Genomic DNA, 115,343 nt, shown 5'->3' on the forward strand with positions numbered 1-115,343 from the left:
CGCTATATGGGGTCTTGACCAATGATCACTCATGCGAAGAGGGCTTTTCTTTGTTTATTATTCATGTATTATGGCTTCAATTTTATAGCATCATCAATGGTTTTCCAGATGGCTGGCGTTTGGAACGCACGCTGCCATGTCGCAACGCCGGCTAAGTCATATTTGCGCGCTAATGCGACCCGTGCCTTCAACGATACTTCATCCTCAATCCAAATTCGCTTGCGTGCTCCATCTTCCGTATACTCCACATAATTTTGACCTGCCGCAGCGTCAAACACTGGCTTTAGCTTCTTCGTGCTTATTATTTCCTTGATCCGCTCCATGCCTACCGCTTTTGATGAGACATCTATCTTCCCATCCTCGCCTTTCTTCTCTGTCCAGATCCGGGTATAGAGCGGCATGCTGAGCATAAGCTTCCGGGCAGGAACGCCGTCCTCCTGCATAATACGCAGAAGCGAGCTCTCCGTCCAAGGCAAGGATGCGACCGAACCGGATTTCGGGCTAGCCGCCCAATGCTCGTCATACGCCATTACCATCATATAGTCGACAATTCCGCCTAATGCTGGGCGGTCAAGAAACAGCGACCACATCTCGCTATTCGATTTTGGCGTTACATCCACCGATACAACCAAACCCTGTTCATGCAGGAGAGGTGTTAGCTCACGAACAAACTGCACGAAGTTTGCTTTATCGGACGTATGAACATTTTCGAAATCAAGATTGATCCCTTGCAAGCCATATACTTCAGCAAATCCGATCAGCTGCTGGATCATCGAGAACCGCGTCTCTGCACTTGCCAAAGCCTTCGTCGTACGATCCGGCTCAAAATCATTGCTGAAAAGCGCCCAAATCTGCATCCCTTGATCATGCGCCCATTTTACATACGCGGGGTCGGCCTTGCCTTTAATTGTCCCTTTGTCGTCTGCAAGTGCAAACCAGGTTGGACTAACGACGTTTACGCCCGGCATAGGGCTAATTTTAGTCGTGTCGATTTTTCGTTCGTACACGGCTTCCCACGTCATGTTGATTTTGTTGCCGAGCACCTTCCAGGCTATAAATGCCGGCTCCTTCTTCGCTTCAGGCATTTGGTCGATCGCCGTTAGCTTTACGTCTTTTTTGTTAATGAAGCCCGTCAATCCGTCGCTGCTTTGGACAAGAAGCCAGCCGGACTGCTCCTCCCAAATTCTAACCGTCTGCGCCGCCGGCAGCTTATTTATATATGGAGCTCGAATAGTCGGCTCGGTTCGGATGGCTGTCCCTTTTTTCGGCGTAACCTCCGCTAATTGAACGGTGTCCCCTGCAGACAGCAGCGTTACGATGCCTGTTTGCTGATCAAATTCCACCTGTAAGCCGTAAAGTTCCTTCAATGGCTCTGCAGGTATATATACCGTTTCATTAGAGGTTTCTGCGGCAATCGTCAAATTGTACGGCTTCCGGTTAATCGTTGCCGTTAAAGAATCGGTCTTTAGATGAAGCACTTTATTTGCTGTTGTCAAAATAATAGAGCCGGAATCCGGCTCGTACCGGATAGGCTTGTCCTCTCCCAGCACTTGCTGAAGCGCGGCGAGCGGAAGCTTTACTTCATTATTTTCGATAATGGCTCCTTGCTTTGCCTCTATCCCATGTATGATGATCGGATGCTCCGACTGATAGGGCGGTTCAACCTTTTCATTATTCGGAATAAAACGCATATAGCCGTACCAGCAAAAAACGGCTGCCATCGCTGCAATAAATAAAAACATGAGTCCCCGAAATCCCCGGTTGCCTCTTCGGCGGGGCGCTCGGTTGTACATCGTTTCCAAATGCTCACTCTCCTGTTCAATGCTTGTCTGCAATCGTTCATGATAATAAAAAACGTGCTGATTAGCGTTAAGTCGCTTCCCGGCACGTTCTTATAGGCTTAACGCCATTTATTTCGCTGATGTGGTATTACATGTCGAGCAAACGCCGTATATTTCCATCCGGTGCCCCTCAACCACGAAGCCCGTCACTCGTGACGCTGCACGCTCTACTTCAAGCAGCGGCGGATAATCAAAGTCGACGATAGAACCGCAATTTTTGCAAATGGCATGGTAATGATCGGATAAATCCGAATCAAAACGGCTAGAATCATCGCCATATGTCAGCTCACGCACTAATCCAGCTTCTACAAATAAACGCAGATTGTTATATATGGTAGCTACGCTCATGCTCGGGTATGTTGGAGAGAGCGCTTTATAAATTTCATCTGCAGTCGGATGAGACATCGAGTCCATCAAGTAGCTTAATATGGCGTGACGTTGCGGGGTCATTCGGACGCCATTCATCTTCAGTTGCTCCAGTGCTAAGTTAACGCTGGCTCCCATTCCCCTCACGCCTTTCCTAAGTAGTTACAACTATTGTACGTTCTATTTTAAGAGTTTGTCAATGAAAGCGCCTTTTTAGGAGAGCCCAAACTGTTTAATCGTTATGCTGTTCGTTGCATTTATCTGGATCCGGAAAGTGCCCTCGCCTATTGTGCCTCTTATCGTTTTCTTACTTACCTCTAGCGGAAGCTCGGTCGTAATATTACCGAAAGTTACCGATCCGTAAACGGTGAAATCTCCGTCCTGCGGCATGGCTAGCTTCACTTCGCCAACGGAGCTGTCCAAATCCCAGACGCCGCCAACCGTAGCACTGCTTAGCTCGATGCTGCCATTTAGGGTGTCTGCTTTCACAGAAGCACCGGCACCGTCCATTTTGATTTTACCGTTTTTGGTTTCCGCTTGAATGTCTCCATCGATCTGCTTAATTTCCAAGCTGCCGTTTAACGTATTCGCAAACAGCTTGCCCTGAATCGCCTCAGCCGCGATCGTGCCGTTCTTCGTCTCAATGCTGCTGTCTCCGGTTATGCTGCTGATATGGATATCGCCGTTATTTCCTTTGACGGAAACCGACCCATTAATGTTGCTGACGGTAATAATCCCGCTGCTGCTCCGAATATCGAGACCTCCCGGCAGCGCCAATGCTTTTACTTCAACAGGACCGTTATCTGATTCGACCTTCATTTTCAAAACCGGCTGCTCCTCTTGCGTATCTTCCGGTATTTCTGGCGTTTGTTCCGGCTCATCCGTTGGATTAATGCCTGTATTGCCCGGAGCCCCCGTTGCCAGCTCCAAACTTGCATCCAGCGCGGTTCCAGAAGTCAACGGCATTTCTGATTGCACAGCGTCAGCTCCGTCAATAGGCTGTTCAGAGTCCAAAGGCACGGGCGTATCCGAAGGCACATCTTCCGCTTTGAACTGATCCGACAACGACATCGGCACCGTGATGACCATATTCATTCTAGGCTTTCTGCTTCCGTTTGCCCCGTATGATTGCCCCTTTGCTTCAAGCGTCACCTCCGTGCCTGGATTAATTTTTACCGTCGATTGCTCCGCTATGGCGTCCGCTTCCGTCTTGTCGGTTAAATCAACCCATACCGCTGTCAAAAGCTCAATTTCCTGCACGTCGCCCGAACGAACCGTTACTTGTCCATTCGGATTTACGATGCGTATAAGAGAAGCTGCTTCATCGAGCGGCACCTTAATGATTGCTTTGTCATAACGAAAGCCCTTCTCTTCACCGTAATCCGCCGTTCCGTTCAGATCGACATTGAATTGATCCAGCCAGCGAAAAGGAATGTCAGCGTATTGGGTAACCACATAAGCAGTGAGCGTAATGACTAACGCAATCATTCCTCCTGCAACGTCGAGCCTCAGCTTCTTTTCCGCTCCTTTAAATTTCACGCTGAATAAGATCACTTCAACGCCTAATAATATAAATATGACCGGCCACCATTGTCCAAGTAGCGAAATATCATTTTTCCCTTGGATTTGATCCCACAGCAGCAGCGCCCCAACAGTCAGGACAAGCACCGCTGCCGTAAAACGACCTAGCTTAAACATAGATACCGATCCTTTCCGCGAACGCAGCTGCAAGATGATCGCTGCAATAATTATAATGGGACCTACGCAAAGCTCCGCAAGCTCATTCATCCATGGCAAGATGGCATGCGGAGGCTTTACCAAAATAAGCATAATAGCCCCCGCTGCCAAAATAATAAAGCCAAGCGTGCGATTTAATGCGACGGGGCTATGATCCTCCGCTTCCGTACTTTGCAAGGAATCAAAGACGCTTATGAAATAAAAAACAGGAAGCATAATGCCCAAATAAACAATTAATAGCAAATGTCTGCCGCCATCTGAATCCGCTAGTCTAACGATCGCTGTCAGATCCAGCAGAAAGGCGGTAATTAACAGCAAACCCTTTGGGTGCTGCCCCGTATACATATGGCCAGCGCCTGGCAATGCGAAGGCGAGCATTACGGTGAGCAGTCTGTTTTTAGTCCGATTTATTCTGAGCTGACCCAACGTACACCCTCCAAATGCTTTATTTTATCAAGCAGCATAAGCAGTTTTTCTGATTTTGGCAATGTAATGTAGATCTGAAGCATAATCTGTCCGACATCCCCCTCGTCCTCGCACTCCTCCAAGAGCATTTTTCGAATGACGATTTTCTGGTCAGTCAGCAATCCATTGATATCGAGTAAAGCTTGAGATAAATTGTTGGCTTTTATTTTGAGCAAATGCTCCTTTTTCGCGCTAATATACCTTTTCTCTAACTTATTAAACGCCCATAGTGTAACTAAAACCATTATCGTTGCCGTAGCGGACGCAAAATAGAAGCCGGCTCCGACAGCAAGCCCGATCGCGGATACGACCCATAAGGACGCCGCGGTCGTTAAGCCTGTGATTGATTTGCCCGTAAATAATATCGTACCAGCGCCAAGGAAACCAATGCCGGTAATTACCGCAGCGGCAAGACGCGCAGGGTCAACTCTAACGTTCGGCTCATCTACAAATGAAGCAAAACCATACATGGATAGCAGCATGAGCAGGCATGAGCCCAAACAAACCAATATGTTAGTCCGGAGTCCTGCCGCATGATTCGACTGCTCGCGCTCAAATCCGACAAGGCCGCCTAGCAGCAGGGCAAGGAGCAGTCTTAATAAAATGTGCAGCTCACTAATGTACCAGGGATTATGAAGTTCATTTGCCATAGAAGATCCCGACCTTTCTATACTAGCTATTGTAACATAATTGTATGCGGCTGCTAGAACATACAGGTCTCCTGTCCTTGGCGTCGGCCAAAAAGAAAAACGCGGCTCATCTTCACGATGAACCGCGTCTTTGCATGCGACTGCAATTATTTCAAGCGCTCAACAAGCAGCTTATTTACAAGCGCAGGATTTGCTTTCCCTTTGGATTCCTTCATAATCTGTCCAACGAGGAAGCCAATCGCTTTTTCTTTGCCGGCTCTGTAATCTTCAACCGATTGCGGATTCGCTTCTACGATCTGATTCACTATCGCTTGAATCGCGCCTTCATCGCTAATTTGAACGAGCCCTTGCTCCTCAACGATCTGCTGCGGCAGCTTGCCCGATTCCAGCATAGCTTTGAATACGGTTTTGGCGATTTTTCCGTTGATCGTGCCTTTCTCAAGCAAGCCGATCATCTCGCCAAGACCTTGTCCAGTTATTTTTACATCGGAAATTTCCTGGCCGTTCGCATTCAGGTAGCCTAGGAGATCGCCCATGATCCAGTTTGAAACGGTTTTGGCATCCTTCGTGTAAGAAAGGCTTTCCTCGAAGAAATCCGCAAGCTTCTTGGATGAAGTAATAACCTCAGCATCGTAAGAAGGCAAGCTGTAGTCGTTTGTATATCTCGCTTTGCGAGCGTCCGGCAGCTCTGGAATCGTAGCACGGATGCTCTGCTTCCATTCTTCGCTGATGTGCAGCGATACAAGATCCGGGTCCGGGAAGTAGCGATAATCATGTGCTTCTTCCTTGCCGCGCATGGAGAACGATTTGCCAAGCGCATCGTCGAAGCGACGAGTCTCTTGGATAACTTCGCCACCGGAATCGAGAATTTCAGCTTGGCGGAATTGCTCGTACTCAAGGCCGCGCTGTACGCCGCGGAAGGAGTTCATGTTTTTGAGCTCGGCACGCGTTCCGAATTCCTTCTGTCCGTAAGGACGGAGGCTTATGTTGGCATCGCAGCGCAAGCTTCCCTCTTCCATCTTCACGTCAGACACATCGCAATACTGCATGATCGCTTTGATTTTCTCCAAGTAAGCTTTCGCTTCCTCAGGCGTGCGAATATCCGGCTCGGATACGATCTCGATAAGCGGCGTACCGACACGGTTGAAATCGACTAGCGATGCATATCCGCCGTCAACGTGCGTAAGCTTGCCCGCATCCTCTTCAAGATGAAGCCTAGTGATGCCGATTCGCTTCACTTCGCCGTTCACTTCGATTTCGATCCAGCCATGCTCGCCGATCGGTTGATCGAATTGCGAAATTTGGTATGCTTTCGGCGAATCCGGGTAGAAATAGTTTTTACGGTCAAACTTGCTGATGTCGGCAATTTGGCAGTTAAGCGCCATAGCCGCTTTCATCGCGTATTCAACCGCTTGGCGGTTCAATACCGGCAAAACGCCGGGATGTCCAAGACATACTGGACAGGTATGGGTATTCGGCGGCGCGCCGAAAGCCGTAGAGCAGCCGCAAAAGATTTTACTATTCGTATGCAGCTCCACATGGACTTCCAGCCCGACAACCGTCTCGTATTTGTTCGGTTCAGACATTCGTATCGATCCCTTCGTAAACGTATATATGACCGCTTATAGCTGCGGACGTTGTTTATGATGCTCCGTGTGCTGCTCGAACGCATGAGCGGCGCGCAGCACCGTCGATTCGTCGAACGCCTTCCCGATAATTTGCAAGCCGATCGGCAAGCCGTCAGCCGTACCGCACGGCACGCTTATAGCAGGAACGCCCGCCAAGCTTACCGGTATCGTACAAATATCGTTTAAATACATCGTTAACGGATCGCCAACCTGCTCTCCAATACGGAACGCCGGTGTCGGAGCCGTAGGCCCGATGATTAGATCATATTGGCTAAACACTTGGTCAAAATCTTGCTTGATCAGTGTCCGCACCTTCTGTGCTTTTAAGTAATAAGCATCATAGTATCCGGAGCTAAGCGCATACGTACCAAGCATAATCCGGCGTTTCACTTCGGGGCCAAAGCCCTCGCTGCGAGACTTTTTGTACAAATCGATCAAATTGGCCGGGTTGTCCGCACGAACGCCGTAGCGTACGCCGTCAAAACGGGCCAAGTTCGATGAAGCTTCCGAGGAAGCGAGCAGGTAATAGGTAGCGATCGCATAATCCGTATGCGGAAGCGAAACCTCTTCCCATGTCGCGCCAAGCGATTCATATACCGACAATGCTTTGAGCACCGCTTCTTTAACGCGAGGGTCAATACCCGCTCCGAGGTATTCCTTAGGAACGCCGATGCGCAGCCCTTTAACATCGCCAGTCAATGCTGACGTATAGTCCGGAATTTCCACGTTTGCAGATGTCGAATCGCCTGCATCGTAGCCTGCAATAGCTTGCAGCACGTAAGCGGAATCTTCTACGTTTTTGGTAAGCGGGCCGATCTGGTCAAGGGATGACGCGAATGCGACTAGGCCAAAGCGCGAAACAAGTCCGTACGTCGGCTTCAAGCCCACGATTCCGCAATACGCTGCCGGCTGACGAATCGATCCGCCTGTGTCGGAACCAAGGGAGAAGTACACTTGACCCGCAGCAACAGACGCCGCGGAGCCGCCGCTTGAGCCGCCAGGCACATAATCCGTATTCCAAGGATTGCGTGTTGGATAGTAGCTTGAGTTCTCGTTCGAGCCGCCCATAGCGAATTCATCCATATTCAGCTTGCCAATCGTAACCGATTGAGCCGCTTTAAGTTTACTTACGACCGTAGCGTCATAAATTGGATTGTGATTGCTTAGAAATTGGCTCGCGCAAGTCGTAAGCAGCCCTTCCGTCACAATATTGTCCTTCACACCCGCCGGCAAGCCAAACAGCAAACCACGTTCGCCGCCCTCTTGCAATTGCTTGTCCAGCTCGGAAGCCTGCAAGCGCGCATTCTCTTCATTCAATGTAATAAAAGCCTGGATAGCAGGCTCGGTCTCTGCAATTCTCGCATATGATGCGCTAACCAGCTCAGAAACAGACAGTTCCTTATTGTTAAGCTTGTTATGTACATCCTGCAGGCGCAAATCAAACAGTGCCAACAGTAGTTCCTCCCTTCATATAAAACCCATTCGTATTATTCAAGCACCGCAGGTACTTTAAATTGTCCATCCTCTTCATCAGGCGCATTGAGCAGCACCTTTTCGATCGGCAGCGACGGGCGTTTCTCATCCGCACGCATAACGTTCGTAATAGGCAGCACATGGCTGGTCGGCTCGACATTTTCCGTGTCTAAGCCATCAAGCTTTTCCGCATATTTCAAAATAGCATTGAGCTGCTCCGTAAACTGATCCTTCTCCGAATCGGAAAGCTCTAACCGCGCCAGTCTGGCGACATGCTCTACATCCTTGGGCGTAATGCTCATCAGGTATTCTTCCTTTCCTATTCCTGTAATCATTCTTCCTATTATATCTCACAATTAGGGCGAACATCAATGTAAACGGCAAGTTCCTCTTTTTGCGCAAAAAAAGACTGATCCGTTTGTCAGCACGCTGACATACAGAACAGTCCGGTTTGGTCTTTTGCTGCTTAAATCCAAGCTTTTAGATTAACCTGACGAATAAAGTCCGCTGGGCTAAGCGGTTCCTTGCCCGTATTTTCCGGTTCTGGCTCGATCTCGTTCTCGCCATTCATAATGCGTTTAAACAATTCCTCATTATGAGTCGCAAGCGCAAAATCGATTAGCGCCTCCCGCTCGATGCGGTCAACCTCATCCTGAATAAGCACCTCTTCAAGCTCCACGTCTTCATCAGGAATAAGGAAGTTCCGATTAGCCGATGGGACTCTCAGCACATAATCAAATACATTATCCGCATTGCGGTCGTAAGCTATTATATAACCATGTTCTCCGATGGGAAGGTTTTGTTCATATTGGTCAGCCACTATGACGACCTTTGTGCCTAATTGTAGCATCGTCCTCAACTCCTGTTTCTTCGCCGCTGATTCTTTCACTACTATCCTACTAAAAAATAATAGCGGTGTCCAATCGAAGAATGAGTTGATAGAGTTGCCTTCCTTTTATTCGACTGCCGAGCTTCTGCGAAGCACCCATGCGGATAAGGCAACAGCGGCTGCAATCCCGATAATGGTCAGCGTTACCGCCAAACCGAATCGACTAACATTTACTATCCCTGAGGACACCGATGCATAAGCAAAGCCGCTCAGCGCGCCCGGACTCCACCCGAGCTGCTCTGGGAAAAGGCTTGCCAGCAGCGTAAGCGCAACCGCGCCGCCAAGCGCCGTGAAAGCCGCCGCTGCCGGACTGCGCAGCAACGCGCTGAAGAGAATCGTGAGCGTAACCAGAAACGACAGCCATAAGCCGAATATGAGCAAGCTGCCGATCATTTTGGAGAAAGAAACTTCATCAAATAAAAGTGCTGTATAATACCAGGCAGCAAAATAGCCCAGAGTCAAAGCGCCCCAAGTAAGGAGCAGCATCGCCGTCCATTTGGAGCTTATAAAGGAGAGCACGGAAACCGGCTTCACAAGGATGAGCGAAGCTGTACCGCTATTGCGCTCACCCGACACCGTGCCCATGCAGACGAGTACAATAACAAGAACGCCTAGCGTGCCGAATTGCTGGAGCGTTTGAGCAAGCACTTCAGAACCGTTCGGCATCGGAATTTCAATAACCGTTCCTTCCGGCAGGCTGCCGGCTTTCTCTAATATGATCGGCATAAAATAAGTTGACACTGGCTGCATGATGCCAAGCAATATAAAAACAAGCGGTACCCAAAGCAGCTTGTAGCTTCGAACCAGCTCCAGCAGCTCCTTCTGAACCATGACGGTAAAACGGGTGAAATGGGATGAATAAGCCCGCTCCATCGTTCCGCGATGAACATGTCCTAGCGCCTTCGTACTCATTGGGTCACCACTTTCATAAATAAATCCTCTAGTGTCGTATGGCCGACTTCCAATCTGCTTACCTTAACCTGCTCTCTGGTCAGCTCCTCCAACAAGCTGCGCCTTGCTGCATCCACTTCGTTAACGGTGAAGCGTGCGATCCCATTCTCCAGCTGGACAGACTGAAATAAGCTAGCCTTGCCTTCAGCACTCCCCTTTGGAAGAATGCGCGCCATATAAGAGTTTAGCCAGCTCTCAGACTTCGAGTCACGCTCAAGCTGGAGCTCAATGACCGGTTGGCGATGGTCCTTGCGGATTGTCTCAATTTCCCCTTGCAGCGCCACCTGCCCATTTCGAATAATGATGACATCATCGCATAGCTCCTCCGCATCATGCAGCACATGCGTGGAGAACAGCACCGTCGTTTCCTGCTTCAGCTCTCGTAGAAGCTCAAGCACCTCCCTGCGGCCAAGCGGATCCAACGCCGATACCGGCTCATCCATAACAAGCAGCCGAGGCTGATGCACAAGCGCTTGAGCAAGGCCAAGACGCTGCTTCATGCCTCCTGAATAGGAGCCGATCCGTCTCTTGGCGGCGCCAGAAATTCCAACCCGCTCTAAAAGCTCCTTCGCGCGTGTTTTTGCGGTTGCGGCGCTAAGGCCGCATAATCTTCCCGCATAAATGACGTATTCGATTCCCGTCATCCATGGATAGAAGGATGGGGCTTGCGGAAGATAGCCGATAAGCGCCCGATGATTAATCCCTTGAGCCGATCCCTGAAATTCGAGTTGTCCCGCTGTCGGCTTAAGCAAGCCCGTAATCATCCGAATCGTCGTTGTCTTCCCTGCGCCGTTAGGTCCAAGCAGCGCAACGCAGTGGCCTTCGGTTATCGAGAAATCGATGCCTGCTACCGCTTTTACCGCACCGAATGTCTGGGTTAAGCCTTTCACCTTAAGCAGTGTGCTCATCGCTCGTTCCTCCTTCCTGCTATAAAGAAAGCAATCGGTCCAATAATATTCCCAAATATAATAATGAGCGCCCACATCCACTTAGGCCCGCGCGTGCTCTCGGCTTTCATGCATAAGATCAATGCGATCACCATCAATATCAACTGGATAACGATAATAGGCGCAACGATAGGCAAGATTTGCGATAGTTCGATTTGATCATACTTCATCCAAATGACCTCCCTACTTATTTAAAGGCAGCCTAGCTGCTACTTGTCCTTGTTCCTGTTGCGGCGGAACCAGCCGCTTCTCACAAATATGAAATAAAACACAAACGGCATCGGCGTTTGGATTAAACCCCAGATGCCCCAAAGCCAAGGCATGCTGTCCCTTTTTCGAGCGTCAATAAATAACCAAGTCGATTGCGCGATCAGCACAGCGGCGAGCAGTATCCAAGCCCAAATGGGTAAAACCTTTAGCTCCTCCATGTCCGTACCTTCCTTCGGCCAAATGTGATGCTGACAAATCCGATGCCGCCTGCTGCAATGAGAGTTTGAAGGACGGCAAACCAGACCCAGCTCCGGTCCAGCATCCACAGCATCAAGCCTAAAACAAGGCAGCCCGTCAGCCAGAACAAGAGGAGTTCCTTCCATAACCCCCGCTTCATCTCTTGCTTACGCCCCTCTACGAATGCTTCGAACTGCTGCAGATCGGGAACGTTCGGTGCATGAGTGGCGTCAAAACGGTTCACCGCTTCTTTAAACTGATCGTCGAACCACTGCTGATCGTAATCTTCCTCTTTAGGCTTCTTCATGCTCCGTTAGCTCCTTCCGCAGCTGCTTCAAACCATTATGCAGCCTTGATTTTACCGTTCCTACGGGAATGTCCAGCATGGTGGAGATCTCCTCCTGCGCATAGCCGTAATAATACTTGAGCAGCACCGGTATTCGGATATCGCTGCTTAACTCGCCTAACGCTTGAAGCGCTGCCGGCCAATCATCCCCGCGCTGCAACGTTTCAAAACGTATAGCATGCATCGACTGCTCCGACTGGATCCAATTTTTCTCCAGCTCATTGCGACGAATGCGGTCGACGACGAGTCTCGAAGCAATCGTAATGAGCCATGTCGAAAATCTAGCTTTATATTGAAAAGTCGCTATTTTCTCAATTGCCTTCAGCATCGTCTCCTGCGTAATATCCTCCGCACGGGTTTTGTTCATCGTAACCTTTAACACGTATTGATATAAAAAAGAATAATGCTGTCTCAGCAGTTCAGAGAGCGCTCGCGAATCGCCGCGAACTGCTTGTTTAATCAGTCCCGTCTCGTCATGCACGAGCGCGTAACCTCCTTTTGTTCAACCGGTTATAGCTATGACGTTTAATGGTTTCATTTCGTTCACTCTGGTCAGAAAGTTTTTTTTATAAAAAAAACAACTGCGGAAGCGGCAAGCTCTTCAGCAGCTGTTTATAGGCATCATTTATTTTATGTCTTGCGTTGACTGCGGCTGTACCAATGCCATACGGGTTCAACATCCTTGCGGTCAAGACACTTTACGCTGTAATCAAACGGGCTTCCCATCGTACGTACCGAAAGCGTTAGCAGCTTCTTGCGCTGCTGCCCAATCGTACGGTTCACCCGCATCGTTTGAATCTGAGGACGCCGAATCAGATAAGTGGTTCTCGAAACAAACCGATTGCGAAGCGTCAATTGGCCCTCGTCCAGCTTAACGCCTGCCGCGTTATAACTGCTTTTTCTCCACCATAGAACGATAGGCACGAGCAGCAGCGACCATAAACCGCCAGCTTTAAAAAATAGAATGAACGCGGCGCATACGAGCAAAGTAAACAGAAGCTCTATTCTAACGTAGTATAGCAGCGCGCGCTTCGGAGCGCCCGTTATATGAGCATTGGGAGGAAGCTTTACCTGCGGAACAAAATCGTTCAGCACCTGCTGAATCGCAGAGCGTTTGAGAAAAGGATGCAGCATTAGCTGCTCTTTCTTGTCCGACGACACGATCTGAAGCTGTATTTCAGCATAACCAAAGGCTTGGCGAAGCAATCCTTCCTTGATGACGACAGCCTGCACCTTTTTGGGATCAAATACGAACGTTTTTTTCTCCAGCAGCCCGTAGGAGACTGAAATTTGTCTGCCATCCTTCTTTACTGAGAAGCCGCTGTATTTTAAAACATACAATACGATTGAAAGCAGCCATGCGAAGCCAATTCCGGCTACGATCAAAACAAAGATAAGAATAAAGTTTGTCATTAAGCTAGCTGAATCTTTAACGACGTTCTCGAAAAAATGGTCTGGCAGAAGCACATTGACGAGATCATCCGCCAAAGAAAACAAACCGACCATAAACGCCGCAACTAGTCCAAAGTTCATCGAGGTCGCTGCCGCTTGAATCAGCTGTGTTGCATTTAGCGTAATGGCAGGCATTTTCCTGCTTGGTTCAGCTGGAGCCGCCTGCGTGAGCGGCTTGTCGTTCATTTTGACAATCAGCTGCTGCTCTGCTGACACGCTTTCCGGTACAGCGTTTACAAGCGCTGCAGCGTCAGCAGGCTGGGCTTTAGACGAAGCTTGCCTTCTCAGTATTTGCTGGATGTCATTCGCCGCTTCTAGGGAGAGTGCCGGCAAAATGCCGTCCGCCTTCTTGTTGCCGCCAGGCGTCTCGATCTTAACCTGCGCTACTCTAAGTATCCGTTGGATAAAAGGCTGCTCCACATTTACAGAATGGATGCGTCCATAATAGATCGTCTTCTCGTCCCGGAACATCCAGCCCTTGCGGATGATGATCCGGTCCTCTTCCAGCCAAAAGCCAAAACGCCGCCACTCCAAATAGCTGAACACGAGTATGACCGCTGCCAGCGCGGAAGCGCCTGCATACCAATACCATGCAAGACCGCTCCAATCCTTGCCTCTAACTAAACCAATCAATATAACGGGAATGAACCCCTTAATCGTATTCAGCAGCCCGAATAAAATGTAAATGGGATGAAGCGTACGGCGCTCACTCATCCTTATCATCCACCTTAGCCAATATCCCGATTTGCCGTTTCAACTGCTGCGCCTCGCTCTGTTTTAAGCCCTTAATTTGATGCGTGGTAGCAGCAGTTACAATCGATACGCTGGCCAGATCGTATTTGCGCATGAGCGGCCCGCTTTCAAGCTCGACATGCTGTACTCGAACCATTGGAACGAGTACATTTTTTATGAAGATAAGGCCAGTTTGTATTTCAATCTCATCATCAAACAGCTCGTATCGAAATCTTGTCGTCATCATTTGAGGAAATGTCCAGGTAAAAAGTATCGCTGTAACGATAAAAATGAATAGAGCGATCCAGCCGGGGACAAGCGTCCAATCCCAAATGATCGCCATCGTAAAATAGGCGATGATTAGAGCCAGAAATATGCCGTTTGTAATGAGCTCAGTAATGCGATAAACGGTTATGTAATCACGGTGAAGCCGTTTGGTCAACTCCCGATCCATTTGATCGATCCCCCTTTCATTGGTCTAAGGCAAAACAATAAGCTCCGCCTTCGTTTTTGTGAGCGCTTTGGCACCTTGCTCCGAAATGAAGTAGCTGTTCTCAATGCCAACGACGCCCTGACCTGGAAAAGTGAATTTTGGCTCTACGGCAATGACCATGCCCGCCGCCAGCGGCGTCTGAAAGCCCCTGGCAAGCACCGGCCATTCATCGATTTCAAGTCCTATGCCATGTCCTAAAAACTTGGCTTGATCCGCGCCGAATCCCATAAAATGATCCGATAACTGCGCAGCAGCGCATCTAGCTAATGCGTCCTCGTACAGCTTTGAACAAAGCGTGCCGGGAACCATGAGCCGCTCTGCCGCGCCAATAACGGCTTCCGATACCTCATATGCATGCTGAAGCGTTTCCGATAGCTCGCCAATCACGGCCGTACGAGTCTGATCGATGACATATCCGTCTACACAACAGCCGATATCGATTAGAATAGGCTCGTTACGCTTAATAATCGACCTGCTAACGCTTTGCGGAGACGAAGCTCCAAGACCAAGGCCGCCTGCCGGTCCGTCAAAATAAGATGGAATCGCCGCCGCTGCTCCCGAAATGACCATGCCGGTCGTAATCTCTTGATTGTAGCCTCGCATTCGCATTAAGCCGATATGCCCGCGCTTGCGAAGCTCATACTCCACGCGCGCCATCCACTCTAGCTCGGAGATGCCTTCCTTCAATTCGTCTAATGCCTCGTTCAGCGCTTCTGCTACAACCTCTGCAGCCGCTTCAATCCGGCTTACCTCCCAAGGCGCTTTAATCATGCGCAGCGTGCGAATGATGGCTGAGCCGTCTATCAGCTCGCAGCGGCCCGCCTTGCCAAGTAGCTCGGAGAGCTTTATGTAAAGCTGCGCAGGAAGCACATCCAGATCGGCTGCTATTCGCAGCTCAGATCCTTTAACAAACAAATACGGATAGTTCTGCGCCAGCGTTTCTCCAAAAAGACGAAAAGCACCAAGCTCTGCCACCTGAACAACTGTCTCCTGTCTCGCGCGCGATACGCTGCGCCGAACGTAAAAGGTAGGCTCGCCCGTGCTTGGAACGAACAAATATCCATTTTGCATAGACCCGCTTAAATAGTAAAGATCAACATTTTGAGTGAGCAAAAAAGCATCGATTTGCTCTGCCTTCATCGCTATCTGTAAAGAACGGATTCTCTGCTTGATAAGCTCGGCAGGAATGTCCGGAAGTATGTCCATCATATCAATAATCAGCTCCTAAATAAGTTCCCTCCCCTTATTACATCAATTATCCAGTTTCCCGTCAACCTGCAACGAGCTCGGCAGCCCCCTTTATATTCCATTCAATTGCGTCCAAAACACGAAAGGCACGCGGATAAGCGATATGTACGATCATAATGACGCCCGGCCGCTTCAGCGTGACCTCATAGTTATAGGCATCATTTCGATAAGCATAAGGAAAAGTTTGATCCGCATTCACGATTTTAAATACGGCAACATATACGCGCTCCTTCAAAAATGATTCCGGCAAAGGGACGCCTCCTGCGTCCAGCTTTAGGTTCTCCTGCAAATATAAAGCCGCTGCATTTGCCGCCGCATCAGGCTCCAGCCTTAACAAGCCTTCGCTAAGCGCTGCCGGATCAAGCTGCTGCGCTGCCGCATGCGCAGCTCGATTAACCGCATGCTTGCCTTGAAATAAAGCTTTCATGGCAAGCTCCTCCTCCACTTGCAGCAGATGAATCGAAATCCATACCGTCATCATCACTACGATAAGCAGCAGCTTGTACATCGATTCACCCGCTTCCTTCTATCATGGCACATATTCGCTCATTTTCATTCCAAATGCCCGCATCCGCTCATCTGGCATTGGCGGCGTCAAACCAATTAATCGGTCAATTTCAAATAAATTCTCATACGGATAGCTAATCGTTAGCGAAATGCCTGTTCCCCGAATTAATGGTGCATTCGGATCGGAAGCGGCTAGCCCGCTAGTTGCAGCAAGCTCAAAGGCGATGTCGTCAGCCCGCATGCCAAATCGGGCTAGACGCTGCCTGGACTGCTCTTGCATTTGCTCGCTGATGTAGCCATAATTTCCGCTTGCTCCGATTTCCAGTAAATAATCGACCTCCTGCTGCAGAACGGCTTGCCTGACGATGAAAACATGCTTGTAAATAGGAGAGAACATAATCCAGCATAATAGCGCTGCAAACAAGACAAAAATTAAAATTTGCTTCATGGGTCTATTCCTCTTATGTGGTCGCTGATTGAGCCGCCCGCTCCATCGATCTGCTGCTTCATCCCGCCGTCGCCCTCTGCGACCGATTGATAAAGAAGAATGACGGTAATAAGCAGCAGCATCGATACGAGTATTCCCCGCATATATGGACACCTCCGCACATTTGCAACTACAAGTCCCCAGCCTATGGGAGAAGCTCGCTGATACGCGTATTAGCCGAAGTGCCTTGCGACGTAATTTGGCTTCTAGTTCCTGTCGTGTCCTGGGCGATGATTGTATTGAATAGAACAATAACGACAACAAGCATCATGACCGTCATCAAAATATTGCGCATGCTACCACCTCCTTTCGTATGCCATCACCATTCGTTAACTAAGGGACTGAAACAGCTTCTGCCCCTCTCTCACCCACGGATAAATAAACACCTGAAAGGTGTACAAAATCGGGATGCCTGCGATAATAAACAAGAAATAAGAGGTTGATTCCTTACGGCTTTCCTTAGCTAAATCGATTTTTTGCTTGTAATCCTCAATCCGTACGCGCAGCAGCTCATAGTATTGCGGACTCTCATGCAGGCGCAGTGCGTCTAGCGTTTCTACAAAGCTTAAGCCTTCATCCGTTCCGAGCCTTTGCTTGAATCGCTGCAGCGCTTCGCCTGCATCGTGATACCATTCGGCAAGAAGCTGCTCCAACTCATGGCGCATCGTTTTCGTAAAAGGGATGCAGCGCAGCAGCTTTGCATGGAGATGCAGCGAGGAATCGGACAGGTAAAGCAGCTGCTTGCTCACTGAAAATATTTCTTTGGTCACCTGAAGGGCGCGCAGCTTATGAATGGATCGCAGCCACACGAGGTCGATAGATAAGAACAGCATGGCAAGCAACAAGCCTGGAACGATGTAGGTCATGGGGACAAATGCATTTATTTGTTCATGCCATACGGCGGCAAAAAGAATGAGCCCTTGGGCAGCAAGCAGCAAAAGCCGCCTCGCGATCACGTACCACGCGGCGTCCGCCGTTACTCCGCAGCCCGCGAGCAGCAGCTCTCTTTCCATGAAAGAGGAATGCTGCCTCGATATGCGAAGCAGCTTAAGCCATTTTGCCGGCGCTTCCTTCGTTCGCCAGCTCAATACGGCCAGATGCTTCCACCGGGCTGGCCGCTGCGGCAAAAGCTGCAGCATCGCATAAATCGCCGCTGCCCCGAATACATACTGGCCTATCATCAAAACGAGGCGAACCATATGCTCTGTCCAAAGCGGCATTTGCTTTCTCCTTTCACATCTTTTTGCGCGAGAGCCATAGCCCCATCAGAAACGAAGCAAAAATGAGTACCATCGCATTCAGCAGCATATCTCGTCCCTCGGCATCAACGATGTAGTAATAGTAGGAGTTATCCTTGTTATAACGAAGGTTGATTCCGATAAATAAAGCGAGGAACAGCAGCGGCGAGAAGTTCGCGACGCGTATTTCCAGCAATCGATTCCGTTCCTGCTCATTCGCGCGTCTCGCCTTGCGCATATCGATCAGAAGCTCCTTCAAGCTGTCTGTGACGGGCACACCCTCTACAAGCGCCACTCGCAAAATATTAACGAAATAGTCCGCCCAAACATGGCCTAGCGATGCGGCAAGCAGTCTCAGACTCGCCTCATCGTCGCCTCGAACGGACAGGTTGCGATAAAGCTGCTCAAATACCGATTGCATCGGTCCAAGCAATCTTCTCTCCTCCACCGTACGCTGCAGCGCGATCCGGATCTGCCGCTCGCCCGTCACGAGGTAGCACTGATAAAAAAGCTCAACCGCAGGCAAAAAATCCATTTGCGTCTGCATCCGTCGATGGATGAGCATCGTCATCAAAACCGTATAAGGCAAGGCGCCCAGCACGCCGCCGAATATTAAAGTACCTTTTACGCTTTGAAAAAAAACACCGCCTGACGCGATTCCTGTAAGCAACATCAAGCCGGATAGATAAGCAAAGGCAAGCGGCGTCATCTTCAATTGGAGCGTTTCTAATCGTTCAGCCAAATGCTGCTGAAGCCATTCCAGCCGTTTAAACCGTGCAATCAGCAGCTTCCGCCAGTCTCTACCGGCTTGGTATGACAGCTTGCTTCTGAGCTGCTGCTCCCTCGACCAAATTAAAAACAGGTTGTACAAAGCGATAAAAAACAAACAAAACAATAAAAATGCCGCCGCTGCTGTCGAAAGTTTATTCATCCGTATCACCCCCATTATTGGTTGCCAGCTTCGCTCTTGGCGATGGGGGAGAAGGGAACAGCCAATCATCCTTCGCCTCGTCGAACCGTACCCAGTCTCTCACGAAGATTTGCCCAGCCTCCCAGCATAGCTCGCCAATCCTGCTGATTACCCGCCGTCCGCCAAGATAGCTCATTTCAATGCCTATCTCTGTTACATATTGTGTTATTCGTTTGGAGAGGCGCTCGGCATTCATTCCCCTTCCATCGAGCATGCACATATCCGCAATCGCCTCCGGCACATCCTCAAGCCTGTTGGCATGGACAGTCGTCATGCTTCCAGAATGGCCGCGCGTGCAGGCACGAACGTATATATTCGCGTCCACGTCGCGTATTTCGGCATGGATGATTCGCTGCGGCGACTGCCTGAGCGCGAGCTTAAACGCCTGGTCTGAGCGATGATAGGAATCCTCTTCATCCGCCATGTATTCCACTATATTTTTACTTGGAAAATCACGTCCGAGCATCATCTCGAATCGGCCTTCGATCGTAATGATCCGCTCCTCGTCCGGAAGCTCCGCGATCATCGCCTTCATCAGATTGGTTTTGCCTGAATTGGTTGGCCCAATGATGACAAGGTTGAGCCTTGCAGCCAGAATCGCTCTGAGCAACCGCTGCACCCGATCGTTCATCGTCCGATAAGCAGGCATGCACAGCGTCGCCAAGCTAAAGCTGCGCACGGTGTAGAAGCGGATCGTCAAGGTTGGGCTCGCCGTAAAGCCAAAACCGGTCATCGTCACCCTTGAACCGTCTTGCAGCATGACCTCGGCCCATCGCTTTCGCGGATTGATGCGATCATTATTGTAGAGAACCAAATTTTGCTGGATGCGCTCTACTTCACGAATGTTGTCAAATCGGAAAGGAGACGGCGTCGTTAATCCATTCTTCACGATGAAGATCCGCTCACCAACAACTTGTATTTCCTCTAGTCCCTCCTTGTCGGCTAGCACGAGCTCTAGCACGCTTAGGCCGATTACTTCTGCAAACAATGCTTCAGCAAGCGATTGAAAAGGATGCTGCACATTTACGGCCCCGTGGATCCGCAGCCTTATCAAGCGGTCTGTAATGACTGCGAGCACCTGCTCACGCTCCTGCGGGTAACCAAGCACGGCACGATTCAGCGTCTCGCTGTATTGCCTGCGTTCCTCCTCGCCTAGCCCATGAGGAGCGCTTAAATAGGCTCTGATATCGTCTGCAAGCTTGGCGAACTCGCCTTGCGCATCCGCGCTCAGATAGGGAACCTCCGATGCCGCCGCTTCGCTGCTCAGCTTCTCCGATTGCATTTGCGCAGCAAACTCCGAGGGTGAAAAACGGTTTTGCTGCGCCGTCACGAGCTTGTACCGCTGCGATGCGCAAGCAGCTTCCGATACCACGGCTGAACCGATCTCGATGACGACATCCCCCGAATGCCGTGCCGCTTCATAATCGCATGAGCCGGCTCCCGCATCGTTTGCTTCCCTTCCTCATCCTCCTTCAGCCACTGCGCATAGGTACCGTTGTCCAATTGGCTGAAAACCGGCTCGCTCAATTGAATCTGGCCAAGCGCAGACGTTCCAAGCTCCTTGCAAATATGCTTCATCTGATAACCTCCATTTCTCCAGGGACTATTGATGAGGACTGATTCGTATTGCCGAGGCGCAACCCCGAATAACGGGGATACCTGGCCTATCCAGCGCTTGCCGTCCTCTTGAAAATGCGACAAGGCCGGTGTGGTAACGAGAATTCGCGATCCCGCTCTGCGCAGCGAGCATATGGTAGCCGCATTGTCCCAATAAGCGCCTACGTCCAAAACAATAAGCGAGAACGCCTGCTCAGCGATCGTAAGCAGATGCTCCGCTTCCTCCGGCGTGAAATACTCGGCTTGATCCCTCATGAGATTGCCGAACAGCACCTGCAGATTAGACTGGCCGGGCACAGGGTAAGCAGCTCTGCGCAGCTTATCCGGCGTCAGCGTGAGCGAGCGCAGCTCCGGACGAAGCTTATCCAGCGTAACGAGCGGCTCATCAACGCCTATATAGCGATGGATCTTCGCGCTTTTGAGATTGAGGCATAAATAGCCGATTGGCTTGCCGCTTGCTTCCGCTATCCGGTAAGCTGCTGCAAACGCCGCTGTCGTCGTTCCAATATTGGGCGTTGTACCAATAAAAACGGCTATAGGCGCCAAAGCTTCGCTCACGATTCATCCTCCCCGCCAGTTAACAGATCAAGCGACAAAGGGCTGTAAGCAACGACCAGCTTCAACTCGCCGCTCTTGCATACGCTATCCAGCTTCAGCCATTGCTCCTCCGACAAATTAACGTTTAAGTAATCGATCATCCCGTTAGCTTCTCGCCTAGAAGCATACATTTGCTCCTTGTTGCCCTCGGCCAGCGAAAATAAATTCGGATTGTCCATATTGTCGATTTCCACATTGCCCGATGTCTTTACCGAAGCTACCGTAACCGCTTCTGGGAAAAGCCGCATAGAGGGCGAGTTCTCTCCCGATGCATATAGCAGCACCTTGTCACCCGCTCTAATTCCGTTTGATATCGAGCGGATATATTCCTTCGGAATTTGAAAGGTCGATTCGGTTCGCTTGGGCTGCAAATAAAAATCGTTGACCTTCCAAAGCAATAGCGGCTCTCCCTTGCCTAATGGGATTGCGGTCTCCTTGCCGACAGCTAGCTCCAGCTTGTTGACCATATCGGAGACAAAAGCAGCCTGCGGCACCATTCGATACTCCAGGTCGCTTTCCTTCAGTCGCTCGCCCGCTCCGATAAACCGTTTCGGAACAAGAACGGCGACCGTCTCCTCCTTCTTGATTTGAATCCGCTGCAGCTCATACATGCCATAAACCAGACTTGCCGATAATACGGCGGCCGTAATGCTAATAATCGCATTCCGTCTCCTCTTCATCTCCACTCCTCTCTGAGCATAAAAAAAGAACGCACCAGCAGCCATCTAAGGCGTACCGCGTGCGTTCTTCGCATAATAAAGCTCATATATAAGGTTAGCTATACGTATTTGAGTTCATAATAGCAAATTGAACTTTCATTTGTCTATCATTTTTTTCCTTATTTTATCAATTTTCAACGAAAGCCGACAAAAAAAGCCATTCGGCAAGAGGAACCCTCTTCAAGACGCCAAATAGCTTCCATTTTACTAAAAATCAATTAATCCAACGCTAATCAACAAAGCATCGTCAACCTTACGCATCGTTTCGTCATCCAAATGCGTAATTTTGTCGGTGAGGCGCTGCTTATCAATCGTTCGAATTTGCTCAAGAAGCACAACGGAATCACGATCAAATCCATGGGCTGCCGCATCCATCTCAACGTGAGTAGGCAGCTTAGCCTTTTGAATTTGAGCGGTGATCGCAGCTACGATGACCGTAGGGCTGAAGCGATTACCAATATCATTCTGAATGACCAGTACGGGGCGAACACCGCCCTGCTCCGATCCGACGACTGGCGATAAATCCGCAAAAAACACATCTCCGCGTTTTACAATCAACCTCTACACCCCGCTAACGAGACGGCCTAACGTATGATCTGCTTCTTCCTCCGCTTGAAAAGCTTCCGAGGCCATGTTCAGGTTTATTTTCGCCATTTCCATATACCCGCGCTGCATGGATTCTCGAATTTGACGTTTTTTGCGCTCCACCAAATACAGCTTCATGGCTTGCCGAATAAATTCGCTGCGGTTGGAGTTTTCCTTAGCAACAATCCCGTCAACCTCTTCCAGCAAATGATCTGGCAGGCTAATCATGATTCTTTTGGTATTTTGTACATTGGCCACCGAACTCGCACCCCCAAAACTTTTCCAAAACCATAATACTCATTATGACAATATATTGCCGTCGCTATACTTCAACATATCTATGATCGCCGTATATCAAATATGCTGTATGTTTTCATGTATAGTCCTTATAGATGATCTACCTTACTACATTCGTGGGATTTGGCGAAAATCCTCTTCTTTTACGAAATAATGCAAAATGAAGATTTTGCTAATTTGATTTAAATCAGTGATAAGGAGTTATGAGTTGCCATTATTTGGCCTCCGCTGACGTATACGCGAGGCAATCGTCCGGCAAGCATGCAAATAACCTCATAATTAATCGTACCAAGCTGCTCTGCCATGTCTTCCACTGTAATAAACGAATCACCCTGGCGGCCAATAAGCACAACCTCTTCGCCCGGCTCAACCGGCAATGGTGCCGCTTCCGTAACAGCAGGATCAAGCGCTATCATGCATTGGTCCATACAAATGGTGCCAAGCACCGGTACTTTCACGCCGCGAACTAAGGCATGCGCCTTGCCTGAGAGCATTCGGCTGAAGCCGTCAGCATACCCTATCGGAAGCGTTCCGATACGCTCTTCTCCTTCTGTTACATAACGCGTGCCGTAGCTGATTCCCCAGCCCGCTGGTGCTGTTTTGGCCATCACGACTTCTGTTTTGAGCGCCATGACAGGCTCAAGCTCAATACGCTTCTGGTTAACCTCGTCAGACGGCAATAAACCGTACATACTGATACCTAGCCGCAGCATGTCTCCTGCATAATAGGGTGTGTCTATGCCCGCTGCGCTGTTTGCCGCATGAATAATCGGGATAGGCAGACCCTGCCGTTCCACATATTCAGCTACTTCACGAAAACGGTCGTATTGCAGCTTCGTATAGTTTTTGTCAGTCTCATCTGCGCGGGCGTAATGCGTAAACATCCCTTCGATCTCAAGCTGCGGTACTTGCAAAGCTTTCTCGATAAAGGATATTGCTGCGTCCTTTCCGATCACGCCAAGCCGTCCCATGCCGGAATCGATCTTGATATGCACCTTAAGCTTGCGTCCGCTGCTATCAGCGGGCAGCTTGGCGGCTGCCTCCAAAATGTCATCTCTAAACAAACTGATCGTCACATTGTGCTCTCTTGCAACAGACAAGGCATCCGCAGCCACGAAACCTAACACGAGAATCGGGGTTTGGATGCCTGCATTCCGTAATTGCAAAGCTTCATCAAGAAAAGCGACTCCAAAATAATCTACGCCAAAGCGTTCCGCTTCACGCGCCACTTCCACCGCGCCATGCCCGTAAGCATTCGCTTTGACCGAAGCAAGTAGCTTGCATCCCTCCGGAATCGCATCGCGGAAAGCCTGTAAGTTATGTCGTAATGCATCTAATGACAGTTCAACCCTAGTAGGGCGATAAAACGAATCCAAGCCTTTCACCTTCTCCTCATCTGGCAGCCATAACAGTCCGAGCAGCAAACATCAATAGCAATAATGTTATACGTTGCTGCTGCGACTGTCAATGAAACGAACCCCGGAAATGGCTAGTACGTCTTGGAAATTCGGCTGTTTTCCCGCTTTATTTCCCGATTTCACCCTGTACCGATTGCGCGACCTTAATCATTTCAGATTCAGGCAGATTCGCGCTTGTCAGCCTGAATTGATGGCCTTCGTAGGTCCAAGTGAGCGTTTGCTGCTCATCGCCGCTGAGCTGACCCATCGTGAAGCCCAGATCTACGAGCAGACCCGGCACATACGATGCCGCTTGATCTTTTGGCTCCGTTTGAATGAGCGTGTAGCTATAGTCGCCTGTGAAGCGAGTCATTAGACCCGGATTGCCGCCAAATACGATGTCAACCAAGTCTTGCTGCGTTACGCCGTCAGGTGTATACGTAGGCGTCATCGCCGCAAAATCGGCAGTTGCATCCGGTTTTGCTCCGGTCGCAGCATCGTCGCCTTCCTCGGTCGCATTGCCGCTTCCATTCGTTTGATCATCGCCAGTTACGGCGCTGTCTTCTTCTGTCTGATTGCCGCTGTTGTCAGGTGCTGCCCCATCTTCGTTTGCATTAACGCTTGCATTGCCATCCGTGTTGTTTGTTGCATTGCCCGATCCTGCATTATTGCCATCGCCATCAGGCAAAGTCATGGTCGGCTCTTCTGTTGATTGGCTGGAAGGAGCAGCATTCATATTCGCTTCCGTCTCGAATACAGCCTTATCAAATTTTGGCCCAAAATCAAACTTGTCGAATTTCACTTCAACCATAACCGCAGCATTGGTGTCGCTGACTTCGACCTGAACCGGCTTGTAATCCGATTTATTCAGCCAAATTTTTTGGCGGGCCAAGGAGCCGTTATTATAATTTGCCATTACGTCAAACACGTAAGCATTATCATCGATTACGAACTGGCGTGAATTATCCACTAGAATGCTTTGAATTAACGTTTGGTACAAGTAGACTTGGCCTTGGTTTTGCGGCCAATCGCTTTGGAAGCGGAACACTTTATTCAGCTTCGGAGTGAGTACGAATACGCCGTCGTCATTGCGAAGCACGATTTGTGTAATGTCCTTCTCTTCATTCGTCAGCTTAATCCGATAGTATTGCGGCTTTTGGTAGGATACCTCCACTTTATACTCAAGTGGCTGCTGTCCTGTCCGCAATGTCATCGTACCGCTTCCTTGATAGCTCTCCATGCTGTTTACTACCTTGTCGAGCTCCTTAACCACGGACTCGGCGTCCTTCGTTCCGCAAGCAGCTAATACTAATGAAAAACATAATAATATTGCCGCGGTCCATGTCATGCGACGCATGTAATCATCCCCTCTGCACATTGTTTTTTACTGGCTGATAACATGTCTATGAGGGGACTTGACCAAATATGCGGACTAGTTTGACAAGCATGACAAGCTCGGTGCTTTTTTTTCAAAAATGGCGATGGGCAACGATGCTGTCAAACAAAAAAAAGCCGCTCCTAAGCGACTTTTTTAAGAGATTCATATAAGGTAGCCGATCTTTTCCATTCGTAATATTTTCTACTTGGAGGACGTTAACGTCTCCCCTTGCACCGGATGGATTCCATCCTTCCAATTAATATTTATCGACTGTGACTCAAACAAATTCGCGCCGTTAGACACCTGAAAATGGAGATGGGCCTCACTGGAGTTGCCCGAATTGCCGAGCTTTCCGATTTCATCCCCCCGCTTGACCAGGTCGCCCACCTTGACGGAGACGGAGCCTTTTTTCATATGTGCCAAGGTGCTGAATTCATTCCCTCCGTGATCAATTACGACCGAATTACCGGCAGGAGCCTTCTCATTCATTACGCCTACGGGCTCATTATCCGGAATATCGTTCACGATGGCTACAACCTTGCCATCCGCTGGCGCAAGTATAGGTTCGCCAAACGCATAATAGCTTTCATTTTTTAATGGATCGCCTTTATAGGAGTACCCCTCCTTGCTCTTTACGATGTCGTATGCGTACCGCTGGCTTTCGTGCGCATAATGATAGTTGATAAGAACATTCTCTCCGCCCCAGATCACGAGCCAATCGCCACGGAGCGGCAAATCGTAAACGATTTTTGTCTTTTTCTCATCCGTTTCCGGCCAATTGGCAAGCTCCTTGATTTCCAGTCCCAAGATCGTGCCTTCGCCGTCAAAGACACCGGTAAGGCCGGTTGCTTTAGAATCGCTAACCCAGGTTAACATTTTGCCGCCATTATGCTGCAAGGAAGAAACCTGCTCAAAGGATTTGACTCCCTTCGTAAAATCGGCTGCAGTCGCAAGGAAATCCGCCTTAGACAATTGCGTCTGGAAATCTTTGCTCATTCGTTCATAGATCAATTCATATTTGCCTTCAAGCAGGGCTTGAGTCAAATCCTCCGGCTTCAAAGCTTCTTCCACTGGCGGAGCTGTCGCAGCTTGATTATCCGTTGCTTCAGACTGGGTTACAGCCGGACTGCCGGCCGGATCATTTTTTGTCACCGCGTTATTTCCCCCTCCACATGCCGTAATCAGAACTGCAAGCGCGCCTGCTGCCATAACCGTCTTGCTGATCGTAATAGCTCCGTTAAACGTACTGCTCCGTGCTTTCTTCATTTCTTATTCCCCGCTTCCTTCAAATCCAGTTTGTCTCGCTTATTTTAACAACTGAATCTTATGCCAAGCGAAACGCTCTATTACCTCACCCTTAATTTTCCACTTGCATGTGAGCAACCGAATTAAGCTTCCGTTAAGGCGGCGTTTCGTTTATGCCAAAAAATTCATGCTATGATGGAATAAACGATGATTTTGGCGAAGGGAATGAAAGAATGAACGATGCAGCTATTTTGCTAGTCGATGATGAGCAATCCATTTTAGAGCTAATGATGACTGTACTCCTCAAGGAGGGATATACGAATGTCGATACTGCCGCTACAGGCGAAGCGGCTATCGCTGCCTGCGAAGCAAAAACCTATGATTTAATCGTATTGGATGTTCACCTTCCAGGTCGCAGCGGAATCGACATCTGTCCTTTTCTCCGCCAAACGACGAATGCCCCGATCTTATTTCTAACCGCTCGGACGACTGACTTCGATAAGCTGACCGGCTTTGCCGTTGGCGGCGACGATTATATAACGAAACCATTCAACCCGCTTGAGGTCGTCGCGCGTGTCCGATCGCATCTGCGCCGTTATTTAGCAGCTCTAGAAATAGGGTCAAATAAGCACTCAGACAAAGCTTTCACGGTATACGATTATGGGCGTTTTCAAGTCGATGAAGCGGCGGGAGAGCTGAAGGTCGAACAACAAACGGTTGCCTGTCCCGCTCTCGTGTTCCAATTGCTGCTCTTTTTGTGCAAAAACCCAAATCGTATTTTCAGCAAAAGCGAGCTTTATGAATATGTTTGGGGCGAGGATGCCCTTCATGATGACAACACCATTATGGTCCATATTCACCGCATTAGAGAACGAATTGAGCCGGACCCGTCGAATCCGCAGTATATCGTCAATGTCAGAGGGCTTGGCTACAAGCTGATTCAAAATGAAGCAAGGAGTACCCTTTAATCATGACGATAAAACGCCAGTTGACGATGCGGTTTGTTCTTCAGCTCGCAATCGCCGGCTTAGTTGTCCTTCTAATCGCTTCCATGACGGTCATCTGGGTAATCAAACGTTTTGCTGATATTAGCATCTCCCATGACTTCGCTTCAGTAGGGCTTGCACGGCTTGTTGAATCTTCGGAGCTTGGCAAAGATGGCATTCGATTCGATCCGCATCTGCTTGAGCAGGTGAAAAAAAACGGCGGCTGGCTGCAAAGCTTGGACGAAAATGGCCAGGTCGAAAATTCATACAATACGCCTAAGGACGTTCCCCTGCGCTATAATCCCGGAGAGTTGATCGCATTTTGGAGAGGAGCAAAACCTTTTCCTTATCATCTTTATTTGTGGATTCAAGATAAAGGCGGCAAGCGCTATACGCTGCTGTACGGTGCTCCTAACTATACAGGCCTCTTATTAAATGCTGCTGCCCGCAGCGGGAAATTATCTTCTGACGGAAAGCTGCTGCTTCCAGATGAGGCTACGGAGAAGCTCAATCGAATCGAAGGTTTCGTTCAATTGCTTGATTCAGCCGGCAATGAGCTAGCTTCCTATAATAAACCTAAATCGATACCGGCTACATACTCGCTCCAGGAGCTGGCGCTTCGAACGATGTACAATAGCGTGTACGGATTCCGCCTCGATTCCGCTTTTGAGGATGAGACAGGGCGCACATGGTTAATCGGCGTGCCGAATGCGAAAGGGAGCACCCGAGGGGATGCCTTGCTTATACCCGCTGAAGTAAAAGTGGTGCTGATTGCCGTTATTACGATGTTCTCCGCCATTCTTGCCCTGTTCCTGCTGCTCTCGCTGTGGAATGCCCATCGGTTCGGCATGCCGATGCTTCATATGCTCACTTGGCTGGATGCGCTGGGCAAGGGAGTGTATAAGGAGCCTGCCGATCATCGAGGCGTCCCCCATAGCCGAACGCGATCAGGCAAGTGGCGACGCCGTTACCGTGTTTTTGCGGATGTCATGTTCTCGATTGACAAGCTTTCAGGAACGCTGCAGCGCGACCAAGCCATGAGGCGTCAAACCGATAGCTTGCGAGAGGAATGGATCGCCAGAATTACGCATGATTTGAAAACGCCTCTGTCATCCATTAAGGGATATGCGCATTTGCTGGCGGAGCCTAAGTATGAGTGGTCATCGGAGGAGGTACGTAAATTTTCAAGCCATATGCTCGACAAATCTGCGCATATGGATATGCTGATCAGCGATCTTGCGATGACTTATCGACTGAGGACAGGGGTTCGTCCGCCGGAGGCAGAGGAAGTTGATCTGAATAGCTGGCTGCAAGAAGCGCTTAAGCAAGCAGCCGCCAACCCCGATTATGGCATGGGTAGAATTACGTTTCATGAACCCGGCAGAGCCGTAATCGTTAAGCTCTATACCCCATGGCTAGAGCGGGTCGTTAACAATTTGACAGCGAACTCACTGCTTCATAATCCGCCTGATACGTTGCTTGACGTAACCCTTTTGGCAGATGAGGGGCTCACGATACAGTTCGCAGATAACGGCGCCGGAATGGATGAGGATACATTAAACAAGCTGTTCGAGCGTTATTACCGGGGTACGGGTACTTCTGCAACGCCGAATGGAACAGGCCTTGGAATGGCCGTGTCCAAAGGGTTGATCGAAGCCATGGGAGGCAGGATTACCGTGGAGACCGCTCTAGGCAAAGGAACGGTCATCCGGTTAATTTGGGATCACATCGAATGAATATACGGCTTACTCGATCGATTTAGGAAGCTGAGGCACCTCGAAGGTAATCGTCGTGCCCTCTTCGCTTTTACTTGCAATGTTAAGGCCTTGCCCATACAAAGACATTAAGCGCCGATGGATATTTACGAGTCCCACTCCCGTTCGTTTTCGTTGGTCATGCCCTTGCAAAAGAGTGCCCATCTCCCTCTGCTTCATCCCCACCCCGTCATCCGATATGGAAATGAACAGGTTTGTCTCCGTATGCCTAACGGCGAGCACAATCGTGCCGCCTGCACTCTTCTGCATTACGCCATGCCTTACTGCATTTTCTACGATCGGCTGAATGCTGAGCGGCGGAATATAGGCATCTGTTGGCTCATCTATATCATAGATGATTCGGAGCCGCTCTCCGAAACGCGCTTGCTCAATTGCCATATAAGCTTGAACGAGCTCCAGCTCCTTCTCCAAGCTCACAACCTGCTCGCGATTTTGGAAGTCGAAGCTGCTGCGCAAATAATAGCTCAAATCCAAAAGCAACTCCGCCGCTTTCTCCGGATCGACAGGACAAATCGAGATAATCGTATTCATCGCGTTATATAGAAAGTGAGGTTTGATTTGAGCTTGCAAAAAAGCCATCTCTGAGCGAATCGCCGCTTGCACGGATTGGCGCAGCTCCAGCAGCGTCCGCACGCGAGCGCGCAGAACAGCACTATCGACGGGCTTAGTCAAAAAGTCGTTTACGCCTGCGCTGAAGCCCGTCTGAATATCGCCGGCAAAATTTCTCGCGGTAAACATCAGCACCGGCAGCTCCGATAACGCATAGCGCTCACGGATTCGCCGGGAGAGCTCCAGTCCCGACATTCCGGGCATCATCCAGTCCGTAATGACAAGATCGATGCGTCCCTTGCCTGCCAATACCTCCAAAGCTTCTGCTCCGTTATCAACCGGAATGACCGAATAATGGTCAATCGACAGCAGATTGATTAACACCTGCAAGTTAACAGGATCATCATCAACGATGAGCACGGTAAACTCAGACGTGTCGTTCACTTGAATGGCGGCAGCGGCTACTTGTTCTGCTGCTTGAACGATATGACCTGCCCGCTCCTCAATCAGACTTGTTTTGGCTATAGCGGTGACGCTGGCCGCAGGCAAGGTGAAATAAAATACAGACCCTGTGCCAAGCTCCGATTGCACGCCGATCTGCCCCTCGTTCAGCTCAACGAGCTTCTTCGTAATGTTCAGGCCGATTCCCGTTCCGCTGTAGCTCCCTTGTAAATCAGGAGCAGCAATACTGCTATAAGGCTCGAATATATCGCTCAGCCGATCCCAAGCAATGCCGATTCCCGTATCTCGCACGCTAATTTTCACCATCTGGTCTCGAACTTCCGCATACATGCCAATCTCGCCTTGATGGGTAAACTTCACCGCATTGCCTAGCAAATTAAACAAAATTTGCCGAAGTCGATCCTCATCCGTATCGAGCAGAGGGAGCTGGTCAGGCCACTCCTGCGTGAGCCTTATTCCTTTTTTGGCGGCTAAATGTCCAATGACCTCCATTACTGACTGCGCGGTTGCCGGCAAATCAACAGGCTGCCGGTTCAAGACCAGCTCCCCGTTGCGTAAAGTAGAGAAGTCCAAAATATCATGGATAAGATAATTCAGCCTTCTTCCTGTCGATACGATCATCGAGAGCTGGCGAGCTTGATTCGGATTGGTTGGCCCCGCTACTCCCTCAAGCAATGATTCCGCAATATTGACGATGCCGTGAAGGGGAGTCCGCAGCTCATGCGATGTATTCGCCATAAATTCATCCTTCAGTCCATCGAGCGTCAGCAGCCTTTGCGACAGCTCCTCCACTTTGTAGAAGGAGTGCGAAAACCGTCTAGCGAGCATAACGACCTGAACAATAACGAATATGAGCAATTCGAACGATAGAAAAAAAAGATTTTCCAGCATCCCCATTACATTCATTAGGGTGACCATGATATAAACCAGCATACTTATAGCGCTCAGCAGCAAATAAATCGCGTCGCGCGAGCGCAGCAGCACGCCCCTGACAAGCGTATACATCTGGACGCTGTAAACTAAAAATGAAGGTAATGAAACGAGCATAAACCACTGGGAATACAGTATCGTCGGCACAAAGACCGCTCCTATAATAGCGCCGATTGTCACGGCATTGCATACTCGCCATACCGTTTTGTTGACCGCTCGCGGCACCGACACATTCACATACTGCAGAATAAAGTAATACCCGCAGGTCGAGGATATATTTTGCAGCTTCATGACCCAATCGTAATTCAGCCCCGGCCATACGATCGATATGAGCTTCTCGCCATGCGTCAGCACATACACCAATATCGCCAAACAAAACAACGCCAAGTAAAGCAAGGATCGCTCCTGCCTCCGCATATAAAACAAAAGCAGAAAAAAGAAAGAGAACATCGCAAATCCGCCAACGTTCAAAAAGTCCCCGAACATCGCCAGCTCTCGGCTCTTCCTAATCTCATCCTCGTGTCCGAACCAAATGGGATAAATGATGCCGCCAGATGCGTAGTTGAAATTGGAAACCTGAACGATCACCTCAACCTGATTGCCCCGTACCGATACAAACTCTACATAAGGAACATTGTTAGACTCTCCTGTCTCATTCGTATCGCTGGGTATTCCGCTTGCGCCCGCTTCCCTGCCATTCAGAAACACTTTATTCGCCATTCGGATGTTCGTTGTGCGTATGCCAAACATTGTCTCATCTTTATGGTTGCTCAGCTCTACCATTAATCGATAGGTACCGAACCCTGCGGCCTCTGGATTTCCCGTTTCAGAAATATAGTCATTCCACTGTCCTGGCACAGGAAAGAGACCTGTAAGCTCAGGCCTCTTGCTTGCCGCAGGCGCCGCATCGGCAAATTGCTCGGGCGTCAGCAGCTGATTGCGATAAAACTCCCATTCCCCTTTTAGTGGAACAAGACCGTCCGTGTCAAAATTCCAATCCCGCAAATCGAGAACGCCTCCGCTAGACCTCGGTGCGTCCGGACTCGCTATATGATTATAAAAATATCCATATACAGGAAAAGAAACAACGATTAGAAAAAATAAAGCGATTAACCACCATTGCTTTCTCATCCGATTATTGCTCTTTTGCATAAATCCCCCTATTTTCCTTCATCCGCATCTCTTAAATTTCCATATTTATAATAACATGCGATAGAATAATGGACTACTAGGGAGCTATAAAGATATAGCTAGCGAGCAACAAAGCGAAGCTAAGGAGCAACAAAAGCAAAGCTAAGGTCCAATAAAGACGGTTAGCCTTCTTCTTTCTTCATATCTGCCAGCAGCAGCTGCAGCTCGGGATTGGCGGGAGGCTCATTTAGATCCAAGCTACGTAAAGCTTCGACTGCGATTTGGAGCACGGCGTAATTGCGATACCAGCGATGATCGGAGGGGACCACATGCCATGGCGCCTCTTTGCTGCATTTTTCGAACAGCTCTTCGTAGTACTCGCGGTACTGCTTCCATGATTTGCGTTCCTGCAGATCGGCCGGGTCGAACTTCCAGTTTTTGCTTGGATCCTCGATGCGGCTAACGAGCTTCTCAAGCTGGAACTGCTTCGAGATATGCAAAAAGACTTTAACGACCTTCACACCGCTCTCGGCGAGCATGGCTTCAAAATGATTAATATGCTTAAAACGCTGCTTGGCCTCCTCGTCCTTTACCTTGCCATGTACTCTCGTAATGAGTACTTCCTCGTAATAGGAACGGTTAAAAACAGCAATTTGGCCAAGGGCGGGAACGGCACAATGCGCTCTCCATAAAAAATCATGCCGCGCTTCCTCCTCCGTCGGCGCCTTAAAGCTGTGGGCAGAAATGCCCTGCGGATGCAGTCCGGCAAACACTTTTTTGATGACGCCGTCCTTCCCGCTGCAATCCATGCCCTGAAAAACAAACAGCACCGCATGCTTTTTGCCGGCTGCCAGCTTCTCTTGCAGCTCCTGCAGCTCCAGCTCAAGCTCCTTTACTTCTTTAGCGACCTCATCTTTATTTTGAAAGCGGCCTGTATCCTTCGGATCAATGTCCGTTAAGTCCACCTTTTTTCGCGCGGGCAGCTTATTGTTCTTTGACACTCTCGCCACAACCTTCCCAGTCATTTATCTACTTATTTGTATCCCACTAGCCTTTCTTCTAAACAAATAGCCGATCGCGATTTTGGCGCACCAGAGCGCAAAGATACAAAAGATCGCTGACCATACAAAGGCTGGTAAGAATGTAACGCCGCTCAGGCTGGCTGCATCTCCCGCCGAAGCCGGCTCGGTAACCGCAAGATAAAATAAGATAAACGGACTAATGACCGACTCCACCAGGCAAATGAAAGCAAGAAGCAAGTAATAACCGGTTCGCAGCCAGCCTGGCGCGGCAAAACAAATAAGTACCGTCAACGCCGTAAAGCCGGCGCTCCATGCCATGCCGTAGCCATTGCGAACGAATAGCGCGAGTGCGACCCCGGCAGCTATCGCGATTAAAGCGAGTCCGAAGCGCTCCTTGCCCTTCGCATGCAGAAAGAACAACAGCAACGAAAACACCGCGGAGCCGGTGTATCCGGCAAGCGCAATCGGGATGATCATCCAGCTGTCCGTATAAGCCGTGTAAGTCACCCCGCTCTGGTCAGCGAACAAGTAAATATGCATGACGTTTCCTTTTAGCAGCAGTGTTACAAGCGCGTGGGCAAGCTCGTGAACCAATGTGTTTACATTTTGAAAAAATGCCGAAAACGGGATGAATCGAGTCAAAAATACGGTGACGATAACGATTACCGCCATTCTAAGCCAAGAAAACATGCTCCAGCCTCCAATCCGCTGTCTTTATTTTAACTCTTCATACGGCTGAAAAAGATTTATTTTTCAAATCGTCCTTAAATGGGTAAAAAAAGATATAGACCACGAGAGGAGAGATTCGATGGGACATTACATTGAGGTTGAAAAAAATGTGCGATTATTTGTTGAGGATATCGGCTCCGGCCCCCCTGTTATCTTCCTGCATGGCTGGCCGCTGAACAGCCGGATGTTTGAATATCAGTTTACTTTGCTCTCTGAACAGGGCTATCGCTGCATTGGGATTGACCAGCGAGGCTTCGGAAAATCTTACGCCCCGGCAACAGGCTATGGCTATGACCGGCTCGCCGACGACGTAAAAGCGGTGATCGATTATTTAAAGCTGGATCAAGCTTATCTTGTAGGCTTCTCTGTGGGCGGCGCAATAGCTGTCCGCTACATGGCGCGCCACGGAGGCTATGGCATCCGCAAGCTTGCGCTGCTTGGCGCTGCTGCTCCGTCGTTTACCCAGCGGGATGATTTTCCGTATGGCATGAAGAGAGAGGATGCGGATGCGCAAATCGCCGCCGTCAAAAAAGACCGGCCGCAGCTGCTGCGCGACTTCGGGGACAAGTTTTTGGCAAAAGGCGCGGATGCCGATGTGATAAGCGAGCCTTTTAAGGATTGGCTGCAGCAGCTTGGCCTTGAGGCATCCGCATGGGGTACGGTTCGGACGTTTGAGTCGCTTCGCGACGAGGATTTGCGTGCTGACATCCTGCAAATTAAGACATCTACAACGATTTTCCAAGGCTCGCTGGACACGATCTGCCCGCCCGAGCTTGCGAAGCAGCAGCTGAATGGCATAGACGGCTCGACGCTCGTTACGTTTGAACAAAGCGGCCACGGCATGCTGTTCGATGAACCGGCGAGGTTCAATAAGGAGCTGCTGGAGTTTTTGAAATAAACATGCTTCAATAGCTTGCACTGACGCGAATCATCCATTAAAAAAACGCCTCTAACCCCACTTGCGTCGTGGTTGTTGAGGCGTTTTTTTGGGGCCAGCAGGAGGTTATGGGGTTATGTCGCTAGATAGCTGCTCTTGATACTTAGCCAATAAGTAGTGGAAGCGCTGGAAATCGCTCGTCAGCACTTTGATTTTTCTTTTTAGTCTAGCTTTTTTCTTATGGTCATCATCGCCGTTCATCAGCTGATCGATATTTTTATCCAGCTTCTCACGCAGCGCCAGTATAAGGCCGATCGAAATATGGGACCTTGCCATCTCCTGCAAATCTGCGGCGAGCGCTTCCCCCAGGTGATCCATCGCAAACTTTTGTCTGCGTAATTTTTTTTCAATCTTGATATGCTCAGGTGTAAAGTCTTCGCGGTAATCCTGTCCAGGAACCTGATTCCAAAATGCATTCCATTGCTCTAACTCGCCAACCTCGTATAATAAAAATTTATGAAAACCGCACAACCATGCCGTACAGCTCGTATTTCGCTTCTGGCAGCCTACCCCGTCAAGCAGATGCTGGCAGCCGTTGCAGCATGAGCCGCTGTTTGCGATACAAACCTTACAAATATGATCTGCTCCCAGCTCATTCAAGGCGGTTAGTCCCGCATCGATAAGCTCAGCTTTACTCACCATTGAGGATGAGTGAATACTCGAATCAGCAGACTTGTCCATTTCTTGATCAAATGCAGTATCGGGCATTCAGGCACGCCCTCCTTAAAAATGAAGTCATTATAACTAAAATATACTTCAAATAGATATGGAAAACAATTTCACCCGTTTCATCTTGCTGGCTTTCCCTCGCATATCTTATACACCAGTAACGTCGGACACTCACAATTGAACAGATCTGAATTAACGGGAAATTGTCCTGCTAATATTTATTGGGAAGCCTGATAAACCCATTTAGCTGGAAATACTTCCGTTAATAAGAGCAAACTGAGTTCATATCGATCAAAAATGAATAATTAACAGGAGTAATTCCTGCTAACCCTGATTTTTGTTCAAAATTCGTGAAATTAACGGGAGTATTTCCTGTTAATCTTTTTTCAGAGCATTTTCGGTTTGGCGGGAGGCTCGTAGCTGGGGGCTGGGGCTCGGGTGCACAAGCTCTCTCATTAACATACCAATCTGTTCACACACAAAAAAAAGAAAACGAGCAGCTAGAATCGCTTCCAGTGCTCGCACTCCCTATTCAACATCCATAAAGCTCAGCTTACCATGCGTTTACGCCAAGCTTGCCAATCGTCTCGCGGATGAAGGCGGGCTCGTCCTCCGGCGTCCGTGACGTAACCCAGTTGCGGTCCACGACAACCTCTTTGTCGACGAAGTTTCCTCCCGCAGCTTTGATCTCTGACGAGATGCCCGGATACGAGGTTAGCGTACGGCCTTTGAGCAGGCCTGCTGCCTCCAAAATTTGCGGTCCGTGGCAAATAGCCGCGATCGTCGTGCCCGCTTGATCGGCTTCCTTGACGAAGGCTTGCACATCCGCATTATTCATGAGGTGGGATGGCGATTTGCCGCCAGGAATAATAATGGCTGCATAATCATCCGCCTTCGCCTCAGCAATGCCCAAATGCGAAGTATAGGCAATCGTGCCCTGCTTACCTTTCAGCTCCTCATTGCTCTTCAAGCTAATAATAACGGCTTCATGCCCGTTTTTAACCATTTCATCATATGGATTTTTCATCTCGGAATCTTCAAAATCGTTGGCCAGTAGAAAAGCGACTTTTTTCGCCTGCGACATTTTAAACACGCTCCTTTCTGTATTCAAACCATAATGTACTTTACCCCAATTCCGGCAATTTGAAGCATGACCGCTCTAACGCGATTGTCCACATAACGAAAAAAAGGGAGCCATAATCGGCCCCCTTCTCCTCTCATCCCGTTACTATGCTTGCAGCTGTGCTAAAATTTGCGGGTCCTTCAGCTTGGCGTCCTGTGCCAGCAGTACGATTTTGGACAAAATCTCCGCTGTCTTCGGATCTTCGTCCATGAAGGGCAGGAACAACCTCCCGCGATGCTGCGAATGGACGGGCACAATGGAGAGCGCACCCTTCGCTTGTTTATGAACCATACCGCTGCCCAGATGCACGCTGTACTCGCCAAGCTTGCCTGCGATCAACGCATGATTGCCCTCGAGGCGCACATTGTCGATCTTAAGCAGCCGCAGCGATTCGCGTACGATAGCTGTACGAATGCCAATCGTAGTAAGGCTTGCCTCCGGATCGACGCCGCCGACATGAGCCACGCTGACGACCAAATCAACGTCTCTCATCACCTCTGAGAAAATCAAGCTTGGCACCTGCGCAATATCCAAGCCTTTAAGTGTATGGCGATCAAAGAAACGAACCGTTTCCAGCGTCGGACTCTCGATATCGGAGGGAGAGAACCAATCGGCAAGCGCATAAATGCTGGCGATAACGTTCTCCTTGTAAAATACCTTTTGCAAGCCCTCTTCATAGCTTACCGTCCATCTTCGGCCTTTGAGGAGACTGACCGTTTTGCGCGGCTGCACCTGATGCCCAGCATATCGGCGCGACAACGAGCCGCTTGCAAGCTCATCGCCATTTGGCACGTAAAGCTCCCTGAAAATTTGCTTGAACGGCTGCTTCACTTGGCGGTCGAACAAGTCCTTCTGATAGGAGCTCCACTGTCCGCTTTCAAAGAAATGGAGCGGATGCGCGATGACCAGCTGCTCGCCATCCTTCACCTCATAGCGATCTCCTTGCGGGCTATTGAGCGTTCCCGTCTCCGCGTCGAAAAACCCTAGCGACTCGCCAGACTTGAATACGAGCACGCCCACTAATGGAGACAGGACAGGATTGCGAGCCAGCTTGCTGACTTCCTGCAAAGTGAAGCCGCTGCCCGCTTCCATCGAGCGCTCAAGCTCGGCACGTGCTCTTCTATACTGCTCCGTAAGCTCGGCTTTTGTCTCTTTGAGCACTGTAATGTACTCATTTTTCTTATATGCCGCGGGAACCGACTTCAATTCCTTGCCATGCTTCAGCACGCGAATATCGGTTTTGCCATCGCCGTCGATAACGAGCTGCGCGGTCAAAATATCATCCAGCGCATGCGGCTCGAAATAATGGAGAAGCTCATCCAGCTTCCTGCCTTCCATATCCCAAGTTAAGCGAATCACGTCGGCGTAACCCGCATTGCGAGCCAGATTATCGAGCGCGATGCTCGCCGTCTTCGCTTCACTTGCCCGGCGCTGAGCGCCGAATGTCTTGCTTTCCTTCAAAAACTGCTGAATAAACGTATAGCGCCCCAGCACGTCACGCGTTTGGCTGCCCCCTTCGCCGAGCGGAAGCAGGCTGTAGCTGAGCAAGTGATCCTTATTCCGCTTCTCCGACGCGGAAGCATACAGCTCCGCAAGCTTCAGCTTGCCGAGCACAGCGTCTGCGAACAGCTGTGACCGCCTGTGGTTCGAGCCTGCCGATATATATTTCGCGCATTGGTAAAGCAGCTGGAATTTCTCTTCTCCAAGCTCCTCGTACGCTTGCCTGAACCAATCGATATCGAATGCGCCATCGTTAAAATCCTGCGGTGAAATCGGCGAATATTGGGCAACAATCGTCTCCTTCTCCGCCGAGAACGATTCATTGATATGCGCGTGAAAATACCATGCAGCGCTGCGAAGGCCGCTCCAGCCTAAGTGGCGCGACACGAGTTCAACCCACTGCGGCGCATACATTGCGGCTTCCAGCAGCCTTGTCTCCGCGATGCTGCGACCCTTCAGCAGCTCAGCCATCAAAGCTTCGTCCTCATCCTTGCGGGGATGGCATACCTTTAGCAGATGGCTGAACGTCTCCTTCTTCGTCACATCTCTTCCGTATCCATAAATATAGCCGCGCACAAACGATTCCTTATCGAGCCCTGCCAGTATCGCGAGAAAATGCTCCATCCCGTCGATATGCTGAATGCTCGTCGCCAGATTCGTCACCTCAGTAGCCAGGTCCCCGCGATTCAGCTCGATTTCTAAAATGCGCAGCACGACTTTCTCCTTGAACTCGATCAACTGCGGATATTGCTCCAGCAGCTTACTTTGCGGATTCGTAAGCTGCCTGATATGATTGCTGCTTTGCGGCCTTGCGATCAGCTCCCTAAGCAGCTCATGCTCATCGATAACACCCAAGCTGTATGCTCGCGCAAAATCGGATAAAGTCAGCAGATGGTTGTCATAGCCATTCATTTCATAGAGGTGGTAATAAGTGCGGAAGCATGCGATAAACGATTCGTCGTCATGAACATTCGCGCGTACCCATCTCCCCCAAAAGCTCGTGTACAAATCGAGAAGCTGACTCTCCTGAGCGACGCGTTCGGCAGGAAAACATTGAATAATTAAGTTTAACACGTGATTCGCCGGCTCAAATTGCTCTTGCTTGTCGCATTGCTCCACGTAAGCGCCAATCAGCTTATTCACTTGCTGTCCATAAGGCAAATTCTCAAACAGGCCAAAAGCTTCACGCAGCGTTTCCACCTGATAAAGCTGCTCCAACAGCTCTTTTCGCCAGCCCTCAGCCGGCTCATAAGAAGAACTTCTCCAGTGCTCAAGCTCGCCGTAATAATAGCCGCATAGCGTCTTCTGTGTTCGGTAAAAATCAAGCTGCAGCAGTTCGGCTGCGCCAAAGCCGCTCTCCTCCAAATAATCCGCCCATACTTGCGAGAGCGGATACCGCTCCAGAGCTGGCGTAGTATCCTCTGAATCGTAGCTCCAACTCAGCTCTGTCAGCCGGGCGCCGATGAGAAGAGACTGCCTCGCGCCCGAATAATCGAGCATTTCGTATTCATGCTCACGATGAAGATGAACGAGATCCGCAAGTCCCGTGACAAAATCACGGATTTGCTCGGTCGTAAGGTCAAAGCGGCTTCGCGCCTCCTGAAGCGCAGAGAACGGAAGCTGCTCTCTGCTCGTAAGCTCCGCGTCTACCGCAGCGGGATCAAATAACCCGAGACCGTTGCTCAGCGTGTACGAGTCCTGCTGCTTCAGCTTTGCAATCAGCAGACGCTCTTTATCGGTTGGCTCCGCAATCGAGTCCACCTCGTCCTGCAGCGCGTTCGAAAGCTCGGCATGCGCCGGCTCATCCTTCATCTCCGTCAGCAGCTCCAGCGCGGCAAGGCGCTGCAGCTCGTTACGGCTTTGCAGCAGAAGCGCCAGAGCCGCTTCCAATTGGCGGGCAGGCTGCTTCAGCAGCAAACCGATCGCGCCCTGGCGCAGCGATCCCGTCTTTAGCTTCAGCAGAGCAGTAACGGCGTCGATTTCATCTTCGCTCAGCTCCAAATGCGCGGCCTTTAAAATAGCCAGCTCGCGATTGCTCATGCTTTTATCCGACAAGCTTGCAATGAGAAAGGAGCGTTGCACGCTATTCGATGCGTCATTCATAAAATATTTAAGCAGCTCGCCCCTTTGATCTGGACCGAGCGCATCCTTCATAGCAACAAGCTCAGCAATCCAATCGATATCCATGTCATGCGCCGTCAAGAAGAGCAGCTTCCGAACGATCATATCCGAGGAATACGTATAGCCGATCCAATCAAACACTTGCGACTTTGCGGTTATCTCCTTTGCAGGCATGGCGCTTAGCATCAGCTTGAACTGTTCGTACTGCTGCCTTCTTGTTTCTTTATCCGACAAGTACGATGACTGCTTCAGCTCAAGACGCGATTTATTCTCGCCATCCGCTCTCTCCCACTTATAAGAGTAATCGAGAGAGTAATTGGATACGAGCCAATATTGCAGCTCTTTATTCGTTTCGCCCAGCCAATCCTTTGCGATTGCGAAGCGGACATCTTCGTTTTGGCTTTGCGCCAACATATATTGCGCCACGATTTTGCGATAGTCATCCTTGCTCGTCATGAGGAAGCGGATCTTGTCATAAAGCTGCTGCTCCTCCCGGACGGCAATGGCCCATAGGCTCATATACAGCTCGTTCACGTTGCTGCTCGCAAGTCCCTCCTCACAAGCTGAGGCATCGGCAAGGCATCTTGCGGCAAATTCAAGATTTTTCTTCGCCACCCGCGAATTAGCAGCTTCCAGCCCTAAGCCGGTCCATACATCTAGCGCCCTAATAACCGAGCTGTAGCGAATCAAATCATGCTCGATTACGACCTCAAGCATATACTGCATCGCTTCGATCGTGCCCTCATCCATCGCTTCAACGATGCTTTGGCGGAGGCCCTCCTGCAATCTGGCGGCGACGAGCAGCTCTCCAAGCATCCGATAAGCCTCAAGGCTGTGGCTGAGGAAAATGCCTGAAATCATGCTGCGCGACAAAAGTGCCGTGTTGTTATCACCATATATAATATCTTTTAACGCGGTCATAACCGCTTCATTGTTATCGTCAATGCCATATGCAATAATGTCGGCAATGGCCGTTTTGGGAAATTGATAGTCATTTTCTGCTATGTAATTGGCTTTCGTCAAATATTCGATCACGGAGAACTGACGGCCATTCAAGTAGAATAAGGAAATCATTTTTGCCAGCAATCGATCGAGATGCAGACGCTGCTCCCTTGTTCGGAAGGGCCTGCGCGCATAACCCGTGCTGTAAGGATATTCGGTTGCATACGTCGCCATATAGCGGAAAACATGAGCATATGAATCATCCAGCAGCTCAGCGATAATCTCAGCAAGCGGCTCGAACAGCTGCTGCTCCTCTCCCGATGCCAATACGAGAAGCTGCTCCTTTATTTGTCCGCTGATCTCATAATCGTTATAGCCGCGCTCGCTGATTTGTACAAGCAGCCCAGCCAGACGCTTATGCGAATCCGAAAGCGTCAGCTCATCCACCTTATCCTTCATATTTTGAAAATACAGCTTTTGCTCTCCTCTTTCCATCCTCGCAGCCTCCTTCGTTTCGCTCTACCACGTGCTGCCCGCCAGCATCGTAAACCGAACGAACGCAATTTCATCGCCTTCATGCAGCGTAAGCGCATCATCCAGTTGCTCTATCTCATTTCCGTTAATAAACACCCGATATAAACCGTCCTCAAAAGCGAGTATAGCCGTTGAAATGGCCTCTTTCTCGTCTGCTTTCTTCTCGTTATAGAGCGCGCCGAAGCCAATTTTCCCGCTCTGGCCAAGCTGCTCGATATCGCCCTGCGTCAGAAAAGGAACAAGCGGCGTCTCGGTCTTCCGTTCATTGAGCTGCCGGACATTCGTTGTCACCATGTCGATAATTAACGCCTTCAGCGTCAGCGGCACTTCGGATAATAGCCATGCAAGACGGTCAAGATGGTTTTTTCGCTTACCTAAGCTCTTAACCGTTATGAACACATTTAACACAGCTGCACCTCCAGCTTCTTAAATAGTCTATTACGAATACTGTACCATAATAAGGATTTTGGTTCCTAAATCAGAAATTTTATTGCAATCGATGACTGCCGCCAAGCAAAAATAAGCCGCCGCAAGGCACATGGGCATGACCTGATCGCGGCAGCTTCTTATTTTGACTCATCGACTGATCCATGGCTATCTGGATCGCGGTTAATGGCGTTTACCGAGCAAAACCAGCCGGTATTCGCTCCAGCAGCCGATCCCCATAAACCCGTTCCAGCCCGAGCTCCGGCATATGAATGTAGCCGATGTAACAGCCGCATTTTTTCATCCCGCAAGCCCGTTCGGCAGCTAATCCTTCCAATCCGTCTCGGTAGAGATGCCCGATAACCCTTCGATCGCTGTAGCACCGTTTGACGATGCCGGCGCCCTGCACGTAAAACACATTCGCCCCTGCGCCGCACGGCTTGCCTATGCTATCGTAATCGGGGACGTTCAGTCCGAAATGTGGATCGATTTGCGTTAAATACGCGATCTCTTCCTCTGAATAATAGGCTTTCCGATCCTTATAAGCGTTCACCCAAAGGTAGACATCCTCCGGAAGCAGCTTCCGCAGCTGCGCAATCGCATCAAACGCGCTTCGAATCCCAACCGAGCCTACGCTGAACGAAATTCCCTGCTCATAAAGCTTCTTGCACTGGCTTAGAAATTGCTCCTGGCCCGTTTGGCCGGGATGATACGTTACCCAGAACGCTGCTTTGTCCTTGGCAAGCTGCTGCGTCCAATCAAGCTTAACCGATAGGTTCGTCTGTACGGCTACCTTCTTCACATGCGTCATATGGGAAAGCTCGATCATCGCATCGCGATACCAGCGGTGAACGAGCGCTTCGCCGTAAGGATTAAAAAAAATCGACAGCTGATGGCCCGCTGCTCCTTGCTCACGAACCCACTCCATGAAAGCATGAAGCTGCTGCTTATCCTTCGCAAGCGTCTCTTTGCTATCCTTCGTTTTGCTGAAGGGACAATACGGACAGTCATAATTGCAGGATGACATTGCACCGCGGTAATAGAGCACCGCCTTCATCGGATCACGTACCCGTTCATCAGCTCTCTTACCTCGCCCGAAATCAGCTCATCCCCGATGGCGTCCGAATAAGCCAAACCAAGCGTCGTCAGCCGCAATACGCCCGACTCAAGTTCAGCTAGTCCCGTGCCGAGCAGCTCATTCAAATCAGGCTGATCCAGAAGCAGATCGGTCCCGAAGCGTTGCTCGTATGCGGATTGCTCCAATCCCTCCCGGTGCAGCAGCGCCTTAAGAACGTATCTGCGTTTTTGCTCCGCCTCGCTCAAGACAAAACCGTAATCTGCCGTGTCGTAGCTCTCAGCCGTTACATATTCCTCAATGATGCTTCTCGTTGCAGCGGTGCTTACGCCGTAACGCGAAGCGTAGTGGACATCGCGCGTATAGGAACGGGCGCCGCAGCCAAGGCCGACCATCCCTTCCTCCTGACAGCTGAAGGGCAGCACGCTCTTATGGTTAAAAACGATATCCTTCGCGAAGCGCCTCATCGAATATTGCTTATAGCCGGCAGCCTCCAGACGCTCGCGGGCAATATGATAGAGCGAGAGCCGAATATCCTCTCCTCTGCCGCGCATCTGCTCCGGCTTCAATATCGTATTTTCACGCGTATAAAGCGGATATATAAATATCTCCCCAGGCGCATAGCTGATTGCCTTCTCTAGGGAATACAGCCAGGTGTCCGCATTTTGCCCCGGTAAGCCATAGATGAGATCTACGTTTACGAGCGGAAATTGATAGCTCATCAGCGTTTCCAACGATTCCTCCGCAAGCCGCGGCTTCTGCGGACGGTAGATGGCGGAGGCTTCCTCCTCGACGAAGCTTTGGATGCCCATGCTGACGCGGTCAACGTGCCTATCCTTCAGCACGCGCATCCGGTCGGCAGTAACCGTCTCCGGCGACGTTTCTACCGATATCGATGCCTGCATAGGGTTAAGCCCCATCGTATGCTCGGCAATATCGAACAACCGGTTCAATTGGCCCGCTTCCAGCAGCGTTGGCGTTCCGCCGCCAATCGCGAACCTGGAGAATGAGCGATTTTCAAACCAAGGTGCCCATTGCTCCGCCTGCCGCTGCAGCGCATCCACATATTGCTCATGAACATCGACGCGCCGGTCCGGCAGTGTAAATAGATTGCAAAATCCGCAGCGAGCCCCGCAAAAAGGAATGTGCATATACAAAAAGTGATAGTCCGTTTGATCCTTCTCCCACAGCTCCTTCAGCGATTGCGCGGGCTGCAAATCCCGATAAGCGGTCTTATGCGGATAGGAATACAAATACGAACGGTATGGAGCCTGCGTAAAGCGCTGCTCCCGCTCCCGCAGCTCGGCAGATGATTTTAGCGATGATGATTGCAGCAAGCTGCATCCCTCCTTATTCCAATATAAACTCGCGATAAGGCACATCCCAAACGACCTCATGAGCCAATCGATGTCCCTCATAGCCGTCCTCGCCATACGCCGTCCCATGATCGGAGAACGCTAGGCAAAACGTTTTCCCCCTGCGCCGCAGCGCCTCGAATAACACGCCAAGCTGACTGTCCACATAACGAAGCGCTGCGCGCTGCGTCTCTATGGAATCCTGCTTTGCGCCTAGCACGAAGTAGTGATTAGGCCCGTGCATAGCCGATATATTCATAAACAAAAACAGCTTCTCAGCGGGATCGGCCTGCTCTAGCAGCTTCAGCGCGTGGTTCACCTGATGCTCGGTTGAGCGCGGATTCGTCACCCCAAAGGTCATCCGCCAATAGCTTTCTTGAAAATAACTAGGCAGCACCTTCGCAAGCTTATTTTTCTTCGTAAAAAAAATGACGCCTCCGATGCAGATCGTCCGGTAGCCAGCCTCCTGCAAGCCGGATACGAGATCCGGAGCGTCAAATAACCATGTATGAGGGTGCGTCTTGAGCCCTGTATTTTTGGTGTGAAAAAGCCGCACGTGAGAGGCTTTGTCCGTGTTCGCGGGAGTGGGCAGAAAACCGCCGAAAAAAGCATGGTGGGCGGCATAGGTAAAGCTGCCCGGCGTATGCCGCTTCTCCCAGCCTCCGCCCGCGCAAAGATTCGGACAGTTCGCTTCCTCGAGCTTCGCCACGTCATAGCGCAGCGTATCAAGCGTAATCATCAAAATATCGTGGCTGCCCACGATTTGGTTCATATCCGGCATACGTTGCTATTCCTTTCTGAGAAGCTTGCGCATTTGCCATTCATAGGTGTTCATCCCCTCGTACTCGGCACCATAGAGCAAATCGCCAAATGGATTAATGTCTATCGCATAGGTAAGTCCGCTGCCCCGCTGAACGAGCACATCCACGCCCGCCGTCCTGCTTCCCGGAAAAGCGCGGAGCGCAGCTTCCGCAGCCTGCTTCACCGACTGCTTCACCTCTGCCGAAAGCAGCCCATCGACATCCATTCTTCGCTCGTTGCGAAGATGCAGATTAGTAATGGGCGTGATGCTCAGCCGCAGCACCGTATGGCAAGCCTCGCCGTCCACGACGAGCTGGCGCACGTCAAACGACTTGCTCTCGAAGCTGTCCTTCTCGATCCATCGTTCAATATGTGCGCCTTCCCTGCACACCCAATCGATAATCGTCCGGATATCCGAATGCTCACGGTAGCGCCGAAGCAGACCTGCATTGTAAAAGCTGCTGCTTCCTGCATGCTCCTCTACGCCAATGGTCGTAATCGCAAGCTCAGCGCCTGTGCTCGGGTTAATCTGATAGGCAATAACGCCTGAAGCGCCGGAGCCGCAGGCGAGCTTAATGAACAGCCGCCTCATGCCGCTAGCAGAGATTGCCGCTTGAAGCTGATCGTAGCTTCTTATCGTACCAACCGGCGCCGGCAGCGCCGGCACGCGAAGGCCTTGGCGCGACAATAGCTGCCAGCAGCTTCTTTTGTCGAACATGCTCGCGATGCTGCCGGGCGAATTGACCCAGCGGACAGCTTTTCTCGAAGCCCCAGCCTCCCGCTGCATAGCGGCAAGAAACCGGCAATACCCGCGGTACCACTGCGCCGGAAAATAAATTCGTCCATGCTGCTGAGGAAGGGCGAGGGCGTCTGCCGCCGGAATCGAGATGCTGCCTGGCAGCGAGCCCGCTGACCAGAAAACATCGTCGCCGCTCCGGTCAGGCGCGCCCCATGCGATCAGCTCCCGCTCAACCGCCTGATCCTCGCCAGGCGCATCGAGTCGTACGATGATCGGTTCGTCTCCCGCAAATTGTTGCAATACATCTTCTATGTACAAGGAACGACTAAGCAGCTGCTCATAGGGAAGCACAACAGCCGGAGCCAGCCCCAGCTTGCTCCTTGCCGCCTGCAGGCCCATTGTCCGTTTGTTCGCCGGATTCCCTATTAATAGAAAAGGAATCTCACCGTCGCTCTTTGCTGAATAGCTGCCCATCACTCTGTAAGGAAAGGATAACGCCAATCATCTTCATCCGCTTCCTGCTGATCGGTTACGTCAACCGACAAGCCCGACTGCTTCCAGCGCTCCAGCAGCTCGCCCGTCATATAATGATAGCTTAGGTTAAGATGCTTCAGCTTCTTAATGCGCTCGCTTGCAAGCAGTGCCTCCCCGCCTTCATCGGATAACGTACCGTATGAGAGATCCAGCGTATCCAATTGGTCCAAAATAGGCGCATCAGCAATCGCAACCGCGATTTCATCCTGAATTCCGCTGTCTTTCAAGCCCAAATAAGTGAGCTTCGGAAACAGTTCACCCTTCATCAGCGGCAGCACGTCCTCAATGCCGCCGTCAAAGCCGTAATCCTCGACGCCCAAATAGAGCTCAAGCCGCTTCAATTCCGGCAGCCTCGCGCTCGCGATTTCCTCAAGCACCGACTTTGGCAGTCCTCCGCAAATAATGACCAGCTCCTGCAGCTTGTCGTGGACGAGCGGCTGCAAGCTTAATTCTTGGCTGCCCTTAATCGATAACGACTGCAAATTCGGGAATGCCGCAAGCAGCGGGGAGAGATTAGTCTGGTTAATCCAGGAAACCTCGCATTCCTCAAAGCCCATATCTCCAATGAATAGTTTCGTTAGGTTAGGAAATGAATCCTTATGGCTGATCAAAGTGTCCAAAAAGCTATCTGGAGAATTCTCATACGCCTGACCCCAATCGCCAATCGTTAGAATAGACAGCTGCTCGCCATCCGCGCTCGATGCCAGTTTTTCAATTAAGCTAGACATTCTAATTCCTTCTTCATACTCGTCATAGCCAACCGATAAGCGAATTTCAATCAAGAGTATCCCTCCAATAGTTTCCATATGGAAATAGGTTAACATGCCATTTTTCAGCACGTCAATGGTCCCTTAGTCATATGTGCCTACCCGTAGACGAAAAAAAAGCCTAGAACCCCAGTAAATGAGGCTCTCGGCTTCTAGGCGGGATAATGGCATGCTGCCCAGTGCCCTTTCTCAATCTCTTGCAGCTCCGGCTGCTCGCTCTTGCACAGCGCAGTCGCTGCGGGGCAGCGGGTATGAAAACGACAGCCTGAGGGTGGACTTGCGGGGGACGGAATTTCGCCGTCAATCGTTAGCAGCCCTCTCTTGCGAGATGGGTCCGGCCAAGGAATGGAGGCAATCAGCGCTTTCGTATAGTGATGCGCCGGGTGCGTGAACAGCTCCTCGCTGTCGGCAATTTCTACAAGCTTGCCCAAGTACATGACGCCGATCCGGTTCGAGATATGTCTGACCACGTGAAGGCCATGGGCAATGAACAAATACGTCAGCCCCAGGCTCTGCTGCAAATCCTGCATCAAATTGACGATTTGCGCCTGCACCGATACATCAAGCGCCGATACCGCTTCATCGGCAAGCACGAAGGAGGGACGCAGCGCGATCGCTCTGGCGATGCCGATGCGCTGCCGCTGGCCGCCGGAAAATTCATGCGGATAGCGCTCATGCGAGGATGGATTAAGGCCTACGACATGCAGCAGCTCTTCAATCCGTGTTTGTCTCTCCGCTGCGCTGAGCGAGGTGTGGATCGAGAGCGGCTCCCCAATGATATCGCCAACTCTCCAGCGCGGATTCATCGAGCCGTACGGATCTTGAAAGATCATCTGCATGTCCTTGCGCACCTCATGCAGCTGTGATTGTCTCAGTTCAGTCAACTGCTGCCCGGCAAAGGTCACCTTGCCCGCCGTAGCCTTCTCCAGCTGCATGATCACGCGGCCCAGCGTCGATTTGCCGCTGCCGGATTCGCCAACGAGGCCAAAGGTTTCCCCCTTGCGAATTTGGAAGGTCACATCATCGACAGCTCGAATAGAAGAGGGGTGACGCGAGAGCAAGCTTTTGCCAAGCGGGTAATATTTTCGCAGCCCTTCGATTTCAAATAGGTTCTCCGCAAAAGCCGCTCCCGCTTCCTCATGATCGCCTTCCACAGCTTCTTTAACCGCTATAGACGTGTTTGCCTTTTCTGAACGCTTCCAAGCCTGCGTCTCCGCCAGTTCCTCTGCATACCAGCAAGCTGCCTTACGATCATTTACGTCAAAGAGAGGAGGGCTTTCCTTCACGCATTTTTCTGTTGCATGCGGACACCTTGGGTGGAAGCGGCAGCCACTCGGCAGCTCGAACAAATTCGGAATGCTTCCATCAATGGAGAACAGCTTCGAGCCTCTATCGCTGTCCAGCGTCGTAACGGAACGAAGCAAGCCCTGCGTGTAAGGGTGATGAGGCAGCTCGAACAGCTGCTCGGCCGTTGCCTCCTCAACGACTTGACCGGCATACATCACGATTATGCGGTCAGCCATTTCCGCGGCAATGCCCATATCATGCGTTATAAGCAGAATGGACATATTGAATTCTGCCTTCAGCTCCTGCAGCAGCTGCAAGATTTGCGCTTGTATCGTCATATCGAGCGCCGTAGTAGGCTCATCTGCAATAAGCAGCTCCGGGCCGCAGGCCAGCGCCATCGCAATCATCGCGCGCTGAAGCATGCCGCCGGACAGCTCGCCCGGATACTGCTTCATCCGAAGCTCCGGCTCTGGTATGCCGACGCGGCCGAGCAAATGGATTGCACGCTCCCGCGCCTTCTCGCGGCTGCCGAGCTTATGTCCGGCTATCACCTCGACAATCTGGCTGCCGATCGTAAACACCGGATCAAAAGCAGACATCGGCTCCTGAAACACCATCGCCATTTTTTTGCCGCGCAGCGTTCGCATCCCTCTTTGCGGCGTGCGCACAAGATCGATGCCGTCCAGCTTCATCTCGCCGCTTGCGATAACGCCGTTCTCATAATCGATCAAGCGCATGACCGATTTGGAAGTAATCGTCTTGCCGCTGCCGGATTCACCGACGAGACATACCGTCTCCCCCGGCTTCATGCTTAGCGATACGTCCGATATAGCGGTCAACCAGCCCTTCGGAGTAGCAAACTTGACGGTCAGATGCTCGATTTCAAGCAATGTTTTCAAATGAATGCCTCCTCCTAAACCCTGCTTTTCTTCGGATCAATATGGTCTCTAAGCTTGTCGCCCATCAGATTGACCGACAATACCAGCAAAGTAATGGCAAGGCCTGGGAAGGTGGACATCCACCAAGCGACCGTCAAATAACCTCTTCCCTGCGACAGCAGCGTGCCCCAATCGGGAATTTCCTTAATGACGCCCAGCCCAAGAAAGCTTAGCCCCGATCCGATCAGAATGGAGGTGCCTAAACCGATCGTAGCCATAACGAGCAGCGGCGACCAAGCATTCGGCAGAACATGGCGGAAGAAAATGCGCAAATGGCCGGCCCCGACCGAGCGTGCCGCCGTAATGAACGGACGCCCCTTGACGCTCATGATTTGGCCGCGGAATACTCTCGCATAACCCGGAACGGCCGAGAGAGCAACCGCCAGCACAACGTTAAACAAGCTTGGTCCCATCGCAGCCGCGATGGCTAGGGCGAATAGTATGCCGGGAATCGTCATTAGCACCTCGATAAAGCCCATAATAACCGTATCGAATATGCCGCCAAGAAACCCCGACAGCGCGCCAATCGACGCTCCCAGAACTCCGCCGACGATTACCGATGCAAGACCGATCATCAGCGAGTCGCGGCTGCCATAGACGACTACGCTAAACACGTCGCGCCCGTAATAATCCGTGCCGAACAAATGCGTGAAGCTTGGCGGCAGCATAATATCGGTCATGATCATTTCTGTTGGCGAATAAGGAGCGATATGCTCGGGAATAAGCGCGCACAATACGATGAAGATCACGATAAAACCAGCTAGATAGACAAGCAAGTTGGATACATTAAGTGTGGCCCCTTTAGGCGCCGAGCGGCGCGCTGCCCTATATCGCAGCCAGGCCGGCTTGACGACTGCGGTCTCCTTCATGTGAAGCTCCCCTTTGCTTATTGCGAACGCCTTACTCTCGGATCGATGATCCGATAGGAGAGGTCCACAATTAAATTGATGACGACGTACATGATGGCCGAGAAAAAGACTACTCCCTGCACGACAGGCAAATCCTTGGACATAAGCGCATCCGATATGACTCTCCCGATTCCTTGGCGGGAGAATACCGTTTCGATGACGACGGTTCCCGCGAGCAGCTCGCCGCTAAGCACGCCAATCATCGTTAGGGCTGGAATAAGCGCGTTGCGAAGCGCATGCCGGTACATGACAAGCTTCTCCGACACGCCCTTCGCTCTCAGCGTCACGATAAACGGCTCGTTGATGACTTCCAGCATGCTGTTGCGGACGAGCCGCACGACGAAGCCCGCTCCGACAATGCCAAGCCCGATGGCCGGAAGAACAAGCGTCTTCCAGCCTTCCGAGCCCATCGCGGGAAACCAGTCGAGCGTAATCGAGAAGATCAGAATAAGCAAAATACCCGACCAAAAGGTTGGCATCGAAATGCCGAACAACCCTACTATTCTTGCTGTTATGTCGATCCAGCGATCGCGGTGAATCGCCGACAGCACCCCAAGCCAGATGCCGACAACGGCTGCTATAAAGCAGCTTGCGGCCGTCAAAGCGAGCGTCGCCGGCAAATGAGCAATGATTTTGGGCAGCACCGGCTCGTCATTTACGATGGATTTGCCAAAATCACCTTGCAAAACCTTCGCTACATACGAGCCGAACTGTTCATAGAGCGGCCGATCAACGCCAAGCTGCGCGCGCAGGCTCGCAATCACCTCGGGCGTCACGGTGCTTGGATCAACCATAGACATAACCGGATCACCCGGCAGCAAATAAACGATAACAAATACGAGCACGAGCGAGCCGAGTATGACGAGCAAGGAGGTAAACAACCGAATACTAATCGCTTTAAGCATCACTTACCTCCTTTTGGAAGGATGATTTCCACTGCTTATTTTTGAATAAACGCATCATTGAACAACGGATAAGCAAGCGAATCAAACTTGATGCCGTTCACTGTCTTCGAAGCTGCGATCGTATAAGGGAAAACATAGATCGGAATGATGACCGCTTGATCGATAATCGCTTTCTGAACGTTGGCATACAGCTCTTGCCGCTTCGCAGAGTCTTTCTCGATCAGACCTTGATCGATCCAGCTGTCCACTTCGGCGTTTTTGTACGCGGAAAGGTTTTGCTTGCCGGCTACGCTGACCGAATCCGAGTGATAAAATGCGCGCAGCGCTTCAGGATCGGAGTTAACCTGGCTGTTTCCGTAAATATCGTAGTCGCCATTCTCGTACACAATCGTGCGAACATCCTTCGTAATTTCTACTTCCACGGCAACGCCGATTTGCTTTAACTGCTGCTGAATGATGGCGGCTATGTCGTTTCTTTTCTCGCGGTTCGGCGAGCCGTCGACGTAATGAAGCGTCAGCTTCTTGCCGTCTTTGGCACGGAAGCCGTCAGCGCCCTTCACGTAGCCCAGCTCGTCTAGCAGTGCATTTGCCTTGTCTAAATCAGGCTTTACGCCGCCCTCCAGCGACTTGTCGTAGCCGAAGGTTCCCGGCGTAAGCGGCGACCAAGCGCGGTCATACGTGCCCAAATATAACGTTTTGACGATTGCATCCACATCAATGGCCGATTGAAGCGCCTGCCTTGCTTTGAGCTCATTCCATGGCGCTTTCGTTTGGTTGATGAACAATGTATACGGCAGCCCCTGCGTATTCGATTTGAACAATTGAAGCTTCTCGTCTTTCTCAAGCGCGAGAATATTTTGCGGCGGAATCGTTTCGCCTGCCAGCACTTGGCCGCTCTGCACGCTTCCGATCCGAGTAGCCTCCTCCGGAGCAATTTTAAAGACGACTTTATCAAGGTATGGCGCTTCCTTGTTCTCTACGAGAGGCGGTGCCCATTTGTAATCGGGATTGCGCTCCACCGTAATTTGCGAATTTTCTTCCCAGCTCACAAATTTAAACGGTCCCGTTCCAACCGGATTTTTGCCAAGCTGATCGCCGTACTTCTGCGCGGCGGTTGGCGATACGATGCTGACCAGCGCTTGGCTGAGATTGCCTAGAAACGCATTGGAAGGCGTCTCCAAATTCAGCTTGACCGTATATTCGTCAATGACCTCGGCTGATTTGTAAGGCCTGATCAAAGCGGCTGAATTAGCGGCTTTCGTCTCCGGATTCAAAATCCGGTCGTAGTTATATTTCACCGCTTCCGCATTAAACGGAGTGCCGTCATGGAATTTAACGTCTTGGCGCAGCTTGAACGTGTAGCTCTTGCCATCCTCTGAAATTTCCCACTCCGTTGCCAGCCAAGGCTGGATCGTGCCGTCAGGAAGCTGGGCGACAAGGTTATCGTGAATCGTCCGAATGGCACGAACCGCCACCGCCAAGCCGCTGCGATGCGGATCAAGCGTATCCGGCGACGTGGCCAGCGCATAGCTCAGCTCCCCGCCTTTAACCGGCCCGGCAGCCGCTGTTGTGTTCGTGCTTGAGCCTGCTGCCGCCCCATCGTTTTTGCTGCCGGTTTTGCTCGTCCCCGCACAGCCGCTCAGCACCAGTACTAATGCTGTCGTAAGCGCAATAACGGTTTTCCATTTTTTTCGTTTTTGTAACATCTCCAAATCTCCCCCGTTCCTTCTATTTAAATTACGATGCTCCGTTCGCCTGCGCTGCTGATGCTGCTTCTGCTTCTGCTTCTGATGCCTCTTGATCCTCCAAAGCTTCCAGCTGCTTCAGGCGCTGCTCGGTATATCGATTGGTCGGAATCGCAAGGCCGAGGTTGCCGCGCAGCGTATCTGCCTCGTACTCGGTGCGGAATAAGCCGCGCTGCTGCAGTACCGGAATAACAAGCTCCACAAATTCGTCCAGCCCCGTCGGAACGCCCGCTCCGATAATAAATCCATCGATAGCGCCCTGCTCAAACCACTCTTGAATCAGGTCCGCAACCTTCTCCGGCGTTCCGATAAACGGCGTTCTTGGCGTTGCCGCACGAAGTGCAGCTTGGCGCAGCGTTAAGCTCTGCTCCTTCGCCTCCCGCTTAATTTTGTCCGTTGTGCTTTGGAAGCTGTTTTTGCCTAGCTCGCCAAGCTCAGGGAAAGGTCCATCCAGCGGATATTGCTTGAAATCATGATGCTCGAAAAAACGTCCCAAATTGTCGAGCGCATTATCGATGCTGATCAATTGAGCCACTTCCTCGTATTTGCGCTCCGCTTCTTCATCCGTTGCCCCGACGATAACGCCAATACCCGGAAAAATAAGAATCTCTTCGGGCGAGCGTCCGAGCTCCGCCGCTCTGCGCTTCACATCCTGGTAGAAGGCTCTCGCTTCCCCCAGTGTCTCGTGGTTCGTAAAAATAGCATCAGCCGAGGCGGCTGCCAAGTTTCTTCCGCTCTCCGATGAGCCTGCTTGGAATACGACCGGCTGCCCCTGCTTCGATCTCGCGATGTTGAGCGGTCCCTTGACGGAGAAAAACTCGCCTTCGTGGTTTAGCGTGTGCAGCTTGCTTTTATCAAAAAACTCGCCGGTTTCCTTATTGCGTACAAACGCGTCATCCTCCCATGAATCCCATAGGCCGCGGGCCACCTTCAAATACTCGGCAGCGATGCGATAACGTTTGCTGTGGTCGGGATGCTGCTCAAGCGGAATGCTGTAGTTGAGCGCTGTGCCTTCAAGCGGAGAAGTCACGACATTCCAGCCGGCGCGCCCTCCGCTAATATGATCAAGGGAAGAAAACTGTCTGGATACGGTAAACGGTTGGCTGTAAGAAGTAGACAAGGTGCCTACCAGCCCGATTCTTGAAGTGACAGCGCCAAGCGCGGACAAAATGGTAATCGGCTCGAAGCGATTCAAGAAGTGGGGATTGGACTTTTCGTTAATGTACAAGCCGTCAGCAATGAACAAGAAATCAAATTTCCCTTCCTCTGCCTTAATAGCCTGCTGCTTGTAAAACTCAAAATTAACGCTCGCGTTTGCTACGGCATCCGGATGTCTCCAGCCCGCGAAGTTGCCTCCCGCACCATGCAATATAGCACCCAATCTAAGTTTCTTTTGCTCCGCCATAAATATCTCCACCCCTCATGTTTTAAAATATTTGAATACTATATAATTCAAATAGGTTTTATTGGAATTATGATGAGATGAGTCTATCACCTTCGTTCGAACGCAGTCAATTGCTGCCATAATAGATAAATTCTATTTCTATATTCAATAATTCAATGTTCTCGCTTTCTTACAAAGAGAAGGGAGGAAGGAAGGAAGGGGACGAAGGTCCCCTCGTATTTTTTCGGGAACATAACCATCATTGAAGCGCTTTGCGGAGAGTCCATTCAATTACGCGCCAAGGGAGCATTTTTTTCATGAGGAAAATCAATTTGGCATCGCTGCCGCATGTATAACGAAGCTTTGGAGCGCGCGCTTTACAAATTTTCACGATCGTATTTGCCACATGAATCGGGTTAGGGGAGTTTTGCTCCGACTTTGCGTTGAAGTGATTAAATCGCTCAATCATATGGCTATACGGCGAGTCGGAATGGCTGCGATACACATGCTTGGCTGCAATGCCCGTATCATAGGTACCCGGCTGGACGAGCACGACAGGTATGGAAAATGACATGAGCTCCAGGCGCAAGGCTTCGCTAAACCCTTCCATCGCAAATTTTGAAGCAGAGTAGGCTCCCGTATTAGAAAATCCGATTATGCCGGCACCGCTGCTTACATTGATAATTTTGCCTTGCTTGCGCGTTCGCATATGAGGCAGCACCGCTTTCGTAACGGCTACCATTCCGAAAAAATTAGTTTCCAGCTGAGCCCGCCAATCCGCCATCGGCACCTCCTCGATGACGCCCATCACGGCATAACCCGCATTGTTGATGAGCACGTCGATGCGCTCCCAGCGCTGTATGACAGTCTCGATTACATCTGCTACGTTTTCGTGGTCCGTAATATCAAGCTTCATGGTTTCGATTCGTTCAAGAACGCCATTTTCTTTTGCTTTTGCGAGCAGAGCTTCTTTTTTTCCCATATCCCTCATCGTTGCGATGACGCGGAAGCCCTCCTGCGCCAGGCGGATGGAGGTTAACAGCCCGAACCCGCTGGATGCCCCGGTAATCAAAGCGATTGGTTGACTTGATAATAGAGCGGCCTTTGGCACCCTAATCCCACCTTTAACAAAAGTAAATGATGTATGACTGATGTCAAAAAGCATTTGTTGTATTGAGTATAGCTTATCGGACGCAATTAGCGAGAGCAGGCAAGCCTTTGTTCCGAATAAGCAGAAGGGGCTGCCCCTTCGTAGATGAATCTACTTAAGCGACAGCCCCTAATGATATTCAATGTTCATTTTAAATTCCATAGTTCCATTCGGCTTGTCGATACGGCTACAGCTCCTGCGCCAAATAAGACGGGGAGATCCTCCTTTTTCTCGATGAATCCGCCCAAAATAATATCGACTCCGGTCTCTTTCTTGATGGCCTCTATTTTCGGATGCGAGAAGCTAGGCATAATTTCAATATAATCAGGCTTTATTTGCTTAGCAGAATTAATAATCGTCTTCATGGCGTGAGAATCGATGATGAACCCGCGTTGTATGGCACTCAGCCCGTATTTCTTGGCATTCATTAAGGACGAGGTTCTCGTACTGATCACTCCGTCGATCTTGATGCTTTTTGACAAAAAATGAATCGAGGCCTCGTCGTCCTTAATTCCTCTCACCATGTCCAAGTGGAGATATATTTTTTTGTTGGCGCTTTTAACGCATTGTACGATGCTTTGCAATTGGATCAGTTCGCCTTCCAGCAAAAAAATGACCTCTTGCGGCGATGCCAAAGCTTTCTCGAGCTCCTTAAAGCCTCGTACGGCCGGAATAACGGTATCTTTTATCATAGCTTCCCTCCTAGCTAGCATGGTCTAATTCCTGAATGGGAAGCTAGCTTCACGAACTAAATTATAGACTAATTCTATAAAATTTGTCATTTTATTTTGTTAGGCAACGCCGCGACCTATCCTTAGGAGCTTCTATTCCTCCTCTTTCTCCCACTCCATCGTCCGTTTCACTGCCTTCTTCCAGCCTTTATACAGCTTGCTGCGAACCGCTTCCTCCATTGACGGCTCGAAGGTTGCCATGCCGCTTGCCCGCTCTGCGATTTCTGATTTGTCCCAGAAGCCTACCGCTATCCCCGCCATATAAGCTGCTCCTAGCGCAGTAGACTCCGTAACCTCCGGTCTTTGCACTGGCACGCCCAGTATATCTGCCTGGAACTGCATCAATAAACGATTAGCCGTAGCTCCGCCATCCACGCGCAAGGACTGCAGCTTAAGGCCGGAATCGCTCTCCATCGCGCCAAGCACATCTTTGGTCTGGTAAGCCATGGAGTCGAGCGTAGCCCGAACGATATGCTCTTTTTTCGTCCCGCGCGTTAAGCCGAACATCGCTCCCCTTGCATACATATCCCAATAGGGTGCTCCGAGCCCTGCAAAAGCCGGCACCACATATACGCCATCGGTGTCCGCCACTTTTCCTGCGTAATACTCGGAATCCGATGCGGAATCAAACAGCTTCAGCCCGTCGCGAAGCCACTGGATCGCTGCTCCCGCGATAAAAATGCTTCCCTCCAGCGCATATTCCACTTTACCGTCCATCCCCCAAGCGATCGTTGTCAGCAAGCCCGATTGGGAAGCCACCGCTTTTGTGCCAGTGTTCATTAACATAAAGCAGCCGGTGCCGTATGTGTTTTTGGCCATGCCGGACTCGAAGCAGGTCTGGCCAAATAGCGCCGCTTGCTGATCCCCCGCAACGCCGGCAATCGGAATTTCCGCTCCTCCAAACGTCTGCGGGTCCGTGACGCCATATAGGCCAACGGAAGGTTTGACTTCAGGCAGCATGGATGGCGGAATGTTCAGCTCCGCAAGCAGCTTTTCATCCCAGCTCAAATTCATAATATTATAAAGCATCGTGCGGGATGCATTCGTGTAATCCGTCGCGTGGACCTGCCCTCTTGTCAATTTCCAGATCAGCCAAGTATCCACCGTTCCGAATAACAGCTCGCCTCTCTCCGCTTTCTCCCTCGCACCTTCGACATGGTCTAAAATCCATTTCACCTTCGTTCCAGAGAAATAAGCGTCCACGACGAGCCCGGTATTTTCCCGAATATATGCCTCAAACCCTTTTTCCTTCAAGCCATCGCAAATGCCAGCCGTTCTTCGGTCCTGCCACACGATTGCGTTATAGACGGGTTTGCCTGTGTTTTTGTCCCACACGATCGTCGTTTCCCTTTGGTTCGTAATCCCGATCGAGACGATCTCCTGCGGACTGACACCTGCGGTTTCAAGCACTTCGCGGGCTACGCCGCTTTGCGTTCCCCAAATCTCCATCGCATCATGCTCAACCCAGCCTGCTCTTGGGTAAATTTGCGTAAATTCTTTTTGGGCCGTCCCTACGTTGTTGCCTTCACGGTCGAACAAAATCGCCCGAGAGCTGGTCGTTCCTTGATCGAGTGCAAGCACGTATTTTTTTTCCATCCTAAAAACCTCCCATTTTTATCATTGCTTATTAACCAACAAATACGGATGTATAGAAGATTGCAGCAAGCACGCCTCCCACAACGGGGCCTACGACCGGGACAAATGCGTAACGCCAATCGGAGGAGCCTTTGCCGGCAATCGGCAGAACAAAATGCGCAATTCTTGGGCCCAGGTCGCGTGCCGGGTTTATCGCATAGCCCGTTGTTCCTCCCAAAGAAAGGCCGATAACGACGACCAAAAATCCGACAATAAGCGGTGCAAGGCCATCCGTGATACGATTAGCCCCGATTGCCATGATCGCCATCACAAGGACGAATGTACCGATGATTTCGCTGACCAGATTGGCTCCAAAATTCCGAATAGCCGGGCCCGTCGCAAATACCGCCAGCTTGAGCTCGCTGCTTTGCGTTTCTTTCCAGTGGGGCAGGTAATGAAGCCATACCAAGACTGAACCCAAAAATGCCCCTATCAACTGCGCAAAAATATAACCCGGCACTAGACTCCATTCGAATTTGCCTGCCACCGCAAGCGCAATCGTTAAAGCTGGATTTAAATGCGCTCCGCTAAAGCCTCCTACAGAATATGCCGCTACGGCAACGGCTAGTCCCCAAGCTAATGTAATGACGATCCAGCCTGAATTTTCCGCTTTCGATTTCCTTAATAACACGCCAGCTACTACACCGTTGCCTAGTAAAATCAATAACGCCGTTCCAACGGTTTCCGCCATAAAAGATGACATCGTGTTGACCCCCATATTGTAAGTAATAAGTAGAAGAACATACTCTTTTGGCTAGACATACATGAAATAAATCTCAAATAACGGCTACATCACCCCCGAAAAAAATAAACAGCCATCATTAGCCGCTGCGAATGCTCCTATATAGGACACTCGCAATTGCATAATAATGGCTGTTCTCCGTTTCTCACAGCTAACGCTATTCACTTGTTTCGTATTATACCTAGCAGATCTATTTTTGTAAACCCTTTCATTGACTTATAATTCCATCTGCCCAAAATCCTAACGAACATGCTGCCCTATTGCTCGACATTAAACTGCTGCTGAACAAGCTTGGCATACAAAGCGTGGCCTGCAAGCAGCTCGGCATGGGAGCCTTGGCCGGAAATTTCGCCTTTCTCCAGCACGATAATTTGGTCCGCACCACGAATGGTCGAAAGGCGATGAGCGATAACAAGCGTCGTTCTCGCCTTCATTAAGCCTTGAAGAGCCTCCTGCACCTGCTGCTCGGAATCGCTGTCTAGATGGGCAGTAGCTTCGTCCAGCAGCAAAATATCCGGGTTTCGCAAAATAGCCCGCGCTATTGCAAGCCGCTGACGCTGGCCGCCAGACAGCATAACGCCTCTTTCACCAACCTCCGACTCATAGCCGTCTGGCAGCGAATGTATAAAAGACGTCAAATTCGCCTGCCGCACCGCCTCGTTCATACGATCATCTTCTACATGCCCCAGTCCATAGGTGAGATTATGCCGAATCGTACCCTGCATCATCGGACTATCCTGCGATACGTAGGCGATCCGTTTGCGCCATTCCTCGAGCCGCATGGCGGCAATCGGTTGCCCGCCGTACGTAATCTCTCCCTCAGTCGGCATGTAAAATCGCTCAAGCAGCGAGAATAGTGTCGTCTTGCCGGTACCGCTCGGACCTACAAACGCCGTTACTTGTCCTTGCTCTACTTGGAAGGAGAGCGAATGCAGCAGCGGCCGGTCGTCCGAATAGCCGAAGCTTACCCGATCAAAGCCGATAAAGGAGGCAGCTGTTTGAGCCTTCGCATGCGGCTTGGCTGCCTCTGGCATTTCCTCGCCAGATTGTTCCTCCCTCTCGTTCAGCAGCTCCAAAATTCTTTCAGACGCTCCCATCGCTTTTTGGAATTGCGTAAAGAAGGACGCCATTTGCGTAAACGGCATTACGATTTGGAACATGTATAAAATAATGGCGACCAACTCACCGCCCGTTAAGGTGCCTTGCGCTACGCGAACCCCGCCATATCCGATTAAGATGACAAGAATGAGCAGCATGACGGTCATCATAAGCGGAGTGACGACGGACATAATTTTGGCTTCCTGCAGGCCGAATGTAAACAATCGCGAGATGCGAAAAGCTCCTTGACGCTGCTCCACAGGCTCCGCCAGCGAAGCCTTCACTAAGCGGATATCGGACAGCACCCGGCCCAGATCGCCTTGGAACAACGCCGTCTCATCCTGCATCGATTTGGACACCTTAAACATTTTGGTGCCGAGCGGCCATAAAATAAGCAGTGCGGCCGGAACGGCAATAAGCATAAGCAGCGTCAGCTTCCAATCTATCAGCAACAGTAAAGTCACGCCGCCTATTATCGAAATAATGCCGCTTAGAAACGAGATGACATGGCCGATTATAAAATCTTTGATCACATTCGTATCGTTAGTCACCCGGCTCATCGTTTCGCCTGAATTGTTGCGGTCGAAGAACGGTACGGGCAGCTTTAACACCCGCTCCCACAACTCGCGCCGCAAGCCGGCAATCACATGCTGGCCTACGTAAGACATCGTGTAAACGGAGAAGCCTGACATAATCGTCTGTGCCAGAAAAACCGCTCCAAGCATGACAAACGTAGCGGTCTGGACCGCGGATTGCGACAGCTCATCGACTAGATTCTTAGTCAGCAATGGAATAAGGAGCGACAGCAGCGTCTCGCCGAGCCCTAACGCGATCGCGGCCGTTATCAAAATAGAAGCCGGTTTATGCTTCGCAATCAGCTTGAAAAATTGCGGCAGGCTGACGGCTGCTTGCATTTTCTGCGCATCGGCATGATTATCACTCATTCGTTTTGCCCTCCTTGATCTTTTTTGCAGCCTCCAGATGGTCGAATGCTTTGGTCAAAAAGGCTTCTTCCTCCTTCGTGAACGCGTTAGGAAACAATATCGGGTCCATCGGCTGCGCAGCATCATCGAGCACCTCGATTTGGGCAAGCTCCGCTTCGTTTAGCCCTTCAAATACAGGGCTTAGAAGCTCCTCCAAGAGGGAAACCAGCCTTCTCCCGCATGCAAGCACTTCTTCGTCAAGCGGTTGTTTCCCTTGCTTATAGCACTGCTTAAGCTCCATGACGATAGCCGTTAATCTGCGCTCCATTTCCAGCCGTTGCTCAGGCGCCATGCCTTCCATGAATATGGCATCAACGAAGGAGGAAGGCATTTTTTGCGACAGCCACTGCTTCTGATGCTCCTCATACTGAATATAATGAATAAACACGAGCAGCAAATCGCTATCGATTTTGCCTGCTCCCTCACTGATCCTTTGCATGCGTCCAATCGTCTCCAGCACACGCTCCAAATGCTGCTGCTTTTTTTGAAGCATCTCGTATTGCGAGGCAAGCGATTGCTGCATATCCTCCTCCGGCCTTGCCAAATAAGCAGCGATGTCCTCCAGCGAGAAGTCCAAATATTTTAGCGTCAATATTTTTTGCAGCTGAATTAAGTCCTTATCGGTATAAAAACGATGCCCGTACTCATTCCGGCTCGATGGCTTCAGCAGCCCCTTGCGATCGTAGTATCGGAGCGTCCTCTCCGTTACTGCGGTAAGCTTCGCGAATGCGCCAATTGCGTAAAGAGTTTGATTTTCCACCACTTTATCCCTCCTATGGAATTGAGTATAACCCTTGACGCTACGTCAAGGGCAATGGTTTTTTATCAACTGTATAATCACTATTAATATTGTAAAATTTATGTTTACTAGAATAATAGACTATAGCTAGATTCGACATTATCCGTTTTTATTTTCTTATATAATTTAAGACAATCTGGTCAATAATTTAAAAAACATCTTATTTTACAAAAATTAGGGTTGTAAACATTAGGAATTTATATATAATAAATTTGTGAACAAATTGTTACAGAAACAACAGATCAAAGGAGAGAGATGAATGGATCAGTACCAACCGCCTCAAATTAATACAGGTGTGCCTAGCTACGACTATAACCCGCAGCAGCCTGTTTCACCCGTCATTACAGTAAAAGAATGGATGCTTACTACGCTTATTATGATCATTCCGGTCGTAAACGTCATCATGATGTTCGTATGGGCGTTCGGGGAAGGCAATCCTACCAAAAAGAACTATTTTAAAGCGTCCTTAATTTGGGCTGCTATCGTTCTTGTGATTTATGCCATCATTGCCATTATATTTATCGCTGCGGCAGCTTCAACGGCTACATCGATGAATTAGCCGATACAAAAGTTACATACGTAACAAAAAGGGGCATCCCGGAAGTTGAATTCACTTCCGGGATGCCCTCTTTAACGATTATCAGCGGCAGATAAGCTCCAGCTTTACTCTACTGCGCGGAAACGATACACCTTGCTCGAGAAGTCGCCATTAAATTGCGGTGTAGCTAGGCCAGCATAAAGCAGATGATCACCGCCGTAAACGGTTTCTTCGCCAATTAGCTTGTAATCGCGATTCGGATCCAGACCTTTTAGGCAGAAGCGGTTAAGCATCGGATTCGGCTCTTGCAGGACAGATACGAACACAACAAACGCTTCGCTTTGATCCTTGGATACGAACATCCAAGCGGTTTCATTGCCTTCGAACGGACTAAGCAGACGGTAAAAATCGCCGAATTGCACGAGATGGCGCACGTCTTTGTACAATGCTACCTGCTCCTTAACCTCGCTTTTTTCCTCTTCCGTGAACTGAGTCAAATCAAGCTCATAGCCGAAGTTGCCTGACAACGCGACATTTCCTCTCGTCGCAAGCGAAGTGATGCGGCCAACCTGATGATTTGGCACTGCGGACACATGAGCGCCCATCGAGCTTACCGGGTATACGATGCTCGTGCCGTACTGAATTTTCAAACGGGATACCGCATCCGAGTTGTCGCTTGTCCAGGTTTGCGGCATGTAATGCAGCATACCCGCGTCGAAGCGGCCGCCGCCGCCTGAGCAGCTCTCGAACAGTACATCAGGGAACGATGACGTGATTTCCTCAAGCACCGCATAAAGGCCAAGCATATACCGGTGAGCGGTCTCGCGTTGACGCTCTGCAGGCAGAAGAGCCGAGCCGATCTCGGTCATATTGCGGTTCATATCCCATTTCACGTACGTAATCGGCGCGCTTGAAAGAATATCCGAAATCGACTTCACGATATACTCCTGCACATCCTTGCGCGACAAATCAAGAATAAGCTGTTGTCTCGCTTGCGTGCGTCTGCGCCCTTCAATATGCAAGCACCAGTCCGGATGCGCTTTGTACAGCTCGCTCTCCGGCGAGATCATCTCCGGCTCGAACCATAAGCCGAACTGCATATCGAGACGCTTCACGCGGCTGACCAAATCTTCTAAGCCGTTTGGCAGCTTATTGCGGTCTACGAACCAATCGCCAAGCGAAGTGGTATCGTTGTCGCGTTTTCCGAACCAGCCGTCATCCAGCACGAACAGCTCGATGCCAAGCTCTTGGCCCGCGCGGGCGATATCTTCGATTTTATCCGCGTTAAAGTTGAAGTACGTCGCTTCCCAGTTATTAACGAGAATCGGACGCGTTTGGTCACGGAACGTGCCGCGAATCAGGCGTGCGCGGTAGAAGTCATGGAAGCTGCGCGACATGCCGCCAATCCCGTGCTCGGAATGAACCATTACCGCCTCAGGCGTCTGGAATTGCTCGCCCGGCTCCAGCTGCCAGTTGAAGTCAAACGGGTTAATGCCGATGAATAGACGCGCGGAATGGAATTGATCCACCTCTACGCCGGCTGTGAAGTTACCGCTATATACAAGGTTCACCCCGTATACGTCGCCATGATCCTCTGTTGAGCCTTCTGAAAGCAGCGCGACAAAAGGATTTTGCATATGGCTGCTTGAGCCGCGGCGGCTCTCGATGGACTGCAAGCCAGGCACGAGTGCGCGCCTATGAATATGACGCTCGCGGATCCATGCGCCTGAGAGCTGAAGCATTTCAAATTTGTCGTGCACAAAATCGAGGCTCATACTGAACGCGCGCTGCAGCTGCAGTGTGCTCGCTCCGTTGTTGACGATTCTAGCCGAACGAGCAATCGCATCAAAATCTTCAAATACCGTATAAGACAAAATAACCGACAAGCCCGTTAGGTCATCCTTGAGCGTAATTTCCAGCGTTTGCGCTTCGGATTCGTTTTCTACATACGTAGCCGGCAGTCCGGCAAGCGCTGGTTTGCCCGCGATGATTTGATACGATTCATAACGCAAATCCGTTACGGTTGTGCCGTTAGGCAGCTTCACTTGAAATGCAGGCATCCGGAAGTCGGAGTTGCCATATGCGGGATACTCATGCGGAAGCGTGTCGAGCGATAATTCCAACTGGTCAAGCTCCGTGCTTGGCGTGAAGGATGCGCGGCTTGCCAGTTCAAATAAACGGTCCATCTGTACGCCGCGTACCTTTTTGCCCCAGTATACATGTGCAGGATAACCTGTTTTCGTGATATGGATGACATAACTCGTATCCTTCGATTGCAAATGAAATAACGAACGCTGCTGATCATATTGAATAGTCAAAATAATTACCTCCTAAAAGTGTGTGGGTAAGATGATTTGTGAGCATTGATGAGAGTTGCTGAGATGATGCGTTTTGTAAGCCTTTGCGATAAAACTAATGAAGAAAATTGGCTTTGTAAGCCTTTTCGGTAATGGAATTGATCTTCCCTATACAAACAAACCTGATCAAAACTATTCTCCATGCTCGCGCATTTGCTCTAAATCAAATTAACAGGAAAAACTCCTGCTATTTTTGAGGCAAAAGGCTGTTTTTCGGTTTAGAGGGAATTACTCCCGTTAATCTGCTGCATTTCAACAAATTGGCGTGTTTTTGCTCAGATTAACGTGAGGTTTTCCTGCTAATTGCTTGTTTAACACCCGAATCAGGATAATTAGATGGAGCTTTTCCCGTTAACTTCGCTTGACCACCAAGGTCCGTTACTCATATGCCTGCTCAGCATAACGAGTGGTTCTTCTGCTGCTTTCGCCTAATTGACTCCTTAATCGAGAAGAACAGCTGGCGCTTTACACCTGCGCCGTTCCCCTTACTCCGAAGCCTTCAACGAGCTCCCGCAGCTTTCCCGAACGATGAGCGTCGTGTTGATCGTCAGGTGAATCGCCGCTTCCCGCCCTTCGATTCGCTCAAGCAGCAGCTGCACCGCCGCTTTGCCCATATGCTCCGTATGCGCGCGAACGGTTGTTAGCGGCGGATTCAGATAAGCGGAAATTTCGATATCGTCAAAGCCGACAATCGCCATATCCTCAGGCACTTTAATTCCGTGCTCATGGAGCGCCCGAAGCGCGCCGACTGCCATGGGATCACTTCCGATAAAGCAAGCGGTAGGCAGCGAGCTTTGCTCAAGCAGACGGTTCATCGCTTCATAGCCGCTATTGGAGGACCAATATGCCTTCAAGACATAGCTCTCGTCATAAATCCCCTGCTCGCGCAGCGCCTTCTCAAAAAACACGCGCCGCGGCTCGTCGTTTTCCGTTGCTTCATAATGGCTGCTCAATCGGTGCACGCATTCATTGCCGCCAATGTAGCCTATTTTTTCATGCCCTAGTTCTCTAAGATGTGTAATAACCGCTCTAGTTGCTTGTTCAAAATGAAGTTTAACCGTATCGTATTCGTTCAGCTCGTTCGAATGGTTGACAAAAACAACTCGATTGCCGTTATTGTACAATTGACGCACGTCATCTTCTTCGATCGATCCGACGACGATCAAACCATCCAGCTCGTGCACGGGCTGCATTTCTACGCGGCTGTTGCCTCGCAGCACTTTAATGATGCTGATGCCAAGCTCCTCGCAGCGCGTTTCGATTCCTTTGCGAATCGAAGTAAAATACGGGTCCTCATGCTCATCCTCTAGCGTGGACCACATGAGAAGGCCGATTTGCTGACGAGAGAGCTGCTCCTCTTTTTTCATTCTCCGCAGCCTGGAAGGCTTATATTGCAGCTGCTCGGCAATACTAAAAATACGTGTTCGCGTTTCCTCGCTAACTGCCAAGGTCACATCGTTGTTCAAAACCCGCGATACGGTAGCAGCCGAAACGCCCGCCTTCTGCGCAATATCTTTTATCGTTGCCATTCCACACTCCGTGTTTAGTTAATAAATTTACTAAATAACATTTACAGTTTAGCAGACATCAATAGATACGGCAAGTACCTATGCAACTTTTGCAAGCCAAACACGTCAGACTTTATGAAGACGCTAAAAACGAATCAACAAGGGGAGGAATCACTATGTATAAGTGGATAGCTGTTTTCGCGCTTGTGCTGCTTCTATCTGCCTGCAGTACGAACGCAAACCAAAATACCGGTCAAAATCAAAGCACCGATACCGCTAAGCCGACACCCACCAGCAACGACAAAGTTAAAGATGATGGACATGTACAAGCCAAAACGCCAAAAGATGCGGCGGACGCCGTTATCTTGGCATTGAAAGATGCTGACATGGCTAAGCTCTCCTCTTATGTTCATCCTGATAAAGGACTATTATTCTCGCCCTATGCACATATTGATACTGCTACAGCCAAAGTATTCCCAGCTGGAAAATTGCCCGCTTTAACGGATGCAACTCTCTACCAATGGGGCGCCTACGACGGCTCTGGCGAGCCGATAAAGCTTACCTTTAAGCAGTATTATGACAAGTTTGTTTATGATAAAAATTTTGCTGAGCCGGAAGCCGTTGGCGTTGATCAAATCAAGGGAACCGGCAACACGGTCGTCAATATTAAGGAAGTATTTCCGAATAGCTATATCATGGATTATTATTTCAGCGGCTTCGATCCCCAATATGAGGGCATGGACTGGGAAAGCCTTACACTTGTGCTTGAGGAGTTAAACGGAGCTTGGTATGTAAGTGCCATCGTCCACTCCCAGTGGACGATCTAAATCGATCATGCTGCCTCCCGTTTATTCTGGGGGCAGCATGATTTAAAAGTCTTTTCGTTTCATAACGAATAAGCCTAAAGCAAGCAGGGCAGCCGCATAGATGACAACATAGATTAAAAAGGAATTTGATGGCGCTCCGCTAATCGAAAAAGTGCTGAGATCCCGGTTAATGTCAATGAGGCCGCTGAGCTCCGAAATCGAGAACAGCTCGCTTAACATCCGCTGCTGCAGAGCATCGGCAGGCATCACCATCTTAATCAAGCCCGAAATCGTCTCAATCGTCTGTACCCCCTTTAACTCAACGTTCCCAGCGCCCATAAGACGACTGATGGTGCTTCCCAGCCACCCCATTCCAAACAGCATCGTCATACTGATCCCATTGCCTAAAGGACTTAGATAGCAAGAGCCAACCATCGTCATCGTAACTAGTAGCGGCACAACTGAAGCAAATAATGCAAACGATTTTAACAGTACGGTTAGTTCGAATATCACGCCTGTCTCGAACCAGCAAATCGAAATGATGGAGACAAATAATAGCAATGCGTATATGGCACCATAAGTAACAAAACCAAGCCATCTTCCCATAAACCATCTCGAGCGCTTAATCGGCCTTGCCAGCACCGATTGCAGCACCCCTTGCTCCGCTTCACCGGTCACAGCGGCAACCGAGCTGAATATAGCCAGAAAAGATACTGCAAACGCCCCAAAGAAAAATCCGAGCGTCAGCACCATTGCCCCGCTCAAAAACTTGCCAAACAAATCAAGCGATGGATCTATGGACATCCCTTGCCTCTCACCTGCAATAGCATCTGCGACAAACCAAAAAGCGACCCAAAACAGCACCGTCATAATGATCGTCATCAGCGTCACGCGTTTGCGAATAAGCTCCTTCCACGTTAAGCCCCATACAGCGATCATCTGCGTTCCCCCCTATGCTCAAGGCCATTCACAGCCTGCAAAAACCATTCATCAAGTCGCGACTTCGTTTTGCCAACCTCATAAAGGGTGAGTCCTAGCTCGATAAGAATATAATTCACTAAGCCAATCTGCTCGTCATCCTCAAGCGTAAGCTCAAGCCAAACGGAGCCATCCTCAGCCGCTTGCTCGGAAACGACGACATCCGCACCGAGCATTTGGCGGATTCGTTCAGGCGCAAGCGGCGTATATCCGCTGACGCGCAAACGAAAATTCGATTGTGCACGAAGCACCTCCGTCACTTTGCCTTCTGCCAGTACTCGTCCATTATTAAGCAGGGCAACCGTATCGCATAAATGCTCCACATCCTCAAGCAAATGCGAATTTAGAAATATCGTTTTCCCTTGGCTCTTAAGCCTGGCAAGCAGCTCCCGCACCTCATGTCTGCCTACCGGATCAAGCGCGGAGGCCGGCTCGTCAAGAAAGACGATGTCGGGATTGCCAAGCAGAGCACATGCAAGCCCAAGCCGCTGCTGCATCCCCTTGGAATAACCCTTGAGCTTATCTCGCCCTCGGCTGCCGATGCCCACTTCATCCAAGAGCTGATAGATGCGCCGCTTTGCTGCCGTACGGTCGAGTTCACATAACTTCGCATGAAAAGCAAGCACCTCTTCACCGGTTAACCAGTCCGGATAACGAAACAACTCAGGCAAATAGCCCAATCTTCGCCTTGCTTCGATAGTGCCTGAAGCATGGCCGAATAGTTGAGCTTTACCTGAGGTAGGCTTGATTAAACCGGTGAGCATTTTGACGATCGTGCTTTTGCCTGCTCCATTAGGACCGAGGAAGCCAAAGGCTTCCCCTTGTCTAATGGTTAACGTAACATCCCGGCAGCCGCGCCCGTCACCATAATCCTTGCATAAGCTGACCGTCTCAATTGCATGTAATGTCATGAGTGAACCAGCTCCGCGATAGCGGATTCTACTTTTTGGGCATCGCCGTAGTTCTCGAAGCCCGCTGTTACGATATAACCCTTCTCTAGCCACGTCGCAGTAGAGTAACTGCCGTCACGATGCTCCACGTAAACATCGATGCCTTTAAGCGAAATTTTCTTCGTTTCGCCACTAGTAAAGAGCGGCATCGGGATTTTGCCATCCTCCAAGCTGGAAGCTTGCATGAGCGAGTTACGCAAATGGTCTGGCAGCGCCGGGAATCGAGTAACAGCCTCGAAAGCGTCTTTTACATCAACGGAAGGATCAACTTTAATCGTCGGAGCCTCCAAATAGTTTATCCAAGCGCGCTGCTGGGAGGAAGCTTCGTCTTTTGGCGAATAGGAGATTTGTATCCCCCTGCCTGTGTTAAATATAATTTCCTTGCCGTCTACCGATGAAGGCAGCAGCTTATCTGCGCCTAGCTTACGCATCGCGTCGTTGATTTCATCCACCTTCAAGCTGAATTTAAACGTCTGCGAGGAGGTCGACGAAATATCGACAAGCTGCTCGTCAGCAACTTTTACGGCAGGAATCGCGAAGCCTAGCTGCTTGGCAGCCTTATCAGGAGCTAGCTTCTCCCAATTCGAATGCGACGTCTGTTCAAAATCGCCGAAGCGGTTAGACATTTCAAGCGTCTCGCCTTCGTTTAGGAAGCTGTTCATAAGCGATGCCAAATCATTTTCCTGCACGACCATCACCTTATCCATGCGGAAAGTATTGAGCCATGCCGCTAGCGCTTCATTCGTTGCGGGAGTAGCGATTACAACCGTGATGAGGGCTGCGGCGCAAGCGGCGATCGTCTTGCCTGCATTTCTTTTGAACCAACGGCGGGCTGCTCCGTTCTTGCCTTGCTTATTCGCACCCTCGCTTGAGCGATTGCGAGTTCTTCCCACCGGAACGGCATTCATCTGTTCCTGCGCCTGGATCAAACCGCTCGCTTGTACCGGTACATGCACAGCTCCTGTTGCTGCCGGCGTCCCTTGCTCTTTAAGATCAGCATTTTGTTGAGCCTGCTTCTCCCATTTCTCCCAAAGCGGGGATTGCTCTGAAGCGAGCAGCTGCTTCTCAAGACGTGCCCATGCGTCTGCCGTTTGCTCTTGCTCTTTTTTATTATTTCCATCGTTGATTGTCATTTCGAACTCCTCCTAAAAGGTTTACTCACTAGACATCGCGCCTTCTGCTTTGAGCGCATGCCGCTTCAGCCGCTCGCCGGCTCTGCGAAGCATCATGCCGACCTGCGGCTGGCGTATTTGAAGCTGTTCGGCTATTTCCGCGTAGCTATAACCTTCATATCGCAGCAGCAGCATTTGCTTATCACGCTCGGGCAGCGAATCCAGCCACTCCCTGACCTGCTCCTGCTCGCCTTTGTCGATAACCTGCTCCTCATTGGACGGAGCCGCTTGCGGCTGCGCCATCATGCTTTGCTCCTGCTTCTGCGTTAGTGCGCGCTCTCGTGATTTCTTATCCATATAGTCATAGGCAAGCCTCGTCAGTACCCGATGAAGCCAGCCTCCGATTGCTTCGGGCTGATCCGGTGGAGTCCGGTAGAGCCTTAGAAATGTTTCCTGAGCGAGATCCTCAGCGGCTGCTTCATCACGAATAAGCGCAATCAGCTTGCGTCTTACCGACGGATAATGCTCATTAAATTGTTGACGAAACAAATCCGGCGCCGAATGTTCCATTCCGTTGTCCTCCTTACGTTTTTTGCTCAAGCTATAAGGAAGACGTAGTCTCCCTTCATTTTGTAACAGCTTCTGCAAAAAAATTTTATTTTACGATCCGATATGAAAAAAACCGCCTCCTCGTGCAAACGGGAGACGGATTGTCTATTAAGCTTCTTCTTTATTATGCTCCATATAAAGCTGTACGAATCTAGGCGCTGGAACAGGCGGGCTAAAAATATAACCTTGAACCGCATCGCAATTATGATCGGATATAATATTCAGCTCCTCTTGCGTCTCCACGCCCTCGGTCACAACCCTCAAATTCAAATTATGCGCGATGACGATAACCGATTTGAATATCATTTGCTTCTTAAAGTCGCTTACGATGCCGTTGATAAACGATTTGTCGAGCTTCAGCGTATGAAGCGGAATGTTCTGCAAATAGCTTAACGACGAGTAGCCGGTGCCAAAATCATCAAGCGACAGCTTAACGCCAAGCTGCTGCAGCTCATGCAATATTTTGATCGTGTGCGCAGGGTTGTCCATGAAGATCGACTCGGTAATTTCGAGCTCGATCTGCTCGGGACGGATGCCCGCTTCAGAAATGATGCGTTCAATCGTATGGACGATTTGCTTCTGCTGGAATTGAATCATCGACATATTCACGCTCACCGACAACGAAGGCAAGCCCATCCGCTCCCATTCGCTAATTTGCTGGCAGGCGGTGTAAAGCACCCATTCGCCGAGCGGAATAATAAAACCTGTCTTCTCCGCAATAGGGATAAAATCAAGCGGCGAAACCATGCCAAGCTCTGGATGCCTCCAGCGTATTAACGCTTCTGCCCCATAGATGGCTCCAGTAGCTACGTCAATTTTAGGCTGATAGTACAACATGAATTCACCATGCTCTAAAGCCCTGTACATGCTGTTCTCCAAAATAAGCTCCTTCTTGGGCACATCATTCATGGAAGAAGCATAGATTTTGCTCGTGTTGCGTTCCTTCTTGGCGACATACATCGCAATGTCCGCTTCCTTCACGAGCTGATCCGCCGTGCCAGGCGTGAACTCGTAATGGATGCTTATTCCGATGCTAGCCGTGATGTAGAACATTCGATCCTTGAGCCTGATCGGCTCCGCTATGACCGACAATATTTCTTCCGCAAGATGCATCACTTGATGCAGTTGATTCACGCTCTCCAAAAGCGAAATGTACTCGTCGCCCCCGAACCAAAATACGCGTCCTTCGCTGCCAACTGCATGCACGATGCGTTCTGCTACCTGCTTAAGCAAGTGGTCGCCCATTGCATGATCGAGCGTATCGTTTATCATTTTGAACCGGTCAAGGTCAATAAATAATAAAGCAACTGCCCCCTGCGTCCAGCCGTTCTCCGCAGATTTCCCCTCCATATAACGTCGATAAGCGTTGCGATTAGGCAAGCCCGTCATTAAATCATGCGTAGATTGGTACTCGATCAGCCGCGCCGCATCCTTCCTCTGCGCCAGCATATTATTGAAGTGATTCGCCATAAATTCAAATTCATCATTCGTTTTGATGCTGAGCTGATGCTCTTCTTCACCCATGGCGATCGCATAGGTTGCTTGAACGACCTTGTTAATGTTAACCAAGATGATCTTCCGAACAAGCAATACCATCACGAACGTCATAAGCAGCAGGGCAAAAGCTGTTATGAAAACCGATTCCCGAAGGCTTTTATAATAGTCCGACAGCATATTTTTTTTGGGAATAACCGTTTCAATATGCCAGAGTACATTGTTGATTTGAATCGGGTAAAACATCCGAAGCACCGTTCCGTAGTAACCGGTTTCGGGCGTATAGCCAAGCCGCAGCGTCGTTCCTTTCATAGCCTCAAGCTCATCGATCCCCGACCATAGCCGATAGGGAGCGTTCACAAGCCGTGGATTGCTGCCGTTAGCCAAATATCTATTTTCGGTCGTAACGATACTCGCATAACCGCCTAGCGGCCGGAATGCTTCAATTTTCTTTTGAACCGACTCTAATGAAATATCCGCTCCCACTATCCCCAAAAAGTCGCCTTGCTCATTCAAAATAGGCAGCACTAGCGATATCATCAGGACGGGCTCTCCATCTATGTCATAAGAATACGGCTCTATTAAGGAAAAGGACTTCGTTATCTTCGGAATTTGATAGAAGCTCCCGCTTACCTTATCCTCATAATGCTCGATTGCAATAACTTTAATGGAGCCGTCCCCGTCCTTGCGTACGGCGTAAGGTATAAATCGGCCAGTTGCATCATCATAGCTGTTTTTGCTGCGGTTAAGCTCATCCTGCCCATCATACGCATTTGGCTCCCATAACGTATAGACGCCAAGCACTTCAGGTTGCCTCTCTAGCACCTGCTGGAGCAAATCGACGATGTATTCGCGATTTTGCAATCCGCTTTGTTTCCTTTGAAGCATTGTTGCTTCAAGCGTGCTTAGCATTGCCATCGTCTGGTCCATTGTTTTGGAGAAAGGATTTATGTATGCCATTGATTCCGTTTGGGCGAGCAGCTCGCTCTCGCGAAGATTCGAGTGATATAGTTTATTGAGGTGGGCGGGTACCAAAATACCAAATGAAAGAATAACGAGCAGGCCAAGAGACAGTATTAATTTTTGCGCAATGCTTAGCCTAATCTTTCTCATCTCATCTATCAGCCCCTTGTTGTCGGAGAAAGCGAAATAATCGACGCAATATGTCAAATTATGATTTGGTTCTAGTATACTTGACATTTTGCACCAAACACAATGATAAAGATAGGATAAAAACACTATATATTTCGACAAAAAACTACTTTTGACACCTACTCTTATTAACCGCAAGAGTCGGTTGGCTCTATTTTTAAATCGGCGCTCTAGCAAGTTATTCCAGCTGCCTGTTTTCCCTTTCCCGCATATAAAAAAACGCCACCCAGTCAATGACTGAGCGGCGCTTCGTTAGGCTTGTTAAACTTGGTTTTTCTTTTCCTTCTGTTTATCCTCGTTATCTTCAATCGCGCGGTCATGATCCTCTAAACGATGAGGACGTTTGCCTTTTCCGCCATGAAGCTGGTATAGCTCTTCGCGCAGTTGATCCGACGTTTTGCCTTCGGTTTTAATGCCATGCTCCTCGGCTATTTTGCGCAAATGCTCCAGACGCTTCGCTTGATGCTCCGCTTTGAACGCTTCCCACTTATCTTTATTGGCAAGCTTTGCCGCTTCAACTTCCTTCTTCAGCTGCTCCGCGTTTTTGCCTTCGGTTTGAATGCCAAAGTAGGTCGCCATTTCCTTCAGTTTCTCTAGCCGGTACGCTTCAAAATCCTTGCGCGTCATTTTTCCCTTGTGATGCTTATGCTCGCTGTCCATTTCGGACTCTTTAGGGTGCTGAACGACTATTGAAGCATTCGGCAAAGCCGTTATCGATTTTGCCGCCCACACGGGAGCGACCGAAAACAGCACGGCAAGCGCCGCGGCGGGGATAAACCATTTTCTAATCATTTGCTGCCACACCTTTCCATTGCTATCGTGATGCAGAGGCTGCTTTTCATGCCTCATCTGGATTATTTTGCCCAAGCATTCACGTGAATAGACATGATAATGGCAATTTCGACAGCATCTGATTGCGATTAATTTTATTAATCAGCCGTATGCTCCGCTTGCTCCAGAACCTCCAGCTCCCGGAGCAGCCATGCTTTGGAGAAATGCTCTCCAATAAATACAGCCACGTCCTTTACTTCGCCCTGCGGATCAATTCGGATGAAGTCGGATTCCTTATACGCGTATTGAAAAAGAAACCGGCTTGGCGCATCCGTAAATGTCACGATTCCCTTCGCGCGGTAAATGTTAGCCGGCATTCGCTGAAGCAATGACTCAAATGCCTCGCTGCTTACCGGACTGCGCCAATAATGGGTGACTACCATGACATGGTCATGTGAATGATGATGGGCTGTTTGGCAATGGTTGTGTTCATCATCATGGTGATGGTCGTGATGATGGTCATGATGGGTGCAGCCTGTGACTGAACATGAGTCTGCTTCATGGTTATTTGGCTGGGCGTTATGCCCCGTTCCCACGGCTGGTTGCTGGTGCAAGTGCGAATGTGTATCTGCTTGCGCATCCTCCAGCCAGCTCCAATCGTCAATCGCGCAGCGAACGGTCGCTATCATTTGAGCGTGGGCGTTTAGCTCGCGCAGCTGCTGCTGTGCTTCCACCAGCTGATCCGGCTCAAGCTTATCCGCCTTATTCAATAGCAAAATCGTTGCGCAGCGGATTTGCTCCTGCATCAGCTTGAACGTGCGGCCTTTGCCATCCCGGCTGCGCGCCAGCAGCTCAGGCCCATCGACTACCGTAATAACGCTGCGCAGATCGATCGCCTTGTACATTGCCGCCTCCGTTACGCCATCCAACGTCTCCATCGGATTGGCGGCACCCGTTGATTCAATAAAAATGACATCAGGTTTATGCTCGTTGATCAGCACGCTGATCTCCATACCCAAATCGCCGCGCATCGTGCAGCAAATACAGCCGCTTAGCATCTCCGCCATGGGCACCTCGTCGCCGACCAGCTGACCATCTAAATTAATATCCCCCAGCTCATTCATAATGACGGCGGGTTTCAAGCCTTGCGCCGTGTAGTAGTCAAGCAATCTTCTTAGCAGCGTCGTCTTGCCGCTCCCTAAAAATCCGGACAGCAGATGTACCGGTATATTTTGTTCCTTATTTGTCGTCATTGCGATATCTCCCGTATGCCATATTTTAAACCAAGCATGAATGGTCTTATTATATCGTAATTGTTACGCTCTTTCATCTATTCGCGATAAAAGCTCCTGATCCTTATAAAAAAAGACTGGCGGCCAACTTAAGCCTTTCTATTGTATTAACTATATTGTAGCCCGCTGCTCGGATCAATTCGAGCTATTATCATTGATTAAACTACAGCGTAGCTTCTATTTAATATAGAAGACGGGTGCATTATTTCGTTTAAGTTGGGGTGCGTGAGCGGATGTTGGCGCGGACATGCTACTGCTGCGGAAAACCAAATTCCCGCTACCGCAAACCCACCTCACCTGAATCACAATCCTGCAAAACACAAAAAGCGGTACCGCCCCCGCCAGGGTACGATACCGTCCTTTTGCATGATTAACCTTTTACAGCTCCCGCTGTCATCCCTTTCATGACTTGCTCCTGAAATATAAGGTAGACAATGATCGTCGGCACAACGGCAAGCGCCATGGCTGCCATCGTCAGCTTGTAATCTGTCGAGTAGCCAGTCGCGAAAATGGATAGGCTGAGCGGCAGCGTCTTTAAGCCTGGATCGCTGATGAATACGAGCGCGAAGGAGAAATCATTCCAATATCTCAAGAAGGCGAGGATACCGACCGTTGCCAGCGCCGGCAGGGACAACGGAAGCATCATGCGGAGAAAGATCCCCCAGTAGCCTGACCCGTCGATCATCGCAGCTTCTTCAATTTCTTTCGGAAAGTTGTTCATATAAGCTACACAGACGAAGATCGCAATCGGCAGTTCAAACGCTGTGTAAGGCAGGATCAAAGCCGCGTAGGTGTTCAAAATATCAATTTTGTTCATCAAAATGAACAGCGGAACCAATGTGCTATGGATAGGAATGAGCATGCCGAGCATAAAGATCCCCATCACGAGCAGCTTGCCTTTGAATTGAAAGCGAGAGATGACATAAGCGCATAACGCGCCCATTACAAGCGTAATAACAAGCGCTGTTACCGTAACGATGACCGAGTTCATGAACGCTGTGCCCATGTCGGCTACTTTCCAAGCGCGTGCGTAATTGCTCCAATTCCAAACATCCGGCAAGCCGAATGGGCGGGAATAAAACTCTTCATTTGTTTTAAAAGCGCTAATAAACAACCAAATGAGCGGATAGAGTGTAACCAGCGCGTATATCGTCAAACCTATCGCTAACAAGCTTCCTCTCATTTTGCGCAAACCTGTTCCTAATCCTCCGGAGGAGGCTGATTGAACGGCGCTAATCGATGGCGTAGTCATAAGCAAGATCCCCTCCGTTATTTTTTGGATTTCATAAGGTACTGGCTTCCTGCAACGAGAACCAAGCTGATGATAATAATCATCGTGGATACCGCGCTACCGTAACCAAAACGATAGATCGAGAACGTATTGTTGTACATGTACGAGGCAAGCAGCTCAGTCGAATTCGCTGGTCCCCCGCCGGTCATGACATAAATCAGATCAAACGCTTTAAGACTGCCGGATATGCAAAGCACTACCGCAACCTTAATCGTGTCCCAAATCATAGGCAGCTTGATCGAAAAAAGCTTGCGTGAGCCGCGCGCGCCGTCGATTTGGGCAGCGTCGTCGATTTCGCTCGGTATATTTTGCAAAGCGGCAATAAACATAATGAGATAAGGGCCTACGTTAAGCCAAATAATCGGAACCATGATGGCATACATCGAAATTGACGGATCAGACAGCCACTGCTGCTTCCAACTGCCGAGTCCAAGGCTGTCGAGCAAAAAGTTCAGCACGCCGATTTGAGGATGGTAAATATAACCCCAGATGATGCCGACTACGACGGATGAGAGCACCATCGGCATAAAAATAGATGCGCGGATAAACTTCTGGAACCAGCCGTTCTTGAGCAACACTAAAGATAACAAAAGCGCAATCGGGACTTGGCCGAATACGGAGGCGGCAACGATAAGCAGGTTGTTTTTGAACGAATGCCAGAACAGCCGGTCCTGCAAAACCTCCTTATAGTTATCCAATCCGATAAACCGCATCGCACCAATGCCCTTCCAATCGAAAAAGCCATAATAGGCCGACCAAAGGATCGGTACGATCACGAAAAAGATAAACAGCGCAAGCGCCGGAAGAAGTCCAATAGCGATAAAGCCTCTGGTGCGTAAAGATGATGACATATTCGTCTCCTCCTCCAAGGTTTGCGAAGCAAACCTACTTCGTAAGCAATAGCCAAGGTTTGCATCTTTGCAGCAAACCCGCTTCGTAGAACAAGCGAAGGGACAGGTTATTTCATGCAGCCCAGCTCCAAGCCGTCTGCTCTTCCACCGGGCTATGCCAGGAAATAACCGCTGCCCTTATGTTTTATTAATAAAACCGCTTGATTACTTGCCTAACGCTTTCGCCTGTGCCTCTTGGATTTTTTTGGCTATGTCTTCCGGCTTGCCGCCCATCAGCAGCTCTTGCAGACCGTTGTTTACTGCATCTGCTCCTGCGGAGGTTAGTTTGCCGTCATATACCGGAGTCATCTTCACTTTGTTTACCAGATCATATACTTCGCTGAAGATCGGAGATACTTTGCTCTTATCAAGCTCTGCTTTGTAGCTGACAAGCTGGTTGCTCTCAAGCGTGCGTTTTTGTGCGTCAGGACCGGACATTGCATAGATAAGCTCGAATGCCGCGTCTTTTTTAGCGCCTGTCGCATCTTTGCCAAGACCCATACCTACGCCAACTACGCCTGATAGGGAGTTAGGGTCGCCTTTGCCGCCAGGAACCGAAGGAAGAACCGTCGCACCCATCGCTTTAAGCGCTTCTTCAGAAGCATTTGATGCTAGATTAGACAATGCCCAGCCGCCGTCGATCATCATTGCCGCTTGTCCTTGGGCAAACATTTGCTCCATTTGCGTGTTGTCGATAGAGTTGAAGCCGTCTTGGAAAGCACCGGCATTGCCAAGCTGCTGCATGTAAGTTAACGCTTGTACGAACTCAGGATCTGTAAATGCCGCGCCATCTTGGCTAGCTGCCTTCAAGAACCATTCTGTACCCGTTACGCGATCAGCCAATGAGCTGAAAATACTGGATTGGGCCAGCCACGCCGCTTTGTTGCCCAGTGCGATTGGCGTAATTTTCTTTGCTTTCAGCACGCTGATCGCGTTCAGAAGCTCATCCCATGTTTTTGGAACGGTTAGGCCGTTTTGCTCGAGAATCGTTTTGTTATAGTATAGAATCGATGTTGGAGACAAGCCCATTGGAGCGCTGTAGATTTTGCCGTCTACTGTAAAAGCATCGAAGGAGTTCGGCATGAAGCCTTCTTTCCAATCCGGGTGGCTGTCAATCAGTTCATTCACCGGTTGAATGAGTCCGCCAGCGGAAAACTCTTGTGTCATGGAGCCGTTCGATAAAATGAATACATCCGGCATTTCGTCTGCCGCAGCGACCGTTTTGAGACGCGTCTTGTAGCCGTCCGGCGGAATTGCTTGAATATCGAGCGTAATGTTCGGGTGATCCGCCTGGAACTGCTCGATGATCGAGCGCATCGTTTGCGCTCGAAGGTCTTCTCCGGTAAAGTTATGCCAGAGGCTGAGCTTCACCTTTTCCGCTGCCGGCTCATTGCCGCCCTCGTTCGTCTTGCCGTTATTATTCGTCCCGCCGCATGCTGCCAAAATTGAAATCATAAGAGTGACCATAATCGCGATTGATAATGTTTTCTTCATGTCATGTTTCCTCCTTGATATTTGTCTTACCTCCGAGTATAGGGAAACGAAGTAGACATGGGCAGGGGACAGAACTCAGGAGTAGGGTAGATAAACTTCAGCTTCTCGAACGGTACTCTGAAGGGGTATAGCCTGTACTGCGCTTGAACAGTTGGCTAAAATATTTCATATCCGCATAGCCTACACGGCCCGCTACCTCGCTCACTTTAATCGGCGATTCATCCAGCAGCCGCTTGGCACGTTCCATTCTCATCCGAGTCACGAATTCGATATAAGTCTGGCCCGTCTCCCGTTTGAACACCTCGCTGAAATGATTGGGATTAAGGTGTACATGCTTCGCAACCTGCTGCAATGTCAGCTCCTTGTCCAAGTGGTCGTGGATATAGGCGATTGAACGCTTGATGTAAGGTATTCCTTCCTGTTCTACCGATTCCCGGTACATATCCATCAGCTCGTTCAGCTGTTCAAACAGCGTTTCCGCACGGGTAGCTGTTTGGGAGGACGAGCTCGTGCTATGCGCCAGCTTCACGCCAGATAGCATCGAAGCGTCGCCATACGCGGAGACGACTCGCTCGACCCAGCGATAGGCGGATATTTGAACCGAGTGAAGAAATCTTCGCAGCGATTCCGGCGTAGTGCTCGAATCCTTTAGCTGAAGCTCGATTAGCTTCTGCACCCATTGGCTCAGCTTCGCAGCATCTCCCTCTTGAAATAGAGCGGTCAGCTGCCCTTCTTCCTCCTGCGAGCAGACGGTACGACCGCCTTGGCGTCCTCTTATATCCTCATAGGAGAGCAGTCCTTCTTCTGCCGTTATTCCTTTGTACAACGACGTATAAGTCGCCTCGGCATAAGAGGCTTTCATTTTGCGCCAATCAGGAACAACCGAGCCTGCCGCAGCAAACAGCTTGCACTTTAGCTTGCGCGAGATCCGGTCAAGCACCCTCGTAATCTGCAAAATATCCCCTCGAGGGCTTTCATGCCTGAGCAAGACGACTAGGCTGTCGTTACGCAGAAGCGCTTCCCCTTCGATCAGCTCGCTGATCATATTGTGAACGGCAAACAGCAGTAAATAGCTATGCCCAGCCGCTTCGCCCCAGCCTTCAGCCGAGATGATAATTGCTTGATAGCAGGACTTCTCGTTCATTCTCAGCTGCGGCAGCAGCTTAGCGGCTTTATCCTCCGATCTGCTGTCCAGCTCCGTGCCTTCTACAAGCCGCTCAAAAAGCCGGTCGCGCAGCTGGTCGCGTTTCAAAGACTCCCATTTTTGCAAAATCCGCTGCTTTGCCCCGTTTACCGCGCGTATAATTTCATCAGGCCGGCTCGTTTTGAGCAAATAATCGCCTGCTCCTTCACGAATCGCTTGCTGCGCGTAGGAAAATTGGTCGTATCCGGTCAAAATAATAACCTCGCTGTCAGGCAGAAGACGCCTCGCCTCGCCCGCAAGCTCCAGCCCGCTGCGACCCGTCATTTGAATGTCTGTCAATATGATTTCCGGCTGTTCCTGCTCGATCCGCAGCAGCGCCTCCTCTGCTGACGCGGCAGGCTCGAGCAGCTCATAGCCAAGCTCCGCCCACTTAATAACGGTGCTAAGTCCCGTTCGAATAATGACCTCATCATCTACAATCAACAGCTTCATTCGACTTTTCCTCCCTCGTTTAGCATCGGGACCAAAAAGGACACGCGCGTGCCGATTCTTTCCGTGCTTTCAATGCGAAGACCTGATTCCGTGCCATAATGCAGCTGCAGCCGCTTATGTACGTTGCGCAGTCCGTAGCTGCCGCGTTCCAAGCGCTCACGCTCGCGCTTTCGGTCATCCGGACCATGAAGCTCTTTATAAATAGCAGCCAGCTTCCCGGCATCGATGCCGACGCCCGTATCCTCAACCGCAAAAGCGATATAAGTCCCTTGCTTGTGCGCGGCAACTCTGATTTCGCCGAATTCCTCTTGCTTTTGAATGCCATGGATAAGAGCATTTTCGATTAATGGCTGCAGCAGCAGCTTTAGCATCGTTTGAGCCAGCAGCTCTGGATCGATATCTACAGTAAGCTGAAATTTATTCGGAAAACGAATCGATTGAATGTTCGCATAGTGGCCTGCATGCGCCGCCTCCTGCTCAACCGAGCAAAATTCCTCACCGTTGTTCAAGCTAAACCGCATAAAATCGCTTAGGCTGCCCACCATATCGGCGGTTTTCTCATCCTGATTCATAAGCGCCATCCAATGAATCGAAGACAACGTATTGTACAAAAAATGCGGATTGATTTGCGCCTGAAGCGCGTGCATATCGGCTTCTTTTTTGTAGGATTCCTCCAGCTTCACCTGTTCGGTCAACCCTTCGATCCGCTCGCTCAGCTTATTGTAGCTGCGCACGAGCTGGCCCACCTCATCCATCGATTCCACCGGATACGTTTGCATCGGCTCCTCTGGATTTGAATGCTTCAAAAATTGCGTCAGCATGATGAGCGGATTCGTTACCCTTTGCACGAAATAAAGGACAAGCACGGCGACGAGCAGCACTGAAAAAATAATAACGATCGCCATCAGCTGGAGCACGTAATTGTTTTGCGCTTTGTATTCCGCGAACGGCATGACGCCGGTCAGCCGCCAGCCCACATCCGCTACCGTATCGTAGAGTATCGTCTGCTTATTTTCGCCATTGCCATAATTAAGCGTGCCGGAATTCCCGTGGACCGTAAGCCCTGGAAGCAGCTTCTCCATCGTTGTTGTCGATTCGCTCTTATCGCTGCCGGACAAAACAAGCCCGTCCTGATTGGACAAGACGACGTAGCCGCCTGCCGGAATGCCCGCTTGCATAAGCAGCTGCGCTACCGCCTTTTCGTTCAAGCTGATGACGAGCGTTCCGATTTGTTTAAAGCTGTTCAGACTGCGGATTGGCCTAACTAGCGAGATTACCTGCTTAACTCCCGCAGCCGTATTCGTCTCGTAGCGGCTCGTCCACCACTTCACTTTGGATTGATAATGCTGAACATCCTGCCCCGTCAGCTCAGCGAGTCCCGTCTCGAAAATCGTCGTATTGGACACGGGATGGGATTGATTTTGAGGATAAATCGTAATATCGGATATATAGGCCTTGGAAAATACGAGGTTTGATAAAAATTCGATCATCTGCGTCTGCTTGACCGCATTTTCGCTAGTGCTGCTTAAATATTGCTGGACGTCTTTTTGCCCGATCAGAAATAGCGACATGTTCTCGATGTCCTGCACAATGAACTCAAGATTCGTGCCCGTTTGACGCAAAATACTTGTGCCTGACTGCTTCGCTTTCTCTTCCGTAGCCGTCGCCGCCATGTTGTAAGCGAACAAACCGAGCGCTAGCAGAGGAATCAGAACCGATAGCAGCAGCAAAAAGGACAGCTTTCTCTTCAACGAGCTGCTGATCCAGCGCATGCTTCATCCCCCTCTTCTGATATCTTATTGTGGATCATAAAACAATAAAAATATCCTATCATACTTTTTTTTAGGTTAACAGATTTTTTGTTTGATTTTTTGCGCGAGTCATAGTACCATGTGGGCAACGAGGCTTTATGGAAGACGGGAGTGTGATCGCAGGTGGAATCGATATCGCAGGAATTAGTCTTTTTGACAGAGATGGCCAAGGGCATTACCGCACAATTCGGAGAACGCTGCGAGGTCGTCGTCCATGACTGGTCGAAGCCGGTGGACAGCACGATCGTCGTCATCGAGAACGGCCATGTAACAGGACGTGAGGTCGGAGATCCGGGAACGAATCTCGGGCTCGAAATTATGCGGGGAACGTCGGAGGGCGACAATCGCCATAATTATGTGACGCAGACAAAGGACGGGCGCATTCTCCGTTCTACCTCCATGTATGTCAAAAATAACGCAGGCAGCATCATTGGAGCGCTGTGCATCAACTTCGATATCACCGATCTGATGATGGCGGAGAAGACGCTCCAATCGCTGACGGCAAGCGGGTTCACGCCGGTTCGGGAATCCTTCGTCAGCAATGTGAACGATTTGCTTGATACGCTTTTGCAAGAGGCACAAGAAACGATTGGCAAGCCGCCGGCGGCTATGACCAAGGAAGACAAAATCAAAATCATTCAATTGCTCGATCAAAAGGGCGCATTTCTCATTAAAAAGTCAGGCGAGAAGGTTTGCAGCTATCTGAGCATTTCTAAATTTACGCTATACAGCTATTTGGAGGAATCCAAAGTCGCTGACGGCGAAGGAGGAACAGTAGAATGAATGACAACTTGAAAGCAGATTTGTATGACGGCCGCGAGCTGGAAACCCCTTGCCTTGTCATCAACAGCAAGCTTGTCGATGCCAATATCGCTGCCATGGCGGAGAAGGTAAAGCCCTTTGGCGTAAAGCTTCGTCCCCATGCCAAAACGCATAAACTGCCGGAAATGGCCGCACGTCAACTCGCTGCCGGAGCCACTGGCATTACCGTTGCAAAAATTTCCGAGGCTGAGGTGATGGCGGGCAGCGGCATTCGCGATATTTTCGTCGCATACCCGATTATCGCAAAATCCAAAATTGAACGTGCCGCACGGCTAAGCCTGTCCGGCATTCGGCTAATCATTGGCGTGGACAGCTTGGAAGGCGCGGAGCGAATTTCCGAGGTAGCTGTCCGCGAAGGCGCTGAGCTAGAGGTGCGCCTTGAGCTGGACACCGGGCTGAAGCGCACCGGCGCAGCAATCGGAACGGCCGTGCAGCTCGCCAAGCAGATCACCGAGCTTGCGGGGATTAAGCTTAGCGGCATCTTCACCTATCGCGGCACGATGGTTGCCGGTGCATCCACGCTCGATGTGAGAGCCGCTGGTCTTGAAGAAGGCCGCTTAATGGCTGATGCCGCGGCTGAACTAAGAAATGCGGGCATTGCGATACAAGATGTGAGCGTCGGCTCCTCGCCTACGTCCGTTGCCGCGGCTGAGGTAGAAGGCGTAACGGAGGTTCGCCCCGGCACTTACATTTATCAAGACCGGATGCAGACTGTTTTTGGCATCACCACTCTTGAAGAATGTGCCGGCGCCGTGCACGTTACAGTCGTCAGCCGTCCTTCGCCGAACCTAATCATTGTTGATGGCGGCAGCAAAACATTTGCTACAGATGTACAGCCAGGCCATGCGCCGCTTAACCTCAAAGGTTTTGGGCACGTCATCGGTGATGCCGATGCGGTGCTTGAGCGAATGAATGAAGAGCATGGCATGATCCATGTGCTGCCTGAATCGCCCTATAAGGTGGGTGATGTCATTCGCATCATCCCTAATCACATTTGCAGCACTGTCAATTTGCACAACTTCGTCTACATCAAGGAAGAGACAGGCGTGCTGCGCAAAACTTCGGTAGCGGCACGCGGAATGCTCGAATAACGAGAAGAGGAGGATAACAGCATGCTCGATCTAATACTGAAAAACGGCAGAATCGTTGATGGCAGCGGCAATCCTTGGTATAAAGGCGATGTCGGCGTAAAGGATGGCCTTATCGTTGCCATCGGGAGCATCGATCAAGAGGCAGAACGGGTTATTGATGTTGAACGCAAGGTCATCTCCCCCGGCTTCATCGATGGGCACTGCCACTCCGACCTGATGATCATTGATCATCCCCACAGTGAAATTAAGCTGCAGCAAGGCGTAACGACGGAGGTTGTCGGCAACTGCGGGCTTGCACCCGCTCCATTCGTCCGGGATAAAGCAAGCCTGCTGCAAACTTACGTGCAGCCGGTACTCGGCAGCACGACTTGGGAATGGCCGTGGGAAACGGTTGGCCAATATATGGACTTTGTTGGCCGCTCGAACCCTTCCGAGCACATCGCCACCTATGTCGCGCACGGCGCGCTGCGCATCGCGGTCATGGGCTTCGAGAACCGCCCTGCGTCAAAGGACGAGATCGAACGCATGAAATCGCTGCTTGAAGAAGGCCTTCGCGCTGGAGCAATCGGCTTATCGATCGGCCTGTTGTATGCGCCGGGCAGCTATACCTCCCGTGAAGAGCTTGCTGAGCTTTGCAGCGTGCTGCCGAAGTACAACGGCCTGCTCTCCACTCATATTCGCGGAGAAGGCAACAATTTGCTGCCTTCCGTTGCCGAGGTCATTTGGATCGCGGAACGGGCAGGCATCTCGCTTCATATCAGCCATTTGAAGGCAGCAGGGCGCGCCAACTGGGGCAAGGCGCTTGATGCGCTTGAGCTTGTTGAAGCGGCAAGAGCTCGCGGCATGGATGTTACTGTCGATGTATATCCTTACGCTGCCGGCTCCACCACCTTGACCACCGTCCTCCCTCCTTGGGTGCTTGAGGGCGGCATTGATGCAACGCTTGAGGCGTTCCGCGATAAAGCGCTTCGCGCACGCATTAAAGAGGAGCTCAGCCATGAGCAGGATACGTGGGACAACCTCGTATGCTCGACCGGCTGGTCCAGCATTATCATCTCTTCGATGCAGACCGAAGCGAACAAAAGCCATGAAGGCAAGTCGATTGCCGAGGTTGCCGAGCTTCGCAGCCAGCATCCCATCGATTGCATGATGGATCTTCTGCTCGAGGAGAACGGCCAAATCGCTATCGTCTACTTCCACATGTCGGATGACGATGTGAAGCAGGTTATTGGCTACGAGAAATCGCTAATCGCTTCCGACAGCCTGAACTGCGAGATCGGCAAGCCGCATCCGCGGACGTACGGCACCTTCCCGCGTGTCTTCGCCAAATATGTACGCGAGGACAAAGTGCTTTCTCTAGAACAAGCGGTTCGCAAGCTGACATCATTTCCTGTTCAGCGCTTTAAGCTTGGCAAACGCGGTTTGCTCGTTCCGGGTTATATCGCTGACATTACCGTGTTCGACCCGGCTGTTATCCAAGATACAGCCACCTTTGAGGAGCCGCGGCAATACCCGTCAGGCATCTCGCAAGTGATCGTCGCCGGCCAGCTTACGCTTGAGAACGGCACGCATACGCATAAGCGTGAAGGCCAGCTCATTCGTGCGCAGCATTGCTGCACGCATTAGCTAACCATTACGATATATATTTTAAATACTAAGGAGCTGTTCTATTATGTCTATTATTGAAAAACGCCTTGCCGAGCTTGGCATTACTTTGCCGGAAACAACAAAACCGAAATTTTCTTACATCCCTGTAAACCAAACCGGAAACCTCATTTACACTTCAGGCTTTGACTGCCGCATCGACGGCGTACTGATGTATGAAGGAAAAGTTGGCTCCGATCTCACGATCGAGCAAGGACAAGAAGCAGCTCGCCAAATCGTAATCAACCTGCTTGCAGCTATGAAAGCTCACCTAGGAGATCTTGACCGCGTCGTGAAAATCGTTAAAATTCTCGGCTTCATCAATAGCGCTCCCGGCTTCGGCGATCAGCCGTACGTGCTTAACGGCGCATCGGATTTGCTAATTGAAGTGTTCGGCGAAAACGGTCGCCATGCCCGTTCCGCTATCGGTACAAGTGACCTTCCCTTCCATACGCCGGTTGAAATTGAGCTTATCGCAGAAGTTCGCGAATAGCATGCCATGCAAAACCCCCAAGGCTCAGGCACTTGGGGGTTTTGAATGCTATTTGAATTAGTGGAAACGCGATTTTACCGATTTACAAGTAAGCTTTGCCGACTAGCACAACCAAGAACGGGAAATAATAACTAGCAGAATGAAAAGTACCAATATAATGCCAAGACCAGTACCTACTCCGCAACTTCCAACGCCAGCAACTGGATAAGCTGGGCCGCAGTTACCTGCGCCAACTCCCCCTACTCCATAGCCCATTTGTTCATCTCCTTTTTTCTAAGGTACAGTATCCTATGATTTCTGGAGGAATGTGTATAGGCTATTGCGATAAATGTGCTCCTGTACATTTTTCTTAAAGCCCACACGTCCTTATGCCCAATCAATCAGCTCGCGAGACTGGCCAAAATCCGCTCAATGCTTTCATAAACCGATTGATGAGCTACCGCGACCGCGCTGCATGATATTTTGCCATGAATGACGTTTATCCCCCTTGCTAATTCCCCATTGCTTAGCGCCGCCTGCCTATAACCCTTATTCGCAATTTGCAGCGCATAAGGGATGGTTACATTCGTCAACGCAATCGTCGAGGTGCGTGCGACCGCTCCCGGCATATTCGCAACCGCATAATGGACGACGTTATGCTTCAAATAGGTGGGTTCGCTATGGGTCGTAATGCGGTCAATCGTCTGAATGGAGCCGCCTTGATCGATCGCCACGTCAATAATAACCGAGCCAGGCTGCATGCTCTTCACCATTTCCTCTGTCACCAGCACAGGTGCCTTGGCGCCTGGCAGCAGCACCGCTCCGATTAGAAGATCCGCGCTCTTCACAGCGGCGGCTATCGTATAGCTGTTCGACGCCAGCGTCCTCAAACGCCCTTGAAATTGATCGTCCAGCTGCCGCAGCCGGTTCGAATTAATATCGAGCAGCGTCACGTCAGCTCCTAGCCCAACCGCCATCTTCGCCGCGTTGGCTCCGACGATTCCGCCTCCGACAATGACCACCTTGGCAGGCGCTACGCCCGGAACGCCGCCAAGCAGGACGCCCTTGCCGCCTCTAGAGCGCTCAAGAAACTGAGCGCCGATTTGGATCGACATCCGTCCCGCCACCTCGCTCATCGGCACCAGCAGCGGCAGAGAGCCATCCTCGCCTTGAATCGTCTCGTACGCGATGGCTACCACCTTATGCTCGATTAACGCCTTCAGCAGCTCCGGCTCCGCCGCCAGATGCAAATAGGTAAAAAGAATAAGCCCCTCGCGGAAGTATCCGTACTCCTCTGGCAGCGGCTCCTTCACTTTCATGACAAGCTCAGCTTGCCACGCCTCGCTCGCCGTTGCTGCGATGCTCGCTCCTGCCTCCGCGTAATCGGCATCTGTAAATCCGCTTCCGAGTCCCGCTCCCGTCTCCAGCCGCAGCTCATGTCCGGCTTTCACAAACGCGGAGACGCCAGCAGGCGTAATCGCCACTCTATTTTCGTTATTTTTAATTTCCTTCGGAATTCCGATCAGCATTTTCATTTCATCTCCTATTTATTGGGCTCAAACAAAAGCCAAAAAGCTGACAGCAGCCTATGATCTGCTTGACAGCCTTTATGCTTAAGTACAGATTATGATTTCGGCTCGCTCTTGCTGTCGTAACGGGTGCTCCACTCGCTAAGCACGCTGTCGCGCTGTTTAGCCGCTTCCTGAAGGTCGTATTTAATCAATTGCTCAATCGGATTTTTAGTATAGCCATCCGGAATGGCGCTTGCATCGCCCTTCACGGCTACGATTGGATAGTTTTTGCTATACTCAGCCATTGCATCGTCCGTAATCGCCCAGTCCAAGAAATCCTGAGCCGCTTTTTTGGTTTTCGCTTTTTTCATCAACGCGTTCGCTTCTACATCCCAGCCTGAGCCTTCCGTAGGGAAAACCACTTCTACAGGAGAGCCGTCGTTTTTCTCTTTGATGCCGCGGTAGCCAAAGGAGATTCCGATTGGATATTCGCCTGTTCCTGCCATTTTTGCCGGCTTCGAGCCTGAATGCGTGTAAATGCCGATATTTTCATGAAGCTTGTCCAGGTACTCCCATGCTTTGTCAGCTCCAAGCAGCTGCTGCAGGCCAGATACGGTAAGGAAGCCTGTACCAGAGGATGCCGGGTTAGGCATTGTAATTAGACCTTTATATTCCGGCTTCAGCAAATCCTCGTAGGATTGCGGCACTGCCAGACCTTTTTTGTCCAGCTCGACCGTATTGGCGATAATCGCCGTTTCCCATGCATCGATGCCTACCCAGTGCTCGGGGCTTGCGCTGTCTTTGAACTCAGGTTGAATGCGGTCAACGCCGGCCGGCGAATATGGCTCAAGCATGCTGTTTTGGTCAAGGACAAGGAGGCTTGTTGCGGCAACGCCCCATACGACGTCAGCCTGCGGATTATCCTTCTCGGCTAGCAGCTTAGCGGTAATGATGCCCGTTGAATCACGGACGATGTTCAATTTGATGTCAGGGTGCTTTTCATTATAGGTTTTCAAATATTCCTTGATCAGGTCATCCTCAAGCGCGGTATAGACGGTAAGCTCCTTGCTCTCCGTATCGAGGGCTGATTCTGTTGCCTTCGGCGAGTTTCCGGATGCGTTGCCCCCTGCATTGCCCGCGCTGCCATTGCTTCCGCATGCAGATAAAATCGTTGTGACGATAACCATCGTACTCAATAGCAGAAACCAGCTTCTTTTCATTTTTTTCTCTCCCTTTGGATGTTCTTCTTCTCTAGTTCTACTATATGCTTGTTTGTTTAACGCACTGTAAAATACAAGTAAATAAATTGTTTTGTTTTACGTTTCTTCGTTTTAGTTGTGTTTTTACTTGCGATTAGATGCAGTTCGCTAGATATAAAAAAACCTTTAAGCCAGTGATAGACTTAAAGGTTCCGTATTTGCAATCCCTATTCCGCTACGATCCAGTGCACATCCTGGTCATCCAGCTTGGAGCGCCAAGCCGGCGGAGGCGCCACATCGCTAATAATCATATCAATCTCTTTGAAATCGGCTATCTTGTAATAATGGCTCGTGCCTATCTTCGTATAATCGGCTAACACGATCGTTTGCTTAGCCTGCTTCATGAACGTTCTTGCAAGCACGCCGCGATCATCCTCGTAGCTCGTTATGCCGCTGTCGATCTGCAAGCCGTCCGCGACGATAAATGCCTTGTCCACGTTGAAATTAGACATGAACTCCATCGCCAGCGTCCCCGAGGTACGGTAATGCTTCGGATTAATACGACCTCCGATCAGCACGATTTCGCCGTCGAATATGTTGCGGTTCTTGTAGCCGATCAGCAAATTCAAGGTATAGACGGACGTCACGAGCACGGTCAGCTGTTTCTTGTAAACGAGCGAATCAATCATTTGCAGCGTAGTGGTACCGTCATCGATGACGACAACGTCTTTATCCTGAATTAGGGAAGCGGCAGCCCGGCCAATCATTCTTTTCTCCTCAGCCTGCTGCACCTCGCGCCGAACGTACGCCGGCTCTTCCCTCTCCACGTTAATTTTTATGGCGCCGCCATAAACCCGCTTAAGCTTGAGCTCATCCTCCAGCTCCTCCAAATAGCGGCGGATCGTTTCCGATGATACATCAAGCGCCTGCACGAGCTCAGGCGTACGAACCTTGCCTTTCAGTTGCAGCATATTAATGATGATCTGCTTCCGTTCTTCTCCGGCTAGCGACATCGCGATATCCCCTTCATCTTCAGCTTAGGCTTCCGTTATAATTAATAACCGTATTCTAGCGTACTTCTTGTAAACTCTCAATCTTTTCGTGTACGAAAATACCGCGCCTGCTTAATTGCTCAAATATAACGCTTGGCTCAAAAGCTTCTTCCGGCGATAGAATGCCCGTGCGATCCTTGCAAATCATCTTTCCGCTTGCGATCAGCTCCGTCGCAATCGCTAGCGGAATGCCTACATTCCGGGTATAGGCACGGAGCTGCTCCCAGCCTTCAACCGAGCCATCCGACGCCGGATGCGTATGCGTGAGCGTATGCCTGCAAGCTTCCCCGGTCTGAGCGGAAATGCCTGTTACTTCAATATGCAGGGAATAACCGTATAGCTCCGTCTCATGGCCCTCCCGCGATTCGAACAAATATTGTCCGACCGCATCCATAATGCCAACTTGCCGATCCCCGATTTTAATGCGGTCATTGCGAAGAAATCCATATTCGAATAACGCACGGACAAGCCTCATATTAGGCTGCGGCCACGTTCCGCGCACCTCGACTAATTGTACTCCCTTGCTCTCAAGCGACTTTGCCAGCGTCCGCGTCTCTGCGTGGGGAATGATATATTGAATGGATTTGCCATAAGGCTCCGGCAGCTCGATTTCCCGCGGGCGCGCGAACGGCTCCACCTGAATGAACTGTCCCTTCTCGTACACGACGCGACCCGGCAGCTCCGGGTCATATTCGTAAACAGTCGTTTCCGCGATCGACTTGGAGAACGCAATCGGACGGTAGGAGCCATGGCTGACCCGCACCTCATGCACTTCGCTCAGCTGATTCGCCGCATGCATAGCCATCATCTGCGTGACGCCGGGCGTCATTCCGAAGCCGGGCAAGCAGACTTTGCCGTTTTGGACAAAAATGTCGTGGCTGGCATCCTCTTCGCCAAAGCCGTTCAAATTAATGCCGTGGCAGCCCGCTTCCGCAATACAAGCCGTTGACAAACCGTTTAATGTAATCGTCGTTCCATCCATTACGATGTCGTAGCCCCGAAGCTGTTCAACGGTAGCCGCATGGTTATGCACGTTAACTTGAACCGCGTTCACGCGCGGATCATCCAGTGAAGCAGCAAGCTGCTCCGCAGCCTCCAAATTGAAATCGCCAATCGTGATGATCTCGAATGCGGAGTACTCGACGAGATCACGTACAGCTTCCATACATATCCGGCCTGCGCCGCCTAGGCAAAACACTTTCATCTTCGTCACCCTCCTATTTCTCGATACAAAATCTTTTGATCACCGCAACAAGCCGGTTCATATCCTGCGGATGGACATCTCCGATGCTCCCGATTCGGAAAGTAGGCTCCGAGGTCAGCTTGCCCGGATACAGCACGAACCCTTCCTTCTTCAAGCTCGCATAAAAGGTTTCAAACGAGAAGCTGCTGCTCGGGTAACGAAAAGCGGTGATGATCGGCGACTGCCACTTGCGAGGCAGCAGCGCGGAGAAACCAGCTTCCTCCATGCCCTCGGTCAATACCCGCTGGTTGCTGCTATAGCGCTCTTGCCGAGCGCCGATGCCGCCTTCAAGCTCCAGCTCTTTTAGCGCTTGATCGAATGCTCTCACGACATGCGTTGGCGATGTATAACGCCATTTGCTATTGGAGCGCTCCATCATATCCCATTGGTCGTACAGATCAAGCGATAAGGAACGCGCATGGTCCTTGCACGCCGCAATCGCATCGCGTCGTGCGACGACAAAACCAAAGCCAGGAACGCCTTGAATGCATTTGTTGCTGCTGCTGATCAAGAAATCAATGCCTAGCTCGTGCATGTCCAGCGCTACGCCGCCAAAGCTGCTCATCGCGTCAACGATAAATATCATTTTCCGGCGTTTGACCACCTCGGCAATTTCCTGCAGCGGATTTAGAATGCCTGTCGTCGTCTCGCAATGGACAATGGCTGCATGCGTAATGGAAGGATCGTCTTGCAGCGCTTGCTCGAATTGCTCCGGATCAATTGGGCTGCGCTCGTCGAAGCGCACAACGGCAACCGGGATGCCGAGCACCTCGGCGATTTGCACGATTCGCTCGCCATATGCGCCGTTAACCGCAATCGCCAGCTTCCCGCCCTGCTTAGGCAGCGCCGTTCCAATGGCCGCTTCCACGCTGAACGTCCCGCTTCCTTGCATCAAGACGGCGGTATAATCATCCGCTGCCGCCGGAGCAGCGAGCTGCGCCAGCCTCTCCCGAATGGACGCGACGAGCCGGTTATACTCCTCGTCCCACGTGCACCAGTCCTTCATCATTGCTTCCTTCACGCTGCGGGTCGTCGTCAAAGGACCCGGCGTTAATAGTAGATATGGATTTTCGGTTATGGCAATGGCTTCATTTGATAATTTCATGGACGCTCCCCCGCTTGCATTCTTTCGTTGATATGTGCAATTACGCCATCCAGCTCGCCGATCTCGCGAATAATGAAATGAGCTCCCGCTTGCGTCAAGCGATCCGACACTTCAACGAAGAGCCTCTCCTTCTCCCCCGCCGATAGAGCATCGGTCTCCGCTTGCGTTAGGCCTATTTCATTCCCGCCAAAAATAACGCCTACCGACCACACGCCTGCATTTCTCCCTTCCCGCATATCCGCTTCGGTATCACCGCATTTGACGATATCGCTCATCGGATAGGTGCCGAGCACTTCTGCGTTGCGGTAAATCATCCACGGATACGGCCTGCCTTCAGCCGCCTCATCCGGCGTTACCGTATGGTCAGGCGAATAACCCTGCTTCGCCGCTTCCGGCGCAATAATATCCATCATCGGGCGCGTGTAGCCCGTCGTTGTCCCAATCTTAATGCCCTGCTCCCGCAATCTAGCGATCAGCGCAAGCGCGCCCGGCACCGGAGTTGCATATTCGTGAAGAATCGAGAACAGCATCGGTTCGAACTTTTCATACATTTCGTCGATATCGCGCTCGCTTGGCGCGCTTCCAAACTTCGCCTGCCAAGCGGCAGCTACGCCCGAATCTGAGCAAATGTCGCGCAAATGATCTTTCTTCATCCGTCCCATCGGCTTCCGTATCGCTTGGAAGGACGCTTCAATCCCTTTTTCCTCGAACAATCGGCGAAAAGCTTCAACAGGAGCAAAGCTGCCGTAATCCACTACCGTACCTGCCCAATCCAAAATGACTGTTTTTATCATGATTAATAGCCTCCATTGTTAGTTGTTTGGTTTTTCTAAAAAGCTGCCTTATCGCTTCTGCCAAGCCGACATTTTGCGGCGCAGCCTCGATGTTCCCGTTTCATAGAGGAAGCGAACGACTACATTGAGGAGCACCACGAGTACGGACATCGCTGCGGCTGCTGCCGTATCTCCCGCATCATCCATGCTTACGATCGATACCGACGCGAGCCGCAAATCCGAAGCGTATAGGAAGACCAGCGCGGACACCGTGACCAGCGCATTTACGAAAAAGTAAACCGCCATCTCCAAAATAGCCGGCAGCGATAACGGCACCGTAATGCGGGTGAACGTGCGCAGCTTCGAGACATTCATAGACTCCGAGACGTTGTCGAACTCCTTGTCGAGCATTTTCAAAGTAGCTGTCGCCGTCATGAACGGAACCGAATAAAAGTGTACGACATTAGCCAAAACAAGGATGATCATCGTCCCGTATATAAAGTGGAACGGGTTCGCCGGATGGTTAAAGAAATAAATAAAAGATAACCCAATAACGAGACCCGGAAGCGCCAGCGGCAGAATGGACAGGAAATATGCCGCTTGCCTAACCGGACGGTATACACGCCCATTTTCGATTAAGTATGCGAACATGAAGGTTACGAGCGTGCCGATAACGGCTGTCCACGCCGCCATCTCGATGCTGTTCCAGAACGGATCGAACCCGCCCGCCGCCGCATTTGAGAAATCGAAGTTGCTCCAAGTAAATGACATGTCATACGGCCACTTCTTCACGACAGAGGCGAGTATGACCGCTCCCATCATCAGCAAAATCAAGGCTGACAAAATAATCGCGTAAGCATAAGACCCTACATTGCGAAGCCGGCTCGGCTTCACGGAATAAGGAACGGACTTGGATGTGACATAAGCCTGCTGCTTCCGCGTGACGATTCGGTCCACGACGAAGGCGATAATGGCGGGTATCGTCAGCACGATGCCGACCACCGCGCCCATGGACATATTTTGCTGGCCGACTACCTGCTTGAAAATATCGGTTGCCAGCACGTTAAACTGTCCGCCAACGACCTTCGGCGCGCCAAAATCCGTAAAGCTAAGCGTAAAGCAAATGACCACCGCGCTGAGCAGCGCGTATTTTACGGACGGCAGCGTGATCGTTACCATTTTGCGAAGGCCGCTCGCTCCCATTGAATCCGCTGCCTCGTATAAGCGATAGTCGCTGATCGCTAAGCCTGCGCACAATATTAGAAACGCCTGCGGGAATGTGTAGATGACCTCCGAAATAATGATGCCCGTTGATCCATAAAGCGGAATTCGCCATTCGAATGGCAGCAGACCGAACAATCCGGTAGAAATCAGCCCTTGGTGGCCGAACAGATACGTAAGGGCAATCCCGTGCATCATCGTCGGCGCAAACAAAGGGAGCATCGCGAGCGCCTTGAAAAACGACTTCCCTTTTATATTCGTTCGCGTCAATACGTAGGCTAGTCCAAAGGCTAGCGGAACAGCGATTGCCGTAGTAGCCGCCGATACCGTGACCGTATTCAGCATCGATTGAATAAGCGATCTGGACTGCAGATAGGTTGCAAAATTCGTTAAGCCGACCAGATTGCCTTCGGAATCAACAAATGCCTGCTTAAACATCGACAGCAGCGGCAGCACAATAACGGTAATCAGAGCAAGCAGAAGAATGATCAGCATCAGCTTCATCAGCCAGTTGCTCTCCAGCCTGCTTCTTTTGTTTTTCTTCATCCACGCCAAAGGCATAGCCTCATTTGATTTCACCTTCATCCGCTACACCTCTACGATCGCAGCGCCTGCCGCCGGATAGTGAAGCATACGCTCCTGCGGCAAATGAAGATGAAGCAGCTTGTTGCGCGACCATTCGAACCGGTTAGCCGTTTGCGCTGAAATATCAACCGTCACGTGAATGTCGGTAAGCTTGCCGGATTCATTCGCCATCTGGAGGCTGACACGGTAGAAAGCGCCCCGAAACTCCACATGCTGCACGAATCCGCTTATCCCTCCGTCCATATGATGAGAAGCTAAGTTTTGCTGCTCATCGATTTGGATATGCTCCGGCCTGATCGCAAGCAAACCGTTCGGATCAGAACCGCTCCACCTCGTCGTTCCCGCCGGGAAAAAGTTAATCGCCCCGATAAAGTCAGCGACAAACGGCGTATTCGGCTTATCATAAACCTCTTGCGGAGTGCCGATTTGGACGACGCGCCCATGATCCATGACGACGATTTGATCCGCCATCGTCAGCGCTTCCTCCTGGTCATGGGTCACCATGACCGTCGTAATGCCCAGCCGCTCTTGCAGCTCGCAAAGCTGCTCGCGCAGCTTCTCCCTCACCTTCGCATCCAGCGCGGATAGCGGCTCATCAAGCAGCAAAACGTCAGGCGACAACGCTATTGCTCTCGCAAGCGCGACGCGCTGCTGCTGGCCTCCTGAGAGCTGAGCAGGATATCGGTCTCTAACCGCAGTTAGCCCGATAAGCTCAAGCATCTCCTTCACGCGCTCTTCGATTTGGCGCTTCGGCTGCTTGCCTTTAAGCCCATAACCAATGTTCTCGCAGACATTCAAATTCGGAAACAGCGCATAGGATTGGAAGACGATGCCAAAGTTGCGTTTGGCTGTAGGCTGCATCGTAATATCTTTTCCCTCTAGCATAACCGTGCCTGTATCCGTCTGTTCAAGACCTGCTATAATACGAAGCAAGGTCGTCTTGCCGCAGCCGCTTGGGCCTAATAGACAAGTGAACTTGCCTTTTGGAATATGCACACTGACATCATGGAGCGCTTGAAAGCTGCCGAATGTCTTGCGAATACCGCTAATCGCCAATCCTTCATTTTTCATCCTCATTCTCCTTGTATCCTCGTTTTCAAGCATCAAGTACAATATCATTAAGTTGCTGCATTACTTTGATTACCTAGTTGTATTCTAAAATAGTTTTGTTAACTGCATGTCAAAAACAAGTGAAGATTGTGTGTTTAATTGTTTTAATATTGATTTAGTTGTTTTTATAGGCAAGAATATGATTATATAAAACAATTGGCTTGTTTTTACGTTTCTTATTTCTAAAAACCAACCAGCGTTGCTTAAGCAAGCTGTCATAAGCCAAGCTCATGCTTTATTCAGAGAACTGGAGGATCACGCATATCTGGAAAATATTGAAGTAACGGCGATGGAAGCGCTGTGGGCACGCTTCGACGACGGGGCTGCGCCGGAGCTCCAGCGGATGCGGGAAGCTGCACCATTTTACCGCAAGCAGGCATGGGAAAATGGATTAAAGCAGTTGGGCGTCGATAACGAGGAGCTGGCTGCTAAGCTTGCGGATACCTTTCCGGCAGAGAGGCGGAAGCGTCCCTATATATATGAAGATACTTTTGAGGCGTTGCGCTCCTTACATACTCGCTATCCGCTCATGCTGCTCACGAACGGTACGCCGGATTTGCAGAAAGAGAAGTTATTTGGCGTGAGCGGCCTATCTTCTTATTTCACCCATATTGTGATTTCGGGCGAGGTGGGCTGCGGCAAGCCTGCTCCTAAGATCTTCGAGCACTGCATGGAGCTTGCGGGACTGAGCGCTGATGCGTGTTTAATGGTCGGGGACAATGTGCTTACCGATATTTAGGGGGCAAGCCGGAGTGGAATGGCAAGCGCTTGGCTCAATCGCTCAGGACAGCCGCTGCCAAGCAACGCCGTACAGCCAACCTTCGAAATAAAGTCGCTCCTCGAAATTGAATCGCTCCTCCCCCTTGCGCCCATCGGCTAATAACGAATGTGAGGCTGTGCCCCGTCATGATGACGAGGCGCAGCCTCTTTTTTGTAAATTCTTCATATCCCGATTACACCTGATTAACAACACAACTTTATGATTAAAGAGAAACAAAAACACATAAAAACAATTAATTACATAATTATTAGACATCATTTTATTTGTTTTTAATCCTCGTGTGGAAAGGATGATGGTATTTGCCGCAATGAAAAATAGGTATGGCTGCTGAACCTAGTCCTCGTCTTGCCCGCTCAACAATAAAAACCATTTTAAAACAGGAGGTTACGATTCATGAAATTTAAGATGAAAAAAGCATTCGCAACTACGCTTGCCGCCGTTACGCTTATATCCGCTACAGGTGGATTCGTGCCGCTCAGCCAGACCGCTTTTGCAGCGGTAGTACATGCAGACCTTCATGCAAAATTCAGTTTTGAAAACAATGCTGCAGACGCATCCGGCAGCAATATCTCCGCTACCGTAGTCGGTGCTCCTGCTTATGTTCCCGGACGAATTGGACAAGCGCTATCCCTCAACGCTACTAGTGCAAATAAACAATATATCAATCTAGGCAAACCGTCGCAGCTGCAATTCGGAGCGGATAAAAGCTTCAGCTTCTCCTTCTGGGTCAAATCGCCCGGTGTAGCTTCCGATCCGTCGATTCTATCCAATAAAGATTGGAATAGCGGCGCAAACGTAGGTTATAACCTCTCATTTAAGACGGATAAGGGGCTGAGATGGAATTACAACACGGCAGGCGGAAGCCGCATTGATGCCGACATTCCAAACGTAGCTAACGGAAGCTGGCATCATATCGTCGTCTCGCATGACCGCACGGTCGGCCGGGTCGATTTTTACAAGGATGGCGTGCCGGTAGCAGTCTCTACAGCAAACGGAACCAAATACAACAATATTGCCAGCGCAATCAACATTTCCGGCCGCATGGGCACGATTGACTCCGGTTTATCGACGATGATCGGCAATGACGGCACAGGCAATTATTCCGCAGCTTTGGAAGCGCAGCTCGATGATCTGATGATTATGAATCGCGCGGTTACCGCCGAGGAGGTTACGGAGCTCTTTAACAGCGCGCCTCCCATTGTAGTAAGCGATAAATTCAACGGTACGTTGAGCTTCGTCGGCGCGACGCAGACAGCGCCTGGCACCGAATTCCGGGAAAACCTCGACCTGCGCACGCCGACGATGACAAGCGCGATCGACAGGGCAACCGTAGAGATTACCTATGACAGCAGCAGATTTACATTCTCCCGCGCTCCTAAGGCAACCAAAGCCGATGCTTCAACACCGGGCGTAGTTAAGCTTGAGCTCCCCGCGGGCAGCGTATATAACAAAAAAAATCCACTAGAATTTGCGACATACATGCTGTCTGATGTTTACTTTTTTGCGAAGGATGTGAGCGGACAAGGCACTATTCAGGTGACCTCCGCTGACTTCTACATGGGAGGAAACAAATACACGAAAGAAACGTTAAACACGCCTGCGCAGACGGTGCAGATCCACACTAAAGCCGTAGAGGATATCAATAAAGACAGCCATATTACGATCGGCGATGTTGCTTTGGCGCAAGGAAAATCCGTACAAGAGCTGACGGCCATCGCCGACAAAGCTAAATATATGCCTTATAAGCGAGTTGTCGTTATCGGCATCGACGGCGCCGGCATTTCCGTATCGAAGGATGCCCCTTACTGGGAAACAGCCAGCTCCGTGAAGGAAACCGTAGGCAATCGCCTTGATTTGCCTGCATTGCGCGGCATTATCGAGAAAGGCGCTGCTACTTATTCCGCCATTACGACTCTGCCAACCGTCTCGTCCCCTAACTGGGGCGCTATGATAAACGGCGTCGACTACAGCAAGCATCAGATCGACAACACGATCAGCGGAATGAATGCATACAGCGAAACGTCGCCTTATCCGTCCGTTTTCAAAAAGCTAAGGGAACAATTTCCGCAAACAAAGCTTGCAGCCTTCACCACTTGGTCCAACATTATAAATGGACATATCGAGCCATCGCTTGGCGTTGAAGGCTACTCTGCCAGCGATAAAGCGAACGTCAATGCTTTTGCGCAATACGCGGCAAACGATCGGGCCTACGATGCGTCGCTAATCTTTTTCCAACTGGATGATGTGGATGGCGTCGGGCACTCGCTCGGATTTTACACCAAAGAGTATTACGCAAAGCTCATGGAGACCGATAAGCTCGTCAAAATCATCTATGACTCGTTAAGCAGTAAAAACCTGCTGGATGATACGCTGATTCTCATGACCGCCGATCATGGCGGAGGCACCGAAAACGCAGACCATACATTAGGCAGCGCTACCGCACACGGGCAAGACTCGCTGCTCGCCAAAACGGTGTTTATTGCGGCGAATGGCCGGACGGTTGCTACGGATGTAGGCAAAGAAAAGCTTCTGCAAGGAGGAACAACAAAGGATATCGCGGCAACCGTTCTTGCTGCGCTTGAGGTCGATGCGCCAATTGGTGACTCCAAAACAGTCGATGGCATGTTTGTTCCTCAGAAGGAGCAAAACAAGCCGGATGCGCCCAACCTTCAATTAACCAAAGTCGTTGCTCCTTCATCAAAGGAGTTAAAAGGGTATGAGCTTGCGGTCAGCAATCTCGGCTCGGATGCAAAAGCGCTTGATATTGAACTTGAGACGAATGAGCTAAACATTCAATCCATCTCTCCCATTCAGGCTGGCGTTACCGTACTGCGCAATGAAACTGTGAATGGCAAAACAAGAATCGTGCTCTCATCGGATTCTGTTATTTTGCAAGGCCAACCCATCGTTCGAATCGTGACGCAGTCTCAGAACGCGGCCGCATCAGCAGCGCTTTACCATGCAATGGTTGCGAATGCGCAAGGAAAGGAATCGCTGCCGAACTTTACTTCAGCCGTAAAAGAAGAGGATAACGAAGCAGCCGGTCCGACCGCTGTTTTGGAGGGAAGCGCATCTGTCGTTTCCGGGTCAACTTTTACGATGAATCTAGCATTAAATCAGTTGACTGACAGCATTTATGCGCAGGATCTTTCATTCAGCTACGACCCGAATGTATTCGAATATGTATCCAGCCGTTCCTTGCTGAACAAGGTACAAATCGTGAACTCGGTTCATGATAATAAGGGGAAAATACGACTAATTCTCGCAAGCGAAGGGGCAGAGAATGCCATTACCGGCAGCAAAAAAATCGTGGAGCTTACCTTTAAAGCAAAGGATACAGAGCGCGCTGTTACGGGTAAGGTTACGGCTGAGCCTATTGTTTTGTCAAACGGAGAGACTGAAGTAACTGCTGCTCCGCATAGCCTAAGCATCCAAGTATCGCCAAAAACAGTAACAAACCCTGCTGACCAGAACCAAGACGGCAAAGTGAGCGTCACGGATCTTGCCATAATCGTTAAGCATTACGGCAAGCAAGCAGGGGCTGCTGATTGGGAGCAAATTAAGAACGCCGACATCAATAAAGATGGCGCAATCGACCTATTGGATCTCATTTTGGTCGCTCGTACCATTGTAGAGTAATCGTAAGCTGCAGCTTGTCCATAAGGTTCACATATAACATCCCCGCGGCTCTCGCCTGCGGGGATGTTATTATGGTTTCAGTTAGTGGAAATACGCACGGATCAAACTGCCAGTTAGCTCAGTCTTGGCGATTACAGCCAAGAACGCGATATAATGACAAGTAGGATAAAGAGAACGAGAATAAATCCAATGCTTGAGAATCCGCCGTTGCCGCAATTACTTACGCCTGCAACTGGATAAGGTGCGCAGTTTCCAGGTCCTACGTTAGCACCTGCAACTCCTCCATAGCTCATGTGTTCATCTCCTTTTTGTTAACTTACACAGTATCCTATGGATTCAGGGTGAAATGTGTATGGGCTTTTGGAGGAAATGAGCATATGCCTAAATAGACAGATGTACGGTCATTTTGAAGGTAAAGAATGAAGTTAATTTAAAGGAAAGCATGAACCCCGCCTACCGTTGAAGCCGGCGGGGTTCATCTATTTTCGCGAGAGGATAATCGTATTCAGCCATGCCAGCTCCGATAGTGTCAGGGAGCCATGTTCTGCTTTTTGCTTCCATTTGGAATCCTCCAGCAGCTTTTGATCCGTAAACTTGGTAAGGGTGGCTACAAGTAGCTTTTGCTCCCCATCCGACAAAACCAAATCCGACTTTCGATTGTCTGGTAGCGTAGTCGTAGGCGGTGGCGGTGGCGGTTGTATCATCTCCGCAACTTTATTTTTAAAAGCGTGCCAGCCTGTCCATTTGCCGTCATCGTACATTAACCTCGGACAAATCTTCCCGCTCCAATCGTAATGGCGGCGAAGGCGATCAACGCCCCAGCCGTACTGCTTCAGCAGCTTCGCCGCAAGTTCTGCTGCATTGCTCAGCGACTTGGAATAATCACCGCTCTCGCAGATCTCGATGCCAATCGAAGTTCGGTTGCCGCTCGTCTCGCCGCTTCCATCGCCCGCGTGCCAGCCATTTTCATTCAGCGGCAAACACTCGATCACCCCATGCTCGTCCACCACGAGATGATAAGATGCAGTTCGCGTGTTGGAGGCGTTGGTTAGCCACGCTCGTTCATTTTTTGCCGTGCTGGCGGGATTTCCGGTGTTGTGAATCGTAATGGATTGGGGCAGGAGCAGGTGGCCCGGACGGCGATTGCTTGGAGTGGTTTTGGGTATGTGGTCTGTGTGGTAGTTAATCATGGTTTGGGTTCCTTTTATCTGTAGTAGATTCAGTTTTGGAAGCATGATCTGCTTCGCTATTAGTATCTCGGCTTCCGCTCCTCTTTGTCGCTCGCTCCACCTTCGCTTGAAGCTCGCTATCGATATGCTCGATTACCGATTTGGGAATCCACTTCTCCCAGCCCGCTCGGTAGGCGTTGGCGGTTAATGACTGCCAGGTGTGGTAGATGATGCCGAGTGTAATTCCATAAAAGAGCAAGCCAGGGACACCCAGCATCGAGTCTAATAGATTAGCAAGCGCGGGCAGAGAAAGAAGAAATATCGTTCGCGGCACCCCCTGTTTCAAATCGTACTCGCTGGAAAACACCGTATCCTTCTTTGCAGCCGAAATGCCGGTAACCCAATCCAATCCAATAACAATGATAAGAAGCAAGATTGGAATTAACCGGCCATCACCATAAATCAAAGATACCCAAGGCGCAAGCGCTGCACCGATTCCTGTCGCTATTGCTCTCCCTTCTGTCACGTCTACTGCGAACCATTTTTTAAACATAACCATTCCTCCCTTCATAATGTTTTTCATTAAAAATGAATTGAATGCAAAAAAGCCCCGCCGAGGCGGAGCTATAGGGTACTCTATATTGAATGATTACTGCATCGTTTCCCTTCGGAATTTAGTAGAGACTCCTCCTAAAACAAATCATCCTTCTACAATTATGTTATTTGTATACCTTTAATAACGCGTTTAATAGATATGCAATTATCAAAAGTATTTAAAATGCTGTATAGAAGATTTCCTGTTGGTTCATCTTCAACAACTGCACCTACCACATGAACGGCTAATCCATAATTTTCCACTAAATTTCCATTAATATCTACTTTTATTACATTAGCTCCGTTGAAGTAAACGAAATTACCATCACGTGTACGTCTCGCTGCTGAGCTTCCTAGATTGGCTGCAACAAATGGGGCTCCTCCAGAAAAATCAATAATCAAACCGTCATTTAAAAATTTCCCAGCCACGAACAAAGGATTTGTTACAGCATTATAATTTAAAGTGAAATTGCTAGGACCTAATACAATTGCATTTCCATCTGAAGAAATTTTACCAACATTTCCACTAATATTAATAAAAAACGCTCCGCCGGATGCGTCCGCTGTTACGTGGTAAATATAAAGAAATCCAGGAGTTTCTTTAACCCAAACAGTACTTCCATCACTTATCCGGCATTTAATAATCATACCCACTCCTGTATTTTTATTCGCTCCAGCAAGGAAAACATAATCACCATAAACACTAAGCGAAGTAAAATCAATTCCAAATCCACCATATTCATACATCATCCCGAAAGTCGTCGCGTTATATCGACGTAGGTAAAAACTATTGCTAGATTTATAAACGGCGAACTGGGAGTTCGATGCATAATCATAAAATATTTGAGTCCCATTCGCTCCACCCACAAAACTTCCTCCAGATCTATCATATTTAGAAAATGTGACACCATCAGCTGAATTATTTGTATGTTTATAAACAATTTCGTTTCCTACAGTGTACACAGGAGTTTTGTTATTGCTTTGTATAAAATAGTAATCATAGATAGGCACATTAAGTCTATTATATGGGACAGTGGCTCCTGATCCGAATCCTGTAGGCATAGTTCCCGCTAGTCCGAATATAGATACTCCCTGTTTAATGTTAGATGCTTGCAAATTTCCCTCAGCTGCTTGGAGATGGGACAGTGGAACTTTTACTTCTGAGATCCCAGTATGCCCTCCCGATGAATCTGTGTATAATCCAGTAGGGATGTAGGCGGCGAGAGATCCATCGCCCCATTTAGCGCTTGGTTGAATTGAATCAACGATCTGTCCTCGTACAGGAATTGCTCCTTGAAGTCCAAAAATATTTTTATTGGCAGGAATATTTTTTGAAACAAAATCAGGATCATTAGCGATTAGAGTTCCAAAATTCGCCCCGTTCTTCCCGCTCGTGTAATAACCCGTAGGTGGTTCCATTACAATATTTCCTCCGCTATCTGATGAGACAGACAAGGCTGTTACGTATCCTCCCCCTAACGTTGCATGAGCGTAGTTAGGCATTGTCCCATCTCCATCATATAAAACTCCAGCGGAGAATTTCTTCCCCGCTAGAACATCCGCAGCTCCGGCAGTTCCCGGTACTAGAATTTGTCCCATTCTTACACCTCCAGTATTGTAGATGATACAAACATGTTGTTAGCAATGGATGCAGTAGCTTTAACGGTAATGGTCGTTCCTGCTGAAGTGTTAATATAGCAAGGCAGCAGGCTATAGCTTCCTACTGGGGTAGACTGAGCATTTAATAGGAACGTTGTTTGCGCTCCGCCAGGGTCATTATAAGTTACTTTCAGCGTCACTGTAGTCGTCCCTGTCAAACGTAAGTACGTTCCTACTAAGAAATTGCCGGCTGAAGGAGTTGTATACGTATTTACTGTAGTCTCTGACGTTACTCCGATAAGCTGATTGTATACATAGCTTCTGCGAGCTACTCCAAGAGCCGTCCCTGCATTCTTAACGAAGGCTGTAGTCGCTAACTGATCGTTATTAATAGCTAGTGCTGCTGTAGGAGCCGTTGGTACTCCGGTAAAAGCTGGAGAAGCTGTTACCGCTTTCCCATTCCAAGCCGCTTTCTCCGTATCCGTCACAAAGCGGTTACTCGCATCTTGAGTAATAATAGACGCTGGATGATTAGCCGGATGCACATAATTATTTGCACCAGCCGCAACCCCAGAAAGCTTTGTCTTCTCTGCCGTAGTATAATCCTCCGTCGATAGCTGCTTCCCAGCCACTTTATCTACCTTGCTGCTAACAGCGGTATCCAAAATATCCGCATTCCCGTTCAAATCCGCAATATCGACTACATCCGTTCCTTCCGGCTTTTTCAATCCTAAATTCCCGGTCGTTTGCATATATTCACTCTCCCTCGTAAACTCTTAGTTCGCTCCATGTTTTGCTTTTCGCTTGCTGCCAGTTCATCGTTCCGATTTGATTCCATACCGTATAGGTATATTTCAAACTAAAAGCTAGGTGAGCCGGTTTAATATCCTCCAGCATGCGGATGAAACCAGCCATATTGGGCGGAATTCCTTTTGTCCCAACAAATACGACCTCGAAGCGGCTCTCCGCCGGATATTCGATCACATTCACTTCGCCGCCCGAAAAGGCGAAAGCCGTTTGAATAATCTTTGCTTTGGTCGTCGTGCCCGCGCCGCGCAGCTTGGCTATAATGCTCTCCCGCCTGCGGGCATCAGGCAACGACGAATCACTCCCCAGTCCGAGCACTTTTTCCCAGCGCGCGAGTCCCCACGTTGCCGACCTTACAAAATATTGCTCAAATGCCTCTTCAACGTCAGCCGACTGCTTCCCTATTTCCCCGCCAAGCTGATTTTGAATAACTTGCATCTCCAGTATGGGATGATAAAAGGGAGGCAAATAGTTCATCAGATCAATCTCGGCATGCGGAGCAACCTCCCCGCCGTCCGCCTCTTCCCCATACCCTTGTTCGCCATATACCGCCATTCCATATGACAAAAGCTACACCCCCTTTAGCTGATTCCAGGTTACGCCCGGTCCCAGCTTGCCGCTTGCTAAATCATAAGCGCGTTTTACCGCATTTGCCGTCGCCGCCTGCACGACGCTCGTGCTGTTAGTAGCATCGATTAATTGGACAACGCCCGCAGCAGATACCGATGCAGCAGGCAATCTCGCCGCAGCAACGATGCCTGATGTAATGTCCGCTGCCGCGTGAGCATGCGCAACTGGTGCGAAGGCTGTTGGTTTGCCGCTTATGCCAGACCAAGGCACGCTGTCCGCGGATTCCGCGTTGTCCACTTTCCCATCATTGTTCGTATCATAAATGCTTTTCAGCATGTCGCCCGTCGCCTGAGCAGCGGCAAGCACGATATTGCCGCCGGCTGTGCCGATGTACAGCTTTTGCGTATCGGTGCAATACCCTAGCTCGCCGACTTCAAGCAACCCGATGCTTGCCTCAAGCCCTCGCCGCAGTTGAATGAGTACTTTTCTTGGCATCTGCTCACCTCCTAGAACGTGCCGCCATCAATAACGGCAACCTTCAAACGATTGCCATTCGCGGCATCGTACACGATGCTGTCCGCATCGATGCTCACCTCGATGCCTGCTGCATTAACGAGGACGCCTTTGCCTGCTTTGGCGCTAACCGCTGCGCCAGCAACAGCAATCCCGTTCCCCGCGCCAACGCTAAGGGTGACCGTATCGGCTTGGCCTCCGCCTGTAAGGCCGCTCCCTGCTGTAATCGTCTGCAGCGCACCGCCTGTCCGCACCCACGCCGAACCGTTCCAGCTATAAATTTTTTGTTCGTCGTCCACATAACAGGTCCAGCCTACTTGCGGTGTGTATATATCCCAAGCTGTACCGTTCCATTCGGCAATTTTGTTTGATTGAGAGACCCATGCGCCCGTCGCCGCTGCCGGAATCAGATACCGATCCGCTGCAGCGGGCGATACGGGAGGCGCAGCCAAATCCTTATCCTTTACCGAGGCCTGCGGCTCGATATTATGTTTCGCGAGCTCAATTTCGTTTTTAATTTTTTGTGCCGACCACAAATCCGTAATAGCCAAGCCTGCATCGTTAATGGTCCGGTGCTTGGCCGGGTCGTCCAAATGCGTCTTAATCTCTGCCGCAGTCTTTACGTTAACGCCATCCGATACTTTGTTTACGTGACCGCTTGTAACATTCGCTTTTAGAACTTTGGCGTAGGTTGCGCCTTCCGAAATATCATCCAGCGTGCCCGTCAGATCGGTAAGCTTCTGCGCATTGATTCGTCTCCAAGCCGTGCCATCGTCAACATATAAGTATCCCGTATTCGTACCGCTGTTTACGTAATACAGCCTGCCTGGCACAGACGCAACCGGCCTTGCCGCCTCAGTTCCCGATAAAGCCCGGCCGACCATGCTGTTCGCTGCTCCATCGCCTACATAGACTTCCTTCGTATCTGTGCAAAATCCCATTTCTCCCGGCAATAGCGGGCCAAACGCGGTTAGTTCAGCTTTTGTTCCGCGCTTTATTTGTATCGTCTGCGACATCTAACTCCCCCTCGAAAATGATCCTCCATCTACGCTTCCTTTGCCCTTGTATCTATCGATCTCTGCTTGCGTTGCCATTATGCTGGCCTGCAAATTATTAATATCAGCCGCTTCCACGCGGTCGCCAGGCGTCTCATAGGTGACAAATACGGCATCTGCCTGTGCAAAAAGCTTTATCCGAAGCCTCCAAGGCATCTCAGCCGGAACGGTTAAAAAATAATTCGGTACCTTCTCGCCCGATAAACCCGGTCCCGTATAAACCTGAATACTCTCCTTGCGTATGTCATCATGTGCAAGCTCTCCATCGAACACGCCGGCTGAGACAGCAAGCTTTTCTTCCATAACATATAGCTCGCTGTTTTCCTTCTTATTCAGCTTCTCCGTAAATCGATCCAGCTCCGCAGGGTATGGCATGGGCTACACCTCCAATTCAATAAGCCCTGCAACAGGCACTTCATCAATATCTAGTCCAATATTGGCGTTGGCGCCATTTAACAGCAGACCATCATAATCGAGTACGCCCGGTATTCCCAAAAGCAAAGTACCAAGCTTTGCGATGCTCACATAGTTGATTTGGAATGCTGTTTCTTCTAAATAAGAGGTTAGCGCAGCAGTAAATGCCGCACTCACAAGCTGAATCGTATAGCCGGCCGCGAGCGTAACCGAAGCTTTAATACGGATCGGAACGCTGGACGCGGATACGACCGATACCTCTGCTCCGATTGGCCTGTTCTCATTAATAAAATGGAGCACCGCGCTTTGCAGTACCTCACTTGCAGGCTGTTTATCCGCATTGACGATAACGACCTTCACAGTGCCCGGACCGTTCCACAAAGGCAGTACTCTTGCCCCGCCAACGCCCGCTACCGATAAAGCCCATCTCATATAATCAGATACGTTGCCGCTCGTACCCGGATTTTGCACCTCGGCAAAAAAACGGCCGCGCAGCTGCTCATCCGACTCCTCATCCTCGCCAGGCACGAGCACAGCTGCAAGTTCAGCGCGAGCTAGCGAGCTAATATAATCGATGGGCAGCATATCCCCAAATTGCTGATTCCCAACCACGCCCTCGGTTTCGCTCTCTAGAACGAACGAGCCGGCGCTAAGCTTCTCTCTTACCACATAGTTGATCGAGCCCGCGGAATAGCGGCTGCCGATAGGCACATCGACAGCCGAGCCATTTTCGCCATAAAATTTGCCCTGCCGCTTGGCTCTCGTAGCCGCTTGCCTGATTACGCCAAAATCAGCCGTACGCCGCGATAAATATTCGCCGCTGGACGTGTCGGCAAACGCCAAATTCATGTTCACGTCTAGCTGGGCATACAGCTCAGAGAGCTCAGCGGCTGCCGGAGCCAGCGCATCGTAAATAATGCTGCCTTCCCTCTTATCCACGTCGCCGGGGACACTGGCTAACATGCGTTGAAGCAAATAACTAAAGGTCATATTTTCATACACGCCCATTCACCTCCTCTCCAAAGCTTCCAAATTCCGTAACGACAGTAAATTGTATAGCAGCGGATTCCTCTGTTACGTCGAACTGAAAATCAGTGACGCCGGTTATCCGATCATCCTGCATCAAAGCCTCCCGTATTCTCCGCTCCATCTCGGAGCGAACAAAGGATGGCGCTTCGCCAATTAATCCCTGCAGTTCAGCTCCATAATCGTCGCTATAGCAAAAATAACGATAGCGCTCTGTTTGCAATATTTTAAAAACAGCTTGCTTAACTGCCTCAAGCCGATCGGTCGTGCCGACGATACGATTATTTGTCAGATCCAGCTTGTACGTCGCGCTCGTTTCAAGGCGATCATCCAGCACGGTATCACCGATGCTTGCTCCTTGGGGAATCATGGCTTGACCACCTTATCCAGCACCACAAATTGCTGCCCGCCTTGTACACGGAGCATAAGCACCGTGTCTCCCGCTTCTAGGCCTGTTCGAATAAGCAGCTTCCCGGATGACGGCAAATCCGCTTCAAACCGTACAAGGCTTTCCGGAACAATTAAAAAATCCTCCGTTAAAGTAAAACGTTGATCCACGTTTACTTCCAGAGGATTTAGCTTTATTACTTTTCCGACCATTACGGCCATCGGGTTGCCTGCTGCGTACGCTGCGGCGCCTGCTTTTTTAATCGAATCCAATAATGCCATTAAACCACCCTCAATTCCAGCTTCATCGTGTGCGTATCCGCATCAAATTTATGCGAGCAGTCGTCCACGAGAAAATATTGATTAATACCTAGTTCCTTAATGACAACGGGAATAAAGCAGCCTGCCCTGACTCTCAAATCGCCGATCGCGTCAATGCTGATGCTTTTTTGCTCGCGGTTTTTCAATGCCATTAACTGATTAAGCTGCTCATTGATTTGCGCTGTATTCATTTTTTCGTCCGCCTGCTGGTAAAGCTGAAGACGTCCCCACTTCGCTATATTCGCGCTGTCTTGCAAAATGTGAATGTCCCGCTTCCCAGTCTGCTTATTGTCCTGATAAATCTTGATTCGGTTGTACGTGTCACCATCAATCGAGCGCTTCAGCCCATAATCATACATGAGACTGTAGTCGCCGATAACAAAATCAACCTTCATGTCCTGAATATTCCGTACTGACAGCTCGCCGTAATCATCAAAAAACATATAGTTCCCGCCTTTATGAATGAGCGTCAAATCCAGTGCCTTGTAGATAATATCCAGCAGCTTCTTATTGTCCTCAATCATCGATGGGATCTTGTACTCCGTATCAGCAAGCAGCCCCGTCTTCATGTCAAAATCATCCGCAATCCGCTTCACAATCTGCGAAGCAGTCACATCGCGGAACACGTACGTATCGTTTGCAAGCAAATATCGAATCTGATCGTACGCCTTGATCGATACGCTCTCGTCCTTGCCCGTATTAATTTCAAATACGTAGCCGTAAAAGATATTGCGATCATCATGGCGCAACCGGATAACATCGCCGCTGTTCACCTCAAAAGAAGCACTCTGATACTGGCTCCCCTTGATTACAGTCAGATCCAGGCTCGACGCGGCTCCGCTCCGCTTTGTTTTATAGGTGAGAGAAGGAACAAGGCTTGTAATATTCCATACCTTTCCGTTGCGGTTATCGATTAAAATTTCCAGCATATGATCACCCCGGCAGCTTCAGCGTCATACCGACGGGCAGCTTCCTTAGCTGCGCGTCCTTGATGCCGTTCAGCTTCTGAATTTCTTGCCAGCGCCCTTCGTTGCCAAGCTGGACTCGCGCTACCTTTATAAGCGTATCGCCGGCAACCAGCTTGTACGTCTTCGGCTTTTGCTTATCGGAAGGGCGCGGATTCGTTTTGGTGCTTGCGCCGTCCTTCGTTAGAATGACAGGCCTCGCGCCGTAAAAAGCGAACTCCTTCAGCGAAATGCTGTACTCGATATCACCGGAGCCTGCCGCTTCCTTCCACTCGAACTTCTCAATGCTCATGGGCAAATTGATATCAAACGTTGCGCCTGTATAAATAAATCGGATAGGACGCTTATTATCCATCCACTCCAAAATAGTCATGACATAAGCAACAGGGGAAGTCCAAGTATTACTAGTCACAAAAGGATACGAGAAGGCTGGAAAAAAGCTTTCAAACGAAATATCCTTAAGCTTCGGGCTTTGAAGAACGTTGATCTCGCCTAAACCCGACACCTCATAGGTTTTGCCGCCCGCAGCATCACCGATTTTAATTTCTGGCGGGTTAACAGGGAGATGGATAATTTGCTGCTGATTCCCGTAGCTCAGCCATATTCCATATTCATAATTCCGATTGCTGATCATCAAGCGTACACCCCTTCCGCAGAGGAAGCGATTTCCTCATTTAATGAGCGCTCAATTCGTCCGATAATCGTATCGATATCATAGCCGTTATTAATGTCTCCGGTTTGCACGCTGACAGTCGGCTGCAAGGACACGAAGTTCTGAATGTTCTTCATCTCCGCAAGCTCCCGCATCGTCTTCAAATCCTCGCTGGAAATATCAACGGTGTCGTTGATTTTGCCGACTTCTCCGACTCGGTTGATGTTTGGGCTGGTTCCTCCGCCAAAACCTCCAGCAGTCTCGCCCACAGGCTTAACAAAGCCAGACTCCTTATTGAGCATGGCGTTCAAATCATTTTTCTTGCTGCCCAGCTTGTCCATTAAGCCCGTGCCAAATTCAGACCCTTTGTTAAATGCAGATCCAAGATCCGTTTGTCCCATCTTATATTTAGAAAAGTCTACAACGTTCTTTTCGCTTTCGGGCATGAACTGATCGATTTTGCTGGTATCGATCTCTCCAATCATTTTAAAATTGGTGCCGGTAATGGCATTCACTTTCTCAAGCACCCAATTGAGCCCATCAATAAAGGTGTTTATCATGCCGCCGAAGAAATCCACTACGTTTTTGGTGAGATCAAAAAACAATTTCTTAATCGCATAAACCGGATCAATGAATATATTGACCAGAAACTCAGCAACCGACAAAATAATATTCCATAGAAACGCAAATCCATTTTTTAATGCGGTAAACAATGAAAAGAACAAGCCCATAACAAAACCAACGACCTGCTCGACTGTACCTCCAAAATACAAAAAGATGCCTATCAATACGCCTATGACCGCAATAATGATTAAGAGCGGTAAGATCGTCATCAGCCATGCCCCCGCCTGCACCAAAATAGGAGCAACCATGGACCATAATAAAGTTACGATCGTCGGCAGCAGTACGGCGCCCGTAAGCATAAAGATTGATAAGATCAAAGGCCAGTTGTTTAAAAATTGGCTAAAGAGCCATAGAGCAGCTTCGCCTACAACCGCTAGTTGGCTGGCTACAAACGTTAATCCCTGCTCAAATAGGGCGAAGAAAGCCTGGAACCTCTCGCCGGCAACTAATTCGTTAAGCTTCTCAAGCAGCGGCGACATGGCCTCAACCGCACCCATGCCTGCTGCCGCAAACCCGGATTTAATCGTATTTTGCAGAGTAGCGATTTGGTTCAATGGGCTGCTTCCGACTGTTTTCAGCGCTTCGGCACCCAAATTCGCCTTTTCCCGCATCGCATCAAGCGCATTGAGAAACCCATCCATATCGTTCGCTTTTTCAAAACCAACATTTTGGAAAGCTTCCTCGCTAATATTGAATTGATCCATTAAGCCGGAATAATCGCCGCTCATCGCCGATTTAATAGCTCCGGCAGCATCCTCTGAGCTGCCTCCATTTGGATCTAGTGCCGAAAGCTCCATCGCCATATTCGTCATTCGATCCAGCTGGCCCGTATTTTGAGCGGTTGGCATTAGAGCTAACGCTGTTTTTATAGCCTCATTCACATCAACGCCGTTTTTAACAGCATTCCCTCTAATATTCTGGTAAAGCGGCTCGCCGATTTTTTCCCCGCCGGCTCTAGCAATCAGCAGCGCTTTAGATTGATGCTCCTCCATTGCGCCCGAAATCGCCATGCCGATCATTTGCGTCAGCTTGGCTCCGGCGCCTAATATGGCTGACTGCCAAAACTCCGCTCCCTGCTTTGCGGCATCTACAATGGCATCAGGTGCCGGAGGGCCCTCTGGGGGAGTTGGTGTGTTGTCTTGCATCAAATCCTTTATTGCTGCAACGATTTGTATGGCTATGTGAACAGCCTGTAGTGTTTCAACTATATTTATTTCAAAAAAACCACGTCTAGAGCCGCGACCATTTGGACCGTTTGGTCTATCTGGTCCACCATCAGGACCTCCATCCGGAGGAGGGTTTGCTGCTTCTCTCATTTTTTTAATCGATTCGGTAAACTCATTCATAGAAGCGGTTGCCTTCGTCAGCTCAGCTTCCAACTGCACGGTTTCTACTCGCATTTTTTCAAAAGCGCTCACTAATTTCTCGCCTTGTGCTGCTGCCTCAATAAAAGAGGCATTCAATCGGTTCATAAACTGAATAAATGCAGTGGCTGAGCCTGTATTGCCAGACCCGCCATTCACGATAACTACCGGGGAATTACTCGCCATCCTTCCACCCCCTTCACACGGGCGAAAGCGCCCCCGCATGGGAGCGCTGCCCGTCCTTATTTTCGTTTTGCTTTGGCTCGCTGTTTCTTCTCGTTCTCGATGCGAACGTCGATCATCGCGTAGATCGCCGCTTTCTCCCGCCGGGTCATGGCCATCAGCTCATGCGGCAGGATGCGAAGCTCGTGGAGGGCGTAATAAGCGTAATTCGCTTCTCCGTCGCCCTCTTTGATTAGTTTTTTACTTCATCTGCCAGATCGTTTAGGCTTTGGTTAAAGCCGTTGATTTCCTGCACGCGCTGTACCAGCGAAGCATATTCGCCAGGCAGCAGCATTTTGCGCAAAAGGTTCTCGGCACCGAGCGTACCGTACGATTTTTGCAGATCCGCATCCTTTAGATTCGGGAATTGAATGCTGCTAACAACGAGCTTGGCAAGATATTCGTCCGTATTGGTCTCCGGTACAAAAACGCCGTTTTTTCCCTTCACCTTGCGGGTGGACGACTTGCGGCATTCTTCGTTCTCGGCTTCGTTCATGCTGCGCAACTCCCATGCGACGGCTTGTCCCTCCGCATCTTTAAATCGCTCGGATACGATAAACGGCTGCGTCGCTTCGACGGCTGCATTTTGCGCAAAAAACACACTTAAATCACTCATTTTCTGTTGCCTCCATTCATGAATTGTTTAACCTAGCGAAAGTGACGTGAAGCTGTCTTGAATGTCCACGCCTTCAAAGGTGAACTCGATTTCCTCTTCAAGCGCTTCGCTCTCCGTGTCGAGCTTGCCGATAATGACCTTATTCAGATTGACCTTGTTCAGGACAACCGTTTGTTTGCCCGTGGCAGATGAGGAATCCTCATTCATAATGACGATGTCAAAATACGCATCCACGCCGGTTTTTACGTAGTCCAGCATCATTTGGCGGAACTTCGTTGTGACGTAATAAATGGTCATCGTGCCCGTACCGGACCAGCCTGTCGCTTTGTGCTGCAAGCCCCGGTGCCCAAGCGTCTTGATCTCCGCCTTTTGTTTCTCGATGCTCGCCTCCAGCGTCTTCACATAAAACATTTCTTCCCTTGAGTTGTTAATCACCGTAAAAGCTTTGCCTTCGCGGCCCGAAATCGTGTCTCCTGCGTTCAAAAATGCCATATTACTTCACCGTCACTTTCATATATACTTTTTCTACGCTATCTACTGGCTGGATGTGGACGTTAATGACAATGCTGTCGGTATCCGTGCCGGCAACGACCGACAAGTCCGTCTGCGAGTTAAAATTTTGGATCGCGTTCAACGACTGCAAATTGTTCAAATACTTGGTGCACTCATTGCGGAATAGGCTCCGGCCATCTGCGTTATTATCCACTTTGCCGATATAGAAGCTCTCGAAAATATGTTTAAAGTCATTTGCGATGCCATCCAGCACGCGGATCACTCGGTTTTTGGAAAATGCTTTCCCTTTCTCAGGCGTATAGCCAGTAAAGGTATTAATATCCTGCTCCACAATGACTTTGCCGCCGCTTGCCGTAAACAACAGCTCGCCTGCTTGAAGCGCCGCCACCGTTTGCGAATTCGTATACCGAATGTCTGCATCAACTGCATCCTCATAAGCTTCATAGGTCAGCGATTGATTAATAGAAGCGCCTGCCGTTGCCGCAGCAACCCATACTGTCGCTTTCTGCGCATCAATGACTGTGCCATCCAGCAGCTTGACGCCATTTTTGACGCTTATCACCCCTTCATGATCCGCAGACGGATAATTCGCCAGCACGACTTGGATTTTGCGGCCCTCTTCCTCGCGCAGGCGGCGAGCAAAAGCAGTGTATACTGATTTCAAAGCTACATCAGCGGATACGAGCGCAATCGTATTAAAATCCTGCAGCTCGATCTGAGTCAAGTAGTCGGTATGCTCCTGATTCGTTACGGTGCCGTTGGCGCCGCCAACAAGCGGTGCGCCTGCTGATAGTGTCAACGTTCCCGTGCCGCTAAAATCAACGAAAGCATTGCCCTTAAGCGCCGCAATAGCAGCCACCGTTTGCGAATCAACCGCCGCT

General features: G+C 50.1%; 106 protein-coding genes (1 of these 106 running past the window's edge). 12 read left to right on the forward strand and 94 right to left on the reverse strand.

Going from position 1 to position 115,343, the window contains the following annotated elements; translation table 11 throughout:
* Positions 1-68 precede the first annotated feature (68 nt).
* From A7975_RS29200 to A7975_RS29340, 31 genes are all read right to left on the reverse strand, one after another.
* Positions 69-1,793, reverse strand: a complete 1,725-nt coding sequence (locus tag A7975_RS29200) for a glycosyl hydrolase family 18 protein (RefSeq protein WP_141680458.1) — start codon at positions 1,791-1,793, stop codon at positions 69-71.
* A 117-nt stretch (positions 1,794-1,910) separates the two neighbouring features.
* Complete coding sequence (gene perR / locus A7975_RS29205) at positions 1,911-2,345, reverse strand: peroxide-responsive transcriptional repressor PerR (RefSeq protein ID WP_053374338.1); 435 nt, start codon at positions 2,343-2,345, stop codon at positions 1,911-1,913.
* 75 nt (positions 2,346-2,420) lie between these two features.
* A complete protein-coding gene (locus A7975_RS29210) occupies positions 2,421-4,370 on the reverse strand; it encodes a DUF4097 family beta strand repeat-containing protein (protein ID WP_065387488.1) in 1,950 nt (649 codons plus the stop codon).
* Positions 4,352-5,059, reverse strand: a complete 708-nt coding sequence (locus A7975_RS29215; protein WP_065387489.1) for an MgtC/SapB family protein — start codon at positions 5,057-5,059, stop codon at positions 4,352-4,354. The genes A7975_RS29210 and A7975_RS29215 overlap by 19 nt, the downstream gene beginning before the upstream one ends.
* Positions 5,060-5,205: 146 nt before the next feature.
* Positions 5,206-6,645 carry an Asp-tRNA(Asn)/Glu-tRNA(Gln) amidotransferase subunit GatB gene (gene gatB, locus A7975_RS29220; RefSeq protein WP_053374335.1) on the reverse strand — a complete coding sequence of 480 codons (1,440 nt, stop codon included), beginning with the start codon at positions 6,643-6,645 and terminating at the stop codon, positions 5,206-5,208.
* A gap of 36 nt (positions 6,646-6,681) precedes the next feature.
* Entirely contained in the window at positions 6,682-8,139 is a 1,458-nt protein-coding gene (gatA, locus tag A7975_RS29225) for an Asp-tRNA(Asn)/Glu-tRNA(Gln) amidotransferase subunit GatA (protein WP_065387490.1), read from the reverse strand.
* Between the two features lie 35 nt (positions 8,140-8,174).
* On the reverse strand, positions 8,175-8,462 hold the full coding sequence (gene gatC, locus A7975_RS29230; RefSeq protein ID WP_053374333.1) for an Asp-tRNA(Asn)/Glu-tRNA(Gln) amidotransferase subunit GatC: 288 nt from the start codon (positions 8,460-8,462) through the stop codon (positions 8,175-8,177).
* Positions 8,463-8,626: 164 nt separating this feature from the next.
* Positions 8,627-9,010 carry a hypothetical protein gene (locus tag A7975_RS29235; RefSeq protein WP_053374332.1) on the reverse strand — a complete coding sequence of 128 codons (384 nt, stop codon included), beginning with the start codon at positions 9,008-9,010 and terminating at the stop codon, positions 8,627-8,629.
* 105 nt (positions 9,011-9,115) lie between these two features.
* Positions 9,116-9,961, reverse strand: coding sequence for an ABC transporter permease (locus A7975_RS29240; protein ID WP_082198533.1), 846 nt, complete (start codon positions 9,959-9,961; stop codon positions 9,116-9,118).
* The gene (locus tag A7975_RS29245; protein WP_053374330.1) at positions 9,958-10,908 is read right to left on the reverse strand and encodes an ABC transporter ATP-binding protein; all 951 of its coding nucleotides are present in this window, start codon (positions 10,906-10,908) and stop codon (positions 9,958-9,960) included. Before A7975_RS29245 ends, A7975_RS29240 begins: the two co-directional genes overlap by 4 nt.
* Complete coding sequence (locus tag A7975_RS29250) at positions 10,905-11,117, reverse strand: PLD nuclease N-terminal domain-containing protein (RefSeq protein ID WP_053374329.1); 213 nt, start codon at positions 11,115-11,117, stop codon at positions 10,905-10,907. The genes A7975_RS29245 and A7975_RS29250 overlap by 4 nt, the downstream gene beginning before the upstream one ends.
* A 39-nt stretch (positions 11,118-11,156) precedes the next feature.
* Positions 11,157-11,375 (reverse strand): sigmaY antisigma factor component, encoded by a 219-nt coding sequence (locus A7975_RS29255; protein WP_065387491.1) that lies wholly within the window; start codon positions 11,373-11,375, stop codon positions 11,157-11,159.
* A complete protein-coding gene (locus A7975_RS29260) occupies positions 11,363-11,701 on the reverse strand; it encodes a YxlC family protein (RefSeq protein WP_065387492.1) in 339 nt (112 codons plus the stop codon). The genes A7975_RS29255 and A7975_RS29260 overlap by 13 nt, the downstream gene beginning before the upstream one ends.
* Positions 11,688-12,221: an RNA polymerase sigma factor SigY gene (gene sigY, locus A7975_RS29265; protein WP_065387493.1), complete on the reverse strand. Its 534-nt coding sequence runs from the start codon at positions 12,219-12,221 to the stop codon at positions 11,688-11,690. The genes A7975_RS29260 and sigY overlap by 14 nt, the downstream gene beginning before the upstream one ends.
* 149 nt (positions 12,222-12,370) lie before the next feature.
* Positions 12,371-13,906 carry a PH domain-containing protein gene (locus tag A7975_RS29270; protein ID WP_065387494.1) on the reverse strand — a complete coding sequence of 512 codons (1,536 nt, stop codon included), beginning with the start codon at positions 13,904-13,906 and terminating at the stop codon, positions 12,371-12,373.
* Positions 13,899-14,378 carry a PH domain-containing protein gene (locus tag A7975_RS29275; protein WP_053374323.1) on the reverse strand — a complete coding sequence of 160 codons (480 nt, stop codon included), beginning with the start codon at positions 14,376-14,378 and terminating at the stop codon, positions 13,899-13,901. Before A7975_RS29275 ends, A7975_RS29270 begins: the two co-directional genes overlap by 8 nt.
* A gap of 24 nt (positions 14,379-14,402) precedes the next feature.
* Positions 14,403-15,623 (reverse strand): M24 family metallopeptidase, encoded by a 1,221-nt coding sequence (locus A7975_RS29280; RefSeq protein WP_065387643.1) that lies wholly within the window; start codon positions 15,621-15,623, stop codon positions 14,403-14,405.
* Between the two features lie 64 nt (positions 15,624-15,687).
* Complete coding sequence (locus tag A7975_RS29285) at positions 15,688-16,173, reverse strand: hypothetical protein (protein WP_065387495.1); 486 nt, start codon at positions 16,171-16,173, stop codon at positions 15,688-15,690.
* 21 nt (positions 16,174-16,194) lie between these two features.
* A complete protein-coding gene (locus tag A7975_RS29290) occupies positions 16,195-16,620 on the reverse strand; it encodes a hypothetical protein (protein WP_065387496.1) in 426 nt (141 codons plus the stop codon).
* On the reverse strand, positions 16,617-16,763 hold the full coding sequence (locus A7975_RS34395) for a hypothetical protein (RefSeq protein WP_157265781.1): 147 nt from the start codon (positions 16,761-16,763) through the stop codon (positions 16,617-16,619). The genes A7975_RS29290 and A7975_RS34395 overlap by 4 nt, the downstream gene beginning before the upstream one ends.
* 41 nt (positions 16,764-16,804) lie before the next feature.
* Positions 16,805-16,954 (reverse strand): hypothetical protein, encoded by a 150-nt coding sequence (locus A7975_RS34400; protein WP_176707837.1) that lies wholly within the window; start codon positions 16,952-16,954, stop codon positions 16,805-16,807.
* A gap of 34 nt (positions 16,955-16,988) precedes the next feature.
* Positions 16,989-17,879, reverse strand: coding sequence for a hypothetical protein (locus tag A7975_RS29295; protein WP_053374320.1), 891 nt, complete (start codon positions 17,877-17,879; stop codon positions 16,989-16,991).
* 13 nt (positions 17,880-17,892) lie between these two features.
* Positions 17,893-18,828, reverse strand: a complete 936-nt coding sequence (locus tag A7975_RS29300) for a type II secretion system F family protein (protein ID WP_065387497.1) — start codon at positions 18,826-18,828, stop codon at positions 17,893-17,895.
* Entirely contained in the window at positions 18,821-20,239 is a 1,419-nt protein-coding gene (locus tag A7975_RS29305) for an ATPase, T2SS/T4P/T4SS family (RefSeq protein ID WP_255314606.1), read from the reverse strand. Before A7975_RS29305 ends, A7975_RS29300 begins: the two co-directional genes overlap by 8 nt.
* Positions 20,194-21,042, reverse strand: coding sequence for a CpaE/TadZ family protein (locus tag A7975_RS29310; RefSeq protein WP_065387499.1), 849 nt, complete (start codon positions 21,040-21,042; stop codon positions 20,194-20,196). Before A7975_RS29310 ends, A7975_RS29305 begins: the two co-directional genes overlap by 46 nt.
* Positions 21,039-21,761, reverse strand: a complete 723-nt coding sequence (locus A7975_RS29315; RefSeq protein ID WP_053374317.1) for an SAF domain-containing protein — start codon at positions 21,759-21,761, stop codon at positions 21,039-21,041. Before A7975_RS29315 ends, A7975_RS29310 begins: the two co-directional genes overlap by 4 nt.
* 246 nt (positions 21,762-22,007) lie before the next feature.
* Positions 22,008-22,358, reverse strand: a complete 351-nt coding sequence (locus A7975_RS29320; protein WP_028609438.1) for a type II toxin-antitoxin system PemK/MazF family toxin — start codon at positions 22,356-22,358, stop codon at positions 22,008-22,010.
* A 3-nt stretch (positions 22,359-22,361) separates the two neighbouring features.
* Positions 22,362-22,643 (reverse strand): CopG family ribbon-helix-helix protein, encoded by a 282-nt coding sequence (locus A7975_RS29325; RefSeq protein ID WP_028609437.1) that lies wholly within the window; start codon positions 22,641-22,643, stop codon positions 22,362-22,364.
* 221 nt (positions 22,644-22,864) lie between these two features.
* Complete coding sequence (gene alr / locus A7975_RS29330) at positions 22,865-24,058, reverse strand: alanine racemase (RefSeq protein ID WP_065387644.1); 1,194 nt, start codon at positions 24,056-24,058, stop codon at positions 22,865-22,867.
* A gap of 148 nt (positions 24,059-24,206) precedes the next feature.
* Positions 24,207-25,436, reverse strand: coding sequence for an outer membrane lipoprotein-sorting protein (locus A7975_RS29335; protein WP_053374316.1), 1,230 nt, complete (start codon positions 25,434-25,436; stop codon positions 24,207-24,209).
* Between the two features lie 222 nt (positions 25,437-25,658).
* Positions 25,659-26,723, reverse strand: coding sequence for a M23 family metallopeptidase (locus A7975_RS29340; protein WP_082198535.1), 1,065 nt, complete (start codon positions 26,721-26,723; stop codon positions 25,659-25,661).
* Positions 26,724-26,935: 212 nt separating this feature from the next.
* Between A7975_RS29340 and A7975_RS29345 the strand changes: the two genes are divergently transcribed.
* Both A7975_RS29345 and A7975_RS29350 read left to right on the forward strand, forming a co-directional pair.
* Positions 26,936-27,670 carry a response regulator transcription factor gene (locus A7975_RS29345; RefSeq protein ID WP_065387646.1) on the forward strand — a complete coding sequence of 245 codons (735 nt, stop codon included), beginning with the start codon at positions 26,936-26,938 and terminating at the stop codon, positions 27,668-27,670.
* A 2-nt stretch (positions 27,671-27,672) separates the two neighbouring features.
* Positions 27,673-29,424 (forward strand): sensor histidine kinase, encoded by a 1,752-nt coding sequence (locus A7975_RS29350; protein ID WP_065387500.1) that lies wholly within the window; start codon positions 27,673-27,675, stop codon positions 29,422-29,424.
* A gap of 9 nt (positions 29,425-29,433) precedes the next feature.
* Here the strand turns inward: A7975_RS29350 and A7975_RS29355 are convergent, their stop codons facing one another.
* The 3 genes from A7975_RS29355 to A7975_RS29365 all read right to left on the reverse strand — a co-directional run bounded on the left by A7975_RS29355 (position 29,434) and on the right by A7975_RS29365 (position 34,247).
* Positions 29,434-32,535 (reverse strand): hybrid sensor histidine kinase/response regulator, encoded by a 3,102-nt coding sequence (locus A7975_RS29355; protein ID WP_065387647.1) that lies wholly within the window; start codon positions 32,533-32,535, stop codon positions 29,434-29,436.
* A gap of 182 nt (positions 32,536-32,717) precedes the next feature.
* The gene (locus A7975_RS29360; protein ID WP_053374314.1) at positions 32,718-33,560 is read right to left on the reverse strand and encodes a PPK2 family polyphosphate kinase; all 843 of its coding nucleotides are present in this window, start codon (positions 33,558-33,560) and stop codon (positions 32,718-32,720) included.
* Positions 33,561-34,247: a M50 family metallopeptidase gene (locus tag A7975_RS29365; protein ID WP_063846000.1), complete on the reverse strand. Its 687-nt coding sequence runs from the start codon at positions 34,245-34,247 to the stop codon at positions 33,561-33,563.
* A gap of 118 nt (positions 34,248-34,365) precedes the next feature.
* Here A7975_RS29365 and A7975_RS29370 point away from each other — a divergent pair, with 118 nt between their 5' ends.
* The gene (locus A7975_RS29370; protein ID WP_065387501.1) at positions 34,366-35,184 is read left to right on the forward strand and encodes an alpha/beta fold hydrolase; all 819 of its coding nucleotides are present in this window, start codon (positions 34,366-34,368) and stop codon (positions 35,182-35,184) included.
* Positions 35,185-35,289: 105 nt separating this feature from the next.
* Here the strand turns inward: A7975_RS29370 and A7975_RS29375 are convergent, their stop codons facing one another.
* The 20 genes from A7975_RS29375 to A7975_RS29470 form a co-directional block, all read right to left on the reverse strand.
* Positions 35,290-35,931, reverse strand: a complete 642-nt coding sequence (locus tag A7975_RS29375; protein WP_065387502.1) for a hypothetical protein — start codon at positions 35,929-35,931, stop codon at positions 35,290-35,292.
* Between the two features lie 514 nt (positions 35,932-36,445).
* Positions 36,446-36,976, reverse strand: coding sequence for a type 1 glutamine amidotransferase domain-containing protein (locus tag A7975_RS29380; protein WP_065387503.1), 531 nt, complete (start codon positions 36,974-36,976; stop codon positions 36,446-36,448).
* Positions 36,977-37,120: 144 nt separating this feature from the next.
* Positions 37,121-42,073 carry a DUF4132 domain-containing protein gene (locus A7975_RS29385; RefSeq protein ID WP_065387504.1) on the reverse strand — a complete coding sequence of 1,651 codons (4,953 nt, stop codon included), beginning with the start codon at positions 42,071-42,073 and terminating at the stop codon, positions 37,121-37,123.
* Positions 42,074-42,097: 24 nt separating this feature from the next.
* Complete coding sequence (locus tag A7975_RS29390; RefSeq protein WP_065387505.1) at positions 42,098-42,520, reverse strand: hypothetical protein; 423 nt, start codon at positions 42,518-42,520, stop codon at positions 42,098-42,100.
* 211 nt (positions 42,521-42,731) lie between these two features.
* Entirely contained in the window at positions 42,732-43,595 is an 864-nt protein-coding gene (locus A7975_RS29395) for an STM4011 family radical SAM protein (RefSeq protein WP_065387506.1), read from the reverse strand.
* Positions 43,592-44,947: an STM4012 family radical SAM protein gene (locus tag A7975_RS29400; protein WP_255314615.1), complete on the reverse strand. Its 1,356-nt coding sequence runs from the start codon at positions 44,945-44,947 to the stop codon at positions 43,592-43,594. Before A7975_RS29400 ends, A7975_RS29395 begins: the two co-directional genes overlap by 4 nt.
* 16 nt (positions 44,948-44,963) lie before the next feature.
* Positions 44,964-45,749 (reverse strand): STM4013/SEN3800 family hydrolase, encoded by a 786-nt coding sequence (locus tag A7975_RS29405; protein ID WP_065387508.1) that lies wholly within the window; start codon positions 45,747-45,749, stop codon positions 44,964-44,966.
* A gap of 6 nt (positions 45,750-45,755) precedes the next feature.
* Positions 45,756-47,009 carry an STM4014 family protein gene (locus tag A7975_RS29410; protein ID WP_369688971.1) on the reverse strand — a complete coding sequence of 418 codons (1,254 nt, stop codon included), beginning with the start codon at positions 47,007-47,009 and terminating at the stop codon, positions 45,756-45,758.
* Entirely contained in the window at positions 46,982-47,821 is an 840-nt protein-coding gene (locus tag A7975_RS29415) for an STM4015 family protein (protein WP_176707843.1), read from the reverse strand. The genes A7975_RS29410 and A7975_RS29415 overlap by 28 nt, the downstream gene beginning before the upstream one ends.
* A gap of 140 nt (positions 47,822-47,961) precedes the next feature.
* Entirely contained in the window at positions 47,962-49,995 is a 2,034-nt protein-coding gene (locus A7975_RS29420; protein ID WP_065387511.1) for an ABC transporter ATP-binding protein, read from the reverse strand.
* Between the two features lie 14 nt (positions 49,996-50,009).
* Positions 50,010-50,903: an ABC transporter permease gene (locus tag A7975_RS29425; RefSeq protein ID WP_053374302.1), complete on the reverse strand. Its 894-nt coding sequence runs from the start codon at positions 50,901-50,903 to the stop codon at positions 50,010-50,012.
* 17 nt (positions 50,904-50,920) lie between these two features.
* Positions 50,921-51,847, reverse strand: coding sequence for an ABC transporter permease (locus A7975_RS29430; protein WP_053374301.1), 927 nt, complete (start codon positions 51,845-51,847; stop codon positions 50,921-50,923).
* 35 nt (positions 51,848-51,882) lie between these two features.
* The gene (locus A7975_RS29435) at positions 51,883-53,553 is read right to left on the reverse strand and encodes an ABC transporter substrate-binding protein (RefSeq protein WP_065387512.1); all 1,671 of its coding nucleotides are present in this window, start codon (positions 53,551-53,553) and stop codon (positions 51,883-51,885) included.
* Between the two features lie 31 nt (positions 53,554-53,584).
* Positions 53,585-54,997, reverse strand: coding sequence for an LLM class flavin-dependent oxidoreductase (locus A7975_RS29440; protein ID WP_082198537.1), 1,413 nt, complete (start codon positions 54,995-54,997; stop codon positions 53,585-53,587).
* Positions 54,998-55,235: 238 nt separating this feature from the next.
* Complete coding sequence (locus A7975_RS29445; protein ID WP_065387513.1) at positions 55,236-56,087, reverse strand: SDR family oxidoreductase; 852 nt, start codon at positions 56,085-56,087, stop codon at positions 55,236-55,238.
* 185 nt (positions 56,088-56,272) lie between these two features.
* On the reverse strand, positions 56,273-56,818 hold the full coding sequence (locus tag A7975_RS29450; protein WP_053374298.1) for a glycerol-3-phosphate responsive antiterminator: 546 nt from the start codon (positions 56,816-56,818) through the stop codon (positions 56,273-56,275).
* A gap of 132 nt (positions 56,819-56,950) precedes the next feature.
* Positions 56,951-58,453: a glycerol kinase GlpK gene (glpK, locus tag A7975_RS29455; protein ID WP_065387514.1), complete on the reverse strand. Its 1,503-nt coding sequence runs from the start codon at positions 58,451-58,453 to the stop codon at positions 56,951-56,953.
* A 31-nt stretch (positions 58,454-58,484) separates the two neighbouring features.
* The gene (locus A7975_RS29460; RefSeq protein ID WP_053374296.1) at positions 58,485-59,195 is read right to left on the reverse strand and encodes an MIP/aquaporin family protein; all 711 of its coding nucleotides are present in this window, start codon (positions 59,193-59,195) and stop codon (positions 58,485-58,487) included.
* A gap of 296 nt (positions 59,196-59,491) precedes the next feature.
* On the reverse strand, positions 59,492-61,276 hold the full coding sequence (locus A7975_RS29465) for an ABC transporter ATP-binding protein (RefSeq protein ID WP_141680451.1): 1,785 nt from the start codon (positions 61,274-61,276) through the stop codon (positions 59,492-59,494).
* Complete coding sequence (locus A7975_RS29470; RefSeq protein WP_065387515.1) at positions 61,269-62,075, reverse strand: MerR family transcriptional regulator; 807 nt, start codon at positions 62,073-62,075, stop codon at positions 61,269-61,271. The genes A7975_RS29465 and A7975_RS29470 overlap by 8 nt, the downstream gene beginning before the upstream one ends.
* A 298-nt stretch (positions 62,076-62,373) precedes the next feature.
* Here A7975_RS29470 and A7975_RS29475 point away from each other — a divergent pair, with 298 nt between their 5' ends.
* Complete coding sequence (locus A7975_RS29475; protein ID WP_231637375.1) at positions 62,374-62,673, forward strand: hypothetical protein; 300 nt, start codon at positions 62,374-62,376, stop codon at positions 62,671-62,673.
* Positions 62,674-62,777: 104 nt separating this feature from the next.
* Here A7975_RS29475 and A7975_RS29480 read toward each other — a convergent pair whose 3' ends face one another.
* Both A7975_RS29480 and A7975_RS29485 read right to left on the reverse strand, forming a co-directional pair.
* Positions 62,778-64,970, reverse strand: coding sequence for an alpha-galactosidase (locus A7975_RS29480; RefSeq protein WP_065387516.1), 2,193 nt, complete (start codon positions 64,968-64,970; stop codon positions 62,778-62,780).
* Between the two features lie 524 nt (positions 64,971-65,494).
* Positions 65,495-66,538: a LacI family DNA-binding transcriptional regulator gene (locus A7975_RS29485; protein ID WP_053374293.1), complete on the reverse strand. Its 1,044-nt coding sequence runs from the start codon at positions 66,536-66,538 to the stop codon at positions 65,495-65,497.
* 155 nt (positions 66,539-66,693) lie between these two features.
* Between A7975_RS29485 and A7975_RS29490 the strand changes: the two genes are divergently transcribed.
* Positions 66,694-67,344, forward strand: coding sequence for a hypothetical protein (locus tag A7975_RS29490; protein WP_065387517.1), 651 nt, complete (start codon positions 66,694-66,696; stop codon positions 67,342-67,344).
* 42 nt (positions 67,345-67,386) lie between these two features.
* Here A7975_RS29490 and A7975_RS29495 read toward each other — a convergent pair whose 3' ends face one another.
* From A7975_RS29495 to A7975_RS29550, 12 genes are all read right to left on the reverse strand, one after another.
* On the reverse strand, positions 67,387-68,262 hold the full coding sequence (locus A7975_RS29495; protein ID WP_065387518.1) for an ABC transporter permease subunit: 876 nt from the start codon (positions 68,260-68,262) through the stop codon (positions 67,387-67,389).
* The gene (locus A7975_RS29500; RefSeq protein WP_053374290.1) at positions 68,259-69,212 is read right to left on the reverse strand and encodes an ABC transporter ATP-binding protein; all 954 of its coding nucleotides are present in this window, start codon (positions 69,210-69,212) and stop codon (positions 68,259-68,261) included. The genes A7975_RS29495 and A7975_RS29500 overlap by 4 nt, the downstream gene beginning before the upstream one ends.
* Positions 69,209-70,384 (reverse strand): hypothetical protein, encoded by a 1,176-nt coding sequence (locus tag A7975_RS29505; RefSeq protein WP_065387519.1) that lies wholly within the window; start codon positions 70,382-70,384, stop codon positions 69,209-69,211. Before A7975_RS29505 ends, A7975_RS29500 begins: the two co-directional genes overlap by 4 nt.
* A gap of 21 nt (positions 70,385-70,405) precedes the next feature.
* The gene (locus A7975_RS29510) at positions 70,406-70,933 is read right to left on the reverse strand and encodes a sigma-70 family RNA polymerase sigma factor (RefSeq protein WP_065387520.1); all 528 of its coding nucleotides are present in this window, start codon (positions 70,931-70,933) and stop codon (positions 70,406-70,408) included.
* A gap of 147 nt (positions 70,934-71,080) precedes the next feature.
* Positions 71,081-73,579, reverse strand: coding sequence for an EAL domain-containing protein (locus tag A7975_RS29515; protein ID WP_065387521.1), 2,499 nt, complete (start codon positions 73,577-73,579; stop codon positions 71,081-71,083).
* A 300-nt stretch (positions 73,580-73,879) separates the two neighbouring features.
* Positions 73,880-74,410: a hypothetical protein gene (locus tag A7975_RS29520; RefSeq protein WP_053374286.1), complete on the reverse strand. Its 531-nt coding sequence runs from the start codon at positions 74,408-74,410 to the stop codon at positions 73,880-73,882.
* A 137-nt stretch (positions 74,411-74,547) separates the two neighbouring features.
* Entirely contained in the window at positions 74,548-75,642 is a 1,095-nt protein-coding gene (locus A7975_RS29525) for a CobW family GTP-binding protein (RefSeq protein WP_065387522.1), read from the reverse strand.
* Between the two features lie 409 nt (positions 75,643-76,051).
* Entirely contained in the window at positions 76,052-76,933 is an 882-nt protein-coding gene (locus tag A7975_RS29530) for a carbohydrate ABC transporter permease (RefSeq protein ID WP_082198541.1), read from the reverse strand.
* A gap of 17 nt (positions 76,934-76,950) precedes the next feature.
* Positions 76,951-77,823 carry a carbohydrate ABC transporter permease gene (locus A7975_RS29535; RefSeq protein ID WP_053374284.1) on the reverse strand — a complete coding sequence of 291 codons (873 nt, stop codon included), beginning with the start codon at positions 77,821-77,823 and terminating at the stop codon, positions 76,951-76,953.
* A gap of 204 nt (positions 77,824-78,027) precedes the next feature.
* Positions 78,028-79,356 carry an extracellular solute-binding protein gene (locus A7975_RS29540; RefSeq protein WP_053374283.1) on the reverse strand — a complete coding sequence of 443 codons (1,329 nt, stop codon included), beginning with the start codon at positions 79,354-79,356 and terminating at the stop codon, positions 78,028-78,030.
* A 97-nt stretch (positions 79,357-79,453) separates the two neighbouring features.
* On the reverse strand, positions 79,454-80,992 hold the full coding sequence (locus A7975_RS29545; protein WP_065387523.1) for a helix-turn-helix domain-containing protein: 1,539 nt from the start codon (positions 80,990-80,992) through the stop codon (positions 79,454-79,456).
* The gene (locus tag A7975_RS29550; protein ID WP_065387524.1) at positions 80,989-82,764 is read right to left on the reverse strand and encodes a cache domain-containing sensor histidine kinase; all 1,776 of its coding nucleotides are present in this window, start codon (positions 82,762-82,764) and stop codon (positions 80,989-80,991) included. Before A7975_RS29550 ends, A7975_RS29545 begins: the two co-directional genes overlap by 4 nt.
* 162 nt (positions 82,765-82,926) lie before the next feature.
* Here A7975_RS29550 and A7975_RS29555 point away from each other — a divergent pair, with 162 nt between their 5' ends.
* Genes A7975_RS29555 through A7975_RS29570 form a run of 4 tightly spaced genes read left to right on the forward strand, consistent with a single transcriptional unit; the run spans position 82,927 to position 86,853 of the window.
* Entirely contained in the window at positions 82,927-83,586 is a 660-nt protein-coding gene (locus A7975_RS29555; RefSeq protein WP_053374280.1) for a helix-turn-helix transcriptional regulator, read from the forward strand.
* Complete coding sequence (locus A7975_RS29560) at positions 83,583-84,716, forward strand: alanine racemase (protein WP_082198542.1); 1,134 nt, start codon at positions 83,583-83,585, stop codon at positions 84,714-84,716. The genes A7975_RS29555 and A7975_RS29560 overlap by 4 nt, the downstream gene beginning before the upstream one ends.
* Before the next feature lie 21 nt (positions 84,717-84,737).
* Positions 84,738-86,342: an N-acyl-D-amino-acid deacylase family protein gene (locus A7975_RS29565; protein ID WP_065387525.1), complete on the forward strand. Its 1,605-nt coding sequence runs from the start codon at positions 84,738-84,740 to the stop codon at positions 86,340-86,342.
* Positions 86,343-86,388: 46 nt separating this feature from the next.
* Positions 86,389-86,853: a RidA family protein gene (locus A7975_RS29570; RefSeq protein ID WP_053374277.1), complete on the forward strand. Its 465-nt coding sequence runs from the start codon at positions 86,389-86,391 to the stop codon at positions 86,851-86,853.
* A 380-nt stretch (positions 86,854-87,233) separates the two neighbouring features.
* Here the strand turns inward: A7975_RS29570 and ald are convergent, their stop codons facing one another.
* From ald to A7975_RS29610, 8 genes are all read right to left on the reverse strand, one after another.
* Entirely contained in the window at positions 87,234-88,361 is a 1,128-nt protein-coding gene (gene ald, locus A7975_RS29575) for an alanine dehydrogenase (protein ID WP_065387651.1), read from the reverse strand.
* Positions 88,362-88,456: 95 nt separating this feature from the next.
* On the reverse strand, positions 88,457-89,563 hold the full coding sequence (locus tag A7975_RS29580) for a putative 2-aminoethylphosphonate ABC transporter substrate-binding protein (RefSeq protein ID WP_065387526.1): 1,107 nt from the start codon (positions 89,561-89,563) through the stop codon (positions 88,457-88,459).
* 206 nt (positions 89,564-89,769) lie between these two features.
* Positions 89,770-90,555, reverse strand: coding sequence for a DeoR/GlpR family DNA-binding transcription regulator (locus tag A7975_RS29585; protein WP_053374274.1), 786 nt, complete (start codon positions 90,553-90,555; stop codon positions 89,770-89,772).
* 55 nt (positions 90,556-90,610) lie between these two features.
* On the reverse strand, positions 90,611-91,798 hold the full coding sequence (locus A7975_RS29590) for a saccharopine dehydrogenase family protein (protein ID WP_065387527.1): 1,188 nt from the start codon (positions 91,796-91,798) through the stop codon (positions 90,611-90,613).
* 13 nt (positions 91,799-91,811) lie between these two features.
* On the reverse strand, positions 91,812-92,942 hold the full coding sequence (gene phnW, locus A7975_RS29595) for a 2-aminoethylphosphonate--pyruvate transaminase (RefSeq protein ID WP_065387528.1): 1,131 nt from the start codon (positions 92,940-92,942) through the stop codon (positions 91,812-91,814).
* On the reverse strand, positions 92,939-93,736 hold the full coding sequence (gene phnX, locus A7975_RS29600; protein WP_065387529.1) for a phosphonoacetaldehyde hydrolase: 798 nt from the start codon (positions 93,734-93,736) through the stop codon (positions 92,939-92,941). Before phnX ends, phnW begins: the two co-directional genes overlap by 4 nt.
* 48 nt (positions 93,737-93,784) lie before the next feature.
* Entirely contained in the window at positions 93,785-95,497 is a 1,713-nt protein-coding gene (locus A7975_RS29605; protein WP_065387652.1) for a putative 2-aminoethylphosphonate ABC transporter permease subunit, read from the reverse strand.
* A 27-nt stretch (positions 95,498-95,524) separates the two neighbouring features.
* A complete protein-coding gene (locus tag A7975_RS29610; RefSeq protein WP_065387530.1) occupies positions 95,525-96,592 on the reverse strand; it encodes an ABC transporter ATP-binding protein in 1,068 nt (355 codons plus the stop codon).
* 238 nt (positions 96,593-96,830) lie between these two features.
* Between A7975_RS29610 and A7975_RS29615 the strand changes: the two genes are divergently transcribed.
* The 3 genes from A7975_RS29615 to A7975_RS29620 all read left to right on the forward strand — a co-directional run bounded on the left by A7975_RS29615 (position 96,831) and on the right by A7975_RS29620 (position 101,051).
* Positions 96,831-97,370, forward strand: a complete 540-nt coding sequence (locus A7975_RS29615) for an HAD family hydrolase (RefSeq protein WP_065387531.1) — start codon at positions 96,831-96,833, stop codon at positions 97,368-97,370.
* Between the two features lie 18 nt (positions 97,371-97,388).
* On the forward strand, positions 97,389-97,511 hold the full coding sequence (locus tag A7975_RS35185; protein ID WP_255314608.1) for a hypothetical protein: 123 nt from the start codon (positions 97,389-97,391) through the stop codon (positions 97,509-97,511).
* 294 nt (positions 97,512-97,805) lie between these two features.
* Complete coding sequence (locus A7975_RS29620; protein ID WP_065387532.1) at positions 97,806-101,051, forward strand: LamG-like jellyroll fold domain-containing protein; 3,246 nt, start codon at positions 97,806-97,808, stop codon at positions 101,049-101,051.
* 131 nt (positions 101,052-101,182) lie between these two features.
* On the opposite strand, the gene A7975_RS35550 is transcribed toward A7975_RS29620, so the two are convergent.
* The 18 genes from A7975_RS35550 to A7975_RS29705 all read right to left on the reverse strand — a co-directional run.
* Positions 101,183-101,344 carry a sporulation protein YjcZ gene (locus A7975_RS35550; RefSeq protein WP_141680453.1) on the reverse strand — a complete coding sequence of 54 codons (162 nt, stop codon included), beginning with the start codon at positions 101,342-101,344 and terminating at the stop codon, positions 101,183-101,185.
* Positions 101,345-101,530: 186 nt separating this feature from the next.
* Positions 101,531-102,241 carry a peptidoglycan recognition protein family protein gene (locus A7975_RS29625; RefSeq protein WP_082198544.1) on the reverse strand — a complete coding sequence of 237 codons (711 nt, stop codon included), beginning with the start codon at positions 102,239-102,241 and terminating at the stop codon, positions 101,531-101,533.
* Positions 102,234-102,773 (reverse strand): phage holin family protein, encoded by a 540-nt coding sequence (locus tag A7975_RS29630; RefSeq protein ID WP_065387533.1) that lies wholly within the window; start codon positions 102,771-102,773, stop codon positions 102,234-102,236. The genes A7975_RS29625 and A7975_RS29630 overlap by 8 nt, the downstream gene beginning before the upstream one ends.
* A 161-nt stretch (positions 102,774-102,934) precedes the next feature.
* Positions 102,935-104,413, reverse strand: coding sequence for a hypothetical protein (locus A7975_RS29635; protein ID WP_065387534.1), 1,479 nt, complete (start codon positions 104,411-104,413; stop codon positions 102,935-102,937).
* A gap of 2 nt (positions 104,414-104,415) precedes the next feature.
* Entirely contained in the window at positions 104,416-105,165 is a 750-nt protein-coding gene (locus tag A7975_RS34615; protein ID WP_065387535.1) for a hypothetical protein, read from the reverse strand.
* 4 nt (positions 105,166-105,169) lie between these two features.
* The gene (locus A7975_RS29645; RefSeq protein WP_065387536.1) at positions 105,170-105,787 is read right to left on the reverse strand and encodes a putative phage tail protein; all 618 of its coding nucleotides are present in this window, start codon (positions 105,785-105,787) and stop codon (positions 105,170-105,172) included.
* A 3-nt stretch (positions 105,788-105,790) separates the two neighbouring features.
* A complete protein-coding gene (locus A7975_RS29650) occupies positions 105,791-106,285 on the reverse strand; it encodes a tail fiber protein (RefSeq protein ID WP_065387537.1) in 495 nt (164 codons plus the stop codon).
* An 11-nt stretch (positions 106,286-106,296) separates the two neighbouring features.
* Positions 106,297-107,319 carry a DUF2793 domain-containing protein gene (locus A7975_RS29655; protein WP_065387538.1) on the reverse strand — a complete coding sequence of 341 codons (1,023 nt, stop codon included), beginning with the start codon at positions 107,317-107,319 and terminating at the stop codon, positions 106,297-106,299.
* The gene (locus A7975_RS29660; RefSeq protein WP_065387539.1) at positions 107,320-107,733 is read right to left on the reverse strand and encodes a phosphoglucomutase; all 414 of its coding nucleotides are present in this window, start codon (positions 107,731-107,733) and stop codon (positions 107,320-107,322) included.
* Positions 107,734-107,736: 3 nt separating this feature from the next.
* Positions 107,737-108,780 (reverse strand): baseplate J/gp47 family protein, encoded by a 1,044-nt coding sequence (locus tag A7975_RS29665; RefSeq protein ID WP_369688972.1) that lies wholly within the window; start codon positions 108,778-108,780, stop codon positions 107,737-107,739.
* Positions 108,767-109,168 carry a DUF2634 domain-containing protein gene (locus tag A7975_RS29670; RefSeq protein WP_065387541.1) on the reverse strand — a complete coding sequence of 134 codons (402 nt, stop codon included), beginning with the start codon at positions 109,166-109,168 and terminating at the stop codon, positions 108,767-108,769. Before A7975_RS29670 ends, A7975_RS29665 begins: the two co-directional genes overlap by 14 nt.
* Positions 109,165-109,467, reverse strand: a complete 303-nt coding sequence (locus tag A7975_RS29675) for a DUF2577 domain-containing protein (protein WP_053374259.1) — start codon at positions 109,465-109,467, stop codon at positions 109,165-109,167. The genes A7975_RS29670 and A7975_RS29675 overlap by 4 nt, the downstream gene beginning before the upstream one ends.
* On the reverse strand, positions 109,467-110,435 hold the full coding sequence (locus A7975_RS29680; RefSeq protein WP_065387542.1) for an XkdQ/YqbQ family protein: 969 nt from the start codon (positions 110,433-110,435) through the stop codon (positions 109,467-109,469). Before A7975_RS29680 ends, A7975_RS29675 begins: the two co-directional genes overlap by 1 nt.
* A 4-nt stretch (positions 110,436-110,439) precedes the next feature.
* Positions 110,440-111,105, reverse strand: a complete 666-nt coding sequence (locus A7975_RS29685) for a LysM peptidoglycan-binding domain-containing protein (RefSeq protein ID WP_065387543.1) — start codon at positions 111,103-111,105, stop codon at positions 110,440-110,442.
* Positions 111,105-113,297: a phage tail family protein gene (locus tag A7975_RS29690; RefSeq protein WP_065387544.1), complete on the reverse strand. Its 2,193-nt coding sequence runs from the start codon at positions 113,295-113,297 to the stop codon at positions 111,105-111,107. Before A7975_RS29690 ends, A7975_RS29685 begins: the two co-directional genes overlap by 1 nt.
* 229 nt (positions 113,298-113,526) lie before the next feature.
* Positions 113,527-113,949, reverse strand: coding sequence for a phage tail assembly chaperone (locus tag A7975_RS29695; RefSeq protein ID WP_065387545.1), 423 nt, complete (start codon positions 113,947-113,949; stop codon positions 113,527-113,529).
* A 27-nt stretch (positions 113,950-113,976) separates the two neighbouring features.
* Positions 113,977-114,441 carry a phage tail tube protein gene (locus tag A7975_RS29700; protein WP_065387546.1) on the reverse strand — a complete coding sequence of 155 codons (465 nt, stop codon included), beginning with the start codon at positions 114,439-114,441 and terminating at the stop codon, positions 113,977-113,979.
* A 1-nt stretch (position 114,442) separates the two neighbouring features.
* Positions 114,443-115,343, reverse strand: the 3' portion of a protein-coding gene (locus A7975_RS29705; protein WP_065387547.1) for a phage tail sheath family protein. Its footprint extends 416 nt past the window's final position; 901 of the gene's 1,317 nt are visible here — the last part of the coding sequence; its start codon lies off the right edge, out of view; it ends in the stop codon at positions 114,443-114,445.

This window comes from Bacillus sp. FJAT-26390, from assembly GCF_001682865.1.
Taxonomy (GTDB): domain Bacteria; phylum Bacillota; class Bacilli; order Paenibacillales; family Paenibacillaceae; genus Pristimantibacillus.

Excerpts from the sequence above, each read along its gene's own strand:
- A7975_RS29425 (WP_053374302.1), bottom strand. The coding sequence starts at position 50,903 with ATGAAGGAGACCGCAGTCGTCAAGCCGGCCTGGCTGCGATATAGGGCA.
- A7975_RS34400 (WP_176707837.1), bottom strand. The coding sequence starts at position 16,954 with ATGCGCAATATTTTGATGACGGTCATGATGCTTGTTGTCGTTATTGTT.
- A7975_RS29475 (WP_231637375.1), top strand. The coding sequence starts at position 62,374 with ATGGATCAGTACCAACCGCCTCAAATTAATACAGGTGTGCCTAGCTAC.
- A7975_RS29590 (WP_065387527.1), bottom strand. The coding sequence starts at position 91,798 with ATGAAAGTGTTTTGCCTAGGCGGCGCAGGCCGGATATGTATGGAAGCT.
- A7975_RS29375 (WP_065387502.1), bottom strand. The coding sequence starts at position 35,931 with ATGCCCGATACTGCATTTGATCAAGAAATGGACAAGTCTGCTGATTCG.
- A7975_RS29405 (WP_065387508.1), bottom strand. The coding sequence starts at position 45,749 with ATGCCGGATATGAACCAAATCGTGGGCAGCCACGATATTTTGATGATT.
- phnW (WP_065387528.1), bottom strand. The coding sequence starts at position 92,942 with ATGAAATTATCAAATGAAGCCATTGCCATAACCGAAAATCCATATCTA.
- A7975_RS29340 (WP_082198535.1), bottom strand. The coding sequence starts at position 26,723 with ATGAAGAAAGCACGGAGCAGTACGTTTAACGGAGCTATTACGATCAGC.
- A7975_RS29700 (WP_065387546.1), bottom strand. The coding sequence starts at position 114,441 with ATGGCATTTTTGAACGCAGGAGACACGATTTCGGGCCGCGAAGGCAAA.
- A7975_RS29605 (WP_065387652.1), bottom strand. The coding sequence starts at position 95,497 with ATGCCTTTGGCGTGGATGAAGAAAAACAAAAGAAGCAGGCTGGAGAGC.
- A7975_RS29495 (WP_065387518.1), bottom strand. The coding sequence starts at position 68,262 with ATGATCGCTGTATGGGGCTTAACGTGGAAGGAGCTTATTCGCAAACGC.
- A7975_RS29635 (WP_065387534.1), bottom strand. The coding sequence starts at position 104,413 with ATGGGACAAATTCTAGTACCGGGAACTGCCGGAGCTGCGGATGTTCTA.
- A7975_RS29520 (WP_053374286.1), bottom strand. The coding sequence starts at position 74,410 with ATGATTAGAAAATGGTTTATCCCCGCCGCGGCGCTTGCCGTGCTGTTT.
- A7975_RS29560 (WP_082198542.1), top strand. The coding sequence starts at position 83,583 with ATGAATGACAACTTGAAAGCAGATTTGTATGACGGCCGCGAGCTGGAA.
- A7975_RS29630 (WP_065387533.1), bottom strand. The coding sequence starts at position 102,773 with ATGTTTAAAAAATGGTTCGCAGTAGACGTGACAGAAGGGAGAGCAATA.
- A7975_RS29295 (WP_053374320.1), bottom strand. The coding sequence starts at position 17,879 with ATGCCGCTTTGGACAGAGCATATGGTTCGCCTCGTTTTGATGATAGGC.
- glpK (WP_065387514.1), bottom strand. The coding sequence starts at position 58,453 with ATGGAAAAAAAATACGTGCTTGCACTCGATCAAGGAACGACCAGCTCT.
- phnX (WP_065387529.1), bottom strand. The coding sequence starts at position 93,736 with ATGATAAAAACAGTCATTTTGGATTGGGCAGGTACGGTAGTGGATTAC.
- A7975_RS29490 (WP_065387517.1), top strand. The coding sequence starts at position 66,694 with ATGTATAAGTGGATAGCTGTTTTCGCGCTTGTGCTGCTTCTATCTGCC.
- A7975_RS29335 (WP_053374316.1), bottom strand. The coding sequence starts at position 25,436 with ATGCGTCGCATGACATGGACCGCGGCAATATTATTATGTTTTTCATTA.
- A7975_RS29585 (WP_053374274.1), bottom strand. The coding sequence starts at position 90,555 with ATGTCGCTAGCCGGAGAAGAACGGAAGCAGATCATCATTAATATGCTG.
- A7975_RS29240 (WP_082198533.1), bottom strand. The coding sequence starts at position 9,961 with ATGAGTACGAAGGCGCTAGGACATGTTCATCGCGGAACGATGGAGCGG.
- A7975_RS29200 (WP_141680458.1), bottom strand. The coding sequence starts at position 1,793 with ATGTACAACCGAGCGCCCCGCCGAAGAGGCAACCGGGGATTTCGGGGA.
- A7975_RS29370 (WP_065387501.1), top strand. The coding sequence starts at position 34,366 with ATGGGACATTACATTGAGGTTGAAAAAAATGTGCGATTATTTGTTGAG.
- A7975_RS29500 (WP_053374290.1), bottom strand. The coding sequence starts at position 69,212 with ATGACATTACATGCAATTGAGACGGTCAGCTTATGCAAGGATTATGGT.
- A7975_RS29660 (WP_065387539.1), bottom strand. The coding sequence starts at position 107,733 with ATGCCATACCCTGCGGAGCTGGATCGATTTACGGAGAAGCTGAATAAG.
- A7975_RS29690 (WP_065387544.1), bottom strand. The coding sequence starts at position 113,297 with ATGGCGAGTAATTCCCCGGTAGTTATCGTGAATGGCGGGTCTGGCAAT.
- A7975_RS29545 (WP_065387523.1), bottom strand. The coding sequence starts at position 80,992 with ATGAAGCTGTTGATTGTAGATGATGAGGTCATTATTCGAACGGGACTT.
- A7975_RS29510 (WP_065387520.1), bottom strand. The coding sequence starts at position 70,933 with ATGGAACATTCGGCGCCGGATTTGTTTCGTCAACAATTTAATGAGCAT.
- perR (WP_053374338.1), bottom strand. The coding sequence starts at position 2,345 with ATGGGAGCCAGCGTTAACTTAGCACTGGAGCAACTGAAGATGAATGGC.
- A7975_RS29355 (WP_065387647.1), bottom strand. The coding sequence starts at position 32,535 with ATGAGAAAGCAATGGTGGTTAATCGCTTTATTTTTTCTAATCGTTGTT.
- A7975_RS29650 (WP_065387537.1), bottom strand. The coding sequence starts at position 106,285 with ATGCCAAGAAAAGTACTCATTCAACTGCGGCGAGGGCTTGAGGCAAGC.
- gatB (WP_053374335.1), bottom strand. The coding sequence starts at position 6,645 with ATGTCTGAACCGAACAAATACGAGACGGTTGTCGGGCTGGAAGTCCAT.
- A7975_RS29515 (WP_065387521.1), bottom strand. The coding sequence starts at position 73,579 with ATGAGAAAGATTAGGCTAAGCATTGCGCAAAAATTAATACTGTCTCTT.
- A7975_RS29525 (WP_065387522.1), bottom strand. The coding sequence starts at position 75,642 with ATGACGACAAATAAGGAACAAAATATACCGGTACATCTGCTGTCCGGA.
- A7975_RS29680 (WP_065387542.1), bottom strand. The coding sequence starts at position 110,435 with ATGCTGGAAATTTTAATCGATAACCGCAACGGAAAGGTATGGAATATT.
- A7975_RS29530 (WP_082198541.1), bottom strand. The coding sequence starts at position 76,933 with ATGACTACGCCATCGATTAGCGCCGTTCAATCAGCCTCCTCCGGAGGA.
- A7975_RS29450 (WP_053374298.1), bottom strand. The coding sequence starts at position 56,818 with ATGATAAAAGATACCGTTATTCCGGCCGTACGAGGCTTTAAGGAGCTC.
- A7975_RS29270 (WP_065387494.1), bottom strand. The coding sequence starts at position 13,906 with ATGAGTGAGCGCCGTACGCTTCATCCCATTTACATTTTATTCGGGCTG.
- A7975_RS29625 (WP_082198544.1), bottom strand. The coding sequence starts at position 102,241 with ATGATTAACTACCACACAGACCACATACCCAAAACCACTCCAAGCAAT.
- A7975_RS29215 (WP_065387489.1), bottom strand. The coding sequence starts at position 5,059 with ATGGCAAATGAACTTCATAATCCCTGGTACATTAGTGAGCTGCACATT.
- A7975_RS29580 (WP_065387526.1), bottom strand. The coding sequence starts at position 89,563 with ATGAAAAGAAGCTGGTTTCTGCTATTGAGTACGATGGTTATCGTCACA.
- A7975_RS29235 (WP_053374332.1), bottom strand. The coding sequence starts at position 9,010 with ATGCTACAATTAGGCACAAAGGTCGTCATAGTGGCTGACCAATATGAA.
- A7975_RS29435 (WP_065387512.1), bottom strand. The coding sequence starts at position 53,553 with ATGTTACAAAAACGAAAAAAATGGAAAACCGTTATTGCGCTTACGACA.
- A7975_RS29300 (WP_065387497.1), bottom strand. The coding sequence starts at position 18,828 with ATGAATAAACTTTCGACAGCAGCGGCGGCATTTTTATTGTTTTGTTTG.
- A7975_RS29245 (WP_053374330.1), bottom strand. The coding sequence starts at position 10,908 with ATGAGCACACTGCTTAAGGTGAAAGGCTTAACCCAGACATTCGGTGCG.
- A7975_RS29280 (WP_065387643.1), bottom strand. The coding sequence starts at position 15,623 with ATGGACATACTTCCGGACATTCCTGCCGAGCTTATCAAGCAGAGAATC.
- A7975_RS29360 (WP_053374314.1), bottom strand. The coding sequence starts at position 33,560 with ATGACTGGGAAGGTTGTGGCGAGAGTGTCAAAGAACAATAAGCTGCCC.
- A7975_RS29655 (WP_065387538.1), bottom strand. The coding sequence starts at position 107,319 with ATGTCGCAGACGATACAAATAAAGCGCGGAACAAAAGCTGAACTAACC.
- A7975_RS29485 (WP_053374293.1), bottom strand. The coding sequence starts at position 66,538 with ATGGCAACGATAAAAGATATTGCGCAGAAGGCGGGCGTTTCGGCTGCT.
- A7975_RS35550 (WP_141680453.1), bottom strand. The coding sequence starts at position 101,344 with ATGAGCTATGGAGGAGTTGCAGGTGCTAACGTAGGACCTGGAAACTGC.
- A7975_RS29395 (WP_065387506.1), bottom strand. The coding sequence starts at position 43,595 with ATGAAGGCGGTGCTCTATTACCGCGGTGCAATGTCATCCTGCAATTAT.
- A7975_RS29465 (WP_141680451.1), bottom strand. The coding sequence starts at position 61,276 with ATGAGTGATAATCATGCCGATGCGCAGAAAATGCAAGCAGCCGTCAGC.
- A7975_RS34615 (WP_065387535.1), bottom strand. The coding sequence starts at position 105,165 with ATGCAAACGACCGGGAATTTAGGATTGAAAAAGCCGGAAGGAACGGAT.
- A7975_RS29260 (WP_065387492.1), bottom strand. The coding sequence starts at position 11,701 with ATGAAGAAGCCTAAAGAGGAAGATTACGATCAGCAGTGGTTCGACGAT.
- A7975_RS29540 (WP_053374283.1), bottom strand. The coding sequence starts at position 79,356 with ATGAAGAAAACATTATCAATCGCGATTATGGTCACTCTTATGATTTCA.
- gatC (WP_053374333.1), bottom strand. The coding sequence starts at position 8,462 with ATGAGCATTACGCCCAAGGATGTAGAGCATGTCGCCAGACTGGCGCGG.
- A7975_RS29620 (WP_065387532.1), top strand. The coding sequence starts at position 97,806 with ATGAAATTTAAGATGAAAAAAGCATTCGCAACTACGCTTGCCGCCGTT.
- A7975_RS29610 (WP_065387530.1), bottom strand. The coding sequence starts at position 96,592 with ATGAAAAATGAAGGATTGGCGATTAGCGGTATTCGCAAGACATTCGGC.
- A7975_RS29275 (WP_053374323.1), bottom strand. The coding sequence starts at position 14,378 with ATGGATCGGGAGTTGACCAAACGGCTTCACCGTGATTACATAACCGTT.
- A7975_RS29380 (WP_065387503.1), bottom strand. The coding sequence starts at position 36,976 with ATGTCGCAGGCGAAAAAAGTCGCTTTTCTACTGGCCAACGATTTTGAA.
- A7975_RS29430 (WP_053374301.1), bottom strand. The coding sequence starts at position 51,847 with ATGCTTAAAGCGATTAGTATTCGGTTGTTTACCTCCTTGCTCGTCATA.
- A7975_RS29250 (WP_053374329.1), bottom strand. The coding sequence starts at position 11,117 with ATGAAGTATGATCAAATCGAACTATCGCAAATCTTGCCTATCGTTGCG.
- A7975_RS29345 (WP_065387646.1), top strand. The coding sequence starts at position 26,936 with ATGAACGATGCAGCTATTTTGCTAGTCGATGATGAGCAATCCATTTTA.
- A7975_RS34395 (WP_157265781.1), bottom strand. The coding sequence starts at position 16,763 with ATGCGGGGAATACTCGTATCGATGCTGCTGCTTATTACCGTCATTCTT.
- ald (WP_065387651.1), bottom strand. The coding sequence starts at position 88,361 with ATGCTGATCGGAATTCCGAAGGAAATTAAAAATAACGAAAATAGAGTG.
- A7975_RS29535 (WP_053374284.1), bottom strand. The coding sequence starts at position 77,823 with ATGTCATCATCTTTACGCACCAGAGGCTTTATCGCTATTGGACTTCTT.
- A7975_RS29315 (WP_053374317.1), bottom strand. The coding sequence starts at position 21,761 with ATGAAGAGGAGACGGAATGCGATTATTAGCATTACGGCCGCCGTATTA.
- A7975_RS29460 (WP_053374296.1), bottom strand. The coding sequence starts at position 59,195 with ATGTCATCTTTTATGGCGGAAACCGTTGGAACGGCGTTATTGATTTTA.
- A7975_RS29290 (WP_065387496.1), bottom strand. The coding sequence starts at position 16,620 with ATGAAGCAAATTTTAATTTTTGTCTTGTTTGCAGCGCTATTATGCTGG.
- A7975_RS29505 (WP_065387519.1), bottom strand. The coding sequence starts at position 70,384 with ATGACAATCAACGATGGAAATAATAAAAAAGAGCAAGAGCAAACGGCA.
- A7975_RS29685 (WP_065387543.1), bottom strand. The coding sequence starts at position 111,105 with ATGATCAGCAATCGGAATTATGAATATGGAATATGGCTGAGCTACGGG.
- A7975_RS29255 (WP_065387491.1), bottom strand. The coding sequence starts at position 11,375 with ATGGAGGAGCTAAAGGTTTTACCCATTTGGGCTTGGATACTGCTCGCC.
- A7975_RS35185 (WP_255314608.1), top strand. The coding sequence starts at position 97,389 with ATGGCAAGCGCTTGGCTCAATCGCTCAGGACAGCCGCTGCCAAGCAAC.
- A7975_RS29365 (WP_063846000.1), bottom strand. The coding sequence starts at position 34,247 with ATGTTTTCTTGGCTTAGAATGGCGGTAATCGTTATCGTCACCGTATTT.
- A7975_RS29570 (WP_053374277.1), top strand. The coding sequence starts at position 86,389 with ATGTCTATTATTGAAAAACGCCTTGCCGAGCTTGGCATTACTTTGCCG.
- A7975_RS29675 (WP_053374259.1), bottom strand. The coding sequence starts at position 109,467 with ATGGCATTATTGGATTCGATTAAAAAAGCAGGCGCCGCAGCGTACGCA.
- A7975_RS29385 (WP_065387504.1), bottom strand. The coding sequence starts at position 42,073 with ATGGAAAGAGGAGAGCAAAAGCTGTATTTTCAAAATATGAAGGATAAG.
- A7975_RS29670 (WP_065387541.1), bottom strand. The coding sequence starts at position 109,168 with ATGATTCCCCAAGGAGCAAGCATCGGTGATACCGTGCTGGATGATCGC.
- A7975_RS29665 (WP_369688972.1), bottom strand. The coding sequence starts at position 108,780 with ATGGGCGTGTATGAAAATATGACCTTTAGTTATTTGCTTCAACGCATG.
- A7975_RS29350 (WP_065387500.1), top strand. The coding sequence starts at position 27,673 with ATGACGATAAAACGCCAGTTGACGATGCGGTTTGTTCTTCAGCTCGCA.
- A7975_RS29565 (WP_065387525.1), top strand. The coding sequence starts at position 84,738 with ATGCTCGATCTAATACTGAAAAACGGCAGAATCGTTGATGGCAGCGGC.
- A7975_RS29550 (WP_065387524.1), bottom strand. The coding sequence starts at position 82,764 with ATGCGCTGGATCAGCAGCTCGTTGAAGAGAAAGCTGTCCTTTTTGCTG.
- A7975_RS29440 (WP_082198537.1), bottom strand. The coding sequence starts at position 54,997 with ATGGCGGAGCAAAAGAAACTTAGATTGGGTGCTATATTGCATGGTGCG.
- A7975_RS29285 (WP_065387495.1), bottom strand. The coding sequence starts at position 16,173 with ATGTACAAGCTGCTGCTTATCGTAGTGATGATGACGGTATGGATTTCG.
- A7975_RS29695 (WP_065387545.1), bottom strand. The coding sequence starts at position 113,949 with ATGAGTGATTTAAGTGTGTTTTTTGCGCAAAATGCAGCCGTCGAAGCG.